Genomic DNA, 115,343 nt, shown 5'->3' on the forward strand with positions numbered 1-115,343 from the left:
CGAGCGAGGCGAGGGCGTCTTCGTCGGTGACGTCGTCTCCGGCGAACAGCACGCCGGTGGCGCCGAGGCGTTCGCGCAGGTGCCGCACCGCGGAGTCCTTGCCCTCGTGACGGAAGGAGTACTCGAGGATGTCGTGGCCCGTGCGCCGACGCCAGGTCGGCGCCTGCGCCTGCACCAGTCGATCGGCCGCGGCGCGCGCGGCCTCGGCTCCCCCGGCGTCCGCCGTGCGGGTGTGCACGCCGAGGCCGTACTGCTTCGGTTCGATGCGCACGCCCGGGATCTCGGCGACGGCGCGCGCGATCTCGGCCGTGAGACGGTCGCGCAGCGCGGTCTCGTCGGCGGTGTCGGCCGCGATCTCGTCGGCGGTGTCGGCCGCCGCGTCGGACGAGACCGTCGTCTGATCCCCCGGCATCCGGAATTCTGCGCCGTGCGAACCCGCCAACCAGATCGGCGAGTCGTCGCCGTGCTCCGCGATGACGCGCAGATCGGCGAGGGTCCGGCCCGAGACGAGGGCCACGGTCGTGCGGGGAAGCGCGGCGAGCTCGTCGACCACCGCGCGCGCACCCGCGGTCATGCGGGCCGTGAGCGGTTCGTCGACGAGAGGCGACAGTGTGCCGTCGAAGTCGAGGGCGACGAGCAGGGTCTCGGTGGTGGCGACGGCCTCGATGGCCGCATCGGGCGCGGTCATCGGGCGTCCTCGCCCTCGGTGCCCGCCTCGACCTCGACCGCGGCGGTCGCGCTGGTCTTGTCGTGGAAGGCCGAGAGTGCTTCGAGGAAGCCGCGCGACCAGGCCTCGACGTCGTGCTCGCGCACGCGCCTGCGCAGAGTACGCATGCGTCGTCCCTGCTCGGCCGCGGGCATGTCGATCGCGCGGATCACGGCGTCCTTGAGCCCGTCGATGTCGTGCGGGTTGATCCTCAGCGCACTGCCCATCTCGTCGGCGGCACCCGCGAACTCGCTCAGCACGAGGACTCCGCGGTTGTCGATGCGGCTGGCGACGTACTCCTTGGCCACGAGGTTCATCCCGTCGCGCAGCGCCGTGACGAGCATGACGTCGGCGGCGAGGAACAGCGCCACCATCTCTTCGCGCGGGTAGGACTGGTGCAGGTAGCGGATGGCGGTGTGCGTGGTGGTGTCGTAATCGCCGTTGATGCGTCCGACGGTCATCTCGATCTCGTCGCGCAACTGCATGTAGGCGTCGACGCGCTCCCGGCTGGGGCTCGCGACCTGCACGAGGGTGGCGTCTTCGACCGTGGCGCGTCCGTCTTCGAGCACTTCGCCCCACGCCTTGAGGCGGTGGCGGATGCCCTTGGTGTAGTCGAGGCGGTCGACACCGAGCAGGATCTTGCGCGGATTGCCGAGACCCTCGCGGATCTCGCGGGCGCGCTGCTGGATGTCGGGGCGCTGCGCGAGCTCGATATACGACTCGGCGTCGATCGAGATGGGGAACGCCTTCGCGAGCGCAACGCGCGTGCCGCCCTCGCCGTCGGGCACCAGGATGCCGCTGGCCTTGGTCTCGTAGCGCAGCTGACGCCGCACGGCACGGGCGAAGTTACCGGCGTCGGCCACGCGCTGGAAGCCGATGACGTCGGCGCCGAGGAGCCCCTCGAGCACCTGCTTGCGCCACGGCAGCTGCGAGTACAGGCCGTACGCGGGGAAGGGGATGTGGTGGAAGTACCCGATCGTGACGTCGGGGCGCAGCTCGCGCACCATCTTGGGTACGAGCTGCAGCTGGTAGTCCTGCACCCACACGGTGCCGTTCTCGGCGGTGGCGTCGGCAGCGGCCCGGGCGAAGCGCTGGTTCACGCGGACGTAGGCCTCCCACCAGGCGCGCTTGTACGTGGGCGGGGAGATCACGTCGTGGTAGAGCGGCCAGATCGTGTCGTTGGAGAAGCCCTCGTAGTACAGCTGCACGTCGGCGACCGACAGGGTGACCGGCACCAGCAACGTGCCGTCGAACTCGAAGGGCTCGACCTCGACGTCGGCTTGACCCGCCCAGCCGACCCAGGCGCCCTCGGCGCTGCGCATGACGGGCTCGAGGGCGGTGACCAGCCCTCCCGGGGATCGCCGCCATCCCTCGCCGTCGGGGGTGCGATCGACGGGCAGACGATTGGCGACGACGACGAACTCGGCCTGGGTCACAGGTCCTCCTCGGGGATTGCTCTCAGGCTAACAGCGGTGCGGAAACGCGCAGGGGGCTGGACGGGATGCGACACGAGCGTCGACGGACCGTGGCACGCGCCCGCGGCCGGCGCGGCGTCCGAGCTCGGTCGATCGACGCGTCGGCGCGTCACCGTGTCAAGGCGCGGCGTGCGTTCCCCCACCCTGGGTAGGTTGGGCGCATGCGCCAGTACATCTTCGGAACCGGTCTTCTCAGCGCCATCACCGGCGGCGTCACGCTCTTGCGTGCCCTGCGCAACGACGAGCCGTTCACGTGGCGCGTCGCGCTCGCGTGGCTCAGCTGGGGCATCACCCTGGCCCTGGCCATCGGGTCGGTCGTCGACACCCGTCGCGCACGCCGCGGCAAGGTCATCGCGGGCGACTCCCCCGTGTCGAAGAAGCAGCAGAAGCTGCTGAAGAAGCGCCTCGCGCGCTGACCCCCGTGACGGCGAACGGATGCCGCGGCCTCGAGGTCGCGGCATCCGTTCCGTGTTTCAGCCGGCGACGTTCTCGCGGGTGAGGATCAGCGCGTCGCCCTGACCGCCCCCGCCGCAGAGCGCCACCGCCGCCGTGCCACCGCCCCGCTTGACCAGCTCGTGCACGGCGTGAACGACGAGGCGGTTGCCCGACGCCCCGATGGGGTGACCGATCGCGATGCCGCCGCCGTGCGGGTTGACCACGTCGTCGGACAGGCCGAGCTCGGCCTGGGAGCGGGCGACGACCGCGCCGAAGGCCTCGTTGATCTCGACGAGGTCGAGGTCGCCCGCGGTCAGCCCCTGCGCGTCGAGGGCACAGGCGATCGCGCGTGCGGGCTGGGCGTGCAGCGAGTTGTCGGGGCCGGCGACCTGGCCGGCGGCGCCCACCACGGCGAGAACGTCCCAGCCGTGGTCGGCCGCGATGCGACGGGTGGTGACGACCACGGCCGAGGCGCCGTCGGAGATCTGCGAGGCGTTGCCGGCCGTGATCGACCCGCCCTCCGCGAAGGCTGGGCGCAGCTTCGCCAGGGTGTCGACCGTGGTGTCGGCGCGGATCCCCTCGTCGGCGCGCACGACGAGCGGCTCTCCCTTGCGCTGCGGGATGGTCACGGGCACGATCTCGGCGTCGAAGACCCCGGCCGCCTGCGCGGCGGCGGCCCGCTGGTGCGAGCGGGCGGCCACGGCATCCTGATCCTGGCGCGACACCTCGTACCGCGTGTTCGCCCGCTCGGTCGACGCGCCCATGCTCTCGTGGTCGTACGCGTCGGTCAGCCCGTCGTGGGCGAGGTGGTCGAGCACCTCGACCGAGCCGTAGGCGTAGCCCTCGCGCGAGTTCATCAGCAGGTGCGGCGCGCGGGTCATGGACTCCATACCGGCGGCGACGACGACCGTGGCGTCACCGAGGCGCAGCATGCGCGCGGCGTCGATGATCGCGGTGAGGCCCGACAGACACACCTTGTTGACCGTCGCGGCGTGCACGTCCCAGCCGATGCCTGCGGCGAGGGCCGCCTGGCGCGCGGCGTTCTGCCCGACTCCGGCCTGCAGCACCTGGCCCACGAGCACCGCGTCGACCGACGCGGCCGGGATCCCGCCGCGTTCGAGCGCCCCGCGGATGGCCGCGGCGCCGAGCTCGACGGCGGTGAGCGGGGCGAGTTGCCCCTTCAGCCGTCCCTGGGGCGTGCGGGCGGCGGCGACGATGACGACGTCGGTGTCGTGTGACATGTCGGTGTCGTGTGACATGTCGGTGTCGTGTGACATGTCGGTGTCGAGTGACATGGGGTGTCCTTCCGGTCGGGGAGACGGTGGAGCGGGGCCGTCAGGGCCGTGCGGCGACGCCGGGCGCGACGATCAGGGCGGGCTCGGTGGCATCCTGCACCTCTTCGATGGTGACACCGGGGGCGAGCTCGGTGAGCACGAGCCCCTCGTCGGTCACGTCGATGACGGCCAGGTCGGTGATGATGCGATCGACGACGCCCCGGCCGGTCAGCGGCAGCGAGCAGGTGTCGACGATCTTGGGCGTTCCGTCTTTGGCGACGTGTTCCATGAGCACGATCACCCGGGCCGCTCCGTGGACGAGATCCATCGCGCCGCCGGGGCCCTTCACCATCTTGCCCGGGATCATCCAGTTCGCGAGGTCGCCGGATGCCGACACCTGCATCGCCCCGAGGATGGCTGCATCGATCTTCCCCCCGCGGATCATGCCGAAGCTCAACGCGGAGTCGAAGAACGCGGCTCCCGGGAGGGTGGTCACCGTCTCTTTGCCGGCGTTGATCAGGTCGGCGTCGACGGCGTCGTCGGTCGGATAGGGACCGACGCCCAGGATGCCGTTCTCGGACTGCAGCACGACGGTCACGCCGTCGGGCACGTGGTTGGGCACGAGGGTGGGCAGGCCGATGCCGAGGTTGACGTAGGCGCCGTCGGCGAGTTCGAGGGCGGCACGCGCGGCCATCTCGATGCGGGTCAGGGGCATGTCAGATCCTCTTCTCGGACGGGGCGGAGACCATCGGCGTCCGGGGCGGCGACGGACGCCGGCACGCGCGGCACCTCATCGGGCGCTCCCGCTCACCGTGCGCTTCTCGATGCGCTTCTCGACCTCGCCCACCTCGACGATGCGGTGCACGAACACCCCGGGCAGGTGCACGGCGTCGGGCTCGATCTCGCCCGGTTCGACGAGGGTCTCGACCTGCACGATGCACGTGCGCCCGGCCATCGCCGCGAGGGGGTTGAAGCTGCGCGCCGCCTTGCGGAACACGAGGTTGCCGTGGCGGTCGCCCTTCCAGGCGTGCACGAGGGCGAAGTCGGTCGTGATCGCTTCTTCGAGCACGAATTCCCGGGGCTGGCCGTTCACGTCGAACGTGCGCACGTCCTTGGGGGGCGAGGCCACCGCGATGCCCCCGGATCCGTCGTAGCGGCGGGGCTGACCCCCCTCGGCCACTTGCGTGCCCACGCCGGTCTGCGTGAAGAAGGCGGCGATACCGGCGCCCCCCGCACGCAGCTTCTCGGCGAGCGTTCCCTGGGGCGTGAGTTCCAGCTCGAGTTCGCCCGAGAGGAACTGCCGCTCGAACTCCTTGTTCTCGCCGACGTACGACGAGGTCATCTTGCGGATGCGTCCGGCCCCCAACAGGATGCCGAGTCCCCAGTCGTCGACGCCGCAGTTGTTCGAGACGACCGAGAGGTCGCGGGTGCCCTGGGCGAGCACCGCTTCGATGAGGGCGATGGGGTTGCCCGACAGGCCGAACCCGCCCACGGCCAGGGACGCCCCGTCGGGGATGTCGGCGACGGCCTCGGCGGCCGAGCTCCAGGTCTTGTCGATCACGCGAACTCCTTCGTGTCTGCGTCGTCCCATGCTGCTCCGGCGAGCGCCGGGACCGGCAGTGGGTTCTTGCCATGTGGATGGGTCGGGGCGTAGCGTCCACATCGTGGACACCGCATCCGGAATCGACCCCGACGACGGCGCGGGTCAACGCGGCGGATCGCCCACCCCGTCCGCGGGCGGGCGCGGGGTGCCCGGCGCTCAGGCGATCGCCCGGGCCGCGCACCTGCTGCGCCTCGTGACGGCGGCGGGCGCACGCGGCGCGACAGTGGGCGACCTCGCCCGCGACGCCGACCTCACCCGCCCGACCACGCACCGGCTGCTCACGGCCCTTCGCGCCGAGGGCCTCGTCGACCGTGACGAGCACAGCGGGCACTGGCTTCCGGGTCCGGAGCTTTACCTGATGGGGAGCGTCGCGGCATCCCGCTTCGACATCACCGCGACGGCGCGCGACATCGTGCGCTCGCTCGCCGTCCGCACCGAGGAGAGCGCCTTCCTCTCGGTGCGTCGCGGGGACGAGACCGTCTGCCTCGTCCGCGAGGACGGCAGCTTCCCCATTCGTTCGTTCGTGCTCTCGGAGGGCGTGCGGTTCCCGCTGGGCGTCGCGTCGGCCGGCCTGGCGATCCTCGCGTTCCTTCCGCCCCAGGATGTGGACGCGTATCTCGAGCGGCATCCGGAACTGGTCGAGAAGTGGGGCGCCTCGCACTCGCCCGCGCGGTTGCGCACGCGGATCGGCGACACGAAGGCGCGCGGCTACGCGGTGAACCCGGGGCTCATCGTGGAGGGCAGCTGGGGCATCGGCGCGGCCGTGTTCACCCGCGACGGCGACCCGCAGTGGGCGCTGAGCCTCACGGGCGTGGAGTTCCGCTTCGGCGGCGAACGGCTGGCGGAGCTCGGGCGCATCCTGCTCTCGCACGCGCACCAGCTGTCGACGCGCCTCGGCTCGCGTTAGATACCCCAGGTATATACCTGCGGTATGCTTTTGGTATGACCCGCGACGACGACCTGCAGAAGCTCCTGCTCGCGGTGCACGCCCTCACGCGCATCGCGGCCATCGACACCCAGAACGACGCCCCCGGCGCGCAGTGGCGCACCTTGACGCTGCTGCGCGACCACGGCCCCCAGCGCCTCGGCGACCTGGCCACCCTCAGCCGGGTGACGCAGCCCGGCATGACCCGTCTCGTCCACCAGATGGACGCCGCGGGACTCGTGGCCCGACAGGCCGACCCCGCCGACTCGCGGGTCAGCGTGATCGCCGCGACCGACGCCGGGATCGAGGCGCTCACCCGCTGGTTCGAGTCGCTGCGCGCAGCCCTGGCCCCGCACGTGGCGGATCTGACGGATGCCGAATGGGACGCCGTGCGCGTCGCCGCCGGCGCCCTGTCGGCCCGCGTGGGCCTGCAGCCCACCCCCGCGCGCGAGACGATCGGAGCCGGTCGATGAGCGGCACCACTCCCAGCGTCTGGAAGCAGCCCGCACAGGTGTGGGCGGTGGCGTTCGCCTGCGTCGTCGCCTTCATGGGTATCGGTCTGGTGGATCCGATCCTGCCGGCCATCGCCGACGCCCTGCAGGCGAGCCCCGTCGAGACCGAGCTGCTCTTCACGAGCTACCTCGTGGTCACCGGACTCGCGATGCTCGTCACCAGCTGGATATCGAGCCGCATCGGCGCGAAGGCGACCCTGCTGGTCGGCCTCGGGCTCATCGTGGTGTTCTCGCTGCTGTGCGCCCTGAGCGGCAGCGTGGATGCCGTGATCGGCTTCCGCGCCGGCTGGGGCCTCGGCAACGCCCTCTTCATCTCCACGGCGCTGGCCACCATCGTCGGAGCCGCATCCGGCGGCAGTTCGGCCGCCATCATCCTGTACGAGGCGGCACTCGGCCTCGGCATCGCCATCGGGCCGCTGCTCGGCGGCATCCTGGGCGAGGCGAGCTGGCGCGGACCGTTCTTCGGGGTGGTCGTGCTCATGGCGATCGCTTTCGTGGCGGTCACCCTGCTGCTGCGCGGACCGACACCCGAGCGTCGGCCGATCGCGTTCAGCGCGCCGTTCCGTGCTCTCGGTCGTCCCGCGCTGGCGATCCTCGCGGCGACCGCGCTGTTCTACAACATCGGCTTCTTCACCCTGCTCGCCTTCTCACCGTTCCCGCTGGGGTTCGGGGCCATGGGGATCGGCCTGACGTTCTTCGGCTGGGGCCTGGGGCTCGCCGTCACGAGCGTGTGGGTCGCCCCGCTGCTGCTACGGCACCTGCGCCTGACGACCGTGCTGCTGATCGCCCTGCCGCTCCTGGCCGTCGATCTGCTGGTCGCCGCCTTCGTGGTGTCGTCGGCCACGGCACTGGTGGCGTGCATCGTCGTCGGAGGTCTCGTGCTCGGCGTGGTGAACACCGCGCTGACGGAAGCGGTCATGGAGGCCACCGACCTTCCGCGCTCGGTCGCGTCATCGGCCTACTCGGCCGTGCGGTTCCTCGGCGGGGCCGTGGCTCCCCCGCTGGCCGCGCTGCTCTGGCACGCCTACGGCGCCGGAGTGCCGTACGTCATGGCCGCAGTGTCGGTCGTGATCGCGAGCGCGTGCATCCTGTTCGGACGCCGCCTGCTGGCCCACATCGACGGAGCACACGCGGATGCCGCGGACGAGGGCGCTGCGGTGCTGATCGGCGACGCCGCCTGAGGGGAGGGGTGAAGGGCCTCGGTCTGCGGCGTGAGTCGCGGGGCGGGGCCCTTCGTCGGTGAGGGGCGAAGGGTGCACCGTGGCCCCGCATCGACACCCCTCCAAGGCCGGATGGCCCACCGAGGAGCCCCGCGAACGGTCCTTCCGCCGATGTCGGAGGTTGCCGATACCGTCTGGACATGAGCCTCTCCGCCCCCGTGAACGACAGCCGCCGGGCCGTCGAATGGTGGCGCGATGTGCCCCCTCCCAGCGCGGAGGATCTGCAGCTCGAAGCGGACACGCTCTGGGCGAGAGAGCTCGGGCTTCTGGACGGCGATGAGAGTGGCGACGAGCGTGCGTCCGGCGAGTTCTCGTGGGCGGAGATCGACAAGTCGACCGACATCGTCGACTCTGATGACGACCCCGGCGGCGACGACCCGGCGCCCACCGCGCACGACGGCTTGACCAGCGCACCGCAGGACGGCTCGACCCCCACCGCAGACACTGGCGAGGTCGCGAGCGCGCCGATCCTCGACGACGAGGCCGACGTCGACGATCTGCTCCGCGCGCTCGAGGTCGCAGCGGTAACGCAGCGCCGGGCCACCGCCGAGGGGTACCGACTCATCGCGCTTCTCGTGAGCCGCGCGAGCATCGATCCCGAACCCTGGGTCGGCCCCGACCCCACGCTCGACGGCGTGGGGAGCGACCCGCGGCGTCGTGGGGCCGCGGCCATCGCGCGCGACCGGCGCGACCTGGCGCAGCGCGCGGCCGTCGCCGAGATCGCCGTGCGCCTGCGCCTCTCCGAACAGACGGTTCGCGTCCGCGGCTCGCAGGCGGAGGGCATGCGGGAACGCTGCCCGCGCACCTGGAGCGACTTCGCCGAGGGGCGCGCCTCGGAGCGACATGCCGTCGAGACCGCTCGTCTCGCGGACAGCCTGCCCGACAGCCCCGAGACGTGGGCGGCCTTCGACGACGGCGCCTCGGAACGCGCGCGCACCTTGACGCCCGCGAAGTTCGTCGTGGCTGCGCGCGCGCTTCGCGAACGCGTCCACGCCGACTCCCTCGAGCAACGACACGCACGAGCCGCTCGCGACCGCGGCGTCTGGGTGACGGCAGAACTCGACGGCATGACGACACTGAGCGCGCTGCTGCCGGCGGATCGTGCCCACGCGGCGATGGCGCGCGTCGACCGGTTCGCCCGACACCTGCGCGCGACCCCCAACGAAGAGCGGACACTGGCTCAGCTGCGCGCCGACACGCTGGCCGACCTGCTGGATGGAGCCGACACGGTCGACGGCGCGCGCCCAGGCTCCGCACCTGCCACCGCGACCGCCACGGCGACCGCCAGTGCCGCCACGTCGACAGCCTCCACACCCGCCACCGCGACACCGCCGTGCCGGTCAGCTCCACGACCACCGCCCCATCCCCCGACCTGGCCACCCCACACACCCCGACGGCCCGCGCGCGCCCCGCCCCCTCGCGCGCCTCCATCGTCGTGACCGTTCCCGCGCTGACGCTCCTCGGCGGCGATGACGGACCGGCGACCCTCGACGGGTACAATCCGATCGACCTCGACACCGCCCGTCGCCTCGCGGGTGGCGCCACGAGCTGGACCCGTCTGCTCACGCACCCACTCAGCGGGGCCCCGTTGGCGCTCGATCGCACGTCGTATCGCGTCACGGCCGCGCTGCGCCGGTGGTTGGGCGTCACCTCACCGACGTGCGTGTTCCCCGGCTGTGCGCGGAGCGCACGGGACTGCGACATCGACCACCTCACGGCATGGGCCGAGGGAGGCACGACAGACGCCGACAATCTCGAACCCGAGTGCCGACATCATCACCGACTGCGGCACGAGTCGCGCTGGAGTCCCTCGCGCGATCCCGACACCGGCGATGTGCGATGGACCTCCCCGCGCGGCCACGAGGTCGACACAGACCCGCCACCGTTCTGACCGAGCGAAGCGCGACGGAGCCCTACACCCCCGCCACCTCGGCGTGGACCGCCCCGCGCGGCCGCGAAGTCGACACAGATCCGCCACCGTTCTGACCGAGCGAAGCGCGACGGAGCCCTACACCCCCGCCATCTCGGCGTGGACCTCCCCGCGCGGCCACGAGGTCGAGACAGACCCGCCACCGTTCTGACCGCAAAGCGGGAGGGAGCCCTACGCCCCCGTCACCTCGGCATCGCCCTCACGCACCCGCTCCCCCAGCACGTCCCAGAGCTGATCGAACCGCATGTTCCACGGGGTGGCGAACACGCCGTCCTTCCACCGCTCGTGCACGACGTCGAGCGTGACCCACTCGGCATCCAGAACCTCTTCCGGGTCTGGGATCGGAGTGACCTCGCTCGCCACCCGCGCGACCCAGAGGTCGAAGAGGGCGCTCGGCTCCACGACACGGCCCACAAGGACGAGGTCGTCCGGGGCCACGGCGATACCGGTCTCCTCCTCGAGTTCGCGGACCGCCCCGCCGCGGCTCGACTCTCCTCGAAGGGCGCTGCCCGCGGGGAACTCCCACGCGAGCGGGTAGTCCTTCCCCGCGGCGCGTCGGCTCATCAGCACCCGACCGCTCGGGGCGACGACGCACACCGAGGCCACGATGTGGAACGAGCCCTCCGGCACCGGTCCATCTCCCCGGCGGTGCAGCCCACCCGTCGGAGTACCCTGCACATCGGTCACGTCCCACAGTTCGTCGTCGGCCATGGCATCCCCCGTCTGCGCCGCGACGAGCACGCGCGGGCACCTCCATCTTGCCGCGGGACAACCGACCGGCACCCGGAGAATCGCCCTGGGAATGCGAAAATCCCCCCTCGCCCTGGTGAGGCGAGAGGGGAATTTCGGAGGTGGTGCACCCCCTCGGACTCGAACCGAGAACCCATTGATTAAGAGTCAATTGCTCTGCCGATTGAGCTAGAGGTGCGTCTTCACAGTTCGAAATCGGCGTCTCGAACCGAGGGATTACGTTACCAGGCATGACGCGGCGACACCAAATCGTGCCAGGAGCGCCGGTTATCCTGGTGCGGTGTCCTCCACTGCTGCCCCCTCCGCGACCTCGACGGATCTGACCGACGACCTCGCCCTCGCGCTGCGGCTCGCCGACGCCGCCGACGCGGTCGCCATGGAACGCTTCGACGCGGCCGACCTCCGCATCGACACCAAACCCGACCGCACCCACGTCACCGAAGCCGACCTCGCCACCGAGCGCGCGATCCGCGCGATCCTCGATGCCGAGCGGCCCGACGACGCCATCCTGGGCGAGGAGTTCGGCACCTCGGGCGACACCGCGCGCCGGTGGGTCATCGACCCGATCGACGGCACCCACAACTACATGCGCGGCATCCCGGTGTGGGCGACGCTGATCGCCCTCACCGTCGACGGCGTACCGCAGATCGGCGTCGTCAGCCAGCCGGCGATCGGTCGACGCTGGTGGGCCGCCACCGGGCAGGGCGCGTGGACGACCACCGCCACCGGCGACGAGCGCCGCATCCACGTCTCGGGCGTCGACCAGGTGTCGGCTGCGAGCATCAGCTTCCAGAGCATCGAGCAGTGGGATGACGTCGATCACCTTCCCGCACTGGAGCGTCTCACGCGAGCGGTGTGGCGTGATCGTGCCTACGGTGACGCATTGCCCTACATGTGGCTCGCCGAGGGTCGGCTGGAACTCGTCGCCGAATTCGGAGTCAAGGAGTACGACATCGCCGCCATCGCCCCCATCGTGCGCGAAGCCGGCGGACGTTTCACGGCCTTCGACGGCTCCGACCGTCTGGACGCCGAGTCGTCGTTCGCGACCAACGGCCTGCTGCACGACGCGTTCTTCGCCCTGCTGCACGAGGACGCCTCGTGAGGCGCCGTCCCCTCGCCCTCGCGCTCTCGACGACGACGCTGACTGCCGTCGCCCTCATTGTCCTCGCGGGGTGTTCGGGACCGGCCGCGCCTCAGGAGGCACCGGCGGAAGCCGCCACCTCGACTCCGTCGGTCTCCGCAGAACCCGAGGTCACACCGACCACCGACCCCGTCGCAGAAGACCCGACCTGCCAGAACATCATCCCCCGGGCGACGGCCGACGACTTCGTCAGCCTGGGATGGAGTGCGCAGTCCGAGCCGTTCCGCATCGGAAGCATCGAGCTCGACGAGGGCATCCAGTGCAAGTGGGGCGATCAGAAGATCACGACCGATCGCGTGCAGATGTTCGGCTGGGCACGCATCGACGATGCCGATGCCACGGCGGCCGAGAAGGAGCTCGTCGCCTCGGGCTGGCGTCGCGAGGTCGGCGACGCGGGCACCTACATCACCGAGGACCCCTCGTGGGCGATCAGCACGGACGGCGACGGGTACGGCATCACCTACCTGTTCGGTGACGGCTGGGTGAAGCTCGCCGACACCCGGCAGAGCCTGGTGCTCGTCGAGGGTCCCCAGTAACGCACCCCCCGCCTCGGTACACCGGTCGAGGGCGTCCACTCGGACGGTCACCGGTACGGGTTGACCGCAGCCGCATCGCGCGCGGCCCCGAACCCCTCGTCCCAGGCATCGCCACGTGCCTCGACCTCGCGCCACAGCGCGTCCGCCTGCACGACGCGGTGCGCGAACGCGACCCAGTCCGCCCACGAGGCGGTGATCCCGGATGCCGAGTCCCCCGACTGCTGCGGAGCGTGCGAACCCGAACCCGGTTCCCCGTCGTCATCGGCAGCGGTGATCCCGGATGCCGGCGCACCCCCGCTCTGCCCGGAACCGGTCCCCGTGCCACGGCGCGCGAGGGCGGTCCAGGTTCCGGCGTTCGGGGTGGGAGCGAGGTGGAACGGACCGACGTCGATCCGTGCGGCGCGGGGGTCTGGCATCCCTCGACGCTACGGTCGGGGCGGCACGCGCGGCAACCGTCCCGCAGCCGATCGACCACCAGGGCGGACCGCCCCGCTTCGCGCGAGCCTCTTCCCCACCCCGTCCTGACGTAGGCTCGAGCCTCGTGGCTATCGGCGCGACCATTCACACGTTCACCGTGCAACTGTCCGACGTGGACCGCGGCGTCTACGAGGAGCTGGCCCTGCGCGTCGCGCGGCATCCCTCCGAGACCGCCCCGTACATGTTGACGCGCGTGCTCGCGTACTGCCTCGAGTACGAAGAGGGCATCACGTTCAGCGAGGGCGTCGCCGCCACCGACGAGCCCGCCGTGATGGTGCGCGACCTGACCGGCTCGATCGTCGCCTGGGTCGAGGTGGGCGCCCCCGATGCCGCCCGCCTGCACACCGGCAGCATGAAGGCCGAGCGCACCGTCGTGTACACGCACCGCGACCCCGACAAGGTCGCCGCCGCCTGGGCGGGCAAGCGCATCCACCGCGCCGAGGAACTGTTGCTGCACAGCTTCGAGCCCGGCTTCGTCGAGCGCGTCTCCGAAGGCATCGAGCGGCGCAACACGGCCACCCTCACCCGCACCGAGGGGCGTGTCTACCTCGAGCTCAACGACGTGTCGGGCGAGAGCGACGTGCACACCCGCACGGCCGCCTGAGCGCGCAGACCAAGCGCTCGATTCGATCCCGAAACCAAGAAAGCCCTCGTCCCCGCCGAAACGGGCGGGAACGAGGGCTTTCTCACGTGACAGTGACTCGTGGAGCTGGGGGGAATCGAACCCCCGTCCAACGCTGGGTCTCCGCGTTTTCTCCGGGCGCAGTCTGTGCAGACGTTCTACTCGGCTCCGACCTTTGTCACAGACACCTAAGTCGACAAGCCCAGCCTGGGAAAAGTCCCGTGCGACGTCCAGACGCCATCACACGGCAAGACCCCTAAATGACGCCAGGATCCGTGGCGGGGTCGCACACGGTCTGACGGACTATCGGGCTCGCTTACGCAGCGAGGGCGAAGTCAGTGCGCTTAGCATCGGCACTTATTGTTTTGCAGGGAGCGTTTACGAGATAACCCCACATCCTCGGCCCGCTTTCTCGCGGGTTCGCAGACGCTGTCGAAACCGATCAGCCCCGTGAACTCCGTGTGGAGCGGCCACTGTCACGCTGTTGAATTACCAATCCGGATGCCGAAGCACCGGAGCCTCACAGTCTACAACGCTCCGACACCCGGCGCATTCCGCGTGGCCCGCAGCGGTGGCGAGGTGGTGCCGGGAAGCGACACCGCCCCGCGGCGGTCAGCACCACGAGCGACGCCCGCACCCCGCCCCGCGAGCTCCTCTGCGGAACAGCGATTCCCCTCGCGTAGGCTCACCGCATGAGTGAGGTCGTGGTCACCGTCCGAGGAGAGAGCGAAGCACGCGTGCGCGCCGAAGAGGCCGCCGTTCGAGTGACGGTGTCGACCGACGGGCCGTCCCGCGGACCCGTGATCGAGGGCGCTCAGGTGCGCGCGTCGTCGGTGCAGGACGGCCTGGTGGCGCACCTGCGCTCCGGCGAGGTGTCGGAGTGGTCGAGCGCTCGCGTGTCGGTCTGGTCGGACCGACCGTGGAACAGCGACGGCGCGCAGCTGCCGCTCGTGCACCACGCCAGCGTCGAACTGTCGGCGACGTTCACCGACGCCGGGGCCCTGTCGTGGTGGCTCGGCGATGTCACCGAGTCCGACGACGTGCAGGTCACCGCGGTGGAGTGGCGCCTCTCCCCCGCCACACGCGTGCGCGTCGAGAGCGATGTGGCCGCCGCCGCGGTACACGTCGCCGTCGAGCGCGCGGGCGCGTACGCGGGCGCTCTGGGTTTGGCCTCCGTGTCACCGGTCGAGATCGCCGACGCCGGCCTGCTCGGGGCACGGCCGGAGCCCACGGCACCCCTGTCGGCGCGCTTCGCCGCGGCCTCGGACTCGAGCGGCCCGTCGTTCAGCCTGCAGCCGCCCGAGATCGTCGTGAGGTCGGTCGTCGAGGGGCGCTTCCGCGCGGAATGACCGCGTCACACGCGGAATGACCGCGTCACGCGGCAGCCAGGCGCGCTGACCGCGTACGAACGTCACGGCCACGAACGTCGCGGCAGCGAACGATACGGCAACGAACGTCACGGCAACGGACCGAACCTCAGTCGCCCCGGTCGGTTCCCGGCGCGCAGGAACGAGACCGCGACGAACCCGACCTCAGTCGCCCAGCCGGTTCTTCGTGCGCATGGCGCGCTCGGCTTCGCGCTTGTCTTCGCGTTCGCGGATGGTCTGACGCTTCTCGAACTCGCGCTTGCCCTTGGCCACCGCGATCTCGACCTTCGCGCGACCGTCGAGGAAGTACAACCGCAGCGGAACGAGCGTGTACCCGCCGGCCGACACCGCGTGCGAGAGCTTCACGATCTCTTCGCGGTGCAGCAGGAGCTTGCGCGTGCGCTTGGCCGAGTGATTCGTCCAGTGACCCTGCGAGTACTCGGGAATGTGCACGGCGTCGAGATACGCCTGCCCGCCGTCGATGTAGGCGTACCCGTCGGTGAGGTTCGCACGGCCCTGCCGCAGCGACTTGACCTCGGTCCCGGTCAGCACGAGACCGGCCTCGTAGGTCTTCTCGATGGCGTAGTCGTGGCGCGCCTTCTTGTTCGACGCGATCAGTTTTTCACCCTGCTCACGAGGCATGGTGCCACCTCCTCATGATCATGGGCACACAGAGCCCTCCAGCATACAGGATGCCGGGGTCACCGGCATCCGGGATCCGACGTCGAACGACGCGGGGGTTTATGCGCGCAGCCAGCGACGGATCGCGAAGCTCGCGCTGAGCGCCGCGAGGATCACGCCGATCACCACGATCACCGGGATCACGAAGGCGACGTCGGACAGCCCCACCCACGACGTGATGAAGCCGATGCGGTCGCGCAGGTACTGGTTGACTCCGACCCCCACGATCGCCCAGACGGCCACGCTCGCCAGAGCCGACCCGATGAGGGCCGCCAAGACGCCCTCGACGATGAACGGCGTCTGGATGAAGCGATTGGAGGCGCCGACCAAGCGCATGATGCCGAGCTCTCGCCGTCGCGCGAACGCCGAGAGGCGGATGGTCGTCGCGATCAGCAGCACCGCGGCGATGAGCATGAGACCGGCGATGCCGACGGCGACGTAGGTCGCGACCGTCAGCGCCTGGAACAGCGGCTCGAGGTACTGCATCTGGTCCTTCACCTCTTCGACGCCGGTCTGTCCGCTGAACGCTTCCGAGATGACGTCGGCCTGATTCTGGTCCACGAGGTTGATGCTGAAGGTCGCGTTGAACTGGTCGGCCGTCACCACGTCGGCGATGTCGTCGGACAGCAGGCTCTTCGCGTTCTCGAACACCTCGTCGCTCGTCGAGTAGGTGTAGTCGCGGATGAGCGGCGCGAGCGCCTCTCCGTCGAGCGTCGCCTTGACGGCGTCGATCTGCTCCTGCGTCGCAGCCTGCCCCGGGGTGCAGGTGTCGACGTCGGAAACCGCCGCGCACATGAACACCGCCACCTGGGCACGATCCGCCCAGTACGACTGCATCTTGCCGATCTGCATCTGCATGAGCATCGCCGCGCCGACGAAGGTCAGCGACACGAAGGTGACCAGGATGACCGAGATCACCATGGACGCGTTGCGACGCAGGCCAGTGAAGGCCTCCGAGAGGATGAGCCCGAACCTCATGACGTGGGTCCCACTTCGTCGTTGCGGTCTTTCTTCTCGCCCAGTCCCAGCCGGTCGGCGAGGCCCAGGGCGTCGACGTCCGGCGTAGTGACCGGGATGGAGCGCGTGTTCGTGCCCGGTTCGCGCGGGGCGTCGGCGGACGGCGTGGTCACGGCGGGCGTGGCGCCCGGGGCCGCCGCGGGCTCGGCGGAAGGGGCCGGAGCCGGCGCGCCCTCGGGGCCGCGCAGGGGCTCGACGGGGCCGGAGATGTGGGTCACTTCGCGCTGCACCTCGAGCACGGCCGTGAGGGCGGCGACCGCGGCCGCACCCTTCTCGACCTCGGGGGCCAGGCGGGGCAGGCTCGACGTGTCGCCGTAGCCGCCGTGGCGCTCGTCGCGCACCATCTCGCCCCCGCTCAGCTCGATCACGCGACGCTGCATCTGGTCGACGAAACCGGCCTCGTGGGTCGCCATGACCACCGTCGTGCCGCCGGCGTTGATGCGGGCCAGCAGCCGCATGATGTCGATCGACGTGCCGGGGTCGAGGTTTCCGGTCGGCTCGTCGGCGAGCAGCACCTGGGGACGGTTGACCAGCGCGCGGGCGATTGCGACGCGCTGCTGCTCACCGCCCGACAGCTCGTGGGGAAGGCGCTTCTCTTTGCCGTCGAGGCCGACGAGCGCGAGCACCTCGGGCACGGCCTGCTGGATGAACCCGCGCGAGGCGCCCGTGACCTGCAGGGTGAAAGCCACGTTCTGATGCACGGTCTTGTTCGGAAGCAGGCGGAAGTCCTGGAAGACCGAGCCGATGTGGCGACGGAAGTAGGGAACCTTGCGGTTCGACAGCGTGCGCAGGTCGCGACCGAGCACCACGACGCGACCGTCGCTGGGGGTCTCGGCGCGCAGGATCAACTGCAGGCACGACGATTTGCCGGAACCCGAGGCACCGACGAGGAAGACGAACTCCCCGCGCTGCACCTCGAAGTCGACGGCGTTCAGGGCGGGCTTCGCGGTGCCGCGATACCGCTTGGTGACGTTCTCAAACCGGATCATGGCTCGATGAGCCTAAGCGGGTGCCCCGACGACCTCGACAGGACGCGCCGTGTCCGCAAACCGAGAGAGTCCTATGGATGCCGGGGTGATGGCATCCACAGGACTCTCGGACCGCGGGGGTCGCGGATCAGTCGTCGTCCTTGCGCTTGCGCCACCGGATGCCGGCGGCGATGAGCCCATCGAGGTCGCCGTCGAAGACGACCGCGGGGTTGCCGACCTCGTACCCGGTGCGGAGGTCTTTCACGAGCTGCTGGCCGTAGAGGAAGTAGGAGCGCATCTGGTCGCCCCAGCTCGCGGTGATCGTGCCGGCGAGTTCCTTCTTCTTCGCGGCCTCTTCTTCGCGCTTGAGCAGCAGCAGTCGCGTCTGCAGCACGCGCATGGCGGCCGCACGGTTCTGGATCTGCGACTTCTCGTTCTGCATCGACACGACGAGGCCGGTCGGGAGGTGCGTGATGCGCACGGCGGAGTCGGTCGTGTTGACCGACTGTCCGCCGGGGCCCGACGAACGGAAGACGTCGACGCGGATGTCGCCCTCGGGGACCTCGACCTCGACGGCTTCTTCCATCACGGGGATGACCTCGACCGCGGCAAAGCTCGTCTGGCGCTTGTCGGCGCCGCCGAACGGGCTGATGCGGGCCAGGCGATGCGTGCCGGCCTCGACCGACAGGGTGCCGTAGGCGTAGGGGACGTCGACCTCGAAGGTGGCCGACTTGATGCCCGCGCCCTCGGCGAAGGACGTGTCCATGACCTTCACGGGGTACTTGTGACGCTCGCACCAGCGCAGGTACATGCGCAGCAGCATCTCGGCGAAGTCGGTGGCGTCGTCGCCCCCGGCGCCGGAGCGGATCGTGACGACCGCCGAGCGCGGGTCGTACTCGCCGTCGAGGAGGGTCTGCACCTCGAGCTGACCGATCACGTCTTTGAGTGAAGCGAGCTCGCGCCGCGCCTCGTCGGCGGATTCGTCGTCGTCCATCTCGATCGCGAGACCGACGAGCACCTCGAGGTCGTCGAGGCGCTGCTCGATCTCGGTCACGCGCTTGAGTTCGGCCTGGCGGTGGCTGAGACGGCTGGTGATCTTCTGAGCGTTGTCGACGTCGTCCCAGAGGTTGGGTGCGCCGGCCTCTTCGCTGAGGCGAGCGATGTCGGCGGTGAGTGCATCGACGTCGACCACGGCCTGGATATCGGCGAAGGTCGAGCGAAGAGCCTGGATGTCGGCGGTCAGATCGAGTTCGAGCATTTGGATTCAGCCTATCGTGGAGACGGTGACAGCCGACTCTCCCCGGAACGTGCTGGTGCGCTTCGCGCCGATGATCTACGGTCCCACCCTGCTGTTCGCCCTCGGCGAGGGGGCCGTCATCCCCCTCATCCCGGTGATCGCCGACCGCCTGGGGGCCGACGTCGCCGTGGCCGCGCTCGTGGCGGCGGCCCTGGTCGTGGGCCAGCTCTGCGGCAACATCCCCGCCGGATGGGCGGTCGCGCGATTCGGCGAGCGCCTGACGATGGGTGTCGCCGGCATCGTGATCCTGGGCGGTCTGACGGGAGTGGTCTTCGCGAACTCCCTGCTGCTGTTCGCCGCGGCCGTGTTCCTCATCGGATTCTGCGCCGCGGCGTTCGCCCTCGCGCGCCATTCCTTCATGACCACCCGGGTGCCCCTGCATTTCCGCGCTCGGGCGCTGTCGCTGCTGGGCGGGACCTTCCGCCTCGGAATGTTCGTCGGGCCGTTCATCTCGGCGGCGCTGCTGGGGATCTTCGGCGACGAGACGGCATCCATCGTCTTCTTCGCCGTGTGCCAGGTTGCGACGATCCTCCTGGTGTTCTTCGGCCCCGATCCCGAGAAGGCCGTGCCGGTGGGCGCAGGCTCCGTGAGCCGACGCGACGAGGGCGACTCCCGCGAGGCCGACTCCCGCGAGGCCGAAGACACCGGTGAGCCGGTGACCGGAGCGATTCCCGTCGTCGAGCGGGTGGGGGTGTTCCGCACGATGTGGCGCTTCCGCGGTGTGCTCGCTCGCCTGGGTCTCGCGGCGGCCTCGCTGTCTGCCGTCCGCTCGGCGCGTCAGGTGGTGCTGCCGCTCTGGGGTGTGTCGCTGGGATTGGATGCCGGGACCATCGCCGTGGTCGTCGGAGTCTCGGGCGCCATCGATTTCGCGCTGTTCTACGCCAGCGGCCAGGTCATGGACCGCTTCGGGCGCCTGTGGGCGGCGTTGCCCGCGATGGTGCTGATGGGGGCGGGATTCCTCGCGCTCTCGTTCACCCACGATCTGGGCACCGCCGAGATGTGGTTCGCCCTGTTCGCCGCGGTGCTCGGCGTCGGCAACGGGCTGTCGAGCGGCATCCTGCTCACCCTGGGTGCCGACATCGCCCCGCCGACGGAGCCGGCCGCGTTCCTCGGTTCGTGGCGCACGCTCACCGACGCCGGGGGCGCGATCGCCCCCCTGTTGGTGTCGGCTCTGACAGCGCTCGTCTCGCTGTCGGTCGGCGTGGGGGCCATGGGATTCATCGCCCTGCTCGGCGCGATCGGGTTCGTGCGATGGGTGCCGCGGTACGTCCCGCGAAGCCGCCCCTGACGCGCGGGAGCGCGCCGGAACGGCCGCCGCCCGATACCCCGACGACCTCGGGGACGTGTTTCGGGACGGTAAAAAATCCGGCGGACTCTGGCCATCTGATGAATTTCCGATGAGAATCGGTCACGCGATCGCCATTTTCACGGTGACGTGTCATTCCCCCTGGATGAAGCGGGCGATGGTGCCCGCGGAGAGGTTTCCCCATCGTGCCCCGGAACACCCTGCACCCCACTGCCTCACGCGCTCGACGCGCGTCGGCCGTGCTGGCGACGAGCGCTCTCGTCGGCGGCGCCCTGATGATCGCCCCCGCGGCGTTCGCCGCACCCGCCCCCGGCGAGGCCCCCGACGACCTCGGCCTCACCGGCGCCGACGTCATGACCCACCTGACCGAGCTGGCCGACATCACCGAGTCGTTCGCCGATCAGGGCTACCGCACCTGGAACGGTCCGGGCTACGAGGCTGCGGCGCAGTACGCCGAGCAGATCCTCGAGGGCACCGGGGCGTTCACCGTCTCGCGGCAGACCTTCGACGTGCCGTACTCCGAGCTGGGCGAAGCCTCGCTGACCGTCGATGGCACGACCTACACCGGCTCGCACTTCGACAACAGCGAAGGCACCGACGAGCCGTACACCGCGACTCTGGCGCTGCCCCTCGACGCCGAGGGCACGCACATCGGCTGCGCCGCGACCGACTACGCCACCGTCCCCGCCGGCGCCATCGTGCTGATCCAGCGCGGCGTCTGCACCTTCGAGGAGAAGATCGACTTCGCCTCGGCCGCCGGAGCGGGCAGCGTCTTCGTCTACAACAACGAACGGCCGGCCGAAGAGGGCGTCTCGCCCGACGACCAGCTGACCAACGTCGGCTCGGGTCCCCGCAACGAAGAGGACTCCCCCGCGGCGACCCTTCCCCAGTCCGCCGGCGACACGCTCGCCGCTCTCGTCGAGGCCGCTGCCGCCGACGCGCCCGTCGAGGCCACCGCCGTCATCGAGAAGCAGTTCCTCGTCTCACAGACCTTCAACGTGATCGCCGACAGCATCGCGGGCGACCCCGAGGACACCGTCGTCATCGGCGCGCACCTCGACGGCGTGGCCGAAGGCCCGGGCGTGAACGACAACGCCTCGGGCTCGGCCGCCGTGCTCGCCCTGGCCGAGAAGGTCGCGGCATCCGAGGTTCCCAACGACAAGCGCATCCGTCTGGCGCTCTGGGGCGCCGAGGAGATCGGCCTGCTCGGCTCGACCGCCTACGTCGACGACCTGGTGCAGAACGACCCCGCCGAACTCGCGCGCATCTCGGCCTACCTCAACTACGACATGATCGGCTCCGAGAACTTCACGGTGGGCGTGTACGACGCCGATCGCTCGACGTTCCCCGCCGACGGGGTGACCATCCCCGACGGTTCGGTCGAGATCGAGAAGATCTACACCGACTACTTCGACTCGATCGAACAGCCGTGGATCGACTCCGAGTACTCGGGTCGCTCGGACTACCAGGCGTTCATCGACAACGGCATCCCCTCGGGCGGACTGTTCTCGGGTGGCGACGACATCAAGACCGACGAGCAGGCCGAGCTCTTCGGCGGCACCCCCGGGGTCTTCATGGACCGCAACTACCACACGGTCGACGACACCCTCGCGAACGTGAACCGCAACTCGATCGACATCTTCACTCCCGCGATCGGGCACGCCGCCTTCGCCCTGGCGTGGGACGCCGCCGTCGATCCGGAGCCCACTCCCGAGCCCACGCCCGGCGAGCCCTCGCCCGACCCCACCACCGAGCCGACGCCCGAGCCCACGGGTGAGCCCACGGGCGAGCCGACGGCCACGCCGAGCCCGGTGCCCACGGCGACGACGGGTCCCGGCGCGAACGGCCCCGGCGGCAACCTGCCGCGCACCGGTTCCGACGTCGCGGGTTCGCCGCTGCCCGCCATCGGCATCGGCATGCTCGCCCTCGGAGTCATCGTGGCCGCCGGCACCGCCGTCGTCCGCCGACGTCCGCAGCAGTGACGAGGACCGGGGCCGCGTGAGACGCGCGGCCCCGAAACGACCGTCCCGCCGGGATCCGTACCGTGAGGTGCGTGATCCCGGCGGGACGTCGTCGTCCGGGGCGGGACGATCCGTCCCGCTGCGCTGCGCGTCGGCCGGGGCTCAGTCCTCGTCGGCCACGCGGATCAGGACCTTGCCGGTGACACCCGACTCGACGGCGTCGTGCGCGGCGGCGGTCTGGTCGAGGGGGAACCCGCTGAGGGGCAGTCCGGCCTCCTCGCCCACCGGCAGCGCTCCGGCCGCCACCGCGGCCGAGACGTCTTCGGCGGCCGCGGCGAGCGCGCGCTCGCCCACCGTGTACAGCAGCAGGCCCTGCCAGCGGACGTTCTTGGCGAAACTCGCGCGCACCGCCGCCGTGAAGGCATCGCCCCCGTTGTCGGCGTAGTACCCGATGGTGCCGTGGTTCGCGATCACCTCGACGTCGAGACCGGCGTTGTCGGCGATGGCGACCTCGACGATGTGCTCGACCCCGTGCGGAGCGAGCTCGCGGATGCCGTCGGCGAGCGCCTCGTTCGGATAGCGCAGAACGTGGTGGGCGCCGGCCGCGCGCGCGAGCGCCTCTTTCGCGTCGCTGCTGACCGTGGCGATGACGGTGGCGCCGGCCCAGACGGCGAGCTGGATGGCCGCGTGTCCGACCGCTCCGGCCCCGCCCTGCACGAGCACGGTGCGCCCGGACAGGGCGCCCGGGGCGAGGCGCGACGGGCCGTCTTCGTGCACGGTGAGGGCGCGATGGGCCGTCATCGCGGGAACGCCGAGGCTCGCGCCGAGCTCGAACGACGCCGCGTCGGGCAGCGGGACGGCGCGCTCGGCGGGGAGCACGGAGTACTCGGCCGCGGTTCCGGTCGGACGCTGGTGCGCGGCGAGGTACACCCACACCCGCTGGCCCACCGAGAGACCCTCGACGCCGTCGCCGACGGCATCCACGATTCCCGCCCCGTCCTGGTTGGGCGTGACCTCGTCGAACGCGAGCGGCCGGTCGGTGCTGGCCCGGGCCTTCCAGTCGGTGGGGTTCACCCCCGACACGACGATGCGCACGCGCACTTCGCCCGCACCGGGTTCGGGAAGCGGGCGCTCCGCGAGCGAGAGAACGGAGGAGTCACCGGGCTGGGAATACGTGATCGCCTTCATGCGGAAGACAAGCACGCGATCGACGCCCGCATTCCCCCGGCGTGTCGTCGCGCGCGGGTCACACGCGTCGCCCGCGGGTGAGGTCGCCGGGGTTGGGGGCCGCTTCACACGTAGCGCCGCCCACGCGGACCTAGAATGAACCCATTCGCGGGAGTGGTGGAATCGGTAGACACGCAGGATTTAGGTTCCTGTGCCTTCGGGCGTGGGGGTTCAAGTCCCCCCTTCCGCACGATTCTCGCTGCTCCCCGCACCGATACTCCGACCCGACGGGACCGATGTGATCCACACCACCAGCGCGCTGCTCCCGTGGCTCGACCCCGCGACGATCATCACCAACTCGCAGCCCTGGGCGCTGCTGGTCGTGTGCTTCATCATCTTCGCCGAGACCGGTCTGCTCATCGGCTTCCTGCTGCCCGGCGACACCCTGCTGATCATGGCCGGGCTGCTCTCGCACTCCACCCCGCAGGCACCCAACGGCGTGTTCGGACTGAACGCCTGGTGGGTGGCGCTCGCCATCGGTGTGGCCGCCTTCATCGGCGGTGAGGTCGGGTACTACATCGGGCACAAGGCCGGACCCTCGATCTTCGAGCGCAAAGAATCCGGCATCTTCAGCCGGAAGAACGTCGAGCGCACGAACGCGTTCTTCGAGCGGTTCGGCGGTCTCACCGTCATCCTCGCCCGCTTCGTGCCCGTCGTGCGCACGTTCGCCCCCATCGCCGCCGGCGTCGGCCACATGCCGTGGCGCAAGTACACGCTCTACAACCTCATCGGCGCCATCATCTGGGGCATCGGCCTCACCATGCTCGGCTACGTCGTGGGATACATCCCGTTCATCCGCGACATCGTGACGGAGTACATCGACGTCATCCTGCTCGCCGCCGTCGCGGGCACGGTGGTGTTCATCGGCATCCACTACTTCCGCGAGCGCGCCGCCGCCAAGCGCGACGCCGCCGCGGGCCACGGAGTCGTGACGCACGCCGAGGCCGAGGCCCTCACGCTCGACCCGAAGACGCTCGAAGACGACGACCAGCCCGCGCGCTGATCAGGACGCCTTCGAGCTCTTCTTCTTCGCCGGCGCCTTCTTGGTCGGCGCGTCGTCGGCCTTCTCGGTGCGGGCCGCGCGACTGCGCTCGACGCTCGCACGCAGGGCCTCCATGAGGTCGATGACCTCGCCGCCGTCGTCGTCGCTCTCCTGCTCGCCGAAGGTCGCCGCGGTGTCGATGGCGTCGCCCTGCTCGAGCTTCGCGTCGATCAGGGTGCGCAGCTCGGCCTGGTACTCGTCGGTGAACTCCTCGGGGTCGAAATCCTTCGAGAAGCTCTCGACCAGAGAGGCCGACATCTCGAGCTCCTTCGCCGAGATGCGCACGCTCTCGTCCAGCGCGGGGAACGCCGCCTCGCGCACTTCGTCTGCCCAGAGCAGCGTCTGCAGCACGAGCACGTCGTCGCGCACGCGCAGGGCCGCGAGGCGCGTCTTCTGACGCAGCGAGAAGCGCACGATCGCGGTGCGGTCGGTCTGCTCGAGCGTCTTGCGCAACAGCACGTACGCCTTCGGCGACGAGGAGTCGGGCTCGAGGTAGTACGCCTTGTCGAGGGTCAGCAGATCGACCTGATCGCTGGGGACGAACTCCACCACCTCGATCTCGCGACTGCGTTCGCTCGGCAGCGACGCGAGGTCGTCTTTGGTCAGCACGACCGTCTGCTCGCCGTCGTCGTACGCGCGATCGATGTCGGCGTAGGGCACCACCTCGCCGTCGACCTCGCAGATGCGCTGATACCGGATGCGCCCGCCGTCCTTGTTGTGCACCTGGTGCAGAGAGACGTCGTGGTCTTCGGTGGCCGAGTACACCTTCACGGGCACGTTGACGAGGCCGAAGGTCAGGGCGCCCTTCCAGATCGATCGCATGGGAACAGTGAACACCGAAAGAGGGGCGGATGCCGAGGGGGTTGCCGCGCGAGGGACTCGGCGTCGCGGTCGGTTCCCGCCGCGATCCCGGGCGAAACTCCTGAGAAACTCGCCGCGAAGCGTAGAGCGTGGGCACACCGGCCGGTTCGCGCACGAAACTCAGGAGTTCGGCTCCGCAGTACCCCGGTCATCGCCCCCGCTCTACGCTGGGGCGATGACGGAGCAGACGGTGCGCATCGGCGGACGCCGCCTGCGCCTGTCGAACCTCGACAAGGTGCTGTACCCCGAGACCGGGACCACCAAGGGCGAGGTGATCGACTACTACTCCCGCATCGCCCCGCGCCTGCTCCCCCACGTGCGGGATCGTCCTGTCACGCGCAAGCGGTGGCCCGACGGGGTCGGCACCGACGCCGACCCGGGCGAGCCCTTCTTCGCCAAGGCCCTCGAACCCGGAGCGCCGGCCTGGGTGCGGCGCCTGCCGATCGACCACTCCTCGGGCGCCAAGGACTACCCCCTCGTCGACGATCTGCCCACCGTCGTCTACCTGGCGCAGGTCGCGAGCCTCGAGCTGCACGTGCCCCAGTGGCGGTTCTCTGCCGACGGCGAGAGGCTCCACCCCGATCGCCTGGTACTCGACCTCGACCCCGGACCCGGCGTCGGCCTGGCCGAGTGCGCCGAGGTGGCACGGTGGGCGCGCGTCATCCTGCAGGACATCGGCCTCGACCCGCTGCCGGTGACGAGCGGCAGCAAGGGCATCCACCTCTACGCGCACCTCGACGGCCGCCAGTCCAGCGACGCCGCCAGCGCCATCGCGAAAGAACTCGCCCGGGCGATCGAGGCCGACCACCCCGACCTGGTGGTCAGTCAGATGTCGAAGTCCGCGCGCCCCGGCAAGGTCTTCATCGACTGGAGCCAGAACAACGGCTCGAAGACCACGATCGCTCCGTACTCGCTGCGGGGACGATCGCACCCGACCGTCGCGGCACCGCGCACGTGGGAAGAGCTCGACGACCCCGGCCTGCGCCACCTGCTGTTCACCGAGGTGCTCGATCGCCCCGGCGATCCGCTCTCGCCGGTCGAGCGCGACGCGGGACCGCTCCGCGCATACATCTCCAAGCGCACCGCGGGCGCGACCCCCGAGCCCGTGCCCGATGCCCCGCACGCCGACGTCGCACCCGACGGTCTCCCCCGCTTCGTGATCCAAGAGCACCACGCCACCCGTCTGCACTGGGACGTGCGACTCGAACACGACGGGGTACTGGTCAGCTGGGCCGTGCCGAAGGGCGTCCCCCCGACGACGGCGAGGAACAGTCTCGCGGTCATGACCGAGGACCACCCGATGCAGTACCTCGACTTCGCCGGCGAGATCCCCCGCGGCGAGTACGGCGCCGGCATCATGACGGTGTGGGACACGGGCACCTACGAGCTCGAGAAATGGCGCGACGACGAGGTCATCGCCACCCTCGAGGGCGGGCCCGACGGGCCGCTCGGCCGAGTGCGTCTGGCCCTCATCCGCACGGAGGGCGCGGGCGAGAAGTCGCAGTGGCTGCTGCACCGGATGAAGACGGATGCCGAGGGTCGGCCGCAGAGCGAGGGCGACCCGGTGGTGCCTCTCGATCACCGCCGCGCGGATCGGGCCGCGGTGGCGGTGACTGCGATGGAGAGCGACGAGGCGCCCGAGCCGGAGCTCGCCCCCGAGCCGGTGCCCGGCACCTCGACGCCGCCGGCTCCCCCGAGCCCCGCGCAGCTGCGCCCCATGCTGTCCACCGCCGCCACGGCCGGTATCGCCCGAGCCGCCGCCGGCCGCTGGGGCGAGCCGTGGGTCGAGATGAAGTGGGACGGCATCCGGGGAATCGGTCTCTGGGACGGCGAGCGGCTGCGCCTGCGATCGCGCAACGGCAACGACCTCACCGCCGCCTACCCCGAACTCACGACCGTCGACCTCGGACTCGGCCCGAAGCCCGCGGTCGTCGACGGCGAGATCGTCGCGCTCGACGCGCAGGGGCGCCCGAGCTTCCCCCTGCTGCAGAAGCGGATGAACCTCGCACAGCCCCGCGAGATCGAGCGCGAAGCGCGGCGGACACCGGTGCAGCTGTACCTTTTCGACGTGCTCTCGGTCGGTGAGCGCGACGTCGCCGCCCTGCCGCTGACCGAGCGGCGCGGCATCCTGGAGGCGCTGGCGCAGGATGCCGGGCCCCCCGTCGTGTTGCCGCCCGTGTTCGACGACGTCGACGCCGCCGTCGCCACGAGCGGCCGGTTCGGACTCGAGGGCGTCGTGGTCAAGGATCCCGGTTCGGCCTACCGCCGCGGCGAGCGTTCGGAACAGTGGCTCAAAGTGAAGCCTTCGCGCACGCAGGAGGTCGTGATCGGCGGCGTGCGCCCGGGCAAGGGCAACCGCGCGGGCACGATCGGGTCGCTGCTGGTCGGTGTTCCCGGGCCGGACGGCCTGCACTACGCGGGCCGCGTCGGCTCGGGTTTCGGCGAGCAGACGCTGGCCAGACTCGGCGAGGTGCTCGGTGCGCTCGGCAGCGACACCGACCCGTTCGTGGGGGTGCCCGCCGCCGACGCCCGCGACGCGCTGTGGGTGCGGCCCGAACTCGTCGCCGAGGTGGAGTTCGCGGAGTTCACCCCCGGCGGCATCCTGCGCCAGGCACGCTGGCGGGGTCTGCGGCCCGACAAGGATCCGGGCGAGGTGGTGCGGGAGATCTGAGCACGGGCCGGCTGAGCGCGGAGCCCGGGCGTATGCGCGCCCCCGCCGACCCGGGCCGAGCCCGGCGGGATCCCCAGCTCTACGCGTGCTGTGAGTCGTGCTCGACGTGCCCGGCGGGTTCGAGCTGGAACGTCGAGTGCTCCACGTCGAAGTGCTCGGCGAGGCAGCCCTGCAGCGTCGCGAGGATCGCCGCGGCGCGACCGTCCGACAGCGCCGCGTCGTCGACGATCACGTGCGCGCTGAACACCGGCGCGCCCCGCGTGAGCTGCCAGACGTGCACGTCGTGCACATCGACCACCCCGTCGGCCTCGCGCAGGTGCTGCCGAATCTCGGCCACGTGCACGCCGACGGGCGCCGACTCGGTGAGCACGACGACGACCTCGCGCAGAAGGCCGATGGCACGCGGCACGATGAGCACCGCGATGAGCAGTGAGGCGATGGCATCCGCCTGCGCGAATCCGGTCGTCACGATCACGATCGCCGCGATGATGACCGCGATCGACCCGACCAGGTCGCCCAGCACCTCGAGATACGCGCCGCGCACGTTGATGCTGCGCTTCTGCGCGCGACCGAGCACCCACATCGACACGGCGTTGGCGATCATGCCGACCGTCGCGACGACGAGCATGAGCCCGCCCTGCACCTCGGCGTCGGCCGGCGCGAGCAGCCGCTGCACGGCCTCGACGCCCACCCAGGCGCACAGCGCGATGAGGATGACGCCGTTCGCGAGCGCGCCGAGCACTTCGGCACGCTGGTATCCGAACGTGCGGCGGTCATCGGCCGGGCGGGCGGCGATCGCCGTGGCGATCAGCGCCACCACGAGCGCGGCCGCGTCGGTGAACATGTGCGCCGCGTCGGCCAGCAGGGCGAGCGAGCCCGACAGGATCGCCCCCACGATCTGCACGACCATGACCGATGCGGTCAGGGTGAGAGCGATGGTGAGCAGACGTCTGTTGCCGGCATCGCGGATGCCGCCGGCAGGCGCGTGATCGTGCATGGTTACAGGCTAGGCCGCGCACAGCGGGGGCTGCGTGTCATCGCGGTAGTCGGGAATGAGAACCGGTGTCGGCTCCCCCGCGGCGACCCGACAGGGTTGTCCCGGGCCGACGCGGTCGCCCGACCGCCTTCTCGGTCAGCGCCGACGTGCATTCAGCTGCGCCTGGATCCGCCGATGCGCGTGCAGCGCCGGGTACACGCCGAGGAACACCGCCATCGGAGCCCGGAGTCGCACGTCGCGGATGCCGTGCGCGGCGTACGTGTTCTCGAAACGGTCGATGTAACGCCGGAAGTCCCGAGGGCGGTCGTCGAGGCGCCGCGCGCCGATGCCCGCGACCATCCGCGAGAAGTAGCCGATCCGACGCCCCCCGAGGGCGAGGTGGATGGCGATGTCGAGGTCTTCGTGCATCACGTCGGCCTCGTCGTCGCACAAGAACTCCCGCACGTCGTGCCAGGCCTCCCGCCGCACGGCCATGTTGCTGCCGAACAGGAACACGAAGTCGCCGGCGAGCTTCACCTGCAGGCGTCGGAAGGCATCGTCGATCTGATGTCCCACCGCACGCAGGGGCAGGTCGTAGTACTCGACGGGTCCCGACGCGGCATCCACGTCGGTCGACGCGAAGATGTGCGAGACCCGGGCCACCCACTCGGGTTTGAGGACGGTGTCGGCGTCGATCCGCGCGAGCACGTCGCCGGTGGCGGCATCCATCCCCAGATTGCGGGTGGGCACCAGTCCCTGGCGGTCGTCCTGACGCAGCAGACGGATGCCGGCGTCGGGATGCCGAGCCCTCACGCCCTCGACCACCGCGCGCGTGCCGTCGGTCGAGCGGTTGTCGACGACGAGCACCTCGGTGGCGGGGAGCGTCTGGCCCACGATGGCGTTCAGGCACTGCTCGATGACCGCCTCTTCGTTGTAGGCGGGAACGATGATCGACACCGACGGAAGAGGGCTCATCGGTCCTCCTCCACGCTCAGAGGGACTCGAGGAGCGGCGCGAGGGCGACGAAGGCGCGGGACCGGTGCGACGACGCGTTCTTCTCGGCCGCGCTCCACTCGCCGACCGTCCGCTCGGCATCGGCGGGCTGACCGTCGGGCACGAAGATCGGGTCGTACCCGAAGCCACCCGGTCCGGCCGGCTGCACCGCCAGGCGGCCCGGCCAGCGTCCCTCGATCGTCTCTTCGGTGCCGTCGGAGCGCACGAGCGCGATCACCGACACGAACTGCGCCGTGCGGTGCGGATCGGCGACGTCGGACAACTGATCGAGCAACAGCTCGAGGTTGGCCGCGGAGTCCTTCTTGTGCCCCGCCCAGTAGGCCGAGAACACCCCCGGCGACCCGCCCAGCACGTCGACGGCGATCCCGGAATCATCGGCCAGCGCGGGCAGCCCCGTGTGGGCCGCGGCCGCACGCGCCTTGATCAGCGCGTTCGCCGCGAACGTGACGCCGTCCTCGACCGGTTCGGGACCGTCGTAGGCGACGACGTCGAGATCGGGGCGCACCTCGGCGACGATCGCCTGGAACTCCTCGACCTTGTGCGGGTTGTGCGTGGCGAGCACGATGCGCGGCATGGTCAGCCTTCGAGCGTCGCGATCTGGATGCCGCGCAGCTCGGCGCAGCCGTTCACGCCCAGCTCGAGCAGGCGGTCGAGCTCGGCCTTGTCGAACGGTGCGCCCTCGGCGGTGCCCTGCACCTCGACGAACAGACCGCGACCGGTGACGACGACGTTCATGTCGGTCTCGGCGCGCACGTCTTCGACGTACGCCAGGTCGAGGAGCGGTTCGCCGTCGACGATGCCGACCGATACCGCCGCGACCGAGTCGCGCAGCACCTCGGAGCGCTGCGCGATGAACTTCTTCTCGCGGCCCCAGGCGATGGCATCCGCCAGGGCGACGTAGGCACCCGTGATGGCGGCGGTGCGGGTGCCGCCGTCGGCCTGCAGCACGTCGCAGTCGATGACGATCGTGTTCTCGCCCAGCGCCTTGGTGTCGACGACGGCGCGCAGCGCCCGGCCGATCAGGCGCGAGATCTCGTAGGTGCGGCCGCCGACCTTGCCCTTGATGCTCTCGCGGTCGTTGCGGCTGTTCGTCGCGCGCGGCAGCATGGCGTACTCGGCCGTGACCCACCCCTTGCCCTTGCCGGTGAGCCAGCGGGGAACGCCGTTGGTGAACGACGCCGTGCACAGCACCTTGGTGCCGCCGAAAGTGACGAGGGCCGAGCCCTCGGCGTGTGCCGACCATCCGCGTTCGATGGTGACGGGGCGGAGCTGATCGGCGGTACGGCCGTCTTTGCGGGTCATATGTCCTCCTCGGACGAAAGGGACGCCGTGCCTCGGCGCGGCAGGTCGATGGCGCCGGTCTGCACGAGCTGCACCTCGCGCACCTCACGGCCCATGAGGCGGTGCGCCAGGCGCAGGAAGTCGTCGGCCGACGACCCGGTGGCTTCGTAGCGGTGCGTCGGAACGGCATCCGGCCTCGCCAGGAGGTCACGCGAGACGAGTTGGCGATAGACGTCTTTCGCCGTCTCGCTGTCGCTCGACACCAGGCTGACCTCGGGACCCATCACGTAGCTGATGGCGCCCTCGAGGAACGGGTAGTGCGTGCAGCCGAGCACGAGCGTGTCGACCCCGGCGTGCCGCAGCGGCGCGAGGTACTGCTCGGCGGTGGCGAGCACCTCGGGCGAGTCGGTGACGCCGGCCTCGACGAACTCGACGAAACGCGGGCACGCCTCGGCGAACACCGTGAGGTTCTCGTTGACCTCGAGCATGTCCTGGTAGGCCCGCGAGCCGATCGTCCCGGCCGTGCCGATCACGCCGATGCGACCGTTGCGGGTCGTCGACATGGCGGTGCGCACGGCGGGGCCGATCACCTCGACCACGGGCACGTCGTAGCGCTCGCGCGCATCGCGGAGCATCGCCGCCGACGCGGTGTTGCAGGCGATCACGAGCATCTTCACGCCCTGATCGACGAGGGTGTCGAGCACCTCGAGCGCGTACTTGCGCACGTCGGCGATGGGCTTCGGGCCGTAGGGAGAGCGGGCGGTGTCGCCGATGTAGAGGATCGACTCGCGCGGCAGCTGCGCCGACACGGCCCGGGCGACGGTGAGACCGCCGACTCCCGAGTCGAAGATCCCGATCGGCGCGTTGTCCATAGGTGCCCAGCCTACCGGGCGGGGCCGACACGGATCGGTGCGGGGCGCGGGGGCCGCACGCCTGCGGCGGGGCGCGGGGGCGGTGCTGGGCGCGGGGGCGGTGGGGCGCGGGGGCCCGGGCGCCCGGGCGGGGCGGGGCGGGGCGTGGCGGGGCGTGGCGTGTGCCAAACTCCTGAGGTTCGGGCGCGCTGCGGCCTCGGAGGGCGCCCAGGGCCGTCTGCGAACGCAGAACTCAGGAGTTCGGCACGGCCGGCCGCCGCGTCACGCGCGGAGACAGCCGGCGGGCAGGTCGCAGGGCGCCGGCGGCGGCGCGTGCCGAACTCCTGAGAACTTGCGCGCGCCGGAGCCGATCCAGCCCTCAGGGGTGTTCGCGGGCGCAGAACTCAGGAATTTGGCACAGCGCAAGGTCGTACCAATACGCGCACAAACTCCCGAGCTGCCCACGACGCCGGAATAGGCTGGCGCGATGAGCCGCAGCACCGCCCTGCACACCGACCGCTACGAACTGACCATGCTCGACGCGGCCCTCCGCGACGGCACGGCCTCGCGACGCTGCGTGTTCGAGGTGTTCGGGCGCCGCCTCTCGGGCGGACGCCGCTTCGGTGTCGTCGCGGGCACCGGCCGGCTGCTCGAGGCGATCCGCGACTTCCGCTTCGGCGACGACGAACTGCGCTACCTGCGGGACGCGAGAGTGGTGGATGCCACGACCCTCGACTTCCTGGCCGATTACCGCTTCACGGGATCGGTGACCGGCTACCGCGAGGGTGAGCTGTACTTCCCCGGCTCCCCCCTGCTGACCGTGGAGGGAACCTTCGCCGAGGCGGTGCTGCTGGAGACGCTCGCGCTCAGCATCCTCAACTACGACTCCGCCGTCGCCACGGCGGCAGCGCGCATGAGCATCGCCGCCGGCGACCGACCGCTCGCAGAGATGGGCTCGCGTCGCGCGAGCGAAGAGGCAGCGGTCGCCGCCGCGCGTGCCGCCTACATCGTCGGCTTCTCGGCCACCAGCAATCTCGAGGCGGGGCGCCGCTGGGGCGTGCCGACGATGGGCACCGCCGCCCACGCGTGGACCCTGCTGCACGACAGCGAGGAAGACGCCTTCCGTTCGCAGATCGACGCGCTCGGCAGCGGGACCACCCTGCTCGTCGACACCTACGACATCGCCGAGGGCGTGCGAACCGCCGTGCGCGTGGCCGGTCCGCAGCTCGGCGGCGTACGCATCGACTCGGGCGACCTGCCGATCGTCGCGGGCGAGGTGCGGGCGCTGCTCGACGAGCTCGGCGCCACAGGCACGCGCATCACCGTCACGAGCGACCTCGACGAGTACGCGCTCGCCGCGCTCGCGGCCTCTCCGGTCGACTCCTACGGCGTCGGCACGTCGGTCGCGACCGGCTCCGGCGTTCCGACCGCGGGTCTGGTGTTCAAGCTCGTCGCGCGCGAATCCGCCGACGGCTCATGGGTGGGTGTCGCGAAGGCGTCGGCGCAGAAGGCCTCGCACGGGGGCCGCAAGGCGGCGTTCCGCACCCTCGAAGCGGGGACCGCGACCTCGGAGCTCATCATGGTCAGCGACGGGTTCGAAGAGCTGTCCACCGCCGCCGAGCATCCCGATGCCCGTCCCCTCCAGGCCACGCTCATGGTCGACGGCGAGGGGGATGCCGCGATCCTCGGCCACGCGGGTGTCGAGGCCGCACGCGCGCACCACGCCCGCGTGCGGCAGGAGTTGCCGGTGCGGGCGCTCGCACTCAGCGGGTCGGAGCCCGCCCTGCCGACGGAGTACCGCGAGGCGGGCTGACCGACGGGCGGTTTGCCCCTGCACCGGCGTGAACAGGGGATGCCGCGGGGCGCGTCGCGCACGCACGTCGGCATGCGGTTCGGTCTGTGATCGCAAACGGGTGAGACGCGGGGTGAGCGGAACGCGGAGGCGGCGTTCTCACGCAGACCCCCCGGTTAGCGTGGAGCGTTCTGCGATGCGGCCACCGACGCCGCAGGAGGGGATCCTGATGCCGAACGCTCCTCGATCGACGCGCCGCCAGGTGATCTCCGCGGCCGCGTGGGCGGTTCCCGCGATCGTGTCGGTGACGGTGACCCCCGCCCTGGCGACATCCGGCGGCGGCGTCCCGGTCGCGAAGATCCGCCCGAGCTCCGACTTCACGGCGCAGGATCTGCACGAGTACGACCCGGCGACGAACACCAACCGCGGACCGATCGCGGTGTACGTCCGCGCGCGGTACGACCAGAACATCGTGTGGTGGCCGCGGCCCGACCCCGCGGTGGCGGTCATTCCGTACACCGTCTCGGTGGACGGGCCCCTCGGGCCGTCATCGATGACGGGAGCGCTCACGATCTCGATCGGCGGCTACGCCCAAGACGTCCGTTCCTACCCGCTCGACGGGGTCCACCCGTTGCCCGTGGGGACCTATCGCTTCACGCTGGCGCTGTACGGCTCCGACGGAACCACCTCGGCGACGACGACCGTCGAGGTGGCATGACGCTCACTTGATGAGCGACTCGTAGATCTCTTTGCACTGCGGGCACACGGGGAACTTCTCGGGATCGCGGCCCGGGGTCCACTTCTTGCCGCACAGTGCCCGCACCGGCTTGCCGGTGAGGGCCGACTCGAGGATCTTGTCTTTCTTGACGTAATGCGAGAAACGCTCGTGGTCACCGGGCTCGATGTTCTCTTCGCGGATGAGCTCTTCGAGCTCTCGATCCAGGGTCGCGAGACCCCCGCTGTCAGGACTGTCGAGAGGCGTGCTCATGGTCAGCCAGTGTAGCCGCGGACCGCGCCGAAGGGACGGTGGAGCCCACGTCAGGTCGCTTCGGCGAACTCCATCAGACGGGTTCCGCGGCGCTCGAACAGGGCCGCTCCGATCGCCACACCCGCGACGAGCACGACGAGCCCCGCGCCGACGCCGACCGCCAGCGCGAACATCGCGTCGATGGAGTCGCCCGCCACGGCGCGCCAGGTGAGCCAGATCGCGGGGGCCGCGGCCAGCAGGGCTCCCACCATCACGAGGCCCTGCGCCATGACGCCCCCCGAGCCCGACCGCTGAGGCTGCTGGAACGGGCTGTCGCCGGGCCGCGACACCGCGTAGGGCGCCACGACCGACGAGATGCTCGAGAGGCCGAGCCCCGCCAGGAACAGGGCGGCGCACACTCCGACCAGGGCGGGGAAGACGGCCCAGCGACCGTGGGCCACCACCGCGAGGGGAAGAGTGAGCGCGAGGACCGGCAGGCCGATCAGCAGCACCGGAACGAGACGGCCGATGCGATCCGGCGCACCGCGCACGCCCGAGGCGATGTGCATCCACAACGCGGTGGAGTCGTAGGCGAGGTCGTTGTGCGGGAGCCATCCGAAGAACAACGCCATGATCGGCACGGGCAGCAGCACCGCGATCTCGAAGGGCACGCCCGCGACCAGCAGCGGCACGGTCGACACGACGGCGGCGACGGGCACGATGATGACGTTCACGATGTAGCGGCGGTCACGCAGCCAATACGACAGGCTGCGGGCGGCGACCGCTCCCCCGGGCGTACCGGGGAGGATCGCGAACCATCCCATTCCCCCGCGCTCGCGCGCGGCGACGGGACGACGGGTCGTGGTGAGCAGGCGGTCCACCAGGACGAACCACGCGACGGCCAGCACACCGACCGTGGCGAGGGCGACGACCAGGCTTCCGACGGCGGCCCCCGCCGACGGTGCCAACGCGATCCCCCAGGCGGCGCCGATCGGCGTCCACGCCAGGATCTCCGCGGCCGAGGCCAGCTGCGAGGGAACGGCCCCCCGCCATTCGAGCGAGCCGAGGAACACCCCCACCGGCACGACGACGACGAGCACGGCCACGAGGTACACGCCCATGAGCTCCCGCGACTGCCGCGGGCGCTGCACGAGCGCACCGAGCGCCATGCTGACGCGGGCGAACAGCACGCAGGTGGCAAGACCGAGCACGACCGAGGCCACGCTCGCGAGCGCCGCCGCCCCGTGGGCGCCCCACGCGACGGCGAGGCTCACCCCGAGCACCAGCACGACGAGAACCGGGACGCTGAGGAACCCGGCGAGCAGGAGGGCGCCGGCGAGCGGCCGCGGCTCCGGCCCGACCACCGCGAATCGTCGGGGGTCGAGCGGGTCGATCGAGGCGGTGACGGGAGGACCCACCGCGAAGCCGAGCGTGACCGCAGACCCCGCGAGCACGGTGACCACGGCGGTGGTCAGCCGGTCGGCATCCGCGAGACCCGCGGCACTCACGGCCGCGACCGCCGCCGCAGCGACGAGGAGGACCACGCCGATGACGCGCCGGACGACCTCGCGGGGATCGCCCCGCAGGGCGCCCCACATCATCGCCAGCCTCAGGCGGAGAACGTGTGCAACCACTCCAGGCCCTCCACGTCGCCCAGACCGCCCGCGAGCTCGAGGAAGCGCTGCTCCAGCGTCGCCTCGCCGCGTACTTCGTCGACGGTGCCCTCGGCGAGCACCTGGCCCGACACGATGACCGCCACCCGCGAGCAGACGCGTTCGACGAGCTCCATGCCGTGGCTGGAGAGGATGACGGTGCCGCCGTGGTCGACGTACGTGCCGAGGATGTCGAGGATGACCGCGCTCGAGACGGGGTCGACGGCCTCGAACGGCTCATCGAGGACGAGCAGGCGGGGCGAGTGGATCATCGCTCCGGCGAGCATGACCTTCTTCGTCATACCGGCCGAGTAGTCCGAGACCGGCCGCGCGAGGGCCTCGACGAGATCGAACGCGCGCGCCAGGTCGGCGATGCGGCTCTCGACCAGGGGCGCGGGAAGGCTGCGCAGCGCGCCGTAGTACGACAGCAGCTGCCGGCCCGTGAGCCGGTCGAAGGTGCGCAGACGGTCGGGCAGCACGCCGATGAGCTTCTTCGCCTCGCGCGAGCGGCGGGCGGCGTCGACACCGTTGATCTGCACGGTGCCGCCGTCGGCGCGCAGCAGGCCGGCGATGATCGACAGCGTGGTCGTCTTGCCCGCCCCGTTCGGCCCGACGAGCCCGTAGAAGGAACCCGCCGGCACGGTGAGGTCGATCGCGTCGACGGCCCGCAGCTCGCCGAACGTCTTGGTGACGCCGCGCAGCGTGAGCGCCGGGACGGCGTCGGCGGTGTGCTGGTCGGCACGGTCGGCGTCCGCCGTAGCGGCATCGGCGGTATCGGCTGACGCGGAGCCGGAGTGCGGGGTGGTGAGGGGTGCGATCTCGGGCTCCGGATCGGCTGCCCGCTCGGGCTCGTCGAGCACGGTCTGGGCGTCGTTCTCGGGCGAGGACTCCGTCTCGCCCGCCGGCCCGGCCTCGGACGCGAGGGGGGACTCGCGCGTCGCCCCGGCCTCGGACGCGAGGTCGATCTCGTCCGAAAGGACGACATCGTTCTCGTCAGCGACCCGGACATCGGGACGCGTCGGGTCGGAGGGGGGCTCCGCAGATTCGGGTTCCGTTGCATCGAGCTCTGTCGGCGCGGGCTCGGTGGTGGCCTCTTGCTCGGTCGCCTCGGGCTCGGTCGTTTCGGGCTGACCCGACTCGGACTCCCCCGACGCGGACTCCCCCGAGGCGTCGTCGGTCACCGAAGGGGTGAGCGCGTCGGCGGGGCCCGTCTCGCTGTCGGCGAGAGGCGTATCGACCACGACGTCGGGGTGAGCGGCGGAGATCGGCGATGCCTGGTCGGCCGGCGCGTCGATCGCGGTCTCGTCCTCGTCAGTGACGCTCGCAGCGTCGGCACCGGGGCCACCGGGAGCGGCCTCGGAGACGACGGGCTCCTCGACGGCGACGTCGGCGGGGGTGGGATCGGCGGGCACAGCGTCCGCAGGCACAGCGTCGCCGGGCACAGCGTCCGCAGGCAGAGCGTCCTCAAGCACAGCGTCAGCGGACACCTCGTCGACCGACGTCGTGTCGGCTGAGATCGCGTCTGCCGAGGCGCCGGAATCCGTCGCGCGCACCGGGAGCGGAGGGCGCGGGGGGATCACGAGGTCGGGCGACAGAGCCGCCGCGTCGGGCGTCGTGGCGGCGTTGACGCTCGTCTCGGTCGCCGCCGACGCGCGGGGCGTCGCCGGCTTCTTCGCCACAGGGCGCTTGGCCGCGGGCTTTCTCGCAGCCGTCGTGCGCGGGGTCGATGACGTGGATGCGGACGCTACGGAGGGACGCGGTGCGGCCGGCTTCTTGGCGGGGGTGCGTGGCGCCGCCCCCGAGGACGCCGCGCGACTGGCGGTCGTGCGGGGAGTTCGCGGCTTCGGCGCGGGCTTCGGCGTGTCGACGGCCTCGGACGGCTCCGCGGACGCGTCGGTCGCGGCATCTGCCGCCTCGACTGTCGCCTTCGGACGAGCGGGAGTACGACGGGGAGCGCGGGGTGCGGTGGTACGCGGAGCGCGTGGGGCTCGCGGTTTCGCGGCCGGCTGCGGAGACTCGGAGGATTCGGCGCTCGCCGCGGCGCCCTCGGTGTCGGACGAGGAACTTTCGGGGGGCTGCGGCAGCGACGCTGTCATCATCCCAAACTAGCAAGCACCTCCGACATCGCCCGACGCCGGGTCGCGGGACGCAACCCCAGGACGGCATCACGAAACCACAACGACCGGCGCGAATCATGCCACCTCACAGGGCCCTTTCGCTAGCATCGATCGAACACGAAGGCGTGACATTCCGGTGAACCGGACATGACGACTCATCCCCCCAGGAGCCAGCCTTGACTGTTCAGATCGTGATCCTCGCCGCGGGCATGGGCTCGCGCCTCGGCCGCAGCCTGCCGAAACCCCTCACCGTGCTCGCCGACGGCCGCAGCATCATGCAGCAGCAGCACGACAACATCCGCGCCGCCTTCGGCCGCACGGCCCGCATCACCAGCGTCGTCGGCTACCGCGCCGAGACCATCGTCGACACGTTCCCGCACGTCGACTACGTCTACAACGACCGGTACGACCAGACCAACACCTCGAAGAGCCTCCTGCGCGCGCTGGCCAAGAGCGGTCGAGGCGGAGTGCTGTGGATGAACGGCGACGTGGTCTTCGACCCCCGCGTCCTCGGTCGCGCAGTCGAACTCATCGACGCGGACCGTTCCTTCGTGACAGTCGACACCGCCAATGTCAGCGACGAAGAGGTGAAGTACACGGTGGATGCCGAGGGCTTCATCGCCGAGCTGTCGAAGGTCGTCGTCGGCGGCATCGGCGAAGCCGTGGGCATCAACTACGTCTCGGCGCGCGACAAGAAGGCCCTGCAACGTCAGCTGCAGCGCGTCGACGACCAGGACTACTTCGAACGCGGCATCGAGCTCGCGATCGCCGAGGACGGCATGCGCGTCGAACCGCTCGACATCTCCGATCTCTACGCGGTCGAGGTCGACTTCGCCGAAGACCTCGAGCGGGCGAACCTCTTCGTCTGACCGTCGCGGTCAGTCGTCGGGGTCCTCCGGCGGCACTGCGCGGCGAAGGCCTCACCCGACCGTCATTCGGCAGGGCCCCGAACCTCTCCCCCGCACGCGCCGACACGTCATCGTCAAGTCGCCCTCGCCTCGGCGCGCGACGAGCAAGGATGGTTCCATGTCCGAGAAGGTGCACCGCATCCACTCCCTCCCCGACGACGCGCCCTGGAAGGGCGGGCTCCCCCCGGCAGGGTCGGAGGAACACCCCCGAACCGTCCGCATGCTCGACCGCGTGCTCGCCGTGCAGCGCCCCGCGGTGCTCGCGCATCTCCGCAGCATCCGGCTGCGGCATCCGGATGCCGCTCCCGACGAGATCCTGCGGATCCTCGAGCGCCGCTACCTCGCCGCCGTCACCACCGGAGGCGCGGCCGTGGGGGCGACCGCGGTGGTCCCCGGTATCGGCACCGGTGTGACTCTCGCGCTGAGCGCGGTCGAGACCGTCGGTTTCCTCGAGGCCACCGCGCTGTACGCGCAGTCGGTCGCCGAGGTGCACGGGCTCGTCGTGCAGGACCCCGACCGAGGTCGGGCGCTGGTTCTCGCTCTGCTGCTCGGCAAAGAAGGCGTCGACCTCGTGTCGCAGCTCGCCTCGCAGGCCGCCGGTCGCGGCGGCACCCGCGCGAGCTACTGGGGTGAGATGGTGACCAAGACGCTGCCGCGCGCCGCGGTCGGTCCCCTCGTCGACCGCCTCAAGACGATGTTCGTGCGTCAGTTCGCCACGCGCGGCGGAGCGTCGTGGCTCGGGAAGGCCCTCCCCTTCGGCGTCGGGGCCGTCGTCGGAGGTGCGGGGAACCACCTCCTCGGCCGGCGCGTTCTCGTCAACGCGCGACGGGCCTTCGGCTCTGCCCCGCTCCAGCTCCCCGCCGACCTCGAGCCGAGGCCCGGTGCCGAGACGATGGAACGTGCGACCCTGGGCGGTATCCACCGCGTGGGCGGCGCGATCGCCGAGGTCGTCGGCGGCGCGGGTCGCCGCACCGGCTCCGCGGCCCGAAAGGCCCTGCCTCGCCGCCGCCGCACGGGTGCGGAGGGCGCACGCGACGACGACACGACGGGTGAGACCGCCGGCGACGGCCGCGGCTCGGCATCCTGACCCATCTCACCGACACGGCCTCCGGCGCAAGTCCCGCGCGTCGTTCGCCCTGGCGCGTTAGCCTCGCCGCATGGGCGACCTCCTCGATCTCCTCGCGGTCTGGATGCCGCGTCAGCGCTGGTACGGCACGAAGGGCCGCGATCCGCGGCTGAGCATCGTGGCCGACTGGGCACTCGACGCGACCGACACGCGACTGCTTCTCGTGCGCGACGACGCTGCGGCGCCGGCGATCCTCTATCAGGTACCTGTCGTCGTGCGGGCCGAGGGTTCCGTGCTGCCGGGCAGCCTGATCGGCGCGGCCGACGAGGGGCGGGTGTGGGCGGATGCCACCACCGACCCCGCCTTCACCGACCTGCTGTACTCCTGGGTCACTCGCGGCGGGGCGGCGGGAACCCCCGACGACGGCCTCACCGCCTTCGCCCTCGCCTCGCCGGACGGTGAAGCGCCCGCGCCCCGCGCCACCGCCCGCGTGCTGAGCGGCGAACAGTCGAACACCTCGCTCATCTTCCGGCCCGACGATGCCGGCCTTCCCGTGATCTGCAAGCTCTTCCGGCAGGTGCATCCGGGCATCAACCCCGACGTGGAGCTGCAGTCGGCTCTCGCCGCCGCCGGCGCGGCGTTCGTGCCCGCCGCGATCGGTGAGGTGCGCGGATCGTGGGTGACGCCCGAGGGCGTTCCCGTCAGCGGGTCGCTCGCCTTCGCCCAGGAGTTCTTCGACGGCGTCGAGGACGCCTGGCGCGTCGCCCTCGACGCCGCGGCCGCCGACGACGACTTCGCTGCGCGCGCCCACGCGCTCGGCGCGAGCGTCGCCGGCATGCACGTCTCTCTCTCGCGGGCGTTCCCCACGCGCGAGCCCGACGCCGAGGACCGCGCGGCCGTGGTCGGTGCGTGGGAGCGGCGTCTGTCGATCGCCCTCGCCGAGGTCCCGGCGCTGGAGCCGTACGCCGACCGCATCCGTGCCGTGTACGCGGCCGCTGCCACCGCCCCCTGGCCGGCGCTGCAGCGCGTGCACGGCGACCTGCACCTCGGGCAGGTGCTCGACACCCCCCGCAACGGCTGGGTGCTGCTGGACTTCGAGGGCGAGCCGCTGCGTCCCATCGCGGAACGGCTGCAGCCCGACGTCGCCGTGCGCGACGTCGCCGGCATGCTGCGTTCGTTCGACTACGTCTCGGGCGCCGTGGCCGACGACGACGGCGCTGCGGTGCGCGCGTGGGTCATCGCCGCCCAGCAGGCGTTCCTCGACGGCTACGCCGAGACCGCCGGCCCCCAGAGCACGGACGACGAGACGCTGCGCGCCGCGTTCGAACTCGACAAGGCCGTCTACGAGGCGATCTACGAGACGCGCAACCGCCCCGACTGGGTCGGCATCCCCCTCGCCGCGATCGGTCGGCTCGCTCCGCTGGAGTGACGGCCCGGAGCCTCAGTCCGAGGGCGGGGTGTCGTGGCGCGATTCTTCGCGCGCGTGCCAGGTGTCCCAGCGCGCCATGAGCTCCGCCACCGCCGCCTCGAACCGCTCCGTGGCCGATCCCGGCGTGCTGTCGCCGAAGTAGTGCCGCACCCAGTGCGCGAGACGCTCACCCGACGCGGGGTCGTCGAGCACGCGCTCGGCATGACCGACGATGTCGCCGGATGCCGCGGCATCCAGCCATTCACACGCCGACAGGTACCCGCCCTCGTCGACGACGGCCGCGGGGTCCACGGGCCGCGTGATGAGCAGGGGCTTGCCCACGGCGAGACGGTCGTAGACCATCGCCGAGATGTCGACCACCGCGAGGTCGGCCGCGGTGAGCTGCCAGCCCATCTCGGCGCCGGTGTCGTGCACGTGGCCCGCGCCGGGGTCGGCGCGGTTCGCGGCCTGAAGTGCCGCCGCGATGCGGGCGTTCGCCGCCCCGTACGCCGGATCGACGATTCCCGACCGCGGGTGCGGGCGGTAGATCACGCGATGACGTCCCGTCGCGAGCAGGGCCGCGACGAGGGACTCCCCGTGGGTGACGACCGAGCCGTACCGCGCCGAGGGCCGGTCGCCCTCCCATGTGGGGGCGTACAGCACCACGGTGCGCTCGTCGGGCGGGAACGGCGGCTCACCGCCGTAGTGGTCGGCCTGCGGGCGCCCGATCGAGAACGTGCGGCGGTCGAGGTCGTAGTCCCAGAGCTCCCGCGACAGCCGCTCGCGGGCCGCGTCTCCGGCGACGAAGGCGTAGTCGTACGCCGTCACCTGGTTCGTGGTCATGTACATCTTGTCGGACTCGCCGTGGTTGATGAACACGTGCCAGCGCCGCCCGTAGCGGAACATCTGGAAGTTGCGGGTGTTCTGGTTGACGTAGAACACCACGCGGATGTCCTGCTCGCTCAGCACCCGCTCGACGTCGGCGATCGTCGGCGCGTAAGCGACCGGCAGAGCATCGTCGCGCAGGAGCGCGTCGGCGCCGCGGATCGCCCGGCTGATGACGACGACCGGCCAGCGTTCGGCCAGGTGCTGCAGGGGCGCGTACCACTGCCGCATCTGGTACATGTTCGCGGCGCCGTCGGCGAAGTACACCGCCACGCGGAACCGCCCCTCGGGCAGGGGACCGCGGGCGTCGAGCGCCGCGCGCAGGTCGCGGCGCGCGCGTCGGGTGGCGAGGGCTTTGCGGAGCAGGCCCACAGCGAGCCGGGTGTCGCGGGCGAGGGGCATCGTTCCAGGGTACCGGCCAGCCTCTCGTGACAGGATCGACGGATGCCCCTTTCGACCCCCGGCGAAAGAGACGCGCCCGTTCCTCCCGACGATGCCGGCGTGAGCTTCGTCATGCCCGTGCTCAACGAGCAGCGGTACCTGCGTCGCGCCATCGCCTCCACCCTCGCGCAGGACGTCCCCGGACCCGTCGAGCTGGTCGTGGCCCTCGGCCCCTCCACCGACGGGACCGACGCCCTCGCTCGAGAACTGGCGGATGCCGACGACCGCATCGTGCTGATCGAGAACCCCGCCGCCGACATCCCCGTGGGGCTGAACCGGGCCATCCGCGCCAGCCGGTACCCGACCATCGTCCGCGTCGACGCCCACTCCGAACTCGCGCCGGGCTACGCGCGGCGAGCGCTGCGGACCCTCGCGCGGGTGCAGGCCGCGAACGTCGGCGGAGTGATGCGCGCCGACGGGCGCTCCCCCTTCCAGCGCGCCGTCGCCCGGGCCTACAACTCCCGCGTCGGCCTGGGCGGGGGTGCGTACCACGGCGGCACCGAGGAGGGCCCCGCCGAGTCGGCGTACCTCGGCGTCATGCGGCGCGCGGTGCTCGACGAGGTCGGATTGTTCGATGAGAGCATCCGCCGCGGCGAGGACTGGGAGCTGAACCTGCGCATCCGGCGCGCCGGGTACCGCGTCTGGTTCGACCCGCGGCTCGAAGCGGTCTACTGGCCGCGCGAGAGCTGGACGCGACTCGTGCGCCAGTTCCGTGCCACGGGGGCGTGGCGGGGCGAGCTCGTACGCCGCTACGGGCGTGGCAACTCCCTGCGGTACTTCGCTCCCCCGGCGCTGGTGGGCGCGGCGGCGGTCTCGGCGGCGACGGCCGGCGTGCAGCTCGGCCGCCGTCGGCGGGGGCGCTCCTGGGTGCTGCATCTGCCGGTCGCCGGGTACGCCCTGCTCATCGCCCTCGTCGCTCTCGGTCGGGGCGGCGGCCGCGGGTGGCGCGACAAGGCGTGGACGGCCGCCGTGCTGCCGTCGATGCACGTCTCGTGGGGGTGGGGGTTCGTCTGGGCGCTCGTGCGCGGTGCGCGCGACACCGTCGACACGTCGCGCCTGGACGGCCGGAACACGCCTCTGCCCTAGCCCTGCCCCGTTCGTCGAGGCGTCCGGTCGCGCACGTGAGGCGAGGGCATCAGGCGCGGTCGACGAAGCCCTGGTCGAGGATGCGCGCCACGACGCGTTCGGCGGCGTGCCCGTCGTCACGGGCGGTGAACTCGCGCTGCCAGCGCGCGTACCGCTCGGTGAAGACGTCGGGGTCGACCTCGGCCAGGGCTCGCTCCAACTCGTGCTGCGTGCGCACGACGGGCCCGGGTGCGGCGTCGAGAAGGTCGAAGTAGAACCCGCGCAGCTCGCCCCGGTAGTGCTCGAGGTCGGGCACGAGGAAGTACAGGGGTTTGCCCGTGACGCTGAAGTCGAACATCACCGAGGAGTAGTCGGTGATCAGTGCGTCGGCGACGGCGAGCAGGCGGCTGGTGTCGGGGTACCCGGTGACGTCGATGACCCGCGCCCCGTCGGCGTCTCGGCCCGGCTGCAGGGTGCGCGTGTGGCCGCGCACGAGCACCACGGCGTCGGCGGCGCGGGCGAGGGCCGCCGGGTCGACGAAGTCGACCATGGCCTCGCGGTCGTCGCGCCAGGTGGGGGCGTACAGCAGAACCCGTTCGTCGGGGCCGATGCCGAGGCGTCGACGCGTGAGAGCGCCGTCGTCGGTGCGCAGGGCGTCGTTGCGCGGGTAGCCCTCGATCCACACCGGTCGGCGCAGGAACGCGTAGGCGCGGGTGAGCACGCGCGCCGCGTACGGGCTCTGCGCGAGCAGCACGTTCCACCGGCGGCTCTCGCGCAGCACCGCGAGCGCACGACGCGGGTCGAACCCGGGCCGGTGCAGCGCAAGGCGCTTGAGGGGCGTGCCGTGCCAGGTCTGCAGCACGACCTGCCCGCGGCGGCGCACGAACCGGCGCCGCAGCCAGTCGTTGACCACGAGCAGGCGCGACACCCCTCGGGCACGCCACCACTCGGGGCTCCCCTCGACGACGGCGACGGCTCCGGCGGGCACGTCGACGGAGTGGTCGACGACGCTCCAGTAACGGGTCACCCCCGGTGCCACGCGGGCGAGCTCGCGGTCGATCGCGAGCGGGTTGCAGCCGGCGGTGCGGCCGTAGAAGCTCTCGAAGAACACGGCGTTCTCGAGCGGGTCGCGCTCGCGCGCGTATCGGCGCTCGAGAGCGGCCTGGCCCGCGGGCGTGCGGTCGGCGGGGTCACCGGGAGGACTGATGACGACCGTGCCGTCCGACAACGCCGCGCGGAGCCCCGGAAGGGCGACCTCCGGCAGGGTCGTCGCCGGAGGCGCGGCATCCGGAGCCCCGTCCGCGTCGATGCGCACGCGGTACCGGCCCGACGGCAGGGGCAGCGCCGATCCACCCCACCGCGCGGCCCGCAGCGGTATGACCGCGCGCCAGGTGCGCCCCCGTCCGTGCAGGCGCCCGGTCGATCGGACCCGCGCCCCGACCAGATCGACGGATGCCGGACGGGCACCCGTTCCGCTGAGCTCCAGCGCGGGAGTGCCGTCGTCGTCGAAGAACCGTGCCTCGGTCATCGCGTCGCCTTTCTCGTCGTCCGCCGGCGCGCGCCGCGCAGGATGCCGGTACCGGGTGTCGCGCCGCCGGCATCGAGGCGGTCGCGGATCAGGCGGTGCACGCGCTCGGCGTTCCGTCCGTCCCGGTGCGCATGCACGGTGGCGCTGCGGGCGACGGAGGCGGCCAGCGCCTCGGTCGGATCGTTCACGACGGCCTCGATGGCGGTGACCGCCGCACTCCACGTGCGGGCGGGAGCGTCGCCGGCGACGTCGGCATAGCGCCCGTACAGGCCGCGGCGGGCCGTGTACGCCTCGAGGTCGGGGGCGAAGAAGACCACCGGCAGGGGCACGAGGGCGGCGTCGAACGCGAGCGAGGAGTAATCGGTCACCAGCACGTCGAGACCGGGGAGCAGGGGCGTGACATCGGCGACGACGTCGCTGCCGAGCGGACGCACCCGGTCGGTGGGCCAGGGCGGTCGGTACTCCCCCGCGCCGAGGGGATGCGAGCGCACGAGCAGCACGCCGTCGTGGCGGTCGAGCACAGCGCGGATGGCCGCCCACTCGTCGGCCGTGGGAATCGCCGGATCGGGGTCGCCGTCTCGCCAGGTCGGGGCGTAGAGCACGACGGGCCGTTCTCCGAGCAGCGTGCCCGTGAGCGTCTGCAGCGCCGCGCGGGCACGGGCACGGCGCTCCGCCGCTTCGCCGGAAGACAGCACGTCGACGCGGGGCTCCCCCGTCACGGGAACCTGGGCGTCGGTCAGCGCGAACGCCGTCTCGAGGCGGCCCCGCACGAGATGCGAGGCGGCCGGCACCAGGTCGATTCGACGCGTGGTGCGCCGGTACAGCAGCCGCAGCACCGGACTCAGCACGCTCGGCAGCACGGGAGCGCGCGTAGTCTCGGCCGAGTCGAGGCCGATGCGCTTGAGCGGAATGCCGTGCCAGAGCTGCACGACGAACGCCCCGCCGACGGCGTAGCGCTGCACGTCGCCGAAGCCGTGCGTCACCACGATCACCCGGGCGCGCGCGGTGCGCCACAGACCGCGTGCCGAGTCGCGCCTGACCCACCGGATGCCGAGATCCCGGGCCGTCCGCGCCTGCCCGTCGTCGGCGACGACCCACGTCGTCTTCTCACCGTGGTCGGCGGCGACCCGGTGCAGGGCCAGAGCACCGTCGGCGACGCCGACCGCACTGCCGAAGACCCATTCGTCGCGGGACCGGGGCACGAGCAACGTCAGGAGCCGACCCGCGAGATACAGCGGAAGACGGCGGAGTTTCTGCGCGTTCCCCGCACCGAACGAGAAAGACGCCACCCCGCGAGCTTATCGCGGGGTGGCGTCCGTCACCTGGAGAAGAGGACCCGCGCCGGTCGTCCGGCGGCGGGCGACGGGCCGGCGACGGCCCGATCCGAGGTCAGTTCTGCATCGTGCCGAGGGTGACCTCGACGGTCTTCTCCTGACCGTTGCGGTTGTACGTCACCTCGGCCTGCGCGCCCGCGGCGAGCGCGCGCACCTGGGCGGTGAGGTCGATCGAGTTGGTGACGGGCACGCCGTCGAACGCTGTGATGACGTCGCCCTTCGTGAGGCCCGCGGCCTGGGCCGCACCGCCGCTGGTGGCCTCGGCCACGTACGCGCCGGTCGTGGTCGCTCCCTGGATCGACGCGGCATCCTGGACCGAGGCGCCCAAGAGGCCGTGGGTGGCGGAGCCGTTGTCGATGATCTCTTGCGAGATGCGCTTGGCGATGTCGGACGGGATCGAGAAGCCGACGCCGATGTTGCCCGACTGCGCACCCGACGACGAGCCGCCCGCGCTGGCGATGGCGACGTTGATGCCGATCAGCTTGCCCTCGTTGTCGACGAGTGCTCCGCCGGAGTTGCCCGGGTTGATGGCGGCGTCGGTCTGGATGACGGCGATCTTGATGGTCTGGGTCGCCTGCTGCGACTGCTGGCCCTGGCCGAAGTCGAAGCGGAACGGGCTCTCGCCTCCGGGCTCGGTGCCCTGGTCCTGCTCGGATCCGTCCTTCGGCGCGGCGGACGACGCGACCTGGATCGACCGGTTCAGCGCGCTGACGATTCCGGTGGTGACCGTGTTGGGCAGGCCCAGCGGGGCGCCGATGGCGGTGGTGGCGTCGCCGACGTTGAGCTTCGACGAGTCGGCCCACTCGATGGGCGTGAGGTTCGTCGCGTTCTCGAGCTTGATGACGGCCAGGTCGTACGTGGGGTCGGTGCCGACCACCGTGGCGGCGTACACGTGACCGTCGGAGGTGGTGACCGAGATCTTGGCGTCGCCGGTGGCCCCGTCGAGGGTGACGACGTGCGTGTTGGTGAGCACGTAGCCGTCGTCGCTCAGGATGACGCCCGAGCCGGTGCCGCCCGACGAGGTGCCGGTGGCGCTGATGGTGACGACGCTGGGGACGACCTTGGATGCCACGGCCGCGGTCTCGTTGACGTCGTCGGGGTCGTTGACGGTGACGGCCGTGGGGCCGGCGACGGTGGAGCTGTCGGATCCGCCCCACATGCTGAGGCCCGCGTAGGTGCCCCCGAGACCGGCGGCGCCGCCGACGAGGGCGGCGGCCACCACGAGGGCGGCGATGCGCGGCACGGAGCTCTTCTTGCGCGGCGTGGCGTGCGCGGCGTTCTCGGGCAGCACGAGGGCGGGGTGCGCGCTCGTCGCGGCGGGGCCGAAGGCCTGACCGGTGGGCGAGGTGGCGCCCGACGGGGCCGAGGCGTAGCCGTGGGTCGGCTGCGGCGCGGTCGGCTGCGGCGCGGCGCTTCCCGCAACGGGCGGCGGCCAGGCGGCGGCGGCCGCGGCGGGCGAGCGCGTCGGCTTCGGCGGCACGTTCGTCGCCTCGGCGCGCGGGGCCTCGGGCTGCGAGGGCGTGGGCGCGGCGGCGTCGCCCGCGGGGGTGGTGCTGTCGTCGTGACCGTCAGGACGGTTGTTCGTGGTGTCGCTCATGGGGTGCTCCTTCTTCCAGGCGCTTCAACGATGACCGCGCATCCTGTGGTCTACCTATGACGCGCGTGAGCCCTCTCTATGGGTGTAACAGCAGCCGCCCGCGGGGCATCCCCCGGTTGCGCATGGGGGCGCGACGTGCCGCCCCCTCTCGATCCGCCCGACGTCGGCCGTGCGGACCGGCGTGACTCCCGGCATCCGGGCGCCCTCGGTCGCCGGCATCGACCGGGGCTCCGCTACGGTGAAAGCCACCCGCCCCGTTCCCTCGGAGAGCCCCACCATGCAGCAGATCCCCGGCGCCTGGCAGCGCACCGCCCGCGGAGCGGGCCTCCTCTCGCCGGACGGCGGCGCCGTCCCCACGATCTTCGCCGAGATGAGCGCGCTCGCCGCCTCCACCGGTGCGCTCAACCTCGGACAGGGCTTCCCCGACGAAGACGGGCCCGAGCCCGTGCTCGAGGCGGCTCGCCGCGCCATCGCCGACGGGGTGAACCAGTACGCCCCCGGGCGGGGGTTCCCCGACCTGCTGGCCGCGGTGGCGGAGCACCAGCGGCGCTTCTACGGCATCGAGCTGGATCCGACGCGCGAGGTGCTCGTCACCGTCGGGGCCACCGAGGCGCTCGCCGCCACCCTGCTGGCTCTCGTCGACGGCCCCGACGACGAGGTCGTCGTCTTCGAGCCCTATTACGACTCGTACGCGGCGTGCGTCGCCCTCTCGGGTGCACGCCTCGTGCCGGTGCCGCTGCGCTGGCCCGACTTCCAGCCCGACCTCGAGCAGTTGGCGTCCGCCGTCACCGACCGCACGCGCGTGATCCTCGTCAACGATCCGCACAACCCCACCGGCACGGTCTTCTCGCGCGAGGTGCTCGACGAGATCGTGCGTCTCGCGCACCTGCACGACGCGATCATCGTCACCGACGAGGTGTACGAGCACCTCGTGTTCGGCGCACCCCACCTGCCGCTGGCGACCCTTCCCGGTGCCGCTGAGCGCACGCTGTCGATCTCGTCGGCCGGCAAGACGTTCTCGCTGACGGGGTGGAAGACGGGGTGGGTCACCGGTCCCGCCGCCCTCGTCTCGGCCGTGCTCGCGGTGAAGCAGTTCCTCACCTACGTCGGGGCGTCGCCCTTCCAGCCCGCGATCGCGGTGGGCCTGCGCCTGCCCGACGCGTTCTTCGCCTCGGTGGCGGCCGAGATGGCCGCCAAAGCCGCGCTGCTGGGCACGGGCCTGCGTGCCGCGGGGTTCGACGTGTCGACGCCGGGGGGTTCGTACTTCACGGTGGTGGATGCCGCCCCGCTCGGCGCCGTCGACGCCGACGCGTTCTGCCGTGAGCTCCCCGCTCGCGCCGGCGTCGTCGGCATCCCCCTCACCGCCTTCGTGTCGCCGCCGCATCGCGGGCAGTACGCCACCCTCGTGCGCTTCGCCGCCTGCAAGCGCGTCGAGGTCCTCACCGACGCGGCCGAGCGGCTCGCGGGGATGTCGCGCGGCTGACCGGTCGGGCGGTCGCCCAAGCACAGCACGCCGGCGACGACCGTCAGCGCGGCGTCACGCGGAATCGTCGGAGCGCGAGGGCCGGATTCACCCGGCGCACCCGGGCGATGGCATCCGGGTCGATGTGCGCGACGGCGACGTCGGTCGCCGTGCCCACCTGCGCGAGAGCGACGCCCTGGGGGTCGACGATTATCGAGTGCCCCACGCCGAGGGGCGGCGGGTGATCGGCCGCCGCGACGAAGAAGGTGTTCTCGATGGCCCGCGCCTGCACGAGGGTGCGCCAGTGGTGCTCCTTGAGCGGCCCCCGCACCCATTCGGCCGGTACCAGTGCGACCTCGACGCCGGCGTCGGCGAGCGTGCGCGCCACCTCGGGGAAGCGCAGGTCGTAGCAGGTCATCAGACCGAATCGCAGGCCGTGCGCGTCGAAGGTCTGCGGCGGCGCGATCTCACCCGGCTCGACCCAGTCCGACTCGCGCTGGCCGAAGGCGTCGTAGAGGTGCAGCTTGCGGTACACCGCGCGGATGCCGTCTGCCCCGACCGCCACGACGGTGTTGCGCACCCGTCGGCCGTCGTCGGCCCGCTCGAGCAGCCCCGCGACGATCACGACGTCGAGATCCGCCGCGAGCGCGGTGAGGGCCTGCACGAAGGGGCCGTCGAGGTCTTCGGCGTTCTCGGCGAGGGAGGCGTCGAAAGGGTCGACGAAGTAGCTGGAGTATTCGGGGAACACCACCACGCGTGCTCCGCGCCGGGTGGCCGTACGGGTGGCATCCGCGATGTGGGCGAGGTTCGCCTCGCGCGAGCCGGCGGGCGCGAATTGCGCCACGGCGATACCGACGGTCTCGTCACCCATCGTTGCTCTGCCTCCCCCGGCGCCGGACGGACACCGGCACCATGATCCACAGTACGAGGATCACGAGCCCGAGCACGACCCCGGCGGTCACGGCCGCCGCGAGACTCACGACCACATCGAACACGAAGACCACCACGCCCACCAGCAGCAGCGACACGAGCGCCAGGGCGCCCCGGAGGGCGTTGTGCCCGAATCGCACGAGCGACGGCTTGACCCGCAGGTGGAACACCGTGCGATGCAGAGCGACCGGGGCGAGCGCGACCACCGCACTCAGAGCGGCGAGGCAGATCAGCACCAGGTAGAACACGCGCTGCGTCGGCGACAGATCGTCGAACGACGCCTGGAAGGCGAGCGCGAGCAGGAACCCGGTGAGGATCTGCGTTCCCGTCTGAAGTACCCGCAGTTCTTGGAGGATCTCGTTCCAGTTGCGGTCGGCGCGCTGCGCGGGCGTTTCGGGGCGTCCGTCCGAGAAATCGTCGAAAGTGGTGCTCACCGGGCTATTCTCTCGCGACACTCCCGGGCGGCGTGCCCGGATTTGCCATGTCGTTCAATCGCGCGTAATGTCTTCTCTTGTGCCGCGGGGTGGAGCAGCTCGGTAGCTCGCTGGGCTCATAACCCAGAGGTCGTAGGTTCAAATCCTGCCCCCGCAACCAAAACCGGCTTATTCAAACCAATGGACTGAGTGAGTCGATTAGGAATCGAAGTAGGGCCTTCTGCAGAAATGCGGGAGGCCCTCTTCTCTTTTTCACCACGACAAGGCGATCGAGCAGTTGAAGCTGCTCTTCAACAGGCGAGGTCTCAATGACAGGCCAGGACTACACGCCGCCAACAAGCGCCTCGATCGCGACCCTGCAGAACGATGACGAAGCGCTGCGCTTCTTGCTCGCGCAACGCCGACTCTACACGCGCGCAAAACGGTGGCAGGGCGCGCGGTGGCTCGGCTTGCTCGTCCTCGGGGTTGCGGCGCCGTTCATCTCGATTCTCATACCAGGCGCCGCGGTCGCAGTCGGTGCAATCACCGGCATCTGGCTGTTTGTGGGACGCACGTTGCTTACCGCCGCTGAAGCTCGGACGATGACAAAGGCAGCGGCCGTCCAAGAGGAACTGGATCTCTATATCTTCCAGATGCCGGAAACGATCGAGCGCGCGTCGCGCCCGACCATCGAAGATATCGAGTTGCTAGTCCGCGATAAGCAGGGGCTTCGCGGTGCAGCACGGCGTGAGCGGCTCGTCGACTGGTATGACGTCGATCCGGGCCATCCTGGTGCAGAGACCGTCGCAATCGCGCAGCGCGCCAATGCCTCGTACACCGATCGACTTATCCGTACCGCGGTCACTGTCTGGGCAATCGTCACCGTGGTGTGGCTCACCATCTTGCTCACCTGGAGCGCACTCAGCGGCCTCGCCTTCGGCTTGATTCTCCTCGGTGTCCTCCTCCCCGTCCTGCCGGCCGTCCTCGACGTCGCTGACTACTTGCGCAGCACGTGGCGTGCGGCGCAGGACCGAGGCGACCTCGCTCGCACGATCGAATCGCGACTCGAGGACCCGGAGCCGATCATTGGGCAGGAGCTGATTTCTTGGCAGACCCAGCTTTACGATCTGCGACGCACAACTCCGCAGGTTCCGGACTGGTTGTACAAAATCACACGTAAGCGCAACGAGGCAGCGATGCACGCCGCCTCGAAACGACTCCGGAGAAAGAAGCAATGACGCTGACAACCGCACAAGCGTTCGCGAAGTTCCTCGAAGACATCACCGCGACCGAAAACCAGAAGTCAAGCTTCATACCGGCGCGCAAGAACTCGGTCGACAAGGACATGAAGGCAGCGTTCCCGTCGACGTCGGACATCCCCTACTCCAAGGGCATCCTGATGGGTTCGGCGTCCAAGAACACGATCATCCGGCCGCTCGATGACATCGACGTACTGGCGGTGTTCTCGAACGAGAAGCGTGCCTGGCAGGACAAGTACTGGAACGACTCTCAGGCGTTCATCTACCGAATCCGCCAGGCCTACGCAGGCACGAAGATTCAACAAGTTGGCACCCGCGGCCAAGCGATCCGGGTGTTCTACAAGACAGGCGGACACGTTGACGTCGCGCCGGTCTTCTATAAGGGCAACGACGTCTATCACCTGCCGGATGGCTCAGGCGGGTGGCTCTTGACTGCTCCGACCATCGCGAACAACTGGTATGCAGCCAAGAACAAGGCGCTGAACTATCACCTGAGCGCAGTGGTGAGGCTGGCGAAGGCCTGGAACCGCTCGCACTCGAAGCGGTTTCGTTCGTTTCACCTCGAGACTGTCGCCGCCTCAACGTTTAGCTCACTGGGAAGCAACTACCGAGATGCGCTCCAGAAGTTCTTCGAGTGGGCGCCGAACAGGTTGTACGTGAGCGACCCGGGCGGGTACAGCGGAGATCTGAGTTCGTACCTCACATCGGCCGGCCGCCAGAACCTCATCGATGCACTCAATGCAGCCGCGGACCGAGCGCGGAAAGCCAACGAAGCGGAGGCACGCGGTGACCATGCCGAGGCGAAGCGGCTTTGGCGGATCATCCTCGGGACGAGTTTCCCGAGCTAGTCAATCGTTCGCAGTCCGGCCCCGAGGAGTCCTTCGATGAGCGCACCGTACGTCTCGATCAAGCGGTTGGTCGATAACTCGCTCGCCGCGATGCTCGCGGCCGTCGAGGTCTACAACAAGCCGCAAATGACGTACCGCGATGAGGTGACGGTCATGCTGATCGTCAACGCGTGGGAGCTGGCGCTGAAGGCCACTCTGCGGCAGAAGAATCGATCGATCTTCTATCCGAAGAAGCGCGGCGAACGCTACCGGTCGATCGCGATCGACGACGCGCTCGGACGCGTTACTGCCAGCAAGCTCTGGCCGGCGGACATCGATGGGCCAGCCGTCGTGGCAAACGTCAAGGCACTCACCGAGTATCGGGATCGGGCAATCCATCTCTACAACGCGCAGGGCCTCGGCGCGGTCATCTACCCCTTCTTGCAGCAGAACATTCTGAACTATCGGGACTTCATGGTTGCCAAGTTCAAGAAGGACCTGGCCGATTCGATGACGTGGCAGCTGCTCCCCCTTGGTGCGACGGCGCCCGCGGATGCGGTGCAGTTCATGAAGGTCGACAAGAACGCCACGATGGTCGCCGAAGTCGAGGACTTCATCACCGAACTTCGCCATCTGATGGACGACGCCCAGGCAGCAGGCGGCGACATGGGACGCGTGGCCACGGTCTACGACATCCACATGCAGTCGCAGAAGAAGATGAGCAGCGCAGATCTCGTGGTTGCAGTTTCGCCCACTGCTGACGGCCAGATTGCGATCCGCAAGACTGACCCCAACCAGACGCACCCTTACAGTGCGACCAAGCTGCTCGAGAAGGTCAACGAGAAGCGAACCGGGCGCAAGCTGACGAGCCGTGATCACCAAGCTTTGTGCTGGCAGGATCAGCTCCGCGAGAACCCAAAGTACGCGTGGAAGCACACCATCGGTGCTTCGCACTCGTGGTCTGGGGAGACGGTCGCGTACATGGTCTCGCTGACCGACGAGCAGTACGACAGCGCCCGAAAGGGCTACAGCGCGAGCCTTCGCGGAGCTGCCAAGTGACCGGCCTGACGCTCGAACCGATCCTGCGCCATGCCGGGATCGACCTCGCGGATGCGCTCGTGATTCGTCACGCCTACGTCGAAGAGCACGAAGACAGCGGCCTCCGAGGTATACACGCGGATTCGACCGACGCAGAGATCCTCGCGTACACGAACAATCAGTCGGCGAGCAGCCGGAACTTCTCTGCCACACCCCCGCGCTTTTGGGTGGTGTTCGTGCGAGAGGGCGGCGATCGAGCACGACTGTGGTCTGTGATGGAGAACCGGGGCGAGGTGTCCAACGACGGCGTACGCCGCGTGTTCGATCTCGTCGAGTCCGACAGCATGGCCGACCTGCGGCGACGCTTGGTGATTGGCTGGCGGCTCCCGCGTCGCTGGTGGATGTACGGCGCTGCGGCGGCGAGTTATCCGGTGATGGAGATCGCCGACGCAGAGCCGATCCCCTTCCCGGGATTCGATCGTCTTGTCCTCGACTACTCGCGCCTTCAAGCTGTGATGCGCGACCACCGCTACGCGTCGTGGCGGACCGCACTTTCGTCGGTCGTTGGCATCTACCTCATCACCGACACCCGTGACGGCCGTCAGTACGTCGGAAAAGCGGATGGCGCTGAGAGCGTGAGGCAGCGATGGAATGTCTACGCGACGAACGGTCACGGCGGAAACGTCGAACTGCGCGGGCTCGATCCAGCCACCTTCCGCTACTCCCTCTTGCGCGTCTTCGACCCGTCGACACCGACGCCAGAGATCGACGCCGTCGAGAGTCATTTCAAGATCGCGCTCGACTCAAGACGGCACGGTCTCAACCGCAACTGAGCAACGAGGATCAGCGACCAGGGCGAGCGCGAGGGGCAACTCCTTCGGCGAGGAGGCAGCGCCGCACCGTCTCGGGACTCACCCTCAGCTTCGCTCCGATGCGAGCGAGTGATTCGCCATCGGTGTAGTTCCGGATGGCTTGCTTCACCTGCCCGGCGGAAAGAGGCTGCCTCCGGATGACCACGTTGTTGTCTCGCAGCATGTTGGTGATCGTGACCTTCGCCACCCCGAACTCGAGGGCGAGGGCTGTGCTTGGCTCGCCAGCTCGATAGCGCGCAATCACCTCTTCACGCTGCTCGCGGGTGAGCCGCGTCCACTTGCGTCGGTCGGTATTTCGTGGAGTCGCATCCGGTGAGGTGTTGCGGCTTGCTCGCCCCTGAAGGCCGGTGGTCGCCTTGATTCTCTGCATGTCTGCCGTTCCCACCCCTGTTGCGTAATTCGTGGAACAGAGGGAGATGAGGTCAACAAGAAGAAGGCCCTGGATCGTCAGATCCGGGGCCTTCTGCCTTTCGCGGCGATGCTCCGCGCGCGCCGTCAGCCCGCCCCCTCCCTCGCGGTCTCGTCGCTTGACTCGGGGTATGCGCACCACCACCACCGCTCCGCTCCTCGACGACGACGGCCGCGATGAGAGCAGCCCGCCGACGCTCCCCTTCGTGCACATGTGGACGGGGCTCGACGGACGGAGCCGCCTCGATGCTCATCCAGTTCGCCGCCTCACCCGGTGCTCCCACGCCGCACCCGTTCGGCTGAGCCGTCAACCCGGCCTCGCGATGCCGGGGCACCAGGTTGACTGGGGGCATGCTCCGCTTCTCCCTCGACGGCCAGGTCCTGCAGAACCCGCGGGAGCCGCAGCCCGTCGACGTCGCTCCCCCGCGGGTGTGGGACGACCGCCTCGCGTCGGTGTTGCCCGCGTCGTCGCGCCTGCTCTCGCTGTACGCCGACGCGACGTGGGCCGAGGGCCCGGTGTGGTGGCCCGCCGAGCAGTCGCTCGTCTTCAGCGACGTGATCGGTCGCCGCACGCTCGCGTGGCGCGAAGACGGCGCCATCGTGACCGTGCGTGATCGCTCGGAATTCGCCAACGGCAATGCCCTGGACGCCCAGGGGCGCCTCGTACAGGCCGAGCACGGCCGTCGCGCGATCAGCCGCACCGACGCCGAGGGCACGACGGTTCTGACCGACGCGTTCGAGGGCCGGCCGCTGAACAGCCCGAACGATCTCGTCGTGGCCTCCGACGGGGCGATCTGGTTCACCGATCCCACCTACGGCATCTCCGACCCCCGCGAGGGGTACCCCGCGGATCCGGCGATCGACCACCAGAGCGTGTACCGCTGGCGAGAGGGCGAGGCCCTGCAGCGCATGATCGACCTCGACCAGCCCAACGGCCTCGCCTTCAGCCGCGACGAGCGCACCCTTTACGTCGCCGAGTCACGCGCCGACGGCCTCCCCCGCGTCGTCGCATGCAGCTGGGACGGCGAGACGCTCGGCGCCCCGCGCACCTTCGCGACGGTGGATGCCGGCATCCCCGACGGTTTCGTCGTCGACAGCCGAGACTGGCTCTGGATCTCGAGCGAGGCGGGCGTCGTGATCGTCGACGACACCGGTCGGCGCCTCGGCGTCATCCCCACTCCTCACGTGGTGAGCAACTGCACGTTCGACGCCGACGAGAAGCGCCTGTTCATCACGGGCGACAGCGACCTGTGGATGGTGGAGCTCGCGTGAGCGACGTCGAGATGACCCGCATCCCCGCGGGCACCGTTCTGCGGGGCGACCAGCGAGGAGCCGAGCGTCGTGAGATCACCGTCGCGGACTTCGAGATCGGCGTGTACCCGATTACTGAGGAGCAGCTCGCCGAGCACCTCGGGGTGGCCGCACGGCATCCCCGGCGCCCTGCCGTCGAGGTGAGCTGGTTCCGCGCGATCCGCCTCTGCAACGCGCTGAGCGAGTGGGAGGGGCTCGACCCGGTCTATTCGTTCGACGGAGAGGTCGTCGACTGGGATGCCGAGGGCGACGGGTTCCGCCTGCCCACCGAAGACGAGTGGGAGTACGCGTGCCGTGCCGGGGCGACCGGATCGACCTACGGCCATATCCGCGAGATCGGATGGACGGCCGCCGATCGCCTGGGCTCTCCCGTCGACGTGGGCCTGCGTCTGCCCAACCTGCACGGCCTGTTCGACACGCTGGGCAACGTGTCGGAGTGGTGTTGGGACCGCTTCGACCCCGAGGGCGCGAGCGAGACCCGCACGTTCCGCGGCGGCGGCTGGGCCGACAGCGCCGCACAGGTGCGCGCGGCCACGCGGCGCGCCGGTCGTCCTCGCGACGCGTACGACGACGTCGGCGTGCGCGTGGCGCGCGGCGCCCTCAGTCGTCGGTCGTGATGGCCTCGGTGAGCGAACCCAGGAAGTCGTTGATCGTGGAGAGCTGGGCGTCGTCGTACCGCCCGGCGACCTCCCCCATGGCGCCCAGGTGAGCACCGAAGTGCTGGAAGAACTCCCGACGCGACTTGTCAGTCAGAACGACCACACGCGCGCGGCCGTCGGACGGGTGCGGTCGGCGCTCCAGGTGGCCGGACGCGACGAGGCGGTCGATGAGCTTCGTGGTCGACGCGGTCGAGATGCGCAGGTGCGTCGCGACGTCGTGCGGACTCACGCTCTGCCCCCGGTATTCGCGGATGGTCAGCATGCGCAGCGTCGCGAGATCGCTCGCGTTCATGTCCATGTCGCCCTTCATGCCGCTGTGCATGCGGTCAAGGGCGTCACTGAGGGTCTGAACCGCACGTAATGTGTCGGTCACAGCGGGTCGCGTACCAGACGCCGAAGCGGGTTTCCTCACGGTGGACACCCCCTTTCCGGCTGGGTATAGTCGCTGACATCGCTAGCTAAACTAGCAAACAGGAGGCACGATGAGCGAGACCGAGTATGTCGTCCTTCTCGATGACTTCGGCAACGAAATCGGCACCGCGCCCAAGGCGAGCGTGCACGACACCGATACCGCATTGCACCTGGCCTTCTCGTGCCACGTCGTCAACGCCGACGGTGAGGTGCTCGTCACCCGCCGGGCTCTGCACAAGAAGACGTGGCCGGGCGTGTGGACGAACTCCTTCTGCGGGCACCCGGGACCGGCCGAGCCCGTGGCGTCGGCGGTGCACCGCCGCGCGGAGTTCGAGGTCGGCCTCCCGCTGCGCGACCTCGAGGTGGCGCTGCCGCTCTTCCGCTACCGCGCCGTCGACGCCAGCGGCATCGTCGAGCATGAGATCTGCCCCGTCTACATCGCGCGCACCGACGCCGAGCCCCAGCCGAACCCCGACGAGGTCGCCGAGTACCGCTGGGTCGACCCCCTCGAGCTCGCCGCGTCGCTCGAGGCGACTCCCTGGGCGTTTAGCCCCTGGCTCGTCCTCCAGGCCCAGCAACTTCACCTCTTCGACTCCTCTCCCGCCGTGCGGCGCGCCTCATGATCGCGCTGTCGACGACTCCCGTCGCCCGTGAGGGCATCGACGCCGCGATCGAAGCGGCACTGGCCCGCCTCGACAGCCGCGTGGCCGATCTCGGAGACGGCGCCCGGGCGCTGGCATCCGCGATCCGTCGCGCCGCCGAGGGCGGAAAGCGCTTCCGCCCCCTGCTCGTCGTCGCCGCCTTCGACACGCTCGACGGCCCCGACATCGCGCGCCCCGCCCTGTTCGAGGTCGCCGCGGCCTTCGAGCTGCTGCACACGGCGTTCGTCGTGCACGACGACGTCATCGACCACGACACCGAGCGCCGCGGCGTCCCCAACGTCGGCGGCGAGTTCCGCCAGCGCGGATTGCGTCGGGGCGCAAATGCCGTGGGCGCGGCCCTACTCGGAGACGCCGCCGCGATCCTCGCCGGCGACCTGCTGCTGCACGAAGCCGGACGCCTGGTCGCCCTCGCCGAGATCCCCGCGCCGATCCGCGCCGAGTTGCTGCGCCTGATCGACGACGCCGTGCTCATCTCGGCGGCCGGCGAGCTGTCCGACGTCGAGAACGCCGTGTCGGGCGGTGAGGTCGACGCCGAGTCCATCCTGCGCACCACCCACGACAAGACCGCCGTGTACTCCTTCTCGGCCCCCCTCGAGGCGGGCGCCGTCATGGCGGGCGCCGACGCGCCGCTCCGACACGCGCTGTCGCGCTTCGGTCAGCGTCTGGGCCTGGGCTACCAGCTCGTCGACGACCTCATCGGTGCGTTCGGCACCTCTGCTGACGCGGGCAAGGACGAGGGCGGCGACCTCCGCGAGGCGAAGAAGACCCACCTCATCTCCCTGGCCCGCGAGAGCGAGAACTGGCCCGTCGTCAGCGAGGCCCTGGCGCACGCCCACACCGGCCCGGTGGCGGTGCGCGCCGCGCAGGTGGCGCTGTCGGCATCCGGTGCCCGCGCGCGACTCGAGGATCTCGTGCGCGAGACGCTCGACGAGGCTCGAGGCATCGCCGCCGCCTCCACGCTGCCGCCCGCGTGCCAGTCCATGCTGCTGAACCTCGTCGACGCCGTGCAGGGGCGCATGCCGTGAGCTCCGTCCCCACGGGTCTGGCGCTGTACTCCCAGACCGCCGACGACGCGGCCGCCGCCGTCATCAACCGGTACTCGACGTCGTTCGGCATCGCCACCCGGCTGCTGGGCTCGCGACCCCGCCCGCACGTGCGCAACATCTACGCCCTGGTGCGCGTCGCCGACGAGATCGTCGATGGTCCCGCTCACGACGCCGGCCTCACGCCCGAGCGGGAGCGCGCCGTTCTCGACGGTCTCGAGACCGAGGTGATGGAGGCCATCGTCACCGGCTTCAGCGCCAACCTCGTCGTGCACGCGTTCGCCCGGACCGCACGGGAATGCGGCATCGGAGCCGATCTCATCGCCCCGTTCTTCGCATCCATGCGCACCGACCTCGACACCGCCGCCCACGACGACCTGTCGCACGACGCCTACGTCTACGGCTCCGCCGAGGTCGTCGGACTGATGTGCCTGCAGGTGTTCCTCAACGCCGGCATGTCGGCGCCCGCCCGGCCCGCGCCCGACCTCGTCGACGGCGCGCGACGCCTCGGCGCCGCCTTCCAAGACGTCAACTTCCTGCGCGACCTCGCCGACGACGCCGACCGGCTCGGGCGCGACTACCTCGACGGCGCGGCCGACGACGAGCGCCGCATCACCGTGCTCGACCGCATCGACGCCGACCTGGCGGCGGCCGCCGCCGTCATCCCCACCCTCCCGCCCGACTGCCGCGCGGCGGTGACCACGGCGCACGACCTATTCGCCGAGCTGTCGCGTCGACTGCGCGCGTCTCCCGCCGGCGCCCCCCGCGTCCGCGTTCCCGACGGTGTCAAAGCCACCCTCGCCGCCCGCGCCCTCCTCGGGCGTCCCCCGAAAGGTTCACGCTCATGAGCGCCCAGCGCATCGTCGTCGTCGGAGGCGGGATCGCCGGACTCGGCACCGCCGCCCTGTTGGCCGACCGGGGTCACCACGTCCAGCTCTTCGAGGCCCGAGACGCCCTCGGCGGTCGAGCGGGATCGTGGGAGAGCGACGGCTTCCGCTTCGACACGGGCCCCAGCTGGTACCTCATGCCCGAGGTGTTCGACCACTTCTTCCGCCTGCTCGGCACGAGCGCGGCGGAGCAGCTCGACCTCGTGCGCCTCGACCCGGCGTACCGCGTCTACGGCCCTCCCGGAAAGGGCGAGCCCATCGACATCGTCTCGGGACGAGAAGCGGTGCGCGCCCTGTTCGAAGAGCACGAGCCGGGCTCCGGCGACAACATCGACGCCTACCTGAACTCCGCCAAGGACGCCTACGAGCTGTCGACCTCGAAGTTCCTGTACGACCCGTATTCGTCGACGAAGGGCCTGCGCGACCCCGCGCTGGTCAAGCGTCTGCCCACGCTCATCCCGCTGCTCACCCGCACGCTGTGGAAGCGCGTGACGACGGACTTCAAGAACACGCGACTGCAGCAGATCCTCGCCTACCCGGCGGTGTTCCTCGGCGGTTCCCCGTTCGAGGTGCCGAGCCTGTACCACCTCATGAGCCACCTCGACCTCGGCGACGGCGTGCTCTACCCCCGGGGCGGCATGACCGAGATCATCACGGCCATCGAGCGGCTCGCGCGTGAGCGCGGCGTGCAGATCGAGACCTCGTCGCCGGTGGATGCCATCATCACCGAGTCGGGTGTCGCGCGCGGCGTGCGTCTGGCCGACGGACGCGTCATCTCGGCGGATGCCGTGGTGTCGGGCGCCGACCTCCACCACACCGAGAACGACCTGCTCGAAGAGAAGGACCGTCAGTACCCCGAGAAGTGGTGGAAGGACAAGGTGCCCAGCCCCGGCGCCCTGCTGCTGCTGCTCGGGGTGAAGGGCGAGCTTCCGCAGCTCACCCACCACACCCTGCTGTTCACCGACGACTGGCACACCAACTTCGACGCGATCTTCGGCGAGAACAAGAAGATCCCCGACCCCGCCTCGATCTACATCTGCCGCCCCAGCGCCTCTGACGACTCCGTGGCACCCGAGGGACACGAGAACCTCTTCGTGCTCGTCCCCGTGCCCGCCGACCCCGTGAGCGGACGCGGAGGCGTCTCGGGAGCCGGCGACGAGCGGATCGAGAAGGCCGCGGACCGTGTCATCGCGCAGATCGCCGAGTGGACCGGCATCCCGGATCTGGCCGAGCGCGTGGTCGTCCGCCGCACGATCGCTCCCGAGGACTTCGCGAACGACCTGCACGCGTGGCACGGCAACTCGCTGGGACTCGCGCACACGCTGAACCAGAGCGCGATCTTCCGACCGAAGAACCGTTCCCGCAAGGTGCGCAACCTGTACTACGCGGGCACCTCGGTGCTTCCGGGGATCGGCCTGCCGATGTGCCTGATCTCGGCGGAGCTCGTGGTCAAGCGCCTGACGGGCGACACCTCCGCCGGTCCCCTCGCAGAGCCCGTGCACACGGCGGTCTGAGGTGCCGGGGATCTACCTGGGCGCGATCCTCTTCTCTTTTGCCGGCATGATCGCGATCGATCTGAAGTTCGGTCTGGCCCTGCGCGTCGCCCCGGCGCGCACCAGTGCCGCGGTATTGCTGTCGACGGCGTTCTTCCTCGTCTGGGACGTCGTCGGCATCGTCACCGGAGTGTTCGTCAAGGGCGAGAGCCCGCTGTTCATCGGGGTCACGCTCGCCCCTCACCTGCCCCTCGAGGAGGTCTTCTTCCTCTTGTTCCTCAGCTACCTGTCGATCGTGATGTTCGCGGTGTTCGAGCGGCGGGCGGCGCGGCGACGGGGGCTCGACGTCTCGGCGCGGCACCCCGCGGGGGCGCCTGGGGAGCGGCCGTGACGTACCCGCTGATCGTGTTGCCGTTCGTGATCGTCACGGTCCTCGTGACGCTGGCCACGCTCCGGCGTCCGCGTTTCGCCGAGCGCATGGTCTCGTCGGGGCTCACCGCCCTTGTACTCGTGGGTCTCACCCTCGTGTTCGACAACCTCATGATCGCCGTCGACCTGTTCTCGTACCCCGAGGAACACCTGAGCGGGCTGCGTCTCGGCCTCGCCCCGATCGAGGACTTCGCGTACCCGCTGTGCGCCGCGTTCCTCGTGCCCGCGGTGTACACCCTGCTCCCGTCGCGGTCTTCGTCGCCGCAGCCCTCACCCTCGCGTTCGTCGCGGAAGGACCCCGCATGACCACCCCCGCCGCCCTCACCCCCGCGCGCGTGCTGCGCGAGCTGTTCGTGTCCTCGCGGCCGGTGAGCTGGATCAACACCGCCTTCCCCTTCGCCGCGGCGTACCTGCTCACGACCCGGCAGATCGATGCCCCGCTCATCGCCGGCGCGATCTTCTTCCTCGTGCCGTACAACCTCGCGATGTACGGGGTGAACGACGTCTTCGACTACGAGTCCGACCTGCGCAACCCCCGCAAGGGCGGCACCCACGGCGCCGTGCTCGACAAGCGCATGCACCGCATCACACTGTGGGCCTCGGCGCAGTCGTGCGTGCCGTTCGTGGTGTATCTCGTCGCCATCGGATCGCCGCTGTCGTGGCTCGTGCTGGCCATCAGCCTGTTCTTCGTCGTGTTCTACTCCGCCCCTCCCCTGCGGCTGAAGGAGCGCCCGTTCGCCGACTCGATGACGAGCAGCATCCACTTCTTCTCGCCCGCCGTGTACGGCCTCGTGCTCGCCGGGGCGACGTGGACCTGGCAGCTCGTCGCCGTGCTCGTCGCCTTCGCGCTGTGGGGCATCGCGTCGCACGCCTTCGGCGCCGTGCAGGACGTCGAAGCCGACCGCGCCGCCGACATCTCGTCGATCGCCACGGCGCGCGGCGCCCGCTGGACCGTGCGCTTCGCCCTCGTCGCCTACGCCCTGGCCGGAGTCGCCATGCTGCTCACCGCGTGGCCGGGGCCGCTGGCCGCCGTGCTCATCATCCCGTACCTCGTCGTCTGCTGGCCGTACCGCAACGTCACCGATGCCGAGAGCGACCGCGCCACCGCCGGATGGAACCGCTTCCTCTGGCTCAACCAGATCGCCGGCTTCGGCACGACGATGCTCCTGATCTGGTGGTGGTTCCTGAGCGCCTGACGCGTCGCGGACGCCGCGCTCGGCCCGCGCGTCCGTCCGCGCGCGAACGGGTGCGGGGGTGGCGGCACCCCCACCGTTGAGTGTCCGAGACACGCCGTTGCGGCGCGGGGCAATGCGGCGTGTCGTGGACACTCGGCGGGGTGGGCAGGGCGGTGAGCGCGGCGCGGGGAGCGGTCAGCGTGGCGTCGCGGTCGGCAGCGCGGCTGTCACCGCGCATGAACGGGCCTGGGATGCCGGCACCCCACCGTTGAGTGTCCGAGACACGCCGTTGCGGGCCGGGGTGATGCGGCGTGTCTCGGACACTCGACGGGGTGGGCAGCGCGGGGAGCGCGGCGCGGTGAGCGTGGCGTCGCGACCGTCACCGCGCACGATCGGGCGCGGGATGCCGGCACCCCACCGTTGAGTGTCCGAGACACGCCGTTGCGGGCCGGGGTGATGCGGCGTGTCTCGGACACTCGACGGGGTGGGCAGCGCGGGGAGCGCGGCGCGGTGAGCGTGGCGTCGCGACCGTCACCGCGCACGGGCGGGCGCGGGATGCCGGCACTCCACCGTCGAGTGTCCGATACACGCCGTTGCGGGCCGAGGTAGCGCGGCGTGTCGTGGACACTCAACAGGGTGGGCGCCGCGGTGAGCGCGGCACGGTGAGCGCGGCGTCGCGGCCGTCACCGCACATGAACGGGCCCGGGATGCCAGCACCCCACCGTCGAGTGTCCAAGACGCGCCGTCCCGGCCCGGGGCGACACGGCGTGTCTTGGACACTCAACGGGGATCCGCGGCGGCAACGACGACGCCGGCGCCCCGCGTGAGCGGAGCGCCGGCGTCGGTGAGCGGAATCAGCCCGCGGGAGTGGCCTCGGGGGTCGGGGTCGCCGACGGGTCGAGCGACACCGTGCCGCCCTGGCCTTCGCTCTCGAGGTCGAGCAGGCGCTGGACGGCCGCGGTGAGGCGGGCGTCCTGCGTCGCGAAGGCCGCGAGGTCTCCGCTCGTCAACGCCGACTGACGCGCTTCGAGGGCGCTGCGTGCCTCGGCCAGCGCGGCCGCGTAGTCGCCGGCCGGGACCGTCGGGGTGGTGCCCCCGGTGTTCCCGGTGCCGTCGCCCTGGTCGGTCGGGGTGACCGTCTCGTCGCCGGTGTTGGCTCCGGAGTCGCCGCCGAACAGGGTGTCGAGCGCTTCGCTCAGGGTGTTCTCGAATGCGATCTTGTTACCGAACGCCACGAGGACTCGACGCAGCTGCGGAAGCTTGGTGTCACCCGACGACTGCACGAACACCGGCTGCACGTAGAGCAGACCGCCGCCGACCGGAAGGGTCAGCAGGTTGCCGTTGAGCACCTGCGACTGTCCCTGTTTCAGGATGTTGATCTGCGACGACACGTTGGTGTCCGAGTCGAACGTGTTCTGCACCTGTCCGGGTCCGGGCACCGTGGTCGACGAGTCGATCACCAGCATGCGCAATCGTCCGTAGTCGTCGCGCTTCGTGCCCTTCTGATCGCCCGCGTTCGAGTCGACGGCGAGGTATCCCGTCAACACGTTTCGAGCCTGCCCGCCCTGCGAGGCCGGGATGAAGCTGGTGAACATCGAGTACGACGGGTCGTCCTGGCTCGGCATCTTCATCGTCAGGTAGTACGGCGGCTGGAAGGCGGCCGGGTCCTGCGGGTCGTTCGGCGTCGTCCACCGGTTGTCCTGCTGGAAGAAGGAGCGCGCGTCGTCGACGTGGTAGACGCCGAGCATCGAGCGCTGCACCTTCATGAGGTCGGTGGGATACCGCACGTGGCTCATGAGATCGGCGGACATGTCGGTCCACGGCTTGATCGTCGTGGGGTAGATGTTCTGCCACGCCTTGAGCAGCGGGTCCTCGTCATCCCAGGCGTAGAGGCTCACGGAACCGTCGTACGCGTCGACCGTGGCCTTCACCGAGTTGCGGATGTAGTTGATGTCATCCAGCGCGTAGGTGGGGGCCGGGTTGTTCGAGTCCGCGATGGCCTGCGACAGCGACACGCCCGACGAGTACGGGTAGTTCGCGCTCGTGGTGTACCCGTCGATGACCCACTTGATGCGTCCGTCGACGACCGTGGGGTACGGGTCGCTGTCGAGCGTCAGGTAGGGCGCGAGCTTTTGCACGCGCTCCTTCGGGTTGCGGTCGTACAGGATCTGCGACTCGGAGTTGACGTAGTCCGAGAACAGGATCTGCTCGGACTGGAACTTCAGCGCGTAGATGAGCCGGTTGAACACGTTGCCGACGCTCGGTCCGCCGTCGCCGGCGAAGGTCGTGCGCGTCTCGCTGCCCCCGTCGGCACCCAACGGGTAGTCGAGCTCGATCTGCTCGCCGCCCTCTTCTCCACCCACGATCGAGTACGCCGGCGACTGCTCGCCGAAGTACACGCGCGGCTCGTACTTGAGGTCGGTGAGGAAGCCGGTGCCGGGGATGGCCTGCTCGAGGAAGACCGGATCGCCGTCGGCGGTGCGCTCGTTGCCCGCCGCCGCCACCATGCCGTAGCCGTGGGTGTAGACGAGGGTCGTGTTCTGCCACGACGCGGCGTCGCCCAGCTGACCGATGTTCAGCTCGCGCAGCGACACGACGGTGTCCTGCGTCTGACCGTCGATCGTGTAGCGGTCTACGTCGAGAGGGGTGTTGAACTGGTAGTACGCGCGGTACTGCTCGAGCTGACGCACGGTGGGGCCGATGATCGCGGGGTCCATGATGCGCAGCTGCGCGGTGGACTCGGCGTCGTTGCGCAACTGGCCCGCCTGGGCCTGCGTCTCGGCCTGGAAGTTCTCTTTCTCGACACCGTCGATGCCGTACGCGGCCTTCGTCCCGTCGAGGTTGCGTTGGTAGTACTGGCTCTCGAGGGCGAGCTCGTTCGGGCGCACCTGGAAGGTGTTCACCGCCCACGGGATCGCGGCACCGACGACGATCGCCGAGACGACCAGCAGCGCGGTGGCGATGAGCGGGTAGCGCCATCGGCCGATGAAAGCCGTGACGAAGAACGCCGCCGCGACGATGACCGCCGCGATCGCCAGGATCGTCTGTCCGGGGATGACGGCGTTGGCACCGACGTAACCCGGTCCGGTGATGCGCTCCGACGGCTCGACGAGCGTGCGGAAGCGGTCGAGCCAGAGGCTCGCACCCTGCAGCAACAGGTAGACACCGGCGAGGATCGCGAGCTGGATGCGCGCGGCCTTCGAGATGCGCAGTTCGCGCTGACCGACCCGCACCGAGCCGTAGAGGTACGACACCACGGCGGTGAGCAGCAGGCTGACGAGCACGACGGCCGAGGCGAAGCCGAGCGCGGCCGCGTAGAACGGCATCCCGAACAGGTAGAAGCCGGTGTCGAGGCCGAACTGGGGGTCGGTGACTGAGGTGGCGACCCCGTTGAACCACAGCCAGGTGGTCTCCCACTGGGCGGATGCCGCGAAGCCTGCGAAGAAGCCGAAGAAGATCGGGATGCCCCACATCGCCAGGCGGCGCAGCGGCTCGACGACCTCCTGGTAGCGGTCGAGCTGCGAGCTCAGACGCGCGTAGACGGGGCGGAGTCGGTAAGCGAGCTGGATGACGCCCCACACAGGCACCGCCATCGCGAGGAAGCCCACGACGAACATCACGGTGCGCCCGATCCACTGGGTGGTCAGCACCTCCGTGAAGCCGAGCTGGGCGAACCACAGCCAATCGGAGTACAGGTTCGCGAAGACGAAGAAGGCGACGAGGAGAGCTGCGATCACCGCCAGGGTGATCGAGATGATCCGTCGTGAGCGGTTCGGGGGCGTGGCCTGGTTCGGCGCTGAGGTCGTGGTCACTCCCCCATCCTAGGCGCGCCCTTCTCGGGGTACGCCGTGAATGCTACGATCCCGAACCACACGTCGGGAGGGCGTCGAGATCGCCTCCGTCGCGGATCGTCTGGAGCACCGTGAGCGACTCCTGGAGCGTCGAGGTCGAGAACACCCGGATGCCGTCGGGCACATGGCCGACGACCTCGTTGCAGTTCGCCGCGGGTGCGAGGAACCAGGTGGCCCCGGCATCCCGTGCTCCGTAGAGCTTCTGTCGGATGCCGCCGATGGGGCCCACGTTGCCGTCGGCGTCGATCGTGCCGGTGCCGGCGATGTGCTGTCCGCCCGTGAGGTCGCCCGGGGACATCTTGTCGATGATGCCGAGGGCGAACATCATGCCGGCGCTCGGGCCGCCCACGTCGTTCAGCTGGATCTTGACGTCGACGGGGAGGTCGAACGAGAGCATGAGGCCGACGCCCAGCAGGTACTGCTGCTGACCGTTGACGTCGGTCTGGCGCGGGGTGATCTCGACCGTCCCGGCTGCGCCGTCGCGCTCGTAGCCGATCGTCACCGGCGCACCGGCGGCTGCCTGCACCGCCGCGCGCACGGCGTCGACGTTCGGCGCCGTGACGCCGTCGACCGTGGTGAGGACGTCGTTCTGCTGCAGCAGGCCGGCCGCCGCACCCGAGTCGTCGACGGTTGCGACGGCGATCTGCTGCGGCACGTCGTAGCCCAGCGCCCGCAGCGCCGCGGCCGAGGACTCGACCTGCGAGTCGGTCATGAGGGCGGCGTTCTCGGTGTTGCGCTGCTCGGTCGTCTGCCCGGCGGGGAAGATGCGGTCGATCGGCACCACGGCGCGCGAGCGGTCGAACCAGGCCAGCGCGAGCTCGATCCACGACGGTGTGCGCTCGCGGTTGCCGCTGACCTGCACGGTGAGCAGGTCGAGCTGACCGGTGGAGGTGTCGTCATCCTCGTCGGGCACGCTGATCAGCGGCACCTCCTCGCCCTCGGCGTTGGTCGAGGTGCCGAGGGTGTCGAACACGGGGCCGGGCTGCTGGATGACGTACGCCGACGGCAGGAAGGTCATCACGAACAGCACGATCACGGCGATCGCGAGCGACCACAGGCCCGCGACGGTGCTGCGCCGCCACCGCTGCGGCGATGCGGGCACGACGGAGGCGTTGTCGTCGAACAGGGTCACGGTCTCTATCCTTTGCCGGGTCGTTCGCGCGCGGCGTAAGCGGCGAGGAGCCGTGCCGGGGGAAGCGGGGAAGCGTGCGACTAGCGTAGGTCGTGATCCCGATGACCCGGCTGAAAGGCGGCTGAAGTGGCAGACGACGACCGAGGCGCCGACGACCGGAGCCCCGAAGAAGAGTTCCAGGAACTCATGCGTCGCCTCATGTCGGGCGACACCAGCGGCATCGATCCCGAGCAGCTGTCGCGCCTGTCGGGCATGCAGATCGATCCGGCCATGCTGCAGCAGGTGATGAACCAACTGCAGGGCGCCTTCGCCGGCACGCAGGAGGGCGTCGACTGGAGCCTCGCCGAACGCCAGGCCCTGCACATCGCCAACCAGGACGGCCTCGGCGTGTCGACGGGCCAGCGCACCGACATCGACCAGGCGTTCACGCTCGCCGGCCTGTGGCTCGGCGAGGCGACGACGATCTCGGACCTCCCGCGTCCCCCGCGCGTGGTCACCCGCGGCGCCTGGGTGAGCGCGACCCTGCCCCTCTGGCAGGAGCTCGCCGAACCCGTCGCGACCAGCATCGCCGACGCGCTGACCGAGGCCCTCGGCCAGCAGGCCCCCGACGACATGCAGGAGATGATCGCGGGCGCCGGGCGGCTCATGCGCACGGTCGGCGGTTCGCTCTTCGCCACGCAGCTCGGGCACGTCGTCGGTCGCCTGTCGACCGAGGTCGTCGGCGGCGGCGATGTGGGCATCCCCGTCATGCCCGAGGGCGACGCGGCGATCCTGCCGCAGAACTTCGCGGACTTCGGACGCGACCTCGAGATCCCCGACGACCAGCTCGCGCTGTACCTCGCCACGCGCGAGCTCGCGCACGCCCGACTCTTCCGCCACGCCCGGTGGCTGCGGCTGCACGTGATCGCGCAGGTGCGCGACTTCGCCCACGGCATCCGCGTCGACACCGACGCCCTCGAAGACCTCGCCTCGCGCTTCGATCCGTCGCAGCCCGAAGAGCTGCGCGGCGCGCTCGAGAGCGGCGCGCTGCTACCGGCGCGTTCCGAGGAGCAGACCGCGGCGTTGACGCGTCTCGAGAACCTCCTGGCCACGATCGAGGGCTGGGTCGACGTCGTCACCGAAGACGCCACCTCGCGCCTCCCGTCGGCGGCGCGCATCGCCGAAGCCGTGCGTCGACGCCGGGCCGTGGGCGGGCCCGCCGAGCAGGCGCTCGGTTCGCTCGTCGGTCTCGAGCTGCGTCCGCGTCGCATGCGCGAGGCCGCCGCGATGTGGCGCTCCGTCACCGACGCCGTGGGTGTCGCCGGACGCGACGCACTGTGGGACTACCCCGACCTCATGCCGTCGGCCGACGACATCGACGACCCCGCCGCCCTCATCGCCCGTCTGACCGCCGCGTCACGGGGCGAAGCGGCTCCCTCGGATGCCATGGACGACGCCCTCGCCCAGCTCATCGCCGAAGAGACCAGTAGCGACGGCCGCGACGGCGCGACGGATGCCGATTCCTCGGCGGACGAGGCCCTCCCCGGCGACGTGCTCCCCGACGACGCGCGACGCGACGACGACCGGCGCGACGACGACCGGCGCGACGACGACGGCACCCCGGGCGACCAGCGCCCCGTCTGATCGGTCGGCTCGGGTCGGCCGTCGCGCCGACCCGAGCATCGGTTCCCCGTCCCGTCCTCCCCACGCGCGATCCGGCGAAGATGGCTGGGGATAACGGCATCCGGGGTCACCCCCTGCGTCATGCTCGGGCGATGATCAGACTCGACCCCTCCGCTCCCCCGCTCTGGCGCCCCGACGGCAGCGTGCAGTTCGGCGCTCCGGCGATCGCGCGCATCCCCCGCGCCGACGCCTGGGTCGACGCCTGCGTCGCCGCCCTCGAAGAGGGCACGACGGCCCCGGCCCTGCGCGCCCTGACGCGTGTGCACGGCGGAACCGATCGCGATGCCGACGCCCTGCTCGCGCAGGTCTCGCCGGCGTTGCGCCGCGCTGGGCGTCACGCGCCGTTCGTGCTCCAGGCCGGCGACGACCTGTCCGCACGGGCGGTGCAGGCGGTGCTCGCGGCGCTCCCGCCCCGCACGCGCCTGATCGCCTGGGCGGGGCGCGTGACCGAGCCCGTCCCCCGGGGGACGCGGGTCGTCGTGCTCGCGTCGCACCGTGTCGATCCCCGCCGCGCGGCGATGTACGTGCGCGACGACGTCGTGCATCTGCCGCTCGCGCTCGACGGTGCGAGCGCCACCGTCGGCCCCGTCGTCTCCCCCGGGCGCACCGCGTGCCTCGCGTGCCTCGACGCGGTGACCCGCCACCACGACGAGCAATGGCCGACGCTCGCCGCGCAGTTGCTCGCGCGGCCCAGACCCGACGTCGACGCGGCGCTGGCTGCCGAGGCCGGACGCGCGGCGCGCTCGCTACTCAGCTCGCCGATCGCCGAGACGACACGGTCGGTGCGGCTGCGCGTCGATTCGTTCCGGCGGGTCTGGCAGCTGCATCGACCGAGTGCAGACTGCCACTGCCGATCTCTCGAAGGAACCTCGACGGCGAGCGTTCCATCCGGCCGCGTCCCCGTGCCCAGCTGACCGAGAGCGTGCGCGCGGCACGGGTGACCCCGACGTAGGCGAGTCGACGTTCTTCGTCGACGGCCTCGAAGGTCTTCGCGTACGAGATCGGCAGCAGGCCCTCGCTCACCCCCACGAGGTAGACGTCATCCCATTCCAGACCCTTGGCCGCGTGCAGCGTCGCCAGCGTCACCGTGCGCGTCGTCGGCTCGTGCTGGTCACGCGCGCGCGCCTGCAGGTCGTCGGTGAACGCACGGAGGTCCATATCGTTCGGGGCCTCTTCGGCCAGGCGCAGCAGCGCCGCCCGTGCCTCCCACGCTTCGCGGAGGGCGCCCCCGGCCTCGGGGGGATCGTCGGTGAGCCCCATGCCGCGCAGAACGTCACGGACCGTGGCGTGGAAGCCCGTCTCCAGCGGCGCCACCGACGCCGCGCGCAGGGCCATGAGCGCCTGCCGCACCTCGGGGAGGTCGAAGAACTTGCGCCCGCCCAGGACGGATGCCGCCACCCCCACCGCCGACAGCGCCGACAGCAGCGCCGCCGACTGCGCGTGCGAGCGGTACAGCACGGCGATGTCGTGCGGATCGACGTCGCGCTTCATCGAATCGGCGATGGATCGGGCCACGGCCGTGGCCTCGGCTTCGTCATCGTCGAACCCGCGGACGGTGGGGACGACGGCCTCGTCGTCGCGGGCGGCGACCAGTTCGAGGGCGCCCGCGCGGCCGCGCATGAGGTCGTTCGCGACGGCCAGCACCGGCGCACTGGAGCGATAGTTGCGTTCCAGGCGCACCACGCGCGCGTCGTCGTGGGTCCGCTCGAAGTCGAGCAGGTAGCGGGCATCGGCCCCGGTGAACGAATACACCGTCTGACTGGCATCGCCGACGACGCACAGGTCGCGGCGGTCGCCCAGCCACAGCTCGAGCAGGCGGTTCTGCAGGGGCGAGACGTCCTGATACTCGTCGACGGTGAAGTGCCGGTACTGCTCGCGGACGGCGGCGGCCACCCGCGGCTCCGCCTCGATCATGCCCGCGCAGGTGAGCAGCACGTCTTCGAAGTCCATCTGACGCCGCTCGTCCTTGAGCTTCTCGTACGCCCGCTGCAACGCGACCACCTGATCGACCCCGAGTCGACCGACCCCGTCGGGGCGCTCCGCGGCGTACTGCTCGACCGAGCGCAGGGTCACTTTGCGCCACTCGATCGAGGCGGCCACATCCCGCAGGGTCGCCGTGTCGGGCGCCAGCCCCACCCCGTCGGCCGCGTGCGCGAGCATGCGCACCTTGTTGTCGATGATCGAGGGTGCCTGGTCGCCCGCGAGGGTGGGCCAGAAGAAGTTCACCTGAGCCAACGCCGCGGCGTGGAACGTCCGCGCCGAGACGCCCGTCACCCCGAGCGCCCGCAGCCGCCCCCGCATCTCGCCCGCCGCCTTCGAGGTGAAGGTGACCGCCATGACCCGCTGAGGCGAGTAGGCGCCCGTGTCGACGCCGTGCGCGATACGCCGGGTGATGACGCGGGTCTTGCCGGTCCCCGCGCCCGCGAGGACGCACACCGGTCCGCGCAGCGCGCGCGCCGCCTCCAGCTGGTGCTCGTCGAGTCCGTCGAGGGGGCCGGTCACGCGTCGCCCCGAACCCAGCCGTCGATCAGACGCCGGGCGATGGAGGCGGGTCCGGGCAGCTGCACCGATCCCTCGCCGCGCAGGGCGGCGGCGATCTCGCCGCGATCGAACCAGCGCACCTCGACGATCTCGTCGCCGTCGGGTCGTGCCTCGTCGACGTCGACGGCCCGGGCCCGGAAGCCCAGCATGAGCGACCGCGGATACGGCCAGGCCTGGGAGCCGCGATACGCGATGTCGCGCAGGCGCACACCCGATTCCTCGGTGACCTCGCGCTCCACCGTCTCTTCGAGCGACTCCCCCGCCTCGCCGAAGCCCGCGAAGCACGAATACCGGTCCCCACCCCAGGCCGCGTTCGCGCCGAGCAGCACGCGGTCGTCGTTCTCGCCGCCGGTGACCAGCACGATCACCGCCGGGTCGGTGCGGGGGAAGTGCTGGCGGCCGCACGAGGGGCAGTGGCGCGACCATCCGGCCTGTCCGAGCAGGGTGCGGGCGCCGCAGGCCGGGCAGAACGGCGCATCGCGCAGCCAGCCGGCCAGAGCCACGGCCGTCGTGAGCACCTCGGCCTCGGCGGCGGGCAGATCGCCTCCCCCGCTGCGCAGCGCCATCCATGCGGCGTCCGGGATGCCGTCGAGCTCGGCGTCGTCGGCGAGCACGGCCAGGAGCACCCCCGCACCGTCGGCCGTCCTGCCCAGGAACGCCCACTCGAGCGCGTCGACGACTTCGGGCACGCTCACCAGTCGCAGGTGAGCGTCGGCGACGGGCGCCGCATCACGTCGGACGGCCAGCACGCGCGTATCGGCCGCCTCACGGAGGGAGTCGAGCAGATCGACGCGATCCCGCTCGATCGCCGATCGGTCGAAGGCCGAGTCGATCGGGTGGTCGTGCGACGTGTGATCGTGCGGCGAAGGCGCGGGAAGCGGCATCGAACACCTCTCTCAAGGGCGTGGCGCGGGCGGGTGGGCGAGGGCCCGACCTACCCTGGGGGCATGGCACGCTCGCCCCTCATTTTAGCCGCGTCGGCGACGGCGGCACTGCCGCGCACCGCCATCACCCGCGTCAGCATCCTGACCGAGAACGCCGGCGGGAGGTTCGACACCGCCCTGGCGCGTACCGACGACGGACGGGAGCTCGTCGTGCGTATGCCGGCCGGCGACGACGACGGCGCCGACCTCGCCGCCGAGGCGCGCGCGCTTCACGCGCTCACCCCTGGTGTGCGTGCCCTGCTGCCCTTCGCGGTCCCCGAGGTCGCCGGCGAGAGCGGATCCGGCGCCCAGCGCGTGCTCGTGGTCGGGCACATCGACGGCTATCGCATCGACCCCGCGCACCTGCCCAAGGGCCCGGGGTACGCACCGGCGATCGGCGCTGCCCTGGCCGCCGTGCACGCCCTGCCCGTGTCGATCGTGCGCACCGATGGCCTGCCCGTGCGCTCCGCCGATCAGACACGCGACGACGTCCGGCGCCTCCTCGACCGCGCCGATGCCACCGGCCGGGTCAGCGACGGCCTCATGCTGCGCTGGCGCCGTGCTCTCGAGGTCGACGACCTCTGGCGGTTCGAAGCGGCGGTCGTGCTCGGCGGCGCGACGAGCTCGTCGGTCCTGCTCACCGACGACGACGACGGCGTGCCGCATGTCGTCGGCCTGCTGGACTGGGCGGGATTGAGCGTGGGCGACCCCGCGGTCGACCTGCGCTGGCTCGCCTCGGCCCCGCTGGCCACCGACGACGTCTACGCCGGTTACGCCTCCGGTGCGGAGCGCTCCCCCGACCCCCTGCTGCGCGAACGCGCACGCCTGTACGCCGAACTGGAGTTCGCGCGCTGGCTCGTGCACGGCCACGACGCGGGGGAAGCCGACGTCGTCGCCGACGCCGTCGCCCTTCTCGACGCCCTCGCCGAGGGTGTGCGCGGAGACCACATCGTCCCCGACTCGCGCAGCGACATCGACGACGCCCTCGCCCTGGTCGAGAGCGTGCCCCCCCTGTCGGCGCCCGGGTCGGTCGACACCTCGATGCAGACCGACGCCTACGACCCCGAGGCGCTCTCGCTCTACCTCTCGGCCGAACGCGATCGGGCCGCGGCGGCCGAGGCCCTCGCCGACGCACTCGCCGCCGACCAGGATCCGGATCCCGAGACGGGGGCCCTCTCGTTCGCCCCGCCCGCCCCGAGCTCGACGGACGAGTTCTCCTCGCCCGAGCCCGGCGCGACCGAGCCGATCGATCTCGACGGGTGGACCGAGACGCCCGGCACCGCGCCCGGACAGGCGCACGCGGGAGCCGCCGAGCAGGCGAACGTCTCACCCGCCGCCGCACACGGCGACGGCGCGCTCCCCGGCTGGGCTCGGCACGACGAGCCGGCACTGCGGGGCGGTGACGTCGACACCGACCGCGACGACACCGACCGCGATGACGAGGAAGACGCTGCGCGCGCCAGCCGTGCGGCACTCCGCCGCTGGGGGGTTTCGGGCGACGGGGCCTGACGCGCTCGCGCCCGTTTCGCACGGCCTCAGCCGTCGCGCCGGTCCGCACCGCGGTCGACGCGGGAGCCGCTCGCGCAACGCTCGACGTGAGCGACCCGCCCGCGCCGCACTCAACACGCGCGCCCCTCCCGCGCCGCCGCCTCAGCCGCGCAGCACCAGCTCGTCGCCGACGTAGAACAGCGCGACGTCGATACGGTCGAGGTCGATCCCGTGCTTGGCGTGATACGCCTCGCGGTAGAGCTCGAGCTGCAACATGCGCGCGGTGCGTTCGGCCTCGGTGCGCGGCGGACGACCGGTCTTCCAGTCGACGATCTCGTAGCGGTCCCCGCGCCGGTAGACGGCGTCGAGTTTGCAGATGACGACGTGTTCGCGGCCGTCGAGCCGCGTCGTGACGAAGTCGATCTCGGTCTCGACCTCGAGCGGCATCAGCGGCGCCCATTCCGACCGCTCGAAACACGCGCGCAGGCGCTCGAGTTCGGCCGCGTCGGCGGCCGATGCGCCCGCCTCGTCGTCATCCCACAGCGCGTCGTCGTCGAGGCCGGTCCCCGCGCCCACCAACCCCGATCGCTGTTCGACCCAGGCGTGGAACAGGGTGCCCAGGCGCGTCTGACGGTAGGGGCGCTCGGGGAGGGGCCGGCGGAGCGCCTCGACCGCCTCGCCGTAGTCGGCGACGAAATCCTTGAATCGAGAAGCGGGGATGCGCGTGGGCGCGGGCGTGTGGGCCGGACGCAACCGGTCGGCACGCTCGGCGAGAAGCAATGCGAGGTCGGGATCGGCATCGACCGGTCCCGATGTACGCGCGGCGTTCACCGCGGCTGCGGCAGCCGAGACGGCCGTGCGACGCGACCCGAGCGGGTCGAGCGGCCAGTGCAGCAGACGACGCTCCCCGTCGTACGGATCGTCGCCCGGATCGCCGATCTCGAGGTCGATGCCGAGCGCTTCGGTCGCCTCGTCGAGGAACACGCTCGGGCGGCGCGGGCGCTTCGTCCCCGACCAGCTCGATCCCGACAGCATGAGATGGTCGCGGGCGCGGGTGAAGGCCACGTAAGCGAGTCGGCGATCCTCGTCGAGTTGCCGCGCCCGGTTGTCGGCGACGAAGGCGTCGATGGCGGCCTTGAGGTCTTGCTGGGTCTCGGCACCCCGCCACCCGAACACGGGAAGCCAGGCGGAATCACCGCGGAACTCCGCGGGGAGGATGCCGAACCCCAGCCATCCCTTCGTGTCGCGTGCCAGCGAAGGGAGCTCGTCGGTCACCAGGCGCACCACCGAGACGGCATCCCACTCGAGCCCCTTCGAGCCGTGGATCGTGAGCAGTTGCACCACGTCGTCTTCGGGCGGCTCGGTGCGCGGGGCGAACTCGTCGGCCTGCTCGGCGTGATCGAGCCACGCGAGCAGGCTCGACACCGACCCCGACTCGTCGGCGGCGAGGAAGCCGCGGATCTCGTCGACGAACGCGCGCAATTGCGCCGAGGCGATGCGGGCGGGTCCGCGTGATTCGTTCGCGGCGAGCTCGATGTCGAGACGCAACTCGACCTCGATCAATCGCAGGAGCTCCGGGATCGGTGCGCCGACGCTGCGCCGGAGCGCCGCGAACACGGCACCGGCGTCGCGCAGCCGCGCGCGCCCCTCGGGGGTGATCTCGGCCAGCCAACCGTGGCCGTCGGTCTGACGCGTGAGGAAGTCGAGCGCGTCGACGAGCGAGGCCCGGTCGGCCCCCGGTGTGGAGCGCAGTCGGTCGACGACCTCGGGGGCGAGGGGCTGCAGGCCGACGTCATGCGTGGCGAGGCGTCGTGCCAACTGCGCCAGGGCGCGAAGATCGGCCAGGCCCACGGCCCACCGCGGGCCCGACAGCAATCGGATCAGCGCCGATCCGGCCTCGGGGTCGCTGATGACCCGCAGGGCCGAGACGACGTCGACCACCTCGGGGGTGGTGAGGAGCCCGCCCAGACCCAGGATGCGGTGAGGGATTCCGCGTCGACCGAGTGCATCGCCGAAGCGCACCATGTGCTTCTTGCTGCGGAAGAGGATCGCGCCCGTCGTGGGGCGTCCCTCGGCCGCGCGAGCGGCGCGGACCCCGACGAACCACGACGCGACGCGATCGGCCTCGGCGTCGAGGTCGTTCTCGAAGACCACGTCGACGATACCCGCCGGCGCGCCGGGGCGCGGGGCGAGTTCGCCGACCTCGACCGCCGCGCGCGCGGCGAGGGGGGCGAGGACCGCGTTGGCCGCCCGCAGCACCGCCGCGCTGTTGCGCCAACTCGTCAGCAGCGCGAAGTGCCGGCATCCCCCCTCCGGGGCGAAGGCGACGGGGAAGCCGCCGAGGTTGCCCGCGCTGGCGCCCCGCCAGCCGTAGATGGCCTGGTGGGGATCGCCGACGGCCATGACCCCGGTCCCGCCGAAGAGAGTCGCGAGCAGGTCGGTCTGCACGACCGAGGTGTCCTGATACTCGTCGAGGAGCACGACCCGATACCGCGCGCGGAGTTCGGCGACCACCGCCGGGTGCTCCCGGGCGATGCGCAGCGCGCCCGCCACCTGATCGGCGAAATCCATCACTCCGACGCGGGCCTTCTCGCGGTCGTAGTCCGCCGCGAGGGCGGCGAGCAGCGAGAGCGCCGACACTTTCGCCGCCGCGTCGCCCACCTCTTTGTAGACGCTCACGCGCGCCGACGTCGAGGGGCGCTCGACGATGCGCGCGAACTCGTCGGGGAACGCGGCGAGACGCTCGAGGTCGACCAGGTTGTCGACGCCGTCGCGCGCGATGCGCAGGGCGGCGTCGATCAACGTGCGCGGGGATTCCTGTCGCTCCTCGAGTCTCGGGTCGTCGGAGGCGAACACCACGCGCCGCATGAGCAACCAGGCCGCCGACTCCGACAGAACCGCCGATTCGGCGTCGCGGCCGATGCGCACGCCGTGCTCGCGCACGATCCCGTCGGCGAAGCTGTTGTAGGTCGAGACGGTCGGCCGGTGCAGCAGCTGGTCGCCGTCGTGGGCGTCGTCGGCGTGCGCACCGACCTCGGCGGCCAGCGCGTCGAGCGCCTCGCGACGAGCGGCATCGCCGCGGGCACCGTCGAGAGGCGCCAGGTCGGCGAACACCGAGAGCCGACCGGCCTCGTGCAGGGCCGGGAGGAAGGGCAGCAGTCCGCGCGCCTCGAACTCGGCCAGTCGCTGCAACCGCCGCTGGATGCGCTCGGCGAGCTCACCCGCGGCCTTCCGGGTGAAGGTGAGTCCGAGGACCTCGTCGCGGCGGACGAGGCCGTTCGCGACGAGCCACACCACGCGTCCGGCCATCGTCTCGGTCTTGCCGCTGCCCGCGCCCGCGACCACAAGCGCCGGGGCGAGCGGGGCTTCGATCACCGACGTCTGTTCCGACGTCGGCGGGAACTGCCCGAGGGCCGCGGCGATGACCGCCGCCGAGACGGTGTCGCTCACGAGGCGCTCACCGCCGACACCGTGTGGATGCGGCACAGCCCGTACGAGAACTCGTCTCGACAGTGCACCTCGTAGGGCGCGGCGAAGCTCGTGCCCCGCATCACGCCGACGGCGCGCTGCACGCGGCTGACGAAGTCGGCGCGCTGCGCGTCGTCGAACGGCTTCTGCAACGGCTCGGCGTACTCTTTCGTCGCCGCCGTCGGGCGCAGCACGAGCAGCTTCGCTCCTCCCGGGGCGAGGCCGGCGACCGGCTCGATGGCACCCGACGAGAACGCCAGCTGGTACGCGGCGAGCTGGGGGTTGTCGGCGACCTTCGCGTCGGTCTGCGGTTCGTTCTTGCCCGTCTTGAGGTCGACGATCACGACCTCGCCGCTCGGCGTCAGCTCGACGCGGTCGATGTCGCCGCTGAGCACGGCGCGGTGCTCCGCGGCGTCGTCGAGGGGGATGGGCACCTCGAAGTGCCGCTCGGCGCCGATCAGCCGCCCACCCGCGTCGTCGAACCGGCGAAGGTAGGTCGCGAGCCGTCGCACCAGTTCCCGGGCGCGCGTGCGTTCCGCCCGCTCACGCCATACGGCGTCGAAGACCAACTCGCCCCAGCGCTCGTCGACCACGGCCCACAGGTCGCTCTCGGAGATGGATGCCGCGGTCTCGAGCGCCGCATGGATGATCGTGCCGATGCCCGCCGTCGTGCCGCCTCGGTCACCGCCCAGATCGGCGACGACCCAGTCGAGCTCGCACTCTTCGAGGGCGTGCAGGCGCGACGGCGAGACCCGCACGTCTTCGCGGGTGAGGTCGCGCAGCGGCGCGGTCGAAGTCGGTGCGGCGACGCCGTACCACTCGTCGGGGGCCGCACCGGCCACCCCCGCCGCCGCGAGGACGGCGAGCTGGCCGGCGGCGTGGGCGCGGTCGCCCGGCGAAACCCGCGGCACGGTGAGCGCACGCCGATGACGCGCGACGAGTCCGCGCAACGACAGGGGGTGCTCGGGGATCGCCGCGGCGGGCTCGGGGGTGGGGAGCATCTCGAACAGCACGCTCGGACCGGTGTCGTCGTCGTCGACCGCCGTGACCACGAGCCGCGCATTCGCTCGACTGATCGCGCGCACGAACAGTCGCAACTCGTCGTGCATCGCGGCGCGGCGGCGGTCGAGCATGCCCGAGACGGGGAGGTCGGGCTGCTGGACCGCGTCGGCAAGACGCCACGTCTCGAGCAGACCGCCGCGCAGCCGGGTGTTGGGCCACACACCGTCCTGCACGCCGGCCACGATCACGGTGTCGTACGCGGTGCCGGCCGCGGCGGCGGGCGTGAGCACGCGCACCGTCTCGGTCACGGCGGGCTGCTCGATGCGATCTTCGGCGACGTCGCTGTCGAGCACGGAACGCAGGAACACGGCGGCTTCTCCGTCGGGCTCGCGTTCGGTGAACCGCTTGGCCGCCTGGAAGAGGGCGACGATCGCGTCGAGATCACGATCGGCCTGCTCGGCGAGCGGACCGTGCCCCCGCGAGGCCTCGCGCCAGACCCGTGCCAGAGAACTGCGCTCCCACGCGGTCCAGAGCAGTTCGTGCGCCGTGGCCTTCTCCTGAGTCTGCGCCCGCAGGGCCGCCAGCGTCTCGCCCAATCGAGCCGCACGTCGCCCCTCGCGGGTGTCGACCGTCTCGAGCTCGAGGGGGAAGCGCACGCCCGAGACCAGCAGCTCGCTCGCGGTGCGCGATCCTCCCGCCGACAGCTCGTCGTGGCGCAGCGCGGTGCGAAGGCGACGGAGCTCGATGGGATCGAGGCCGCCGAAGGTTCCGAGCAGCGCGTCGGTCACGGCATCGGCCGTCCACCCGTCGGGATCGCGCATGCCGAGCTCGACGAGCGCGACCAGGTCGCGCACCGGACGCTGCACCCCGAGCGCCAGGCCCGGGCCGCTCGAGCGCGCCGGCACCTCGCGCGCCGCGAGCTCGGCTTCGAGCGTGGCCACTTGCCGCGAGTCATGCGCGATGACCGCGCACTGCGACCAGGGGATCGCGTCGAGCACGTGCCGCTCGCGCAGCAGACGCGCGATCGCATCGGCCTCTTCGGCGGGAGAGCGCAGCAGGTAGGTGCGCACGGCTCCGGTGGGTGCCGCGCCGACGGGGGCGCGGCGGTGCGCCACGACCCCGGCCGCGCCGATCCGCGCCGCCACCTGCCGCACGAGGTCGATGTGTTCGGGGGTACCGCGGTGCGGCTCCCCCAGCGCGGCCGTCGCGCCCAGCTCGCGCGCGAGCCGAGCGAAATTCTCGGGGGTGGCGCCGCGGAACGCGCCCGAGCCCACGTCGGGGTCACCGAAAGCGACGACACCGATCCCGAGGTCGCGGCAGGCGCACAGCAGGTCGAAGCCGCCCGCGGTGAGCTCTTGCGCGTCGTCGACGAGGACGCAGCGCAACGACGAGAACCGCCCGAGCAGATCGCGCTCCCGGCGCGCCTCACCGAGCACGGAAACGGCCTCGCGGGCCAGGTCGGCGGCGTCGCGGTGCGCTCCGCGCATCGACGCGCGCACCGCGCGGTACTCGTCGGCGAACGAGGCGAGCGAGGCCCACACCGGGAGCTCGTGCTCTTCGGCCAGACGCACGAGGGCAGCGGAGTCGAGGCCCAGGTCGGTGCACTCCGCGAGGAACGCGCGCAGATCGCCGCGAAAACCGCGCGTCGCGCGGATGGTGGTGCCGAGCCACTCCGGCCATCGTGAGACGCCCTCGGCTTCGTCGAGCGCATCTCCGTCGAGCAGGTCGCGGATGATCTGGTCCTCATCGCCGCCGGTCAGCAGCTGGGGTGGTTCGGCACCGCGACGCACCTCGGCTCCGCGCACCAGGTGGAACGCGAACGACGCCAGCGACCGCGCCAGCGCGCCCGAGGTCGCCCGTTCCACCGCGAGAGCGAGCGGATCGCGCAGCGCCGTCGCCGCCGGCCGCGTGGGGGTGAGCACGAGCAGATCGTCGGGGTCGACACCGGATGCCACGAGCACGCGCACGCGCGACAGCAGCGTCGACGTCTTGCCCGAGCCCGGGGCACCGACCACCACACCGCTGGCCTCGGCCGGCCACTGGACCACCGCGCGCTGCGCGTCGTCGAGCCGGTCGAGGGCGATCGCCGCCGGTGATCCACCCGCGAGACCGTCGCCGCGGGACACCTCGGAGGCGAGCGCGGCGGCGGCGGAGATCTTCATGGCATCCACGCTAACGGCGACCTCCGACATCACCGGCCGCGCCAGGTCTGCCGCGAGGCGCCTCGAGAGACGCCCCTCCCCGAGCGGCGGTCCCGTGCGCCCTGTCACCGCGCCGCTCGCATGAGAGGCCGCCCGCTCCAGAACCATCGCGTTCGCCATCCGCGAAGCGGGGGCCCGCGCGGGACGCGGTGTCGGAGGGCTGCCCTAGAGTCGGAAGCACGCGCCGGGCCGACCGCGGCCCGCGGGGAAAGGACGCATCGTGGAGATCCGTATCGGCATCACCAACACCGGCCGCGAGCTGAACTTCGAGACGAACGAGAGCTCGGACGCCGTCAAGTCGGCGGTCGCCGCCGCCCTCGACAACTCCGCCAGCCACGTCGTCTTCACCGATGTGAAGGGCAACACCTACCTGGTTCCGACCGCGAACCTCGCGTTCGTCGAGTTCGGCACCGAAGAGGCCCGTCGCGTCGGCTTCGTCGCCTGACAGAGCGCCCCGTGCAGATCCTGCTCGGTCTGATCGTGGGGGCCGTCGTGGGCCTCGCCGCCCACGTCGTGCTCCCGCATCGACAGCTCCGCGGCGCGGCCCTCGCCCCGTTCGCGGGCGCCGCGTCGGCCGCGATCGTCTGGACCGCCCTCACGTGGGCGGGCCTGGGGATCGACTCCCCCGTGCTGTGGCTGGTCGTCGTCCTCGCTCCCGCGGCGACGACGTTCTCGCTGGTGCCGGCGATCACGCGCGCGCGGCTGAACCGCGACGCGGCGGATCGCGCCGAGCTCGGCATCTGACGGCGGCACGACGCTCGTCGCCCACCCCGGCGGCGCGCAGCGGCACCGCCGCCCACCCGTGGCCCGCTTCTTACGCGGCGAGCCCCATGGCATCCATGCGCCTCGCGTGCGCGCCCATCAGACCGCTGAAGACGGGCTCGACCTTGGCCTCTTCGTCGCGATCCAGATGAGCGTTGCGCAGGGCGGCGCGAGCCACCAGCAGGGTGTCGCCCACCAGGCGTCGCCCCCACAGTGCGAGCAGCCAACGCCACTCCTCGTCGCTCTGGATCGTGGCGCCGAGGATCTCGACGATGGCCTGGCGGTCGTCGTCGGCCTGCAAAATGCGGGCGACGCGCCGCCCGGTCTCTCCGTAGCTCGACGACAGGGCCAGGTAGAAGTCGTCGAGCATGCCGGCGGTGATGTGCACGGTCAGCATCGTCTCTTGCGGACGCACGCCGTGCGTGTTGCGACGGAAGGCGTCGAGCGACTCGCGGAACGGCAGCATGAGCTGGGTGGGGTCGGCGCCGCGCTCGCGGATGAGTCCCACCAGCTCCTGGTGTTTGATGAGCGCCGCTCCGGCCGCGCGTGAGAGGGACTCTTTCTCGGCGAGCTCGGGCGTCGAGGCGATCAGTTCGCTGAGCGTCTCGAAGAAGCCGAGCTGCAGGTACGCGGCCTGCCCGAGAAAGGTCTCGACCTCGGGCGCCAGCTCGGCGAAGTCGACGCGGAGGGCTTCGCCCAGGTCTCCGCGCGAGCGCAGCTGCAGAGTGCGGCCCACGGGGCGCTGACGACGACGGAACCACGCGAACACGCCTACAGCCTAGGCGTCGGGGGCCGTCGAAACACGCCGGGTAGAGTGGAACAGCCCCGGCGATGGATCGGGGCCCCGCGCCTGCGGACGAGTGAGGGCGTGGATTCGACTCCTCAGGCGGTCTCTCACCGCCGGAACAGGCACGCACATGACCACATTCTCCGATCTCGGTGTCGACCAGGACATCGTGGATGCCCTGGCATCCAAGGGCATCATCGATGCCTTCCCCATCCAGGAGCAGACGATCCCCCTCGGCCTTCCGGGGCAGGACATCATCGGCCAGGCCAAGACCGGTACCGGCAAGACGTTCGGTTTCGGCATCCCTGTCGTCCAGCGACTCGGTCTGAATCCCGAGCCCGGGGTGAAGGCGCTCATCGTCGTGCCCACCCGCGAGCTCGCCGTCCAGGTCTACGAAGACATGGACATGCTCACCTCGAACCGTTCCACCAGCGTCGTCGCCATTTACGGCGGCAAGGCCTACGAGGGTCAGATCGACCAGCTCAAAGCCGGCGCGCAGATCGTCGTCGGCACCCCCGGTCGACTGATCGACCTCGCCAACCAGCGTCTGCTCGACCTGTCGAACGCCACCGAGGTCGTGCTCGACGAGGCCGACAAGATGCTCGACCTGGGCTTCCTCGCCGACATCGAGAAGATCTTCTCGAAGGTCCCGCCCGTGCGGCACACGCAGCTGTTCTCGGCGACCATGCCCGGCCCGATCGTGGCCCTCGCGCGCCGGTTCATGTCGAACCCGATCCACATGCGCGCCAACGACCCCGACGAGGGTCTGACCCAGGCCAACATCAAGCACCTCGTCTACCGCGCGCACTCGCTCGACAAAGACGAGATCATCGCTCGGATCCTGCAGTCGGACGGTCGCGAGAAGGCGGTCATCTTCACGCGCACGAAGCGCGCCGCCCAGAAGCTCGTCGACGAGCTCGGCGACCGCGGCTTCAACGCCGCCGCCGTCCACGGCGACATGAGCCAGGAGGCGCGCGAGCGCTCGATGGCCGCGTTCAAGGCCGGTAAGCGCGACGTGCTGATCGCCACCGATGTCGCCGCGCGCGGTATCGACGTCAACGACGTCACGCACGTGATCAACCACACGATCCCCGACGACGAGAAGACCTACCTGCACCGCGCGGGCCGCACCGGTCGCGCGGGCAAGACCGGCATCGCCGTGACGTTCGTCGACTGGGACGACCTGCACAAGTGGGCGCTCATCAACCGCGCGCTCGAGTTCGGCCAGCCCGAGCCGACCGAGACCTACTCGTCGAGCCCGCACCTGTTCACCGACCTCGACATCCCCGTGGGCACGAAGGGGCGTCTCGTGACCGCCCCGAAGGCCGTCGTCCCCAAGGTCGAGAAGAAGACCGAGGGCCAGGATGCCGAGGGCGAGCGCGGTCCGCGCCGTCGCCGTCGCGGTGGCGTATCGGGCGAGTCCACCGGTGAGAGCACCCCGCGCGCCGAGGGCGGTGCCGGCACGCACGACGGCGCCGGCAAGGAGCACCACGACGGCAACGCGGCCCCGCGTCGCCGCCGTCGTCGTCGCGGCAGCGGAAGCTCGGGAACCCCGACGGCCCCCGTCGCCTGACCCGCACGTCGACACGGCGCCGATCCCTCCGGGGTCGGCGCCGTTCTCGTGTCCGGTCGCGCCGGCTGCCGGGAGACGCCCGCATGCGGTGTGCGCGAGCGACGTCGCCGAGCAACGGAACGGCGAGAGCGAGGTGACGAGCGGAGGGGATGCAACGAGCGGAGGACGCTCGTCACCCCTCGCCGTCGCAGGGATGCTCGCCGCGGCCCCGCCGCCGACGACGGTTGCCTACGGGAAGACCGGTGCCGTGCCGTGGCCCAGGGCGAAGATGCGCGCGACCATGTCGTCGGCCGTCGTGTTCTCGCCTGGGACGTTGGGTTTGCCGAGGCCGTGGTAATCGCTCGATCCGGTCACGATGAGATCGTGGCGCGCGGCGAGGTCGGCGAGCAGCGCCGTGGGCTCGGGCAGGTTCTCGCGGTGGCCGAGCTCGAAGCCGGCGAGTCCCGCGTCGAGCATCGCCTGCGTCACCCCGTCGGGCAGCAGCGCGCGTCCCGCCGGGTGCGCGACGATGGGCACGCCGCCGGCACCGACCACCAGCTCCACCGCCGTCACCGGGTCGGGAGCGTAGAGGGCGACGTAGTAGTCGCCCGCGGGATGCAGGATGCCGGCGAACGCCTCGGTGCGATCGGTCACGATGCCCCGTGCGACCAGGGCGTCGGCGATGTGCGGGCGTCCCACGGTCGCCCCGTCGGCGGTCTGGGCGACGATGTCGCCCCAGGCGATGTCGTAGTCGTGGGAGATGCGTTCGGCCATGATCTGCGCGCGATCGAGGCGCGAGGAGCGGATCCGGTCGGTCATGGCGCGCAGCGCGGTGTCGTCGGGGTCGACCAGGTACGCCAGCAGGTGCACGCTGCGCCACCGGTGGCGGGCCGAGAGCTCCATGCCCGGAACGAACGTCATCCCGAGCGACGACGCCGCCTCGGCGGCCTCGGCCCAGCCCGACGTCGTGTCGTGGTCGGTGAGGGCGGCCGTACGCAGGCCGTACCGGTGCGCGGCCGCCATGACCTGGGCGGGCGGTTCGGTGCCGTCGGAGTGCGAGGAGTGCAGGTGCAGATCGCTCGGCCCCTCGAATCGACGATCATGCTGCACCCGTCGAGCGTAGCGCGCGGTCCCAGGCCCAGGGCATGCCCGGTCGGCATCGGTCGATCTCTCAGACGGCTCCCTTAGGGTCGGGTGCGTGCGTCGGTTGTTCGGATTCCTCGTCGCGCTCGTCGTCGCGGCGGGTGCCGCGGTGCTGACGTGGCCGGCGTTCTTCGGCCTGGAGCGCACCTTCCCCCTGGCGCAGATCATTTCGTTCCGCGCCGCGCTGGCCGCCGTTCTGGTGGCCGCGACGCTGCTCATGCTGCTGTTCGCCCTGATCCGTCCGGTGCGGGTGCTCGCTCTCACCTTGGCGCTGGTCCTCGGCCTCGCGGGCGGGATCAATGTCGCCCTGCTCGCGCAGCGCGGCCTCGGCACCGAGGCGCTCCCGGCGAAGACCGACACGAGCCTGCGCATCATGACGTGGAACACCGCGGGCTCGGCCACCTCGGCCGAATCCATCGCCCAGTTCGCCGTCGGCATGCAGGCCGACGTGGTGACCCTGCCCGAGACGACCATCGACACGGGCGCCCGCGTCGCCGAACTCATGCGCGACATGGGTCAGCCCATGTGGGCGCACCACGCCGAGTACGGCGAGTACGGCATCACCGGATGGGATGCCACCTCGACGACCGTGCTGATCAGACCGGAGCTGGGCGACTACTCCGTGATCCAGTCCTCGCTCGACGGTTCCAGCAACACCTCGACGGTGCCGAGCGCGGTGGCGATGCCGACCTCGGGCGACGGCCCCATCATCGTCGCCGCCCACGCCGTGGCACCGCGCGAGGAGTACATGACCGAGTGGCGTAGCGACCTGCAGTGGCTGGCCGATCAATGCGCGAGCGACAACGTGATCCTCGCCGGCGACTTCAACGCGACGCTCGACCACATGACCGGCATGGGCGTCGACGGCGGAACGCTGGGTCGCTGCCACGACACGGCGTCCGCGAGCGGGAACGGCGGTGTCGGCACGTGGCCGACCGACGCCCCGGCCCTGCTCGGCGCCCCGATCGACCACGTCATGGCGACGCCCGACTGGACCGTGTCGGGCTCGGTCGTCATGCGCACCCTCGACGGGTCGGGCAGCGACCACCGCCCCATCGTCGTTCAGCTCGAGCGCACGGGCGGCTGAGCCGCCCCCGGCCCGAGCCCGTCGACGGACTCGACACGCTCCCCGCGCGCCCCCGGCCGCCGCGCTCCCGAGCCCGCTTCACGCTGTCGCCATGCGAGCCGGCCCCGGCGGTGCGAGACTGGAACGATGGATGCCCCCTCCACCAGCGACACGACCGCGCAGACCGCCGAACCGCAGACCGTCGAGAACACGACGCCCGAGCAGACGCCCGCCGCACCGAGCAATCGCAAGGCACCGTTTCCCCGCGGCTTCCTCGACACCATCTCGACGGGCTGGGCTGAGCACCCGGTCGAGCTCCCCGAGGCGCGCGAACAGGCCGCGTGGGCCGCGCGGCGACGCGAGCGCGTGTCGCAGGCCTTCCCGGGCCGCCGCGTGGTGATCCCCGCGGGCGGTCTCAAGCAGCGCAGCAACGACACCGACTACCCGTTCCGCGCGCACTCCGCCTTCGCGCACCTCACCGGGTGGGGCAGCGACGCCGAGCCCGACTCGGTGCTCGTCTTCGAACCGCGCGACGAGGGCCACGAGGCCGTGCTCTACTTCCGCGAGCGTGCCGACCGCACGACCGCGGAGTTCTACTCCGACGCCACCGTCGGCGAGTTCTGGATCGGCCCGCGCCCCGCACTCGACGGCGTCGCGGCCGACCTCGGCATCGCCACGGCCCACCTGCACGACTTCGCCGTCGGCGATGACGACCGCACGCTCGACGACGACGACGAGGTCACCCGTTTCGTGTCGGAGCTGCGCCTGGTCAAAGACGAGTACGAGCTCGCCCAGCTGGCCCTCGCCGTCGAGGTCACGGGCCGCGGCTTCGACGACATCGTCGCGGAGCTCCCCCGCATCGTCGAGCACCCGCGTGGCGAGCGCATCGTCGAGGGCGTGTTCCACCAGCGCGCGCGCTCCGACGGCAACGCGGTCGGGTACGACACGATCGCGGCGTCCGGTCCGCACGCGTGCTACCTGCACTGGACGCGCAACGACGGGGCCGTCAAGCCCGGAGACCTCATCCTCATCGACGCCGGGGCCGAGGTCGACAGCCTCTACACCGCCGACATCACGCGCACGCTTCCCGTCTCGGGCACCTTCACCGACGTGCAGCGCCGCATCTACGAGACCGTGCGCGAAGCGGCCGACGCCTCGTTCGCCGCGGCCGAGGTGGGCGTGCCGTTCCGCCGCCTGCACGAGGCCGCGATGGAGGTCATCGCCGCCCGCGTCGCCGAGTGGGGCCTGCTCCCCGTCACCGCCGACGAGGCGCTGCAGGCCGAGACCGGCGGTCAGCACCGCCGTTACATGGTGCACGGCACGAGCCACCACCTCGGCCTCGACGTGCACGACTGCGCGCAGGCCCGACGCGACATGTACTACGACGGACTGCTCGAGCCGGGGATGGCGTTCACCATCGAGCCGGGGCTCTACTTCCAGATCGACGATCTGACGGTGCCCGAGGAGTACCGCGGCATCGGTGCGCGCATCGAGGACGACGTCGTGATGACCGCCGACGGTCCCGTCAACCTGTCGGCCGACATCCCCCGCACCGCCGACGAGGTCGAGGAGTGGATCGCGCGGTCGTCGCGATGACCTTCACTCCCCCGTCTTCGTTCACCACGCGGCCGACCCTGCGCGGCACGTTCGGCATGTCGGCGTCGACGCACTGGACCGCGACGGCGACCGCTCAGGCCGTCCTCGAGCGCGGGGGCAACGCGTTCGACGCCGCGGTCGCTGCGGCGTTCGTGCTGCACGTCGTCGAACCGCACCTGAACGGCCCCGGCGGCGACCTGGTCGCCCTCGTGCGCCCGGCCGGTGCCGCCGAGCCCCTGGTGCTCATGGGCCAGGGCCCGGCCCCGGCCGCAGCCACCATCGAGCACTTCGAGGGGCGAGGTCTCGACCTCGTACCCGGCGCCGGTGCGCTGGCCGCGACCGTTCCCGGCGCGGTCGACGCGTGGCTGCTGCTGCTGCGCGATCACGGCACGTGGGAAGCCGCCGACGTGCTCTCCTTCGCCATCGGCTACGCGCGCGAGGGACACCCCCTGGTCGCGGGGGCCGCCGCCACCATCGGCCGCGTCGCCGACCTCTTCCGCGCGCAGTGGCCGTCGTCGGCAGAGCTCTGGATGCCGGACGGCGAGGTGCCGTCCGCCGACACGCTCATGCGCAACCCGGCGTGGGCCGGGGTCCTCGACGAGCTGATCGCCGCCGGCGACACCGCCGCCGACCGCGCGGGGCGTATCGACGCGGCGCGCGAGCACTGGATGACCGCCGTCCTCCCCCGGGCGGCGGAGTTCGTGCGCACCCCGCACCGGCACTCCGACGGCGCCGATCACCCCGGCGTCCTGGACGCCGCCGACCTGGCGTCGTGGCGCGCGGGTTACGAACCCGCGGTGACGGCGCGCTTCCGCGGGTGGGACGTGTACAAAGCCGGCACCTGGTCGCAGGGTCCCGCCCTGCTGCAAGTGCTGCGCATGCTCGAGACCGCCGAGGACTCCCAGCTCGACCCGGCCACCGCCGAGGGAGCACACCTGCTGCTCGAGACGCAGAAGCTCGCGTATGCCGACCGTGACGCCTGGTTCGGCGACGCGGACGGCGTGGTCGAGGTGTCGGCGCTCCTCGCCGACGACTATCTCGCCCAGCGTCGGGAACTCATCGGCGACCGCGCCTCGACCGAGCTGCGCCCGGGAGCGCCCGAGGGGCACGCCCCGACGCTGCCTCCGTTGCGTGCCGACGTGGTCGCCGCCGCCGGGGCGACCGGCGAACCCACGGTTGACCGGTCGGGTCAGACGCGCGGTGACACCGTGCACATCGACGTGATCGATCGCTGGGGGAACGTCGTCTCGGCCACACCGTCGGGCGGGTGGCTGCAATCGTCGCCGGTCGTCCCCTCGCTCGGTTTCTGCCTGGGCACGCGCCTGCAGATGACGTGGTTGCAGCCCGGGCATCCGGCATCCCTCGTTCCGGGCCGACGCCCGCGCACCACTCTCACTCCCACCCTGCTCAGCCGCGGCGACGAGGTCACGGCGATGGGCTCCCCCGGCGGCGATCAGCAGGACCAGTGGCAGCTGCCGGTGCTGCTGCGCATGCTGGTGGGCGCGTATTCACCGCAGCAGGCGATCGACGCCCCCACCCTGCACACCACCGCCGTGGCCGATTCGTTCTGGCCCCGCAGCTGGTCGCCCGCGGGCGCGGTCGTCGAGGACCGCCTCGGCGACGAGGTCATCGCCGAGCTCGAACGGCGCGGGCACCGCGTGCGCCGGGCCGGAGACTGGGCGCTCGGGCGCGTCAGCGCCGTCGGGCGGGATGCCGAGGGTCTGCTGTGGGCGGCGGCCAACCCCCGCGGAGCGCAGGGCTACGCCGCGGGGCGCTGACAGGGCCCGAGAAGACCGCCTCGCGGATCACCGGCTGCCGTACGGGCAGGCGTCAGAGAGCGCGCGCGAAGGCCGCGACGATCGGAGCGAGTCCCGCGCCGATCTGATCTGCCGGCCGCCGCGCGCCCTTCACCTCGAACGAGTGATTCCCGCCCGCGATCCACTCCACGCGGGCGTTGCGGCACGAGGCGACGGCCGCGTCGAACTGGTCGCGCGGCTGGATGAACGGGTCGTTCTCGCCCTCGACGAACAGCTGCGGCACCGCGATCGCGGGCAGGTGGTCGACGCGGGGTCTGTCGGGGCGCCCGGGCGGATGCAGGGGGTAGCCGAGGTAGGCGAGCCCGGCGGGGGCGATCACGCCCTCGGCGGTGGCGACGGATGCCATACGCCCGCCGTACGACTTGCCCACCGCCACGTACGGCCCGGGATGTGCGGCGGCCAACCAGGCCTCGACCCCCGCCCAGGTCGCGACGGCGTGCGGGGCGGGTCCCGGCATCCGTCGTCCGGCTTCGACGTAGGGGAAAACGAAGCGCAGCACGCTCACTCCCTCGTCGACCAGCGCGGCTGCGAGACCCACCAGGAACGGGTGGTCCATGCCGGCGCCGGCGCCGTGGGCAAGCGCAATCGTGGGTCCGGGACGCGGGGCGGGCGACCAGAGACCCGACACCTCGCTCGCGCCCGTCGGCAGCGCGACGGCGAGGCGAACGGCGGTGACGGTCACCGCTCGGTGGGCGCGTCGCCCTCGGGCGGGGCGGACGAAGGCGTCTGAGCCGGCGGCGCCGGGTTCTCGCGCGGCGGCACGGGCGTGATGCGTTCGCCGTACCGGGGCGGCTCGTCGTCGACGGGGGTCGCACCGGGGACCGGCGGGCGCGGGGGCGCAGCCGGGGCGCCGGCGCCGGGAGCGACGCGTTCGCCGTACTGCGGCGGCGCCGTGGGGGCGGCGGTGGGGCGCGACACCGTCGTGCGGGTGGCGCCGGCGCCGAGCACTCCGCGCGCCTTCTGGATGCTGGTGGCTTCGACGCAGACGTCGTAGTGGTCGGCGGCGACCTGCATGACCGAGGCGAAGTCGCGGCGGCGGCGCACGATCGAGTACGTGCCCAGGCTCAGGATCATGCCGAGGGCCATGCCCACCAGCAGCACGCCGACGAAGGCCGAGATCTGAACGGTCGGCATGCCGAGCACGAAGATGAACGCGAACAGCAGGCCCAGCATCAGGCCGTTCAACGCGCCCGAGCGGGCGGCGGTCGCGTACCCCAGCTTGCCGGTGATGCGTTCGATGGAGCGCAGGCCCGAACCGACGATCGCGATCTCGCGCGCCGGAACCTCGCCCGCGATGAGCGATGACACGGCCTTCTGCGCCTGCTCGTACGTCGGGAAGGAGGCGACCTTCTCGCCCACGTCGTCGCGTCCCGCGCCCGGTCTCCCCGCGAACATGCTCATTTCACCATCTTGTCACGCAGTCCTGACCGTCCCACCGGGTTTGCGCAGCGGTGGCGGACTACGCTGGTCCAGTGAGCACGCAAAGGGTTTTCGTCGCCCGCTTGGCGGGCTGCACGGTGTTCGACCCCGCGGGAGACCGTCTGGGGAAGGTGCGCGACGTCGTGGTGATCTACCGCGCCGCCGCCGCTCCGCGCGTCGTGGGCCTGGTCGTCGAGATCCCCGGCCGGCGACATGTGTTCGTGTCCATCGGACGCGTCACCTCGATTCAGGCCGGTCAGGTCATCACGACCGGCCTCATCAACGTGCGGCGATTCCAGCAGCGCGGCGGCGAGGTGCGCGTGATGGTCGAGATGCTGGGCCGACGCGTGAGCCTCGTCGACGGCTCGGGCACCGCGGTGATCGAAGACGTCGCGATCGAGCGCAACCGACTCGGCGAGTGGGACGTGGGCCAGCTCTTCCTCCGCCGTCCCCGCACCAGCGCCTCTCCCTTCGCCAAGGGGGCGACGACGTTCGCGAGCTGGACCGAGGTGCGCGAGAACCAGACCCCCGGCGAGGCCCAGTCCGCCGAGCAGCTGGTGGCGACGTACTCCGAGCTGAAGCCCGCCGACCTGGCGAACACGCTGCTCGACCTGCCCGAAGAGCGCTTGATCGAAGTTGCCGAAGAACTCAGCGACGACCGCCTCGCCGACGCGCTCGAAGAGATGCCCGAAGACGAGCAGGTGCACATCCTCGAGCAGCTCGGCGACGAGCGCGCCGCCGACATCCTCGACGCCATGGAGCCCGACGACGCGGCCGACCTGCTCGGTCAGCTGCCCGAGACGCGACTCGAACAGCTCCTCGATCTCATGGAGCCCGACGAGGCCGAGGACGTGCGCGCGCTGCTGCAGTACGGCCCCGACACCGCCGGCGGCCTCATGACGCCGGAGCCGATCGTGCTCTCGGCCGATGCAACGGTGGCCGAGGCGCTGGCCCTGATCCGTCGGCACGAACTGCACCCCGCCCTCGCGGCATCCGTGTTCATCACCCTCCCGCCGTACGAGACGCCCACGGGTCGACTGCTGGGCACCGTGCACTTCCAGCGCATGCTGCGGTATCCCCCGCACGAGCGTCTGGGTGCGATCATCGACGACACCCTCGAGCCGGTGCCCGCCGACGCGACGGCCGCCGAGGTCGCCCGCATGCTGGCGAGCTACAACCTCGTCTCGCTCCCCGTCGTCGATCAGGCGCACCGCCTCGTCGGCTGCGTGAGCGTCGACGACGTGCTCGACTACCTGCTGCCCGACGACTGGCGCACCCACGACGGCGACGATCCGCGGCCCAAGGTCACCACGAGACCCACCGCCACCACGAGCATTCCCAAGATCGTCCCGCAGACCCGGAGGAGGCGCTGATGGCTCGGAACAACCGCCAGCCCGCACTGGACGCCCCCCGCGGTCGCGCCCGCGTGCTCGCGCCCCGCGCTCCCCAGCCCTCGCGCGACAGGTTCGGCCGCTTCACCGAGTGGGTGGCCCGAGCGATGGGAACCCCCGCGTTCCTGCTGATGCTGAGCCTGTTCTGCGTGGTGTGGATGGCGTGGAACTCGCTCGCCCCCGACGACCTGCGCTTCGACTCCGCGGCGATCGGCTTCACGGCGCTGACGCTCGTGCTGTCGCTGCAGGCCTCGTACGCCGCTCCGCTCATCCTGCTCGCGCAGAACCGTCAAGACGACCGCGACCGCGTGCAGATCGAGCAGGACCGCCAGCGATCCGAGCGCAATCTCGCCGACACCGAGTACCTCGCCCGCGAGATCGTCGCGCTGCGCATGGCGGTGCGTGACCTCACCGATGAGGTGATCACGAAAGACAGCCTGCGCGCCGAGCTGAAGGCGGCGCTCGAACGCCTCGACGATCACGACGAGCCCTCGCGGGCCACGCCGTGACGACCGAGCTCGCCGACCGTGTGCGGGCCGCCGTCGGCGCCGTCACCGACCCCGAGCTGCGCCGTCCGCTCTCGGAGCTCGACATGGTGCGCGGCATCGAGGTGCACGGCGGTGTCGCCGACGTCGGCATCGCGCTGACGATCGTGGGGTGCCCGGCCGCCGATCGCATCGAACGCGAGGTGCGGGATGCCGCGGCCTCGGTCGCCGGCGTCGACGCGGTCGAGGTGCGGGTCGGCGTGATGTCGCCCGACGAGCGTCGCGCGCTCACCGACAAGCTGCGCGGGGGCCGCGCGAAGCGCGAGATGCCCTTCGGCCCCGACTCGCTGACCCGCGTGATCGCGGTCACCAGCGGTAAGGGCGGCGTGGGCAAGTCGACGATCACCGCGAACCTCGCCGTCGCCCTGGCGGCCCGGGGTCTGCGCGTCGGACTCGTCGACGCCGATGTGCACGGCTTCTCGATCCCGGGCCTTCTCGGCCTGGTCGACGCCGACGGGCTGCCGCCCGCGCCCACCCGCCTCGACGACCTGATCCTCCCGCCCGTCGCGTACGGCGTGAAGGTCATCTCGATCGGCATGTTCCTGCGCCGCCCCGGCGAAGAGGCCGCGGGGGCCGTCGCCTGGCGCGGTCCGATGCTGCACCGCACCGTGCAGCAGTTCCTCACCGACGTGTTCTTCGGCGACCTCGACGTGCTCCTGCTCGACATGCCCCCGGGGACCGGCGACGTGGCGATCTCGGTGGGTCAGCTGCTCCCCCACGCCGACGTGCTCGTGGTCACCACCCCCCAGGCGGCCGCGGCCGACGTGGCCGTGCGATCGGGCCTCGTCGCCCGCCAGACCGGTCAGCGCCCGATCGGCGTCATCGAGAACATGGCCGCCCTGACGCTGCCCGACGGTACGGTGCTCGATCTGTTCGGCTCCGGAGGCGGCGAGGCCGTGGCCCGCGCTCTGTCGAACGAGACCGATGACGTGCCCCTGCTGGCATCCGTTCCCCTCAGCCCGGCTCTGCGCACCGGCGGCGACGAGGGGCGCCCTGTCGTGCTGTCGCAGCCCGACGACCCCGCCGCGCGGGCGATCGACGCCGCGGCCGCCGCGCTGGCGGTTCGACCCCGGGGTCTGGCGGGCAAGCCGCTGCGCCTCGGCGTCTGATCCGGCGCGCGCCGCTGCCGACACAGGGCATACCGCCCTGTCGCCCGCTCGGGCGGCACGGCAGCGCGGAGACGCGAAGGGGGGCTCAGGTCGCTTCGTCGTCGAACGGGGGACGTTCGCCGGCGACGAACGGCGGCACCGTCGTCTTCTCGCGCGCCGCGAGAGCGGCCGCACCGGCCGCGCGCATCGTGGCCGTCGGAGTGTCGTCGAGCAGTGCCTCGCGGATGATGCGGCGCGGGTCGTACTGACGCGGATCGAGCTTCTTCCAGTCGACGTCGTCGAACTCGGGGCCCATCTCGTCGCGCATGCGCGAGCGCGCCCCTTGCATCGTCTCTTTGGCGCGCTTGGTGAACTTCGCGAGCGTCTCCGCATAGCGGGGTAGGCGCTCGGGGCCGACGAGGACAGCGGCGATCACGCCGATCAGCATCAGCTTCTCGATCGTGAGCCCGAAGAACATGGGAACAGATTACCGGCCGCGCCTGGGGGTGGAGCGCGCTCGGGCCGTCTAGCCTGATCGAGGAGGTCCACGTGAGCGGTTATCAGGCGAACGAGCGGTTCGTGCAGGAGTCGACGGTCGAGCCCGAGCACATCGCTCGGGCGCGCGCGCACGCCCTCGAACTGGGAGCGGCGCCCATCAGCCCCGCGGTGGGCGCGCAGTCGGCGGTGCTGTCGGCCGCGTCCCGTGCCCTCAACATCGTCGAAGTGGGCACCGGCGGCGGTGTGTCGGGCCTGTGGCTGCTGCACGGTTCTCCCCGCGCCACGATCACCACGATCGACAGCGAGCCCGAGCACCTCGGTGCCGCTCGAGCCGCGTTCATCGACGCCCGTGTGCCTGCGGCCCGCGCCCGGTTCATCACGGGCCGCGCGTCGGACGTGCTGCCGCGCATGAACGAGGCCTCGTACGACATCGTCTTCATCGACGCCGATCCCGAGGGCGTCATCGAGTACGTCGAGCACGGTCTGCGGCTCGTCCGCGCCGGCGGCACGGTGCTGATCCCGCGGGTCCTGTCGCACGGTGCGGTGGCGGATCCGGTGCGCCGCGACGCCGTCACGACCGCGTATCGCTCGCTCATCCAGGAGGTGCAGTCCTCCCCCGCCGTCATCGGCGCGCTGTCGACCTCGGGAGAGGGCCTTCTGCAGCTGACGACGCGCCTCACCGACGCCTGAGCGTCCTCACGAACGAAGAAGGCCGGCCCCCGCGGGGACCGGCCTTCACTCGTGGAGATGCGTCACGCCGTGACGACACCGCCGAGTACGTCGTGGAGTTCCTTCGCCTCGGCGTCGTTCACCGAGACGACGAGACGCCCGCCGCCCTCGAGCGGCACGCGCACGATGATCAACCGGCCCTCCTTCACGGCCTCCATCGGTCCGTCGCCGGTACGCGGCTTCATGGCTGCCATCGCGGCCCCCTTTTCGTCGTTGGTCTACCTAGGAGTTTACCGGTAAGCCGCGAGTGCCGTCGTCCCGTGCGGCGAAGTACGTCATCCTGCACGGTCACGGAATCTGCCAGAAGGTGTTGGCCAGCCCGTACATGTTGTAGATCCACCACCACTGCCCCAGGAGCGACAGGGCCAGAACGCCGATGCGCCAGGCGCGCGAGGTCGGCACGGCGAACGCCCCCCACAGCGGCGAGACGGGCACGAGCAGACGGAAGATGCTCGACTGGGGGAAGAACACCAGCAGCAGGTAGACGAGGTAGCTCGCCGACCACAGGCGCACCTCGATCCCGAGCCGCTTCACCTGGGGCAGCAGCAGCAGCGCGGCCGCGGCGCCGACGATGAGCACGACGAGCGCGACGTATCCGACGACGGGCCCGAGCCCCCACTGCGTGAACCAGAATCCCGCCGCCTGCACCCACCCGTCGACCGGGACGAAGTGCCCCCCGCTATCGCCGAGCCAGTTGCGCCGCCACGCGAGCTCGGTGGCGAGGTAGGCGCCCGGATCGCCCGTGACGATCGTCGCGATGCCCTGCCACGCGAACCCGACGAGGGTCGACAGCGCCCCCAGCGCCACGATGTGCACGACGTCGCGTCTCGGCAGCGGCTCCGTGCGGCGGCGGAGGAAGCGGTGGATGCCGAGCAGGGCGAGGAACAGCGCGAAGGCGAGGATGCCCGGGCGCGTGAACCCCATCGCCGGGACGAGCAGGTACAGCCAGCCCCATCGTCGGAGTTGCACGCAGCGCAGGGCGAGGAAGAGCAGGAACAGGAACAGCGCCTCGGCGTACCCCACCTGGAACAGCGCGGCCAGCGGGCCGCACGCGAAGAAGACGACGGCCCACATCGCCGCCGAGGTGCCGATGCGTTCGCGCAGCAGCGCGTGCAGCACAACGCACGCGCCGTAGCCCGAAGCGAGCGAGATGGCCACGGCCCCCGCGCCCCACGACCCGAGCAGCGCGCCGAGGCCCGCCGACAGGTAGGCGTACAGCGGCATGAACGCCCACGCGTTCTCGGCGACGTGACCCCCGGCGGCCAGCGGAAGGTCGGCCGGGTACCCCGACACCGCCGCCAGCCAGTACCACTGGGCGTCCCAGCCCAGCGCGAGCTCGCCCAACGAGGGGGCCACGCCGTAGCGCGACGCCGGTCCCGACAGGGCCGCCGTCACCATGAAGAACCCGGTCGTGATCATGCGCGCGATCACGTAGACGAGGGCGATCCGTGCGGCGACGGGCAGCCGCTCCCATCCGCGGACGGACGGGGATGCCGTGACCTCGGCGGTCACGACCCGCTCAACCACGCCCGCAGACCCCGCTCGACCGCGTCGATCTGCGCGAGCGGAACGCGCTCCTCGTCGTGGTGGGCCAGGTGCGGGTCGCCGGGGCCGTAGTTGACGGCGGGGATGCCCAGGGCCGAGAACCGTGCGACGTCGGTCCAGCCGTACTTGGGCTTCGGGGTCGCCCCCACGGCCGTGACGAAGTCCTGCGCGAGGGCCGCGTCGAGCCCGGGCCGAGCACCCTCCGCCACGTCGACGATCTCGATGTCGAATCCGGTGAACACGTCGCGCACGACGCGCTCGGCGGCCTCGGCATCGCGGCTGGGCGCGAAGCGGTAGTTGACCTCGACCTCGCACGCGTCGGGGATGACGTTGCCGGCGACGCCGCCCGAGATGCGCACGGCGTTGAGGCCCTCGCGGTAGACGAGGCCCTCGACCTCGATCTCGCGGGCGCGGTACTCGGCCAGGCGGGCGAGGATGGGGGCCGCCTTGTGGATGGCGTTCTCGCCGATCCACGAACGCGCGCTGTGAGCGCGCACGCCATCTGTACGGATGAGCGCGCGGAGCGTGCCGTTGCACCCTCCCTCGACCTCGCCGTTGCTCGGCTCCCCGAGGATGGCGAAGTCCCCGGCGAACAGGTCGGGACGGTTGCGCGAGAGACGGCCGAGACCGTTGAGGGAGGAGTCCACCTCTTCGTGGTCGTACCACATCCACGTGATGTCGACGGGGGGTGCGACCAGCTCCGCGGCGAGTTTCAGCTGCACGGCGACGCCGGCCTTCATGTCGACCGTGCCGCGACCCCAGAGGAACGCCTCGCCGTTGATCTCGCGGTCTTCCACCGGCAGGTTGCGGTTGATGGGGACCGTGTCGATGTGCCCCGCGATGACGACGCGTCGGTCGCGCCCCAGCTGGGTGCGGGCCACGACGGTGTCGCCGTCCCGGATGATCTCGAGGTGCCCGTAGGCCGAGACGGCGGCCTCGATGGCATCCGCGAGGGTGGTCTCGTCCCCCGACTCGCTGGCGATGTCGCAGATCGCACGGGTGAGGTCGACGGACGAGGAAGTGAGGTCGAGGGCGGCCATGCCCCGATCCTCCCACAGGCGGCACCCCCGCTAGCCTGGACGTGTGAGCAACGAACGACGCATCAGCGCTGCCGGCCTCTCCACCCGCACCCTCGAGGGGACCGTGCTCGACGCGTGGTTCCCCCGGCCGGTCCTGGGCGTCCCCGAGAGCCTGGATGCCGAGCGGGCCGACCTCGACAAGACGGCCGGGGCCGACGAGCGCCGGGGTGTCGTCGTCGAGGCCGTCGCCCTCACGATCGACGCCGACGCGGCACCGGCGTCGACCGCCGACGCGTACCTGCGTCTGCACGCGCTGTCGCACCTGCTGGTGCGTCCCAACGACATCAACCTCGACGGGATCTTCTCCCACCTGCCGAACGTCGCCTGGACCAGCGCCGGCCCGATGCACCCCGACGACGCGGCGCGGCTCCGTCCCTCGCTCCAGCGCCACGGCATCCAGATCCAGGGGCTCGACAAGTTCCCGCGCCTCACCGACTACGTGCTGCCCGCCGGCGTGCGCATCGCCGATGCCTCGCGGGTGCGGCTCGGCGCCCACCTTTCTCCCGGCACGACCGTGATGCACGAGGGCTTCGTCAACTTCAACGCCGGCACGCTCGGCTCCTCGATGATCGAGGGGCGCGTGTCGCAGGGCGTCGTGATCGGCGACGGCACCGACATCGGCGGCGGCGCCTCGATCATGGGCACGCTCTCGGGAGGGGGGACGCACCGCGTCTCGATCGGCGCGCGCACCCTGCTCGGCGCCAACGCGGGCATCGGCATCTCGCTCGGTGACGACTGCGTCGTCGAGGCCGGACTCTACGTCACCGCCGGCACCAAGGTGCGGGTCGGCGACGAGACGGTCAAGGCCGGCGAGCTGTCGGGCCGTGACGGCATCCTGTTCCGCCGCAACTCCCTCACCGGCGCCGTCGAGGTCTCGGCCCGCGCCGGCGTCGGCGTCACGCTGAACGAGGCCCTGCACGCCTGAGGCTGCACGCGTGGCGCTGCACGCGCGGCGCTGCACGCCCGACGCCGCACCGCACCGCGTGTCGCGTCGCCCGCCCCGCGGCATCCGTCCCGCCGCCACGGCCGCGCGGCATCCGTCCGTCCCCCGCGCCCGCGCGGCGTCCGCGTCATGCCCATAAACGCTCTTCGTGCGCATAAACGCCGCGACACCGCGTTTATCCGCACGATCAGCGTTTATGGGCGAGGCGGCGCCGGGGTCTCGCCGCCGTGCCCCGCCGCACTCACCGGTTGCCTCGGCCACACCCGCACCGACGCGCTTCCGGGCCGCCGAGAGCCAGCACCTCCCTGCCTGCAGACGAAACGCCCCGCCCCTCGCGAGAGGGACGGGGCGTTCGAGGGCCGGTGTCAGCCGATGCCGGGGTAGTCGCGTACCGCGGCACCCGTGTACAGCTGCTGCGGGCGGCCGATCTTCGTCTGCGGGTCGCTGATGGCCTCGCGCCACTGGGCGATCCAGCCGGGCAGGCGGCCGATCGCGAAGAGCACGGTGAACATGCGCGTGGGAAAACCCATCGCCTTGTAGATGACGCCGGTGTAGAAGTCGACGTTGGGGTACAGGCGACGCTCCTTGAAGTAGTCGTCCTCGAGGGCGATCTGCTCGAGCTCCTTCGCGAGGTCGAGCAGGGGGTCGCTCACGCCGAGGGCTTCGAGCACCTCGTCGGCGGCGCCCTTCACCAGCTTGGCGCGCGGGTCGTAGTTCTTGTAGACCCGGTGGCCGAAGCCCATGAGCTTGACGCCCTCTTCTTTGTTCTTCACGCGCTCCACGAAGCGTTCAACGCTCTCGCCCGAGTCGCGGATGCGGCCGAGCATCTGCAGCACGGCCTCGTTGGCGCCGCCGTGCAGCGGGCCCGACAGGGCCTGGATGCCGGCGGACACCGACGCGAACTGGTTGGCGCCGGTGGAGCCCACCAGGCGCACCGTCGAGGTCGACGCGTTCTGCTCGTGGTCCTCGTGCAGCATCAGCAGCAGGTCGAGGGCCTTGGTCATGACGGGGTTGATCTCGTACGGCTCGCTCATGACGCCGAAGTTCAGCTTGAGGAAGTTGTCGACGAAGCTCATCGAGTTGTCGGGGTACAGGAACGCCTGCCCGATGCTCTTCTTGTGCGCGTAGGCCGCGATCACGGGGAGCTTCGCGAGCATGCGCACGGTGTTGAGTTCGACGTGCTCGGGGTTGTGCGGGTCGGACTCGGCCTCGTAGTAGGTCGAGAGGGCCGCGGTCGCCGCCGACAGCACCGACATGGGGTGCGCGGTCGGCGGAAGCGACGAGAACAGGCTCTTCAGGTCTTCGTGCAGCAACGTGTGACGGCGGATGCGCTCGTCGAACGATGCGAGTTCGGATGCCGAGGGCAGCTCGCCGTAGATGAGCAGCCACGCGACCTCGAGGTAGGTGCTGTTCTGGGCCAGCTGCTCGATCGGGTATCCGCGGTAGCGCAGAATGCCCTGGTCACCGTCGATGTAGGTGATGTCCGACTTCGTCGACGCGGTGTTGACGAAGCCGTAGTCGAGCGCCGTGTGCCCGGTCTGCTTGGTCAGCGACGCCATGTCGATGCTCGGGATGCCGTCGGTGCCCCGAAGAACCGCGAACTCGGCGGTGGTGCCCCCTACCGTGAGGGTGGCCTTGTCCTGCTGCGTACCCACGTCGCTCACCGCGCCTCCTTGCGATTTCTGGTCGCCCACTTGTCGACCGCGAGGGCGGGAGGCACCCGCGATCTTCCCGAACCGGGGATGCCGCGAGGGGCGGCGTCCTGGTCGGCGCACGCCCGGAGGGTTGCCCGAACGCACTGCTTTTACAGCCTAGTAGGCCGGGGCGCCTACAGATGACATCGCCAAAGGATGCCCCCATCGAAGGGAGGGATCCTCCTCATAGGGGCGGTCGATCGTGATCGACGGCGTGCGGCGACACTCCGGAACGGCGCGCCCGGCGCTCCCGTGGGGAATCGACCCACCGGCGGGGTTCGCACCGACTCGGCTACGGAGCCAGCCGCTCCGCCGCCGCGGCGATCCGCTCGTCGGTCGCCGTGAGCGAGAAGCGCACGTGGTTCGGGAAGTGGGTGCCGTAGAAGTGCCCGGGCCCGACCAGGATGCCCAGGTCGGCCAGCCGACCCACGCTCTCCCACGCGTCGCGGCCCTCGGTCGCCCAGAGGTAGAGCCCGCCTTCGCTGCGGTCGATCGTGAAACCCGCGGCCTCGATCGCGGGCTTGAGGATCGCCCGCCGACGCGCGTACCGCTCGCGCTGCTCGACGACGTGCGCATCGTCGCCCAGGGCGACGGTCATCGCCCGCTGCACGGGGGCCGGAGGAATGAGACCGAGATGCTTGCGACCGGTCAGCAGTCGCTCCACCAGGGCCGCGTCACCGGCGAGGAAGGCCGCGCGGTATCCGGCGAGGTTCGACTGCTTGCTCAGCGAGTACACCGACAGCACACCGGTGAGGTCGTCGCCGACGACAGCCGGGTCGAGCACGCTGGGCACCCGCTCGCGGTCCCACGGCGCGTCCCAGCCGAGTTCGGCGTAGCACTCGTCGGACGCGAGGACCGCGCCGAGCTCGCGCGCCCGGGTCGCGGCATCCGTCAACTCCGCCGCGGAGAGCACACGACCGTCGGGGTTGCCCGGCGAGTTGATCCACACCAGACGCGTGTGGGCGGGCCACTCGGAGGGATCATCGGATGCCACGGCCTCGGCCCCGACGAGACGGGCACCCACCTCGTAGGTCGGGTACGCGGCGCGCGGGTGCACGACGGCATCGCCAGGACCGAGGCCCAGCAGCAGCGGCAACAGCGCCACGAGTTCTTTCGATCCGACCGTCGGAAGGGCGTTCGCGGCCGTCAGGCCCGGGACTCCGCGGCGACGGACGTACCAGTCGACGATCGCCTCGCGCAGCGCCGGCGTGCCGGCCGTCTGCGGGTACGCGTGCGCGTCGGTCGCGTCGGCGAGGGCCGTGGCGATGACGTCGGGCGTCGGGTCGACGGGCGAACCGATCGACAGGTCGACGATGCCGGCAGGGTGTCGCCGCGCGCGCTCCGCGTACGGGGCGACGGCGTCCCAGGGGTAGTCGGCGAGGTCGGCGACGCCCACGGCTCAGTGGGCCTGCGGGGGGAGCGCGGTGATGACGGGGTGGTCCTTGGCGATCACGCCGACCTTCGCCGCTCCACCGGGCGAGCCGATGTCGTCGAAGAATTCGACGTTGGCCTTGTAGTAATCGGACCACTCTTCGGGCAGGTCGTCTTCGTAGTAGATCGCCTCGACGGGGCAGACCGGCTCGCACGCACCGCAGTCGACGCATTCGTCGGGGTGGATGTACAGCGATCGTTCACCCTCGTAGATGCAGTCGACGGGGCATTCGTCGATGCAGGCACGGTCCTTCACATCGACGCACGGGAGGGCGATCACGTAAGTCACGACCCCAGTCTAATCGCGCGGGAGCGACCGGCCTCGCCGCGCGGCCGCCGATGACCCCCGAGGCGTCACCGCGCGGTCGTCGCCGGGGCCGCGTTCGCGCCCGTGCCGACCGCGGACTGCTGCTTCAGGTGCGAGAAGTCGGGCCAGAAGGCCACGAAGACCATCAGCGCCGGGCCCACGATCGTCCACACCACGGGGATCCATTCGGTGCCCGGGGTGGGGGCTGAGACGATGGCCGACCCGCCGGGCCCCACCTGCGAGAACAGATACGTCGCCGCCGAGATGCCGAACCCGCCGGCCAGCGCGTTGATCCGGTCCCCCGTCAGCACCCGCAACGCGATCAACAGCGCCGCACTGCCGACCGTGGCCAGGATCAGTCCCAGCGGCACGGGTCCGAGGCGGTACGCCTGCGCGACCGTGCCGGCCGCCCCGTAGAAGGCGCCGACCAGCAGCGCCACGACCCAACCGACGATGCGCAGGATCCCAGAGTTCATTGCGTCAGTTTAGGCGCGACACCTTTGCGCCGAGAGAACCCCCGGTCACGCCGCCCACCCCCACAGGCGCAGCAGCGCCGCGGTGACCGCGGCCGCCACGACCACGATGAGGAACGGAGCGCGTGCCCACAGCAGCAGCGCCGCGACCGCGACGGCCGGCAGTCGCGCGTCGAGGACGATCTCCGAGCCCGCCGCCACCGTCTGCACGATCACCAGCGCCGACAGCAGTGCCACGGTCAGCAGATCGGCGATGCGCGCCGGGCGGGGTGCCTCGAGCCAGTGCGCGGGAGTGAGGTAGCCGACGCCCTTCAGGGCGACGCAAATCACCGAGGCCAGGAGCACGGCGGTCCACAGGGTCATGGCATCCCCTTCTCTTCGGCGACCACTCCGGGAGCGGACGTGGGGCGGCGCGGATCGAACAGCCCCACCGCGACCGCGACGCCCGCGGCGGCGATGACGGGGATGCCCGGCATGAGCACGGGGGTGAGGGCGGCGGCGACGACCGCCGCCCCCGCGGCCACCGCGAGCGGCTCGCGCCCCCGCAGCCGGGGCCACAGCAGCGCCAGGAACGCCGCCGCCGCGGCCGCATCGAGGCCGTATGTGCGCGGGTCGCCCAGCACGTCGCCGAGCAGCGCACCCAAGAGCGTCGAGATGTTCCAGCCGATCCAGATCGCGACGCCGGTGACCCAGAACCCCCACCGGCGTGCGCGCGGCGTGGACTGCGCAAGGCCCACGGCCACCGATTCGTCGATCGTGAACTGCGTCGCACCGGCCTTGCGCCAGAATCCGCCCGCCACGACGGGAGCCATCCGCATTGCGTACGCGGCGTTACGCACGCCCAGCAGCACCGACGACGCGATCGCGGCGGGAGCGGCGGCCGCGCCGCCGGCGGCGATGACACCGACGAACGCGAACTGCGACCCGCCCGTGAACATCAGCAGGCTCAGCACGCACGTCTGCCAGACGTCGAGTCCGGAGGCCACCGACAGGGCACCGAACGACACGCCGTAGGCGCTCGTCGCCAGCGCGACGGCGAGCCCCTGGCGAGCGGCGACACCCTCGGGTGTTCGGTAGAACGAACGCATGGTCAACATCGTGAACGTTCGAGCGGCGTTCGTCAAGTCGAACGATCGTTGAGCATAATGAACGCATGACCGATCTGAGCGACCGCATCGCCGCGACCCTGCGTCGCGAGCGCGAACGACGCGATCTCAGCGTCTCGGAGCTCGCCCGCCGCGCGGGCGTCGCGAAGGCCACGGTCTCGCAGCTCGAGAACGGCGGGGGCAACCCCAGCGTCGAGACGCTCTGGGCGCTGGCCACGGCCCTCGAGGTGCCCTTCGCGGTGCTCGTCGACGAGGGTGTGCGCTCCCCCACGCTCATCCGCGCCGGTGAGGCCACCGCGGCCGTGTCGTCCTCGGCATCCGACTATCTCGCCGTGCTCCTGTCGGCGAGTCCGCCGCACGCCCGCCGCGACATCTACCTGCTCAGCGCCGAGCCCGGCACGCCGCGTCTGTCGGAGCCCCACCCCCGCGGCACGATCGAGCACGTCGTGCTCGTAACCGGTCGCGGCCTCGTCGGCCCGGTCGACGCCCCCTACGAGCTGTCCCCCGGCGACTACCTCTCGTACCCCGGCGACGCTCCGCACGTGTTCGAGGCGCTGGAGCCGGGCATGAGCGTCGTCTGCGTCGTCGAGTCGCGCTGAGTCCACCGCTCGCGCTGCAGCGCCCGCCGAGCACCCCCGCGCCACACCCACGCCGACGCGCCAGCGCCCCAACCCCGTTGAGTGTCCAGGACACGCCGCCCCGGCGCGGGTACGCGCGGCGCGTCTTGGACACTCAACGGGAAACGAGCGCCGCGCGCGCAAAACGGCCCCGCGCCACCGCCCCGCCCAGCCACTCGCGTCGCACCCACGCCGAGCCGCAAGCGCCGCAACCACGCCGAGCCCCCCAGCGCCACAACCCCGTTGAGTGTCCACGACACGCCGCCCCCGCACCGGCACACACGGCGCGTCTTGGACACTCAACGGGGAATCAACGCCGCGGAAACGCGAACGGGCCTGCGTCAGCGCTCAGGCCGCATCCGCGCCCAGCCCAGCCGAGCCCGGCCCAGCCGAGCCCTGCCCGGCCCCGCCCCAGCGCCACAACCCGTCGAGTGTCCAGAACACGCCGCCACCGCCCGAGGCACAGCGGCGTGTCCTGGACACTCAACGGGGGACGAACGCCGCAGAAACGCGAAACGGCCCCGCCCAGCCGGAGCTGGTGCGGGGCCGTTCTGGATGCAGGCGCTTACGCGTTGGCATCCTGACGCTTCAGGCGCGAGGCTGAGCGTCCGCGCTCGGTCGCGTCGAGCACGACCTTGCGGATACGCACGGCCTCGGGGGTGACCTCGACGCATTCGTCGTCGCGGGCGAACTCGAGGCTCTCCTCGAGCGTCAGCAGGCGCGGGGGCGTCATCGACTCGAACGAGTCGGAGCTGGCCGCACGCATGTTGGTCAGCTTCTTCTCTTTGGTGATGTTGACGTCCATGTCGTCGGCGCGCGAGTTCTCGCCGATGACCATGCCCTCGTAGACCTCCTGCGTCGGCTGCACGAAGAACGACATGCGCTCCTGCAGACCGATCATCGCGAAGGGGGTGACGACGCCCATGCGGTCGGCGACGATCGAGCCGTTCTGACGGGTCGAGATGTGACCGGCCCAGGGCTCGTAGCCGTGCGAGATCGCGTTGGCGATACCGGTGCCGCGCGTGGTGGTGAGGAACTCGGTGCGGAAGCCGATCAGGCCGCGCGAGGGGACGACGAACTCCATGCGCACCCAGCCGGTGCCGTGGTTCGTCATGTTGTCCATGCGACCCTTGCGGCCGGCGAGCAGCTGCGTGATCGCACCGAGGTACTCCTCGGGCGAGTCGATGGTGAGGTGCTCGAACGGCTCGTAGGTCTTGCCGTCGATCTTCTTCGTGACCACCTGCGGCTTGCCGACGGTGAGCTCGAAGCCCTCGCGGCGCATGTTCTCGACGAGGATCGCGAGGGCGAGCTCTCCGCGGCCCTGCACCTCCCACGCGTCGGGGCGTCCGATATCGACGACCTTCAGCGAGACGTTACCGATCAGCTCGCGGTCGAGGCGGTCCTTGACCATGCGGGCGGTGAGCTTGTGGCCCTTGACCTTGCCCATGAGGGGCGAGGTGTTCGTGCCGATGGTCATCGAGATGGCCGGGTCGTCGACCGTGATGGCCTTGAGGGGCCGCACGTCTTCGGGGTCGGCGATGGTCTCGCCGATGGTGATGTCGGGGAAACCGGCGATGGCGACGATGTCGCCGGGGCCGGCGTCGTCGGCCGGGTAGCGCTCGAGCGCGCGGGTCTTCAGTAGCTCGGTGATCCGGGCGTTGCTGGTGCTGCCGTCGGCACGGACCCACGCGACCGTCTGACCCTTCTTCAGGGTGCCGTTGAACACGCGCAGCAGCGCGAGGCGACCGAGGAAGGGGCTCGAGTCGAGGTTGGTGACCCACGCCTGCAGCGGCGCCTCATCGTCGTACGACGGGGCCGGAACGTGCTCGAGGATCGCGCCGAAGAGCGGCTCGAGGTCGTCGTTGTCGGGCAGCGAGCCGTCGGCGGGACGGTTCAGCGACGCAGCTCCCGCACGACCCGAGGCGTACACGACGGGGACGTCGAGCAGGGCGTCGACGTCGAGGTCGGGAACGTCGTCGACCAGGTCGGACGCGAGACCGAGCAGCAGGTCGTGCGCTTCTTCTTCGACCTCGCCGATACGCGCGTCGGGTCGGTCGGTCTTGTTCACCAACAGGATGACGGGGAGCTTGGCCTCGAGGGCCTTGCGCAGCACGAAGCGGGTCTGGGGCAGCGGGCCCTCGGACGCGTCGACGAGCAGCACGACACCGTCGACCATCGACAGGCCGCGCTCGACCTCGCCACCGAAGTCGGCGTGGCCCGGGGTGTCGATCACGTTGATCGTGACCGGCACGTCGCTGTGGACGCCGTTGTAGGTGATCGCCGTGTTCTTGGCGAGGATCGTGATGCCCTTTTCGCGCTCGAGGTCGTTCGAGTCCATCGCGCGTTCTTCGATGTGCGCGTGGTCGCCGAACGAGCCGGTCTGGCGGAGCATGGCGTCGACGAGAGTCGTCTTGCCGTGGTCGACGTGCGCGACGATCGCGACGTTGCGGAGGTCAGGACGAAGGGCGTGCGCCATGGAGGGTCTCCAGGAAAATTCGGGGTGGCGCCCGGAATCGGGCTCCCTTAGTCTACCGGGCGCCCGCCGCGCAGCCTGGCAGACAGCAGAAAGGGGCGGGATTCCTCGGAATCCCGCCCCTTTCCGGCACCTCAGGAGGCCGGGTCGTCCTTCAGCAGCTCGTGACGGAGCTCGCGGCGCGCAGCCTGGACCTCGACATCGGGCACCGGGATCGCTGCGATGAGTCGCTGCGTGTACTGCTGCTTCGGTGCGCGCAGGATCTGATCGCGGGTGCCCTGCTCGGCGATCTTGCCGCGGTTGAGCACCACGATGCGATCTGCCATGGCATCCACCACGGCGAGGTCGTGGCTGATGAACAGGCACGCGAAACGGTGCTCTTTCTGCAGCTCGCTGAGCAGTTCGAGCACCCGGGCCTGCACCGACACGTCGAGCGCGCTCGTGGGCTCGTCGGCGACCAGCAGACGCGGCTGCAGCGAGAGGGCGCGCGCGATGCCCACGCGCTGCTTCTGCCCGCCCGACAGCTCGTGCGGGTAGCGGTTGCGGTAGCTGCGCGGAAGACGCACCTCGTCGAGCAGCTTCTCGATGCGCGCCTCGAGCTCGGCGCCCTTGGCCTCACCGGCGAGGAACAGCGGCTCGCCGATGGACTCGCCGATCGGCAGGCGCGGGTTCAGCGACGACGACGGGTCCTGGAACACGATGCCCACGCGGCGCCGCAGCGACTTGATGAGCTTGCGCGAACCGCTCGAGATGTCGACGCCGTCGACCACCAGACGACCGTCGGCGATGGGCTGCAGACCGATGGCGGCGCGGCCGATGGTCGACTTGCCCGACCCCGACTCTCCGACCAGTCCGACGATCTCGCCCTCGGCGATGCCCAGCGTGACGTCGTCGACGGCGCGGAAAGCGGCGACGCGTCCTTTCTTGCCGTACTCGATCGAGACGTTGTCGAGCTGCAGCACCGGGTGGGCGATCTCGGGGGCGGCGACGGCGAGGGCGATCGTCTCGGTGCGGGCGGGACCACTGGCCACCGCGGTGGCCAATGCCTCGACGACGTCGACCGTGGCTTCGCCCTCGAGGGTCTCGCCCAGGCGCGGGACCGAGGCCAGCAGCTCCTTCGTGTAGGCGTCCTGCGGGTCGCCCAGCACCTTCGCGGCGGGGCCCTGCTCGACGATGTCGCCGGACTTCATCACGACGATCCAGTCCGCGAGGTCGGCGACGACGCCCATGTCGTGCGTGATGAGCAGCACGGCCGAGTCGAGACGGTCGCGCAGGTCGCGGATGAGATCGAGGATCTCGGCCTGCACGGTCACGTCGAGCGCGGTCGTGGGCTCATCGGCGATGAGCAGTGCCGGCTCCAGGCTGATCGACTGCGCGATCATGGCGCGCTGGCGCTGGCCGCCCGACAGCTGGTGCGGGTACGAGGCGAAGGCTTTGGCCGGGTCGGGGAGCCCGACCATCTCGAGCAGCTCCATCGCGCGGGCCTTGGCCTGCGTGGGAGCGATCGGGGTGTGCGCGCGCAGCGCCTCGATGATCTGCGACCCCACCGTCAGCACGGGGTTCAGGGCCGTCATCGGCTCCTGGAAGATCGCCGCGACCTCGGGACCGCGCAGCTGCCGCATCTGCGACGCCGACAGGCCGGTGACCTCGCGGCCGTTGACCTTGATGCTGCCGGTGACACGGCTGTTGCGGGGCAGCAGGTCGAGCACGGCCATCGAGCTGACGCTCTTGCCCGAGCCCGACTCGCCGACCACCGCGACGACCTGGCCGCGCGCGATCGAGTAGGTGAGGTGCTTCGCGGCGGGAACCCACACGTCGTCGACCGCGAAGTCGACGCTGACGTCGGTCATCTCGAGGGCGGGGATGGCCGCCTTCTCGGTCGTGCTCATGAGATTGTCCTCTCGGTCCCGCCGAGCGGGAGTGAGTGATCGGGGAATGAAAGAATCGGAGGATGCCACGCCAGACGTTCCGTTCGACGTTCACCCGAGTCCTGTGCGGCATCGTCTGGGCGATCATCGCCGTCGTGGCGATCGGTCTGCTCGTCACGCCCGGGGCGAGCGAGGCGCCCGCCCTCGTGATCGTGGGCGCGCTGGGAGCGGCCGCCCTGGTCACCGGCATCCTGTGGTCGCCCTCGGTGTCCGTCGACGACGACGGCGTGCAGGTCGACAACATCGCCCTGCGCTACCTCGTGCCGTGGGCGGCGCTCATCCACGTCGACACGCGGTACTCGCTGCAGCTGCACACGCCCGGACGTCGCATCGGCGTCACCGCCGCACCGGCGCCCGGCGCGACCGGATCGCTCCGCGCCGCCCGCGCCCACCGCCGCAGCGACAGCCCGTCGACGCCGCAGACGCGCCCCGGCGAGCTGCCGAACACCGACTCCGGACGCGCCGCCGAGATGGTGCGCACCCGCTGGCACGCCCTGCGCGAAGCCGGACGCATCGAGGCGGGTGTCGCCGAGAGCGTCCGTGTGCACGTGGGCGTCCGCACGGGCAACCTCGTGCTGCTCGTGGCCGGCGCGGCCGGTCTCGTCGCGGCGGTCGCCCTGGGCTGACACCCGCGCGAAGGCGAGCGTCATGACGACGGGGTCTCCGGGTGCACCCGCGCCTGCGTGCTCGCGGGAGCGGTGGTCGACGACGCCGACGTCTCTTTCGTGCGACGCAGCGAGAAGCGCTTCTGACGGGGGTCGAAGGCGTCGCGCAGGCCGTCGCCGACGAAGTTGACCAGCACCGCCAGCAGCACGATGAACACCGCGGGCCACCAGAACAGCCAGGGTCGCGTCGAGAACGCGGACTGGTTGTCGGAGATGATCAGACCCAGCGACACGTCGGGCGGGCGCACGCCGAGCTGCAGGTAGCTCAACGCGGTCTCGAGCAGGATCGCCGAGGCGGCGAGGAGCGTCGCCGCCACGATGACCACGCCGATGGCGTTGGGCAGGATGTGCTTGAAGATGATGCGCGCGTCGCTGGCACCCGCCACGCGGGCGGCCTCGACGAACTCGCGCTCGCGCAGCGACAGGAACTCGGCGCGCACCAGGCGGGCGATCGTCGTCCACGACACCATCGCGAGGAAGAACGCCAGCGGGATCACACCGAGGCCGCCCGTCGCTCGACCGACGACGGCGCCGATGACGATGATCGGGATGACGATGAACACGTCGGTGATGCGCATGAGGACGGCATCCACCCAGCCGCGGTAGTACCCGGCGAGGGCGCCGATGACGGTGCCGACCGTGGTGCCCACGAAGCTGATGATGATCATCACGAGGATCGAGTTCTGGATGCCGCGCATCGTCATCGCGAAGTAGTCGATGCCGATGCGGTCCTGACCGAACGGGTGCTCGCCCAGCGAGAAGGGGAAGACCGACAGCGTCGGCGCCCCGCCGTCGTTCTGCGGGTTCAGCGACGTGTAGTCGTATTTCCACCAGCCGGGGATGGGCCCCAGGCCGATCGCCGAGATCGAGAAGATCGCCAGCAGCACGAACAGGATGCCGGAGACGACGGAGATCTTGTTCGACAGGAAGCGACGCAGGACGAGCCGTCCCTGGCTCACCCCGACGGTGTCGCGCTCATCGGCCGGGACCGGCGCATCGACGTTCGCGGGTTCGGGAAGCATCTGAGTCATCGGGAGACCTCCGGGAATCGGACGGCGGCGATCATGCGACCACTCGCACTCGGGGGTCGAGCGCCGCGTAGGCGAGATCGGCCAGGAAGTTGAAGACGATGGCGGTGATCGCGATGACGATGAAGTAGCCCATCACCGGGTTCACGTCCACACGCTGGATGGAGGTCACGAACAGCTGGCCCATGCCCGAGATCGCGAAGACCTTCTCGGTGATGACCGCGCCACCCAGAAGGGCTCCGACGTCGGTCGCGACGAGCGTCACGATCGGGATGAGCATGTTGCGCAGGCCGTGGCGCAGGATGACCGTCCGCTCCGGCAGACCCTTGGCGCGGGCCGTGCGGATGAAGTCCTGGTTCATCACCTCGAGCATGCCCGCGCGGGCGTAGCGCGTGTATCCCGCGAACGAGATCAGCAGCAGCGAGATCGTCGGGAGCAGCAGGTGCGTGAAGCTGTCGATGCCCGTGATCCACATGTCGCCGTTGAACCCGGGGGTGACGGCACCGACCGTCGCGATGGGGCGACCGTTGATGCGCGGGTTATTGACGTATGCCGGCCACGACTGCATGTAGCGGTCGAGGATCACGAGCGCGAACGACAGGAACGCCACGAGGCCGCCGATGCGCGCGGTCATGCCGCGGTCGGGGGCGCCGAGCAGGTAGCCCGTGGCGAGACCGACGACCACGGCGACCAGGCCGATGATGATGATCGTCGCGGGCGTGGAGATGTCGAACAGTCCCTGCAGCAGGAAGAAGCAGAGGTACGAGATCGCGCCGTTGAGCGCCGCGACGATGAGGGCGCGACGGTTGGTGAGCCCGGCGATGAGGGCCGTGACGATGACGACCACACCGGCGATGATCAGCAGCAGGCCCACGGGACCGAACCCGGGGTTGCGGAACCAGTCGGTGACGTTGAAGTACACCAGCAGCGCCACGGTCGCCGCGGCGGCGGTGGCGCCGACGATCAGGCGACGACGCGCCTCGCCGCCGATCATGGCCTGCCAGACGACGGCCGACACGACCGCCAGGAGGACGATCACCCAGATCGGGATCGAGGTGGCCGACTCGAGGAAACTGTTGAAGCCGAGGGCCAGGAACTCCTTCAGCAGCACCGCCACGAGGAACGACGGCAGCGAGAAGAGGAAGAAGCTCAGCAGCGTGATGCCGAAGTCGAAGCCGCTGTACTGGCGCAGAGCCGAGACGACACCGACCACGATGCCCAGCACGATCGCCAGCACGAACGACGCCGTCACGAGCTGGAGGGTCGAGCCGACCGCGGTGGGCAGGATGTCGAGGACGGGGGCATTGCTGATCGTCAGACCCAGGTTGCAGGTTCCGGCGAAGGGGATGAGGCAGCCGGCGGCGCCGCCCAGCCAGAGGAAGTAACGCAGCGGCGCGGGCACGTTCAGATCGAGCGCGGCGACGCGGGCGGCGATCAGCTGGTCGCGGTTGGCGGCGGTGCTGTCGCGGAGGTCCTGGAGGGGGTCGCCGGCGTTGGCGGCGAGCACGTACATGATGAACGATGCTGCAAGCAGAACCAGGATCGAGACGGCGATGCGCCTGAGAATGAATCCGACCATCGCGGGAGGTCTTCTTTCGATCGGGTGACGGACGCGGAGACGGCGCCCTGGAAAGGATAGTCGCGGGCGCGGCGCAGAGAGCGCGCCGCGCGCAGACGAAGTGAGGCGCCGGAGCCGAGCGACTCCGGCGCCTCACGAGGGATCAACGGGTCATCAACCCGCGAGCGTCCACTCCTGTGCGTTCCAGACGATGCCGGTCTGGCCGCCGAAGTAGTCGACGCCCGTCACGGAACCGTTGTCAGCGAACAGACCGGGCGACTGGAACAGCGGCAGACCGTAGAAGTCCTTCGCCGTGGCCGTGTCGATCTGCACCTTGAGGTCGGCCAGCTTGGTCGTGTCGACCGTGACCTGGGTCTCGTCGACGAGGGTGTCGACGGCCGAGTTGCTGTAGTTGTTGTAGTTACCGCCGCCGCCGCTCTTGAAGATCTGCGGGAGTGCGGCGTTACCGGCACCGGGCGAGACCCAACCGAAGATCGACGCGTCGTAGCTGCCGCTGCCGAGGAGCTTGCTCCAGTCGGGCGAACCGGCGTCCTCGATCACGAAGCCGGCCTGCTGCGCCGACTGCTGGATGGCGCGGAAGCTGTCGACACGGTTCGGGTTGTTGGTGTTGTAGAGGATGCGAACGGTCGGGGTGGCACCGTTGAGCAGCGCCTTGGCGCCCTCAATGTCGGGCTCGGTGAACGCGTCGTATCCGCTCGAGGAGACGGCGGTGGTGTACTGGTCGCCGTCGGTGGGCAGGAAGATCTGCGAGTTGAGCACGTTGGCGTCGGGGTTGACCGGCTTGATGATCGAGTCGAGGATCTGCTGGCGCGGGATCGTCTTGAGGAAGGCCTCACGGACGTTGGCGTCGGCGAAGACACCGCCGAAGGTCAGGTCGACGTGGTCGTACGCGAGCTGGCTGCCCGAGTGGACCGTGGCGTTCGCGTTCTCAAGCGCGGTCAGCGTGTCGGCGGAGGCCTGCGGCTGGATGGCCTGGACCTCACCGTTCTGGAGCGCCGTGACCTGAGCGTTCGAGTCACCGATGAAGCGGATGATCAGCTGGTCGTACGCGGGCGACATCTCGCCCTTGTAGTTGGGGTTCTTGCCCAGCGTGATGCTCTGCTCGGGCGTGAAGTCGGTCACGATGAACGGACCGCTCGCGACGAGCAGGCTCTGGTCGGTCGGCATGGCGGTGACGTCGTAGCCGGTGTTCCAGAAGTCGGCCGCGGCCTTGAGCGTCGCGTTGGGGGCGACGGGCGCGTCGGGGTTGCCCTCGGGCAGCGACTTGAGCAGGTCGACGAACTCGGACTCCGACACGCCGGCCTTCTCGGCGAGCACGTGGGCCGGCTTGCCGATCGGGTTGACGAGCTCGTAGTCCACGAAGGGCTGCGAGTACACCAGCGTCATCGACATGTTGTCGTCGCTGATCGTGGGGAAGGCGGTGGTGTCGAGACCCGCGGTGCTGCCGGCGAGGCTGAAGTACTGCGTGCCGCCGTTGGTGACCTCGCTGGTCGCGGGGTCGAGCTTGGCGTCATCGAAGTAGCCCGAGTTGATGGCCCAGTTGACGAGCATGTCATCGGCGTTGATGGGCTCGCCATCCGACCAGGTGAGACCCTCGTTGATCGTGTACTTGACCGTGAGGGGGTCCTCGGAGACCGTCTCGTACGTGC

Annotated in this window: 103 protein-coding genes, 3 tRNA genes and 1 other RNA gene (2 of these 107 only partly in view); 51 read left to right on the plus strand and 56 right to left on the minus strand. The window is 70.9% G+C overall.

The window, feature by feature from the left end:
* Positions 1-688, minus strand: partial view of a trehalose-phosphatase gene (otsB, locus tag IFU19_RS06550; RefSeq protein WP_192013238.1) — the 5' portion only. The gene continues 128 nt to the left of window position 1, outside the view; 688 of the gene's 816 nt are visible here — the first part of the coding sequence; the start codon lies at positions 686-688; its stop codon lies off the left edge, out of view.
* Positions 685-2,142, minus strand: a complete 1,458-nt coding sequence (locus IFU19_RS06555; protein ID WP_070409746.1) for an alpha,alpha-trehalose-phosphate synthase (UDP-forming) — start codon at positions 2,140-2,142, stop codon at positions 685-687. Before IFU19_RS06555 ends, otsB begins: the two co-directional genes overlap by 4 nt.
* Positions 2,143-2,342: 200 nt before the next feature.
* Here IFU19_RS06555 and IFU19_RS06560 point away from each other — a divergent pair, with 200 nt between their 5' ends.
* Positions 2,343-2,597, plus strand: a complete 255-nt coding sequence (locus tag IFU19_RS06560) for a hypothetical protein (RefSeq protein WP_055939745.1) — start codon at positions 2,343-2,345, stop codon at positions 2,595-2,597.
* Between the two features lie 57 nt (positions 2,598-2,654).
* Here IFU19_RS06560 and IFU19_RS06565 read toward each other — a convergent pair whose 3' ends face one another.
* The 3 genes from IFU19_RS06565 to IFU19_RS06575 all read right to left on the minus strand — a co-directional run bounded on the left by IFU19_RS06565 (position 2,655) and on the right by IFU19_RS06575 (position 5,451).
* Positions 2,655-3,857, minus strand: coding sequence for an acetyl-CoA C-acetyltransferase (locus IFU19_RS06565; RefSeq protein ID WP_192013349.1), 1,203 nt, complete (start codon positions 3,855-3,857; stop codon positions 2,655-2,657).
* Positions 3,858-3,951: 94 nt separating this feature from the next.
* Positions 3,952-4,605: a 3-oxoacid CoA-transferase subunit B gene (locus tag IFU19_RS06570; protein WP_192013239.1), complete on the minus strand. Its 654-nt coding sequence runs from the start codon at positions 4,603-4,605 to the stop codon at positions 3,952-3,954.
* A 75-nt stretch (positions 4,606-4,680) separates the two neighbouring features.
* Entirely contained in the window at positions 4,681-5,451 is a 771-nt protein-coding gene (locus IFU19_RS06575) for a 3-oxoacid CoA-transferase subunit A (protein WP_192013240.1), read from the minus strand.
* Between the two features lie 187 nt (positions 5,452-5,638).
* Between IFU19_RS06575 and IFU19_RS06580 the strand changes: the two genes are divergently transcribed.
* From IFU19_RS06580 to IFU19_RS16445, 5 genes are all read left to right on the plus strand, one after another.
* Positions 5,639-6,400, plus strand: a complete 762-nt coding sequence (locus IFU19_RS06580; protein ID WP_055940026.1) for an IclR family transcriptional regulator — start codon at positions 5,639-5,641, stop codon at positions 6,398-6,400.
* 35 nt (positions 6,401-6,435) lie between these two features.
* Positions 6,436-6,891 carry a MarR family winged helix-turn-helix transcriptional regulator gene (locus IFU19_RS06585; protein WP_192013242.1) on the plus strand — a complete coding sequence of 152 codons (456 nt, stop codon included), beginning with the start codon at positions 6,436-6,438 and terminating at the stop codon, positions 6,889-6,891.
* Positions 6,888-8,111, plus strand: a complete 1,224-nt coding sequence (locus tag IFU19_RS06590) for an MFS transporter (RefSeq protein WP_070409744.1) — start codon at positions 6,888-6,890, stop codon at positions 8,109-8,111. The genes IFU19_RS06585 and IFU19_RS06590 overlap by 4 nt, the downstream gene beginning before the upstream one ends.
* A 179-nt stretch (positions 8,112-8,290) precedes the next feature.
* Positions 8,291-9,589: a DUF222 domain-containing protein gene (locus tag IFU19_RS06595; protein ID WP_199858609.1), complete on the plus strand. Its 1,299-nt coding sequence runs from the start codon at positions 8,291-8,293 to the stop codon at positions 9,587-9,589.
* Complete coding sequence (locus IFU19_RS16445; protein WP_199858610.1) at positions 9,586-10,041, plus strand: HNH endonuclease signature motif containing protein; 456 nt, start codon at positions 9,586-9,588, stop codon at positions 10,039-10,041. The genes IFU19_RS06595 and IFU19_RS16445 overlap by 4 nt, the downstream gene beginning before the upstream one ends.
* 210 nt (positions 10,042-10,251) lie before the next feature.
* On the opposite strand, the gene IFU19_RS06600 is transcribed toward IFU19_RS16445, so the two are convergent.
* Positions 10,252-10,821 (minus strand): NUDIX domain-containing protein, encoded by a 570-nt coding sequence (locus IFU19_RS06600; protein ID WP_192013243.1) that lies wholly within the window; start codon positions 10,819-10,821, stop codon positions 10,252-10,254.
* Between the two features lie 111 nt (positions 10,822-10,932).
* Positions 10,933-11,008, minus strand: a tRNA-Lys gene (locus IFU19_RS06605).
* A 102-nt stretch (positions 11,009-11,110) separates the two neighbouring features.
* Between IFU19_RS06605 and IFU19_RS06610 the strand changes: the two genes are divergently transcribed.
* Positions 11,111-11,932, plus strand: coding sequence for an inositol monophosphatase family protein (locus IFU19_RS06610; RefSeq protein ID WP_055939734.1), 822 nt, complete (start codon positions 11,111-11,113; stop codon positions 11,930-11,932).
* Entirely contained in the window at positions 11,929-12,507 is a 579-nt protein-coding gene (locus IFU19_RS06615) for a hypothetical protein (RefSeq protein WP_192013244.1), read from the plus strand. The genes IFU19_RS06610 and IFU19_RS06615 overlap by 4 nt, the downstream gene beginning before the upstream one ends.
* 47 nt (positions 12,508-12,554) lie before the next feature.
* On the opposite strand, the gene IFU19_RS06620 is transcribed toward IFU19_RS06615, so the two are convergent.
* The gene (locus IFU19_RS06620; RefSeq protein ID WP_070409741.1) at positions 12,555-12,923 is read right to left on the minus strand and encodes a hypothetical protein; all 369 of its coding nucleotides are present in this window, start codon (positions 12,921-12,923) and stop codon (positions 12,555-12,557) included.
* 125 nt (positions 12,924-13,048) lie between these two features.
* On the opposite strand from IFU19_RS06620, the gene IFU19_RS06625 reads away from it, so the two are divergent.
* A complete protein-coding gene (locus tag IFU19_RS06625) occupies positions 13,049-13,588 on the plus strand; it encodes a YaeQ family protein (RefSeq protein ID WP_192013245.1) in 540 nt (179 codons plus the stop codon).
* 97 nt (positions 13,589-13,685) lie between these two features.
* Here the strand turns inward: IFU19_RS06625 and ssrA are convergent.
* Positions 13,686-14,056: a transfer-messenger RNA gene (ssrA, locus tag IFU19_RS06630) on the minus strand.
* A 242-nt stretch (positions 14,057-14,298) separates the two neighbouring features.
* Between ssrA and IFU19_RS06635 the strand changes: the two genes are divergently transcribed.
* Positions 14,299-14,955 (plus strand): SIMPL domain-containing protein, encoded by a 657-nt coding sequence (locus IFU19_RS06635; protein WP_192013246.1) that lies wholly within the window; start codon positions 14,299-14,301, stop codon positions 14,953-14,955.
* A 183-nt stretch (positions 14,956-15,138) separates the two neighbouring features.
* Here IFU19_RS06635 and smpB read toward each other — a convergent pair whose 3' ends face one another.
* The 4 genes from smpB to prfB all read right to left on the minus strand — a co-directional run bounded on the left by smpB (position 15,139) and on the right by prfB (position 18,897).
* Positions 15,139-15,615, minus strand: a complete 477-nt coding sequence (gene smpB / locus IFU19_RS06640) for an SsrA-binding protein SmpB (RefSeq protein ID WP_055836395.1) — start codon at positions 15,613-15,615, stop codon at positions 15,139-15,141.
* 99 nt (positions 15,616-15,714) lie between these two features.
* Entirely contained in the window at positions 15,715-16,632 is a 918-nt protein-coding gene (gene ftsX, locus IFU19_RS06645; RefSeq protein WP_192013247.1) for a permease-like cell division protein FtsX, read from the minus strand.
* Positions 16,629-17,660, minus strand: coding sequence for a cell division ATP-binding protein FtsE (ftsE, locus tag IFU19_RS06650; protein WP_055939721.1), 1,032 nt, complete (start codon positions 17,658-17,660; stop codon positions 16,629-16,631). Before ftsE ends, ftsX begins: the two co-directional genes overlap by 4 nt.
* Before the next feature lie 127 nt (positions 17,661-17,787).
* Entirely contained in the window at positions 17,788-18,897 is a 1,110-nt protein-coding gene (prfB, locus tag IFU19_RS06655) for a peptide chain release factor 2 (protein ID WP_055836385.1), read from the minus strand.
* A gap of 70 nt (positions 18,898-18,967) precedes the next feature.
* Between prfB and IFU19_RS06660 the strand changes: the two genes are divergently transcribed.
* Both IFU19_RS06660 and IFU19_RS06665 read left to right on the plus strand, forming a co-directional pair.
* Positions 18,968-20,224, plus strand: a complete 1,257-nt coding sequence (locus tag IFU19_RS06660) for an MFS transporter (RefSeq protein WP_055940024.1) — start codon at positions 18,968-18,970, stop codon at positions 20,222-20,224.
* A gap of 203 nt (positions 20,225-20,427) precedes the next feature.
* Complete coding sequence (locus IFU19_RS06665; protein WP_192013248.1) at positions 20,428-22,224, plus strand: M20/M25/M40 family metallo-hydrolase; 1,797 nt, start codon at positions 20,428-20,430, stop codon at positions 22,222-22,224.
* Between the two features lie 141 nt (positions 22,225-22,365).
* On the opposite strand, the gene IFU19_RS06670 is transcribed toward IFU19_RS06665, so the two are convergent.
* Positions 22,366-23,391, minus strand: a complete 1,026-nt coding sequence (locus IFU19_RS06670; protein WP_192013249.1) for an NADPH:quinone reductase — start codon at positions 23,389-23,391, stop codon at positions 22,366-22,368.
* A gap of 147 nt (positions 23,392-23,538) precedes the next feature.
* Between IFU19_RS06670 and IFU19_RS06675 the strand changes: the two genes are divergently transcribed.
* Both IFU19_RS06675 and IFU19_RS06680 read left to right on the plus strand, forming a co-directional pair.
* A tRNA-Leu gene (locus IFU19_RS06675) sits at positions 23,539-23,620 on the plus strand.
* Between the two features lie 48 nt (positions 23,621-23,668).
* Positions 23,669-24,433 carry a VTT domain-containing protein gene (locus IFU19_RS06680; protein ID WP_192013250.1) on the plus strand — a complete coding sequence of 255 codons (765 nt, stop codon included), beginning with the start codon at positions 23,669-23,671 and terminating at the stop codon, positions 24,431-24,433.
* Here IFU19_RS06680 and ku read toward each other — a convergent pair whose 3' ends face one another.
* Positions 24,434-25,294 (minus strand): non-homologous end joining protein Ku, encoded by an 861-nt coding sequence (gene ku, locus IFU19_RS06685; protein ID WP_055836375.1) that lies wholly within the window; start codon positions 25,292-25,294, stop codon positions 24,434-24,436.
* A 214-nt stretch (positions 25,295-25,508) separates the two neighbouring features.
* Here ku and IFU19_RS06690 point away from each other — a divergent pair, with 214 nt between their 5' ends.
* Positions 25,509-28,004, plus strand: coding sequence for an ATP-dependent DNA ligase (locus IFU19_RS06690; protein WP_192013251.1), 2,496 nt, complete (start codon positions 25,509-25,511; stop codon positions 28,002-28,004).
* 79 nt (positions 28,005-28,083) lie between these two features.
* Here the strand turns inward: IFU19_RS06690 and IFU19_RS06695 are convergent, their stop codons facing one another.
* The 5 genes from IFU19_RS06695 to murI form a co-directional block, all read right to left on the minus strand.
* Positions 28,084-29,001: a cation diffusion facilitator family transporter gene (locus IFU19_RS06695; protein ID WP_192013252.1), complete on the minus strand. Its 918-nt coding sequence runs from the start codon at positions 28,999-29,001 to the stop codon at positions 28,084-28,086.
* A gap of 135 nt (positions 29,002-29,136) precedes the next feature.
* On the minus strand, positions 29,137-29,955 hold the full coding sequence (locus IFU19_RS06700; protein ID WP_192013253.1) for a glycosyltransferase: 819 nt from the start codon (positions 29,953-29,955) through the stop codon (positions 29,137-29,139).
* A gap of 16 nt (positions 29,956-29,971) precedes the next feature.
* Positions 29,972-30,568, minus strand: a complete 597-nt coding sequence (gene rdgB / locus IFU19_RS06705) for an RdgB/HAM1 family non-canonical purine NTP pyrophosphatase (RefSeq protein ID WP_192013254.1) — start codon at positions 30,566-30,568, stop codon at positions 29,972-29,974.
* 2 nt (positions 30,569-30,570) lie between these two features.
* A complete protein-coding gene (gene rph, locus IFU19_RS06710; RefSeq protein WP_192013255.1) occupies positions 30,571-31,296 on the minus strand; it encodes a ribonuclease PH in 726 nt (241 codons plus the stop codon).
* Entirely contained in the window at positions 31,293-32,147 is an 855-nt protein-coding gene (murI, locus tag IFU19_RS06715) for a glutamate racemase (RefSeq protein ID WP_192013256.1), read from the minus strand. The genes rph and murI overlap by 4 nt, the downstream gene beginning before the upstream one ends.
* A 466-nt stretch (positions 32,148-32,613) precedes the next feature.
* Between murI and IFU19_RS06720 the strand changes: the two genes are divergently transcribed.
* Both IFU19_RS06720 and IFU19_RS06725 read left to right on the plus strand, forming a co-directional pair.
* The gene (locus IFU19_RS06720; RefSeq protein WP_192013257.1) at positions 32,614-33,939 is read left to right on the plus strand and encodes a nicotinate phosphoribosyltransferase; all 1,326 of its coding nucleotides are present in this window, start codon (positions 32,614-32,616) and stop codon (positions 33,937-33,939) included.
* Between the two features lie 208 nt (positions 33,940-34,147).
* On the plus strand, positions 34,148-34,636 hold the full coding sequence (locus IFU19_RS06725) for a hypothetical protein (protein WP_192013258.1): 489 nt from the start codon (positions 34,148-34,150) through the stop codon (positions 34,634-34,636).
* A gap of 3 nt (positions 34,637-34,639) precedes the next feature.
* Here IFU19_RS06725 and IFU19_RS06730 read toward each other — a convergent pair whose 3' ends face one another.
* From IFU19_RS06730 to IFU19_RS06740, 3 genes are read right to left on the minus strand one after another with little or no spacing between them, the layout of a single operon-like run.
* Entirely contained in the window at positions 34,640-34,906 is a 267-nt protein-coding gene (locus IFU19_RS06730; protein ID WP_055836348.1) for a DUF3039 domain-containing protein, read from the minus strand.
* A 50-nt stretch (positions 34,907-34,956) separates the two neighbouring features.
* Positions 34,957-36,519, minus strand: a complete 1,563-nt coding sequence (locus IFU19_RS06735; RefSeq protein ID WP_192013259.1) for a hypothetical protein — start codon at positions 36,517-36,519, stop codon at positions 34,957-34,959.
* On the minus strand, positions 36,495-38,216 hold the full coding sequence (locus IFU19_RS06740; protein ID WP_342343380.1) for an ABC transporter ATP-binding protein: 1,722 nt from the start codon (positions 38,214-38,216) through the stop codon (positions 36,495-36,497). Before IFU19_RS06740 ends, IFU19_RS06735 begins: the two co-directional genes overlap by 25 nt.
* Positions 38,217-38,830: 614 nt before the next feature.
* Between IFU19_RS06740 and IFU19_RS06745 the strand changes: the two genes are divergently transcribed.
* The 3 genes from IFU19_RS06745 (at position 38,831) to IFU19_RS06755 (ending at position 42,057) form a co-directional block, all read left to right on the plus strand.
* A complete protein-coding gene (locus IFU19_RS06745; protein WP_055836338.1) occupies positions 38,831-39,523 on the plus strand; it encodes a phosphocholine cytidylyltransferase family protein in 693 nt (230 codons plus the stop codon).
* A gap of 157 nt (positions 39,524-39,680) precedes the next feature.
* Positions 39,681-40,649, plus strand: a complete 969-nt coding sequence (locus tag IFU19_RS06750; RefSeq protein ID WP_249405354.1) for a hypothetical protein — start codon at positions 39,681-39,683, stop codon at positions 40,647-40,649.
* Between the two features lie 70 nt (positions 40,650-40,719).
* Positions 40,720-42,057, plus strand: coding sequence for a maltokinase N-terminal cap-like domain-containing protein (locus tag IFU19_RS06755; protein ID WP_192013261.1), 1,338 nt, complete (start codon positions 40,720-40,722; stop codon positions 42,055-42,057).
* A gap of 12 nt (positions 42,058-42,069) precedes the next feature.
* Here IFU19_RS06755 and IFU19_RS06760 read toward each other — a convergent pair whose 3' ends face one another.
* On the minus strand, positions 42,070-43,323 hold the full coding sequence (locus IFU19_RS06760) for a hypothetical protein (RefSeq protein ID WP_192013262.1): 1,254 nt from the start codon (positions 43,321-43,323) through the stop codon (positions 42,070-42,072).
* 42 nt (positions 43,324-43,365) lie between these two features.
* Here IFU19_RS06760 and IFU19_RS06765 point away from each other — a divergent pair, with 42 nt between their 5' ends.
* The gene (locus IFU19_RS06765) at positions 43,366-44,448 is read left to right on the plus strand and encodes a glycosyltransferase family 2 protein (RefSeq protein WP_192013263.1); all 1,083 of its coding nucleotides are present in this window, start codon (positions 43,366-43,368) and stop codon (positions 44,446-44,448) included.
* Positions 44,449-44,497: 49 nt separating this feature from the next.
* On the opposite strand, the gene IFU19_RS06770 is transcribed toward IFU19_RS06765, so the two are convergent.
* The 3 genes from IFU19_RS06770 to IFU19_RS06780 form a co-directional block, all read right to left on the minus strand.
* On the minus strand, positions 44,498-45,955 hold the full coding sequence (locus tag IFU19_RS06770; protein ID WP_192013264.1) for a CDP-glycerol glycerophosphotransferase family protein: 1,458 nt from the start codon (positions 45,953-45,955) through the stop codon (positions 44,498-44,500).
* Complete coding sequence (locus IFU19_RS06775) at positions 45,952-47,244, minus strand: CDP-glycerol glycerophosphotransferase family protein (RefSeq protein ID WP_192013265.1); 1,293 nt, start codon at positions 47,242-47,244, stop codon at positions 45,952-45,954. The genes IFU19_RS06770 and IFU19_RS06775 overlap by 4 nt, the downstream gene beginning before the upstream one ends.
* A 100-nt stretch (positions 47,245-47,344) precedes the next feature.
* Positions 47,345-48,886, minus strand: coding sequence for a trypsin-like peptidase domain-containing protein (locus tag IFU19_RS06780; RefSeq protein ID WP_192013266.1), 1,542 nt, complete (start codon positions 48,884-48,886; stop codon positions 47,345-47,347).
* 277 nt (positions 48,887-49,163) lie between these two features.
* Here IFU19_RS06780 and IFU19_RS06785 point away from each other — a divergent pair, with 277 nt between their 5' ends.
* Positions 49,164-50,369, plus strand: a complete 1,206-nt coding sequence (locus IFU19_RS06785; RefSeq protein ID WP_192013267.1) for an aminotransferase class I/II-fold pyridoxal phosphate-dependent enzyme — start codon at positions 49,164-49,166, stop codon at positions 50,367-50,369.
* A gap of 43 nt (positions 50,370-50,412) precedes the next feature.
* Here IFU19_RS06785 and IFU19_RS06790 read toward each other — a convergent pair whose 3' ends face one another.
* Together IFU19_RS06790 and IFU19_RS06795 are read right to left on the minus strand one after the other, a co-directional pair.
* Positions 50,413-51,219, minus strand: coding sequence for a carbon-nitrogen hydrolase family protein (locus tag IFU19_RS06790; protein ID WP_192013268.1), 807 nt, complete (start codon positions 51,217-51,219; stop codon positions 50,413-50,415).
* Positions 51,212-51,712: a DUF6328 family protein gene (locus IFU19_RS06795; RefSeq protein ID WP_342343381.1), complete on the minus strand. Its 501-nt coding sequence runs from the start codon at positions 51,710-51,712 to the stop codon at positions 51,212-51,214. The genes IFU19_RS06790 and IFU19_RS06795 overlap by 8 nt, the downstream gene beginning before the upstream one ends.
* Before the next feature lie 83 nt (positions 51,713-51,795).
* On the opposite strand from IFU19_RS06795, the gene IFU19_RS06800 reads away from it, so the two are divergent.
* From IFU19_RS06800 to IFU19_RS06820, 5 genes are all read left to right on the plus strand, one after another.
* Positions 51,796-51,872 (plus strand) — tRNA-Met (locus IFU19_RS06800).
* Between the two features lie 148 nt (positions 51,873-52,020).
* On the plus strand, positions 52,021-52,929 hold the full coding sequence (locus IFU19_RS06805; protein ID WP_192013270.1) for an S-4TM family putative pore-forming effector: 909 nt from the start codon (positions 52,021-52,023) through the stop codon (positions 52,927-52,929).
* Complete coding sequence (locus IFU19_RS06810; RefSeq protein WP_192013271.1) at positions 52,926-53,798, plus strand: SMODS domain-containing nucleotidyltransferase; 873 nt, start codon at positions 52,926-52,928, stop codon at positions 53,796-53,798. Before IFU19_RS06805 ends, IFU19_RS06810 begins: the two co-directional genes overlap by 4 nt.
* A gap of 36 nt (positions 53,799-53,834) precedes the next feature.
* Positions 53,835-54,836 (plus strand): DUF3644 domain-containing protein, encoded by a 1,002-nt coding sequence (locus IFU19_RS06815; RefSeq protein ID WP_192013272.1) that lies wholly within the window; start codon positions 53,835-53,837, stop codon positions 54,834-54,836.
* Entirely contained in the window at positions 54,833-55,648 is an 816-nt protein-coding gene (locus tag IFU19_RS06820) for a GIY-YIG nuclease family protein (protein WP_342343382.1), read from the plus strand. The genes IFU19_RS06815 and IFU19_RS06820 overlap by 4 nt, the downstream gene beginning before the upstream one ends.
* Positions 55,649-55,658: 10 nt before the next feature.
* Here the strand turns inward: IFU19_RS06820 and IFU19_RS06825 are convergent, their stop codons facing one another.
* Entirely contained in the window at positions 55,659-56,243 is a 585-nt protein-coding gene (locus IFU19_RS06825; RefSeq protein WP_192013273.1) for a hypothetical protein, read from the minus strand.
* A 203-nt stretch (positions 56,244-56,446) separates the two neighbouring features.
* Between IFU19_RS06825 and IFU19_RS06830 the strand changes: the two genes are divergently transcribed.
* Together IFU19_RS06830 and IFU19_RS06835 are read left to right on the plus strand one after the other, a co-directional pair.
* Entirely contained in the window at positions 56,447-57,367 is a 921-nt protein-coding gene (locus IFU19_RS06830; protein WP_055939669.1) for an SMP-30/gluconolactonase/LRE family protein, read from the plus strand.
* Complete coding sequence (locus IFU19_RS06835; RefSeq protein ID WP_192013274.1) at positions 57,364-58,023, plus strand: SUMF1/EgtB/PvdO family nonheme iron enzyme; 660 nt, start codon at positions 57,364-57,366, stop codon at positions 58,021-58,023. Before IFU19_RS06830 ends, IFU19_RS06835 begins: the two co-directional genes overlap by 4 nt.
* On the opposite strand, the gene IFU19_RS06840 is transcribed toward IFU19_RS06835, so the two are convergent.
* Positions 58,007-58,438 carry a MarR family winged helix-turn-helix transcriptional regulator gene (locus IFU19_RS06840; RefSeq protein WP_342343383.1) on the minus strand — a complete coding sequence of 144 codons (432 nt, stop codon included), beginning with the start codon at positions 58,436-58,438 and terminating at the stop codon, positions 58,007-58,009. The two genes, IFU19_RS06835 and IFU19_RS06840, sit on opposite strands and share 17 nt — an antisense overlap.
* A 109-nt stretch (positions 58,439-58,547) precedes the next feature.
* Here IFU19_RS06840 and idi point away from each other — a divergent pair, with 109 nt between their 5' ends.
* Genes idi through IFU19_RS06875 form a run of 7 tightly spaced genes read left to right on the plus strand, consistent with a single transcriptional unit; the run spans position 58,548 to position 64,186 of the window.
* Entirely contained in the window at positions 58,548-59,099 is a 552-nt protein-coding gene (gene idi, locus IFU19_RS06845) for an isopentenyl-diphosphate Delta-isomerase (protein WP_192013275.1), read from the plus strand.
* Complete coding sequence (locus IFU19_RS06850; protein WP_055836298.1) at positions 59,096-60,163, plus strand: polyprenyl synthetase family protein; 1,068 nt, start codon at positions 59,096-59,098, stop codon at positions 60,161-60,163. The genes idi and IFU19_RS06850 overlap by 4 nt, the downstream gene beginning before the upstream one ends.
* Entirely contained in the window at positions 60,160-61,029 is an 870-nt protein-coding gene (locus IFU19_RS06855) for a squalene/phytoene synthase family protein (RefSeq protein WP_192013276.1), read from the plus strand. Before IFU19_RS06850 ends, IFU19_RS06855 begins: the two co-directional genes overlap by 4 nt.
* The gene (gene crtI / locus IFU19_RS06860) at positions 61,026-62,582 is read left to right on the plus strand and encodes a phytoene desaturase family protein (protein ID WP_192013277.1); all 1,557 of its coding nucleotides are present in this window, start codon (positions 61,026-61,028) and stop codon (positions 62,580-62,582) included. The genes IFU19_RS06855 and crtI overlap by 4 nt, the downstream gene beginning before the upstream one ends.
* Before the next feature lies 1 nt (position 62,583).
* Positions 62,584-62,952, plus strand: a complete 369-nt coding sequence (locus IFU19_RS06865) for a lycopene cyclase domain-containing protein (protein WP_192013278.1) — start codon at positions 62,584-62,586, stop codon at positions 62,950-62,952.
* On the plus strand, positions 62,949-63,296 hold the full coding sequence (locus IFU19_RS06870) for a lycopene cyclase domain-containing protein (RefSeq protein WP_192013279.1): 348 nt from the start codon (positions 62,949-62,951) through the stop codon (positions 63,294-63,296). Before IFU19_RS06865 ends, IFU19_RS06870 begins: the two co-directional genes overlap by 4 nt.
* Positions 63,293-64,186, plus strand: coding sequence for a prenyltransferase (locus IFU19_RS06875; protein WP_192013280.1), 894 nt, complete (start codon positions 63,293-63,295; stop codon positions 64,184-64,186). The genes IFU19_RS06870 and IFU19_RS06875 overlap by 4 nt, the downstream gene beginning before the upstream one ends.
* Positions 64,187-65,019: 833 nt before the next feature.
* On the opposite strand, the gene IFU19_RS06880 is transcribed toward IFU19_RS06875, so the two are convergent.
* A complete protein-coding gene (locus tag IFU19_RS06880; protein WP_192013281.1) occupies positions 65,020-67,977 on the minus strand; it encodes a UPF0182 family protein in 2,958 nt (985 codons plus the stop codon).
* Between the two features lie 43 nt (positions 67,978-68,020).
* On the minus strand, positions 68,021-69,148 hold the full coding sequence (locus tag IFU19_RS06885; protein ID WP_192013282.1) for a S16 family serine protease: 1,128 nt from the start codon (positions 69,146-69,148) through the stop codon (positions 68,021-68,023).
* A gap of 186 nt (positions 69,149-69,334) precedes the next feature.
* Here IFU19_RS06885 and IFU19_RS06890 point away from each other — a divergent pair, with 186 nt between their 5' ends.
* The gene (locus IFU19_RS06890) at positions 69,335-70,771 is read left to right on the plus strand and encodes a zinc-dependent metalloprotease (protein WP_249405386.1); all 1,437 of its coding nucleotides are present in this window, start codon (positions 69,335-69,337) and stop codon (positions 70,769-70,771) included.
* Positions 70,772-71,560: 789 nt separating this feature from the next.
* Here the strand turns inward: IFU19_RS06890 and IFU19_RS06895 are convergent.
* Positions 71,561-73,312 carry a UvrD-helicase domain-containing protein gene (locus IFU19_RS06895; RefSeq protein ID WP_192013283.1) on the minus strand — a complete coding sequence of 584 codons (1,752 nt, stop codon included), beginning with the start codon at positions 73,310-73,312 and terminating at the stop codon, positions 71,561-71,563.
* Complete coding sequence (gene nudC, locus IFU19_RS06900) at positions 73,309-74,235, minus strand: NAD(+) diphosphatase (RefSeq protein ID WP_192013284.1); 927 nt, start codon at positions 74,233-74,235, stop codon at positions 73,309-73,311. The genes IFU19_RS06895 and nudC overlap by 4 nt, the downstream gene beginning before the upstream one ends.
* A gap of 63 nt (positions 74,236-74,298) precedes the next feature.
* Here nudC and IFU19_RS06905 point away from each other — a divergent pair, with 63 nt between their 5' ends.
* Complete coding sequence (locus tag IFU19_RS06905; protein ID WP_192013285.1) at positions 74,299-75,783, plus strand: phosphotransferase; 1,485 nt, start codon at positions 74,299-74,301, stop codon at positions 75,781-75,783.
* A gap of 141 nt (positions 75,784-75,924) precedes the next feature.
* On the opposite strand, the gene IFU19_RS06910 is transcribed toward IFU19_RS06905, so the two are convergent.
* On the minus strand, positions 75,925-79,212 hold the full coding sequence (locus IFU19_RS06910; protein ID WP_192013286.1) for a UvrD-helicase domain-containing protein: 3,288 nt from the start codon (positions 79,210-79,212) through the stop codon (positions 75,925-75,927).
* Positions 79,209-82,394: an ATP-dependent helicase gene (locus IFU19_RS06915; protein ID WP_192013287.1), complete on the minus strand. Its 3,186-nt coding sequence runs from the start codon at positions 82,392-82,394 to the stop codon at positions 79,209-79,211. Before IFU19_RS06915 ends, IFU19_RS06910 begins: the two co-directional genes overlap by 4 nt.
* A gap of 259 nt (positions 82,395-82,653) precedes the next feature.
* Here IFU19_RS06915 and IFU19_RS06920 point away from each other — a divergent pair, with 259 nt between their 5' ends.
* Both IFU19_RS06920 and IFU19_RS06925 read left to right on the plus strand, forming a co-directional pair.
* Positions 82,654-82,878, plus strand: coding sequence for a DUF3107 domain-containing protein (locus IFU19_RS06920; RefSeq protein ID WP_055836269.1), 225 nt, complete (start codon positions 82,654-82,656; stop codon positions 82,876-82,878).
* Between the two features lie 11 nt (positions 82,879-82,889).
* Positions 82,890-83,177: a hypothetical protein gene (locus tag IFU19_RS06925; protein WP_192013288.1), complete on the plus strand. Its 288-nt coding sequence runs from the start codon at positions 82,890-82,892 to the stop codon at positions 83,175-83,177.
* A gap of 70 nt (positions 83,178-83,247) precedes the next feature.
* Here IFU19_RS06925 and IFU19_RS06930 read toward each other — a convergent pair whose 3' ends face one another.
* On the minus strand, positions 83,248-83,964 hold the full coding sequence (locus IFU19_RS06930; protein WP_055939647.1) for a ferritin-like fold-containing protein: 717 nt from the start codon (positions 83,962-83,964) through the stop codon (positions 83,248-83,250).
* A 148-nt stretch (positions 83,965-84,112) separates the two neighbouring features.
* On the opposite strand from IFU19_RS06930, the gene IFU19_RS06935 reads away from it, so the two are divergent.
* Positions 84,113-85,555, plus strand: coding sequence for a DEAD/DEAH box helicase (locus IFU19_RS06935; protein WP_192013289.1), 1,443 nt, complete (start codon positions 84,113-84,115; stop codon positions 85,553-85,555).
* 228 nt (positions 85,556-85,783) lie between these two features.
* On the opposite strand, the gene IFU19_RS06940 is transcribed toward IFU19_RS06935, so the two are convergent.
* Positions 85,784-86,644, minus strand: a complete 861-nt coding sequence (locus tag IFU19_RS06940) for a PHP domain-containing protein (protein ID WP_055939645.1) — start codon at positions 86,642-86,644, stop codon at positions 85,784-85,786.
* 88 nt (positions 86,645-86,732) lie between these two features.
* Between IFU19_RS06940 and IFU19_RS06945 the strand changes: the two genes are divergently transcribed.
* The 3 genes from IFU19_RS06945 (at position 86,733) to IFU19_RS06955 (ending at position 91,117) form a co-directional block, all read left to right on the plus strand.
* On the plus strand, positions 86,733-87,764 hold the full coding sequence (locus IFU19_RS06945) for an endonuclease/exonuclease/phosphatase family protein (RefSeq protein WP_055837825.1): 1,032 nt from the start codon (positions 86,733-86,735) through the stop codon (positions 87,762-87,764).
* A 126-nt stretch (positions 87,765-87,890) separates the two neighbouring features.
* Positions 87,891-89,339, plus strand: a complete 1,449-nt coding sequence (locus IFU19_RS06950) for an aminopeptidase P family protein (protein ID WP_191914878.1) — start codon at positions 87,891-87,893, stop codon at positions 89,337-89,339.
* Positions 89,336-91,117: a gamma-glutamyltransferase family protein gene (locus tag IFU19_RS06955; protein ID WP_192013352.1), complete on the plus strand. Its 1,782-nt coding sequence runs from the start codon at positions 89,336-89,338 to the stop codon at positions 91,115-91,117. Before IFU19_RS06950 ends, IFU19_RS06955 begins: the two co-directional genes overlap by 4 nt.
* A 52-nt stretch (positions 91,118-91,169) precedes the next feature.
* Here the strand turns inward: IFU19_RS06955 and IFU19_RS06960 are convergent, their stop codons facing one another.
* On the minus strand, positions 91,170-91,838 hold the full coding sequence (locus IFU19_RS06960) for an alpha/beta family hydrolase (protein WP_192013290.1): 669 nt from the start codon (positions 91,836-91,838) through the stop codon (positions 91,170-91,172).
* A complete protein-coding gene (locus IFU19_RS06965) occupies positions 91,835-92,557 on the minus strand; it encodes a general stress protein (protein ID WP_192013291.1) in 723 nt (240 codons plus the stop codon). The genes IFU19_RS06960 and IFU19_RS06965 overlap by 4 nt, the downstream gene beginning before the upstream one ends.
* Before the next feature lie 71 nt (positions 92,558-92,628).
* On the opposite strand from IFU19_RS06965, the gene IFU19_RS06970 reads away from it, so the two are divergent.
* From IFU19_RS06970 to IFU19_RS06980, 3 genes are read left to right on the plus strand one after another with little or no spacing between them, the layout of a single operon-like run.
* The gene (locus tag IFU19_RS06970; RefSeq protein ID WP_191925972.1) at positions 92,629-93,948 is read left to right on the plus strand and encodes a magnesium transporter MgtE N-terminal domain-containing protein; all 1,320 of its coding nucleotides are present in this window, start codon (positions 92,629-92,631) and stop codon (positions 93,946-93,948) included.
* Positions 93,948-94,475, plus strand: coding sequence for a DUF1003 domain-containing protein (locus IFU19_RS06975; RefSeq protein ID WP_055836243.1), 528 nt, complete (start codon positions 93,948-93,950; stop codon positions 94,473-94,475). The genes IFU19_RS06970 and IFU19_RS06975 overlap by 1 nt, the downstream gene beginning before the upstream one ends.
* Positions 94,472-95,620 (plus strand): P-loop NTPase, encoded by a 1,149-nt coding sequence (locus IFU19_RS06980; protein WP_192013292.1) that lies wholly within the window; start codon positions 94,472-94,474, stop codon positions 95,618-95,620. The genes IFU19_RS06975 and IFU19_RS06980 overlap by 4 nt, the downstream gene beginning before the upstream one ends.
* An 85-nt stretch (positions 95,621-95,705) precedes the next feature.
* On the opposite strand, the gene IFU19_RS06985 is transcribed toward IFU19_RS06980, so the two are convergent.
* A complete protein-coding gene (locus IFU19_RS06985) occupies positions 95,706-96,077 on the minus strand; it encodes a Sec-independent protein translocase TatB (protein WP_070409704.1) in 372 nt (123 codons plus the stop codon).
* Positions 96,078-96,148: 71 nt separating this feature from the next.
* On the opposite strand from IFU19_RS06985, the gene IFU19_RS06990 reads away from it, so the two are divergent.
* Positions 96,149-96,787 (plus strand): O-methyltransferase, encoded by a 639-nt coding sequence (locus IFU19_RS06990; RefSeq protein WP_055836233.1) that lies wholly within the window; start codon positions 96,149-96,151, stop codon positions 96,785-96,787.
* Positions 96,788-96,849: 62 nt separating this feature from the next.
* Here IFU19_RS06990 and IFU19_RS06995 read toward each other — a convergent pair whose 3' ends face one another.
* The 3 genes from IFU19_RS06995 to dapE form a co-directional block, all read right to left on the minus strand.
* A complete protein-coding gene (locus IFU19_RS06995; protein WP_070409703.1) occupies positions 96,850-97,020 on the minus strand; it encodes a DUF3117 domain-containing protein in 171 nt (56 codons plus the stop codon).
* Positions 97,021-97,114: 94 nt separating this feature from the next.
* The gene (locus IFU19_RS07000; protein ID WP_192013293.1) at positions 97,115-98,338 is read right to left on the minus strand and encodes a hypothetical protein; all 1,224 of its coding nucleotides are present in this window, start codon (positions 98,336-98,338) and stop codon (positions 97,115-97,117) included.
* Entirely contained in the window at positions 98,335-99,411 is a 1,077-nt protein-coding gene (gene dapE, locus IFU19_RS07005; protein ID WP_192013294.1) for a succinyl-diaminopimelate desuccinylase, read from the minus strand. The genes IFU19_RS07000 and dapE overlap by 4 nt, the downstream gene beginning before the upstream one ends.
* Positions 99,412-99,454: 43 nt before the next feature.
* On the opposite strand from dapE, the gene dapD reads away from it, so the two are divergent.
* Positions 99,455-100,375, plus strand: coding sequence for a 2,3,4,5-tetrahydropyridine-2,6-dicarboxylate N-succinyltransferase (gene dapD / locus IFU19_RS07010; protein WP_055939634.1), 921 nt, complete (start codon positions 99,455-99,457; stop codon positions 100,373-100,375).
* A gap of 383 nt (positions 100,376-100,758) precedes the next feature.
* On the opposite strand, the gene IFU19_RS07015 is transcribed toward dapD, so the two are convergent.
* From IFU19_RS07015 to IFU19_RS07040, 6 genes are all read right to left on the minus strand, one after another.
* Complete coding sequence (locus tag IFU19_RS07015; protein WP_082509624.1) at positions 100,759-102,057, minus strand: citrate synthase; 1,299 nt, start codon at positions 102,055-102,057, stop codon at positions 100,759-100,761.
* Between the two features lie 322 nt (positions 102,058-102,379).
* The gene (gene dapC / locus IFU19_RS07020; protein WP_192013295.1) at positions 102,380-103,483 is read right to left on the minus strand and encodes a succinyldiaminopimelate transaminase; all 1,104 of its coding nucleotides are present in this window, start codon (positions 103,481-103,483) and stop codon (positions 102,380-102,382) included.
* 3 nt (positions 103,484-103,486) lie between these two features.
* The gene (gene fdxA / locus IFU19_RS07025; protein WP_055836218.1) at positions 103,487-103,807 is read right to left on the minus strand and encodes a ferredoxin; all 321 of its coding nucleotides are present in this window, start codon (positions 103,805-103,807) and stop codon (positions 103,487-103,489) included.
* A gap of 65 nt (positions 103,808-103,872) precedes the next feature.
* Entirely contained in the window at positions 103,873-104,301 is a 429-nt protein-coding gene (locus IFU19_RS07030) for a DUF6113 family protein (protein ID WP_191914869.1), read from the minus strand.
* 45 nt (positions 104,302-104,346) lie between these two features.
* A complete protein-coding gene (locus IFU19_RS07035; RefSeq protein ID WP_055836212.1) occupies positions 104,347-104,661 on the minus strand; it encodes an AzlD domain-containing protein in 315 nt (104 codons plus the stop codon).
* Positions 104,658-105,386 (minus strand): AzlC family ABC transporter permease, encoded by a 729-nt coding sequence (locus tag IFU19_RS07040; protein WP_192013296.1) that lies wholly within the window; start codon positions 105,384-105,386, stop codon positions 104,658-104,660. The genes IFU19_RS07035 and IFU19_RS07040 overlap by 4 nt, the downstream gene beginning before the upstream one ends.
* Before the next feature lie 65 nt (positions 105,387-105,451).
* Here IFU19_RS07040 and IFU19_RS07045 point away from each other — a divergent pair, with 65 nt between their 5' ends.
* Positions 105,452-106,003, plus strand: a complete 552-nt coding sequence (locus tag IFU19_RS07045; protein ID WP_055836207.1) for a helix-turn-helix domain-containing protein — start codon at positions 105,452-105,454, stop codon at positions 106,001-106,003.
* Positions 106,004-106,586: 583 nt separating this feature from the next.
* Here the strand turns inward: IFU19_RS07045 and typA are convergent.
* Positions 106,587-108,497, minus strand: a complete 1,911-nt coding sequence (typA, locus tag IFU19_RS07050) for a translational GTPase TypA (protein WP_191914868.1) — start codon at positions 108,495-108,497, stop codon at positions 106,587-106,589.
* Between the two features lie 131 nt (positions 108,498-108,628).
* Positions 108,629-110,383 (minus strand): dipeptide ABC transporter ATP-binding protein, encoded by a 1,755-nt coding sequence (locus tag IFU19_RS07055; RefSeq protein ID WP_192013297.1) that lies wholly within the window; start codon positions 110,381-110,383, stop codon positions 108,629-108,631.
* A 62-nt stretch (positions 110,384-110,445) separates the two neighbouring features.
* Here IFU19_RS07055 and IFU19_RS07060 point away from each other — a divergent pair, with 62 nt between their 5' ends.
* Positions 110,446-111,048 carry a PH domain-containing protein gene (locus IFU19_RS07060; RefSeq protein ID WP_055836199.1) on the plus strand — a complete coding sequence of 201 codons (603 nt, stop codon included), beginning with the start codon at positions 110,446-110,448 and terminating at the stop codon, positions 111,046-111,048.
* Positions 111,049-111,068: 20 nt separating this feature from the next.
* Here IFU19_RS07060 and IFU19_RS07065 read toward each other — a convergent pair whose 3' ends face one another.
* The 3 genes from IFU19_RS07065 to IFU19_RS07075 form a co-directional block, all read right to left on the minus strand.
* On the minus strand, positions 111,069-112,118 hold the full coding sequence (locus IFU19_RS07065) for an ABC transporter permease (protein ID WP_055836196.1): 1,050 nt from the start codon (positions 112,116-112,118) through the stop codon (positions 111,069-111,071).
* 31 nt (positions 112,119-112,149) lie between these two features.
* On the minus strand, positions 112,150-113,694 hold the full coding sequence (locus tag IFU19_RS07070) for an ABC transporter permease (RefSeq protein ID WP_055836193.1): 1,545 nt from the start codon (positions 113,692-113,694) through the stop codon (positions 112,150-112,152).
* Between the two features lie 153 nt (positions 113,695-113,847).
* Positions 113,848-115,343, minus strand: the 3' portion of a protein-coding gene (locus IFU19_RS07075) for an ABC transporter family substrate-binding protein (protein ID WP_070409696.1). The gene runs 280 nt beyond the window's last position; 1,496 of the gene's 1,776 nt are visible here — the last part of the coding sequence; its start codon lies beyond the right edge, outside the window; the stop codon is at positions 113,848-113,850.

Source organism: Microbacterium sp. CFBP 8794, assembly GCF_014841235.1.
Taxonomy (GTDB): domain Bacteria; phylum Actinomycetota; class Actinomycetes; order Actinomycetales; family Microbacteriaceae; genus Microbacterium.

Excerpts from the sequence above, each read along its gene's own strand:
- IFU19_RS06560 (WP_055939745.1), top strand. The coding sequence starts at position 2,343 with ATGCGCCAGTACATCTTCGGAACCGGTCTTCTCAGCGCCATCACCGGC.
- IFU19_RS06565 (WP_192013349.1), bottom strand. The coding sequence starts at position 3,857 with ATGTCACACGACACCGACGTCGTCATCGTCGCCGCCGCCCGCACGCCC.
- IFU19_RS06570 (WP_192013239.1), bottom strand. The coding sequence starts at position 4,605 with ATGCCCCTGACCCGCATCGAGATGGCCGCGCGTGCCGCCCTCGAACTC.
- IFU19_RS06585 (WP_192013242.1), top strand. The coding sequence starts at position 6,436 with ATGACCCGCGACGACGACCTGCAGAAGCTCCTGCTCGCGGTGCACGCC.
- IFU19_RS06590 (WP_070409744.1), top strand. The coding sequence starts at position 6,888 with ATGAGCGGCACCACTCCCAGCGTCTGGAAGCAGCCCGCACAGGTGTGG.
- IFU19_RS06595 (WP_199858609.1), top strand. The coding sequence starts at position 8,291 with ATGAGCCTCTCCGCCCCCGTGAACGACAGCCGCCGGGCCGTCGAATGG.
- IFU19_RS06620 (WP_070409741.1), bottom strand. The coding sequence starts at position 12,923 with ATGCCAGACCCCCGCGCCGCACGGATCGACGTCGGTCCGTTCCACCTC.
- IFU19_RS06635 (WP_192013246.1), top strand. The coding sequence starts at position 14,299 with ATGAGTGAGGTCGTGGTCACCGTCCGAGGAGAGAGCGAAGCACGCGTG.
- smpB (WP_055836395.1), bottom strand. The coding sequence starts at position 15,615 with ATGCCTCGTGAGCAGGGTGAAAAACTGATCGCGTCGAACAAGAAGGCG.
- ftsX (WP_192013247.1), bottom strand. The coding sequence starts at position 16,632 with ATGAGGTTCGGGCTCATCCTCTCGGAGGCCTTCACTGGCCTGCGTCGC.
- ftsE (WP_055939721.1), bottom strand. The coding sequence starts at position 17,660 with ATGATCCGGTTTGAGAACGTCACCAAGCGGTATCGCGGCACCGCGAAG.
- prfB (WP_055836385.1), bottom strand. The coding sequence starts at position 18,897 with ATGCTCGAACTCGATCTGACCGCCGACATCCAGGCTCTTCGCTCGACC.
- IFU19_RS06660 (WP_055940024.1), top strand. The coding sequence starts at position 18,968 with ATGATCTACGGTCCCACCCTGCTGTTCGCCCTCGGCGAGGGGGCCGTC.
- IFU19_RS06670 (WP_192013249.1), bottom strand. The coding sequence starts at position 23,391 with ATGAAGGCGATCACGTATTCCCAGCCCGGTGACTCCTCCGTTCTCTCG.
- ku (WP_055836375.1), bottom strand. The coding sequence starts at position 25,294 with ATGCGATCGATCTGGAAGGGCGCCCTGACCTTCGGCCTCGTCAACGTG.
- IFU19_RS06690 (WP_192013251.1), top strand. The coding sequence starts at position 25,509 with ATGACGGAGCAGACGGTGCGCATCGGCGGACGCCGCCTGCGCCTGTCG.
- IFU19_RS06695 (WP_192013252.1), bottom strand. The coding sequence starts at position 29,001 with ATGCACGATCACGCGCCTGCCGGCGGCATCCGCGATGCCGGCAACAGA.
- IFU19_RS06700 (WP_192013253.1), bottom strand. The coding sequence starts at position 29,955 with ATGAGCCCTCTTCCGTCGGTGTCGATCATCGTTCCCGCCTACAACGAA.
- rdgB (WP_192013254.1), bottom strand. The coding sequence starts at position 30,568 with ATGCCGCGCATCGTGCTCGCCACGCACAACCCGCACAAGGTCGAGGAG.
- rph (WP_192013255.1), bottom strand. The coding sequence starts at position 31,296 with ATGACCCGCAAAGACGGCCGTACCGCCGATCAGCTCCGCCCCGTCACC.
- murI (WP_192013256.1), bottom strand. The coding sequence starts at position 32,147 with ATGGACAACGCGCCGATCGGGATCTTCGACTCGGGAGTCGGCGGTCTC.
- IFU19_RS06720 (WP_192013257.1), top strand. The coding sequence starts at position 32,614 with ATGAGCCGCAGCACCGCCCTGCACACCGACCGCTACGAACTGACCATG.
- IFU19_RS06725 (WP_192013258.1), top strand. The coding sequence starts at position 34,148 with ATGCCGAACGCTCCTCGATCGACGCGCCGCCAGGTGATCTCCGCGGCC.
- IFU19_RS06730 (WP_055836348.1), bottom strand. The coding sequence starts at position 34,906 with ATGAGCACGCCTCTCGACAGTCCTGACAGCGGGGGTCTCGCGACCCTG.
- IFU19_RS06750 (WP_249405354.1), top strand. The coding sequence starts at position 39,681 with ATGTCCGAGAAGGTGCACCGCATCCACTCCCTCCCCGACGACGCGCCC.
- IFU19_RS06755 (WP_192013261.1), top strand. The coding sequence starts at position 40,720 with ATGGGCGACCTCCTCGATCTCCTCGCGGTCTGGATGCCGCGTCAGCGC.
- IFU19_RS06760 (WP_192013262.1), bottom strand. The coding sequence starts at position 43,323 with ATGCCCCTCGCCCGCGACACCCGGCTCGCTGTGGGCCTGCTCCGCAAA.
- IFU19_RS06765 (WP_192013263.1), top strand. The coding sequence starts at position 43,366 with ATGCCCCTTTCGACCCCCGGCGAAAGAGACGCGCCCGTTCCTCCCGAC.
- IFU19_RS06770 (WP_192013264.1), bottom strand. The coding sequence starts at position 45,955 with ATGACCGAGGCACGGTTCTTCGACGACGACGGCACTCCCGCGCTGGAG.
- IFU19_RS06780 (WP_192013266.1), bottom strand. The coding sequence starts at position 48,886 with ATGAGCGACACCACGAACAACCGTCCTGACGGTCACGACGACAGCACC.
- IFU19_RS06785 (WP_192013267.1), top strand. The coding sequence starts at position 49,164 with ATGCAGCAGATCCCCGGCGCCTGGCAGCGCACCGCCCGCGGAGCGGGC.
- IFU19_RS06790 (WP_192013268.1), bottom strand. The coding sequence starts at position 51,219 with ATGGGTGACGAGACCGTCGGTATCGCCGTGGCGCAATTCGCGCCCGCC.
- IFU19_RS06805 (WP_192013270.1), top strand. The coding sequence starts at position 52,021 with ATGACAGGCCAGGACTACACGCCGCCAACAAGCGCCTCGATCGCGACC.
- IFU19_RS06810 (WP_192013271.1), top strand. The coding sequence starts at position 52,926 with ATGACGCTGACAACCGCACAAGCGTTCGCGAAGTTCCTCGAAGACATC.
- IFU19_RS06815 (WP_192013272.1), top strand. The coding sequence starts at position 53,835 with ATGAGCGCACCGTACGTCTCGATCAAGCGGTTGGTCGATAACTCGCTC.
- IFU19_RS06830 (WP_055939669.1), top strand. The coding sequence starts at position 56,447 with ATGCTCCGCTTCTCCCTCGACGGCCAGGTCCTGCAGAACCCGCGGGAG.
- idi (WP_192013275.1), top strand. The coding sequence starts at position 58,548 with ATGAGCGAGACCGAGTATGTCGTCCTTCTCGATGACTTCGGCAACGAA.
- IFU19_RS06850 (WP_055836298.1), top strand. The coding sequence starts at position 59,096 with ATGATCGCGCTGTCGACGACTCCCGTCGCCCGTGAGGGCATCGACGCC.
- crtI (WP_192013277.1), top strand. The coding sequence starts at position 61,026 with ATGAGCGCCCAGCGCATCGTCGTCGTCGGAGGCGGGATCGCCGGACTC.
- IFU19_RS06875 (WP_192013280.1), top strand. The coding sequence starts at position 63,293 with ATGACCACCCCCGCCGCCCTCACCCCCGCGCGCGTGCTGCGCGAGCTG.
- IFU19_RS06890 (WP_249405386.1), top strand. The coding sequence starts at position 69,335 with ATGCGTCGCCTCATGTCGGGCGACACCAGCGGCATCGATCCCGAGCAG.
- nudC (WP_192013284.1), bottom strand. The coding sequence starts at position 74,235 with ATGCCGCTTCCCGCGCCTTCGCCGCACGATCACACGTCGCACGACCAC.
- IFU19_RS06905 (WP_192013285.1), top strand. The coding sequence starts at position 74,299 with ATGGCACGCTCGCCCCTCATTTTAGCCGCGTCGGCGACGGCGGCACTG.
- IFU19_RS06915 (WP_192013287.1), bottom strand. The coding sequence starts at position 82,394 with ATGAAGATCTCCGCCGCCGCCGCGCTCGCCTCCGAGGTGTCCCGCGGC.
- IFU19_RS06935 (WP_192013289.1), top strand. The coding sequence starts at position 84,113 with ATGACCACATTCTCCGATCTCGGTGTCGACCAGGACATCGTGGATGCC.
- IFU19_RS06950 (WP_191914878.1), top strand. The coding sequence starts at position 87,891 with ATGGATGCCCCCTCCACCAGCGACACGACCGCGCAGACCGCCGAACCG.
- IFU19_RS06955 (WP_192013352.1), top strand. The coding sequence starts at position 89,336 with ATGACCTTCACTCCCCCGTCTTCGTTCACCACGCGGCCGACCCTGCGC.
- IFU19_RS06965 (WP_192013291.1), bottom strand. The coding sequence starts at position 92,557 with ATGAGCATGTTCGCGGGGAGACCGGGCGCGGGACGCGACGACGTGGGC.
- IFU19_RS06975 (WP_055836243.1), top strand. The coding sequence starts at position 93,948 with ATGGCTCGGAACAACCGCCAGCCCGCACTGGACGCCCCCCGCGGTCGC.
- IFU19_RS06985 (WP_070409704.1), bottom strand. The coding sequence starts at position 96,077 with ATGTTCTTCGGGCTCACGATCGAGAAGCTGATGCTGATCGGCGTGATC.
- IFU19_RS06995 (WP_070409703.1), bottom strand. The coding sequence starts at position 97,020 with ATGGCAGCCATGAAGCCGCGTACCGGCGACGGACCGATGGAGGCCGTG.
- dapE (WP_192013294.1), bottom strand. The coding sequence starts at position 99,411 with ATGGCCGCCCTCGACCTCACTTCCTCGTCCGTCGACCTCACCCGTGCG.
- IFU19_RS07030 (WP_191914869.1), bottom strand. The coding sequence starts at position 104,301 with ATGAACTCTGGGATCCTGCGCATCGTCGGTTGGGTCGTGGCGCTGCTG.
- IFU19_RS07035 (WP_055836212.1), bottom strand. The coding sequence starts at position 104,661 with ATGACCCTGTGGACCGCCGTGCTCCTGGCCTCGGTGATTTGCGTCGCC.
- IFU19_RS07040 (WP_192013296.1), bottom strand. The coding sequence starts at position 105,386 with ATGCGTTCGTTCTACCGAACACCCGAGGGTGTCGCCGCTCGCCAGGGG.
- IFU19_RS07045 (WP_055836207.1), top strand. The coding sequence starts at position 105,452 with ATGACCGATCTGAGCGACCGCATCGCCGCGACCCTGCGTCGCGAGCGC.
- typA (WP_191914868.1), bottom strand. The coding sequence starts at position 108,497 with ATGGCGCACGCCCTTCGTCCTGACCTCCGCAACGTCGCGATCGTCGCG.
- IFU19_RS07055 (WP_192013297.1), bottom strand. The coding sequence starts at position 110,383 with ATGAGCACGACCGAGAAGGCGGCCATCCCCGCCCTCGAGATGACCGAC.
- IFU19_RS07060 (WP_055836199.1), top strand. The coding sequence starts at position 110,446 with ATGCCACGCCAGACGTTCCGTTCGACGTTCACCCGAGTCCTGTGCGGC.
- IFU19_RS07065 (WP_055836196.1), bottom strand. The coding sequence starts at position 112,118 with ATGACTCAGATGCTTCCCGAACCCGCGAACGTCGATGCGCCGGTCCCG.
- IFU19_RS07070 (WP_055836193.1), bottom strand. The coding sequence starts at position 113,694 with ATGGTCGGATTCATTCTCAGGCGCATCGCCGTCTCGATCCTGGTTCTG.